The sequence below is a fragment of the Diaphorobacter sp. C33 genome (assembly GCF_030503915.1).
Taxonomy (GTDB): domain Bacteria; phylum Pseudomonadota; class Gammaproteobacteria; order Burkholderiales; family Burkholderiaceae_C; genus Diaphorobacter; species Diaphorobacter nitroreducens.
This window is the reverse complement of sequence record NZ_CP129980.1, coordinates 2,009,032-2,120,885: the sequence shown is the minus strand read 5'-3', so window position 1 is coordinate 2,120,885 and position 111,854 is coordinate 2,009,032. Positions and strand designations below refer to the sequence as shown.

Sequence of the window (111,854 nt, the reverse complement as noted above, 5' to 3'; positions counted from 1 at the left end):
ATACGAACGATGTCAGTCACGCGGATGGTGATGCGGCGCCCCGTGGGAGGAACTCCGAGGAACACGCCTTGGTGAGTACCGGAAATCGTCTTTCGAGTTACGACCTTGTCTCCTTCGGCGATTTGATCGTGCAACTCGACGGTCAGATCAGGAAGGGCTGGACGAAGGATGTCTGTAAAGAATGCAGCGAAGCCATCGGGCCCTTTGGGCGTATCTGGTGGTGCAGTGTGGTTGACGAAGTCGGAGGCCACCAGTTCGTTGAATGCGTGCATGTCGCCTTGCTCAATGACCTCGCGATTGAAGCGCGCGACGATTTGTTTGTTTGCGGAAGAAGTATTCATGGCAGTGCTGAAATTGCGTGATCTCTAACGTTCAAGGTAAGGGGCGCTTGCACGAATGCGCAAGACGTCCCCATGACTGAGGGGTTAGGCCGCAGATGCATGCGACCCTTTGAGAACCTTGCGCATCAATGCATTCGGGACTGCGACGCCACGGATGACAGGTGTTCGCTGCTCGACGACCTCGAACCCGAAGCTGTGAAAGAACGGCTGGGCAGTGCGACTGACGTCAGATGTGAGTTCTGCGCCCCCGAGTGACCTGCCCCCAATACCCGTACCAGTCGTTTTGAGAAAATCCGCTGGTTAAAGGAGATTACTCCTGGGTTTGAAGCGGCGCCGTTACGGCGCCGCCAGTTGATTGTCGATGTCGCGCTGCGAACTTTGCTGGGGGAATCCGGCCGCAGCTGCTGTGCGGTCTGATCTCGTTGTAGTCAGCCCGCCAGCGCGCAATCTCGGCACGGGCCTGTTTCAGGCTCTGGAACCAGTGCTCGTTCAGACACTCGTCGCGGAACTTGCCGTTGAAGCTCTCGATGTAGGCATTCTGCGTGGGCTTGCCGGGCTGGTTGAGGATATGGCGCACGCCCCTGGCCTGCGCCCACGCCATGAAGGCTCGGCTGGTGAATTCGGGCCCCTGGTCTGTGCGCACGGCCTGCGGGTAACCGCGAAACCGCGCCACCTGCTCCAGCACGCGCACTACGTACTCGCCGCCGATGCCGTGGTCGACGGCGATATCCACGCACTCGTGGCTGAAGTCATCGGTGATGGTCAGGCACTTGATGCGCCGGCCACTGGCCAAGCTGTCGCTGACGAAATCCATGCTCCAGACCTCGTTGACGCTCTGGCATTGGTGCAGCGGCACGCGTTCGAGCTTCAGGCGCTGCTTGCCGCGGCGCTTGCGCACCGACAGCTCAGCCAGCCTGTAGAGCCTATAGACGCGTTTGTCGTTGACCTTCGTGCCTTCAGCCCGCAGCAGGTCCGCAATGCGCCGGTAGCCGAAGCGACGCCGCTCGTGCGCGAGCTCGACGATGCGCTGACTCGTGGCCTGGTCGTGCTGTGCGCGCTGGGGCGGGTGCCGCCAGCTGTCGCGCGACAGTCCCACCAAAGCGCAGGCGCGCCGTTCACTGATCGAGGTCTCTTCCAACATCTTGCCCACCGCGCGTCGCTTCGCCGGTGGGCTCAGCGCTTTACGCCGAAGGCCACCTTCAGCGCCTCGTTGTCCAACACCGCTTCGGCCAGTAGCTTCTTGAGCCGGTTGTTCTCGGCTTCGAGGTCGCGCAGCCGTTTGGCGTCGCTGGCTTCCATGCCGCCGAACTTGGCTCGCCACTTGTAGAACGTGGCCGAGCTGAAACCCTCTCGGCGGCACAGGTCCGCAACGCTCATGCCAGCGTCGGCCTGCTTGATGAACCCAATGATCTGTTCGTCCGTGTACCTGCTCTTGCGCATCGCGCTTCCTCTCGGTTGCGCGGATTCTCTATTGCCTTGGTACGGGTGGCGGGTTGCAGGTCACGAGTTGTCTTGCTTCAGACTCAAGCACTGCCATCAGCGCCTTTCCAATGCCTTGGCGAGGATGCCGACCTGAGACAAAGAAGTGATCGATGTACCCGTTTTCTTGAACATCGGCGTAGCCAACAGGCTTAGGCAAGAGCGCAAATCAAGAATGCAGCGCAGACGCGATTCATTTTGTGTGGCCTAACGGACAAGATAAGCCGCCCGCAGTATGCGGGTCGGCTTGACCGCCGGGTTAGCCACCTTGGCGCTCCAGGAGGTGCCGCGTTAGAGCAACCGAGTAGAACAAAGCTGCGATGACCGTGACAACAGGTAGAACGGCGAGGCCAATAAGCGCGAAGCAAGCAACAAGGGCACCAACAGCCCAAACGAGAGTACGTTGAGCAATGCTGCGAAGCTTGCCGAAGAGGCCTTCTCCATCCGCAAAATCCGAGGAAATTCCTAGCCAAATAAGGAGATTGCAGACGGCAAAGGAACCTCCCAGCATTAGCGATTGATGGAAAAGCTCCGGGTTACAGGGGGAACAATTACCCGATTGTGTCCAGTAAAGCGTATGTTTGTACGCAAAACCAAGTCCACACGGAATTGCAATCAGGGCAAGAGCGATGACAACGAAGCGCATGGTGGGTAATGGCTAACGCCCTGAGTTCAGCCGCCGCCGTAGGCGGTCGGCTGCGACGAATTGTTAGCCCCAATGGCTTGATTTATTTGCACCACTGCTGCTCGCACGGGACACCATCATTGTTCCCGTCCATTTTTGTGCCCGGGCAATTTTTAAGAAAGAAGGTGGCTTCTTCACAAGAAGTCATTTGAGAGCAATGGGTTCGTCCATCGCACTGAAATTTTGGTGTTAGATCAATGCTTCGGTTTCTCCTGGAAGAACCACTTGAAATATCAATTTCTTGAAATTGCTGTGCTGGGCGTTGAGATTGGTATTTTTCATAGCCCTTCCAAACGCCAAAGGCGAGCAGAGCAATGAGAAGGATACGGAACACATTCTCTCCTGTTGACTGGCTAACGTTGGAGGTAAGGGGCGCGCCGAAGGCGCGTCCCGCTTGACTGACGGGTTGGGCTTCATTGTTGTGGCACCAATTGAATGACCTGTTTGTCAGCACGAATCAGCCGGGCGAATTTAACTTCCCACACGCCCCGTTTTTGAAGTTCGATAAATGCGAATGCCGAATCTCGCTCAGCCTCCACCGATAGTTCGAAAGAGGCATCACCATTTGCACCCGAGTATCTGAGGGAATACCCGAACGGTGACAACTTCACCTTTCGGATGGCGCCAATAGCTTCGAGCACCCGCTGATCGTTGCGAATGAAAGTCTCAGCATCAATATATGCATCCGACTGCTGCACCATCCACCATGCTCCAGGGTAGGCAATAGCAGTAACTACTGCCGCAATTAATGCCCATCGCTTCCACTTGTTCATAGTAGTGCCCAACGGCCAAGGTAAGCCGCCCGCCGTAGGCGGGTCGGCTTGAACGCCGGGTTAGACCCGAAGGCCAAAAGGGAACGGCCGAACTCGGACAACGGCGCAGCCCACGAAAAAGCGCTGGGCCACGAAAGCGGCGCAGAGCTGCAAGAATGATAGCTAGTGGCGCTTGCTGCACAAGCGCTAAAGGCCAAAAAGGCTTGAAAGCCCTTGGAACAGGGCCGAGCGCTGGAACAAGTAGCTGCGCGCATAAAGCGGGTGATGGGACTAACGAACAAAGTAAGCGGCTTGCCGAAGGCAAGTCCGCTTGACTGAAGGGTTAGCTCTCACGTGCCGATTACCGACTTGCAGACAGGGCATGAACGTCTCGTCGAACTCAAGCGATTCGTAAGACTCTTCTTGCCCTTAGAGTCATAACAAGCGGTGCAAAACAGGCCCTGTTCGCCTTCGAATTGATAGCAGCCCCACTTTTGGGTGGGCGTCTGCTTGCTCTCAGGCACAGCTGCCTTTAAAGATCGATTTTCTTCCGAGAGAGCTGCGAGTTGTGTTTTTAGCTCGGCGATATGAATCTTGGCATCTGCCAGTTCGCTCGATAGATCGGCCAGCAGGTTCTTGAATTCGGCTTCAGAAATATTCTTTGAAATCTCGCGGAGTCGACTAACAAGCGAGATTGAATGATTGAGCGTCGCTAGTACGTCCATCGGATTTCCTATTAGGGCTAACGGCCCAGGTAAGCCGCCCGCCGCAGGCGGGTCGGCTTGAACGCAGAGTTAGACCCGAAGGCCAACAGGGAGCGCCCAGAATTGGACAAGCGCGCAGCCCACGAAAAAGCGCTGGGCCACGAGAGCGGCGCAGCGCTGCAAGATTGATAGCTGGTAGCGCTTGATACGCAAGCGCTGGGGGCCAAAAAGGCGTGAAAGCCCTTAAAACAGGGCCGAGCGCTGGAACAAGTGGCTGCGCGCATAGAGCGGGTGATGGGACTAACGGGCTAGGTAAGCCGCCCGCAGTATGCGGGTCGGCTTGAGCGCCGGGTTAGACCCAAAGCGCAAAAACGAAAGTGACCGCACAGGCCACGGACTACGAAAAAAATAGCTGCTTGCGCTTGCTGCACAAGGGCTAGAGGCCAAAAAGGATTGAAACTGGCGCAACCCACGCAGGCGAAGCCCGAGCGAACGCCAAACACCCAGCGGATAAACGCTTGCGAGGGTAAATGGCGTTTGAATATTCATGGGCCGAAATGAGCAGGAATAAAAAGCAGGCTAACGCCTGAATTAAGCCGCGCCGCGAAGCGGCGTCGGCTTGAATGAATTGTTAGCCGTCAGCTTTAAGCTGCAAGCCATGATTCTTCTCAAGATACGTGAGCATTCTTTCTAATGCAGACATGACATCCAACTGATTGGCTCCGAAAGCGTAGTAGCCGCTCCTAAGCGCGTTATCTGGAACTGAGTCGGGGATGCTAGATGCACGTATTTTCTGCTTTGTACCATCTTCCAAGCGAACCATCAGAGGGTATCTAAAGCTTCGCCCATCGGCTTCGCGCGCACCGCCGGGTCCGTAGTTCTGAATGTTTCCGTTGTAGCACTCTCCCCCGAGGATGCTTTCGAGTTTAACGAGAACATCTCTTCGAGACTTGGTTAGTTCCAATGGCATCGAAATCCTCTCTGACGGCTAACGAAAAAGCTAAGCCGCCTGCAGTATGCGGGTCGGCTTGAGTGCTGGGTTAGATGTGGTATTGCGGCGTGGCATTAGAAATTCAAACCTTTAGAGATTGCATTTCTAGCAAATGAATCATATGCGGCACAAACCGCTCTCGCATCATTTATAAGAGCATTAGCTTCGTTGTAAAAATGATCGGTGGGATATTCGGGAGGTATTTCGTAATAGTCAGCACCATCCCTTGCTCCGAACGTTTTTTGGGCAAGAGTTCTGCTTAGGCGTTCACATGATGCCAATAATTCCTTGCTGGAATTTTGAAGCTCTGCATCTTGAAATTGAGCGTATGGAGACTGCCAAAAATACTGCAGTTCATGAATTGAATCTACAAAATATTTTTCCAATCGACCAATAAACTCCTCATTCCTAAGTCGAAGAATAACTCCCTCAGGAGGAATTTTATTTTGAAAATACTGAACTGCTTTTATATCAAGTAAATTTAAATTAGGAATATTAATATTTAGTTTATTCTTGTATTCTCTTAGAGATTTTCTGTCAATTTTCCCTGCATGCGCCATCTTATGATGTTTATCGCAAAGCAATATTAAATTATCTATGTTGTTGTTGGCTCGATTTTCATCTATATGATGAATTTCAAGATATGTGTGCTCATTGCAAAAAGTAATGGAGCATCGATGCCCAGCTTGAGTTCTGACGCTCCGATCAATGTCTGCTGGAATATTTGGCCTACCGCCATCGTATTTCTTATCTGCCATTTTCTTAAATGTCAATAATTAAATTTCAGCTGCGTACTTGGTTTTTCTAACGAACAAAGTAAGCGGCTGGCCGTAGGCCAGTCCGCTTGACTGCCGGGTTAGCCCGCACGTGTAGCGTGCAAACGCTTGCTGCGTGCAGAAACTGCGGCGAAAACGGACAGACACGAAACCAACCAAGCAAATAAAGGCTGGCCCCAAACTCCAAACCAAGAGTACAAAAGCGAGCTGAAAAATGCCCCCCTACCAGCGAAAGGCGGATGCTGAGGCTGAATAATCAGGAAAACCACAAATACCGCCATGGCCACTGCAAAGATGAAACAAACACGCTCGGCGGTTTTGGCGCCCGGAACAAACCCACGTTCCATTGATGTTCGCGAGAGCGGTTTAACTGAAGTGCGCCGACGACGATAGCTTTCCCAGATGATGAAAGCTGCAAGCGGACCGAGCGTCAATAAAAGGAACGAAGCCTCAAGCATTTGAGTGTTGGCTAACGGACAAAGTAAGCGGCTGGCCGAAGGCCAGTCCGCTTGACTGAATGGTTAGCCATACGCAGCCAGAAGCCCGTGAGTTACCTGACCGCTGACTTAACAAGCCAGATGAAAAATATGGGCAAGCCTAATCCAATAGCTATACCACTTACGATCATTTTTATATTTCTTCTATTGGAAGCAATTTCTAACTGACTTTGCTTGGTATTTTTTCGGACGCTTCTTAGCAATAAAACTGTGACGAAAAACGCCGTAGTCGATTTTATATACGAGGCTGTATTTGAGCTTTGGACTGCGTCAAATAGTAAAACGGCGACAAGGAAGGTGCCAATGATTGCGATGACTAATTTAAGAACTTTGTGCATGGATGTGGTGTGTGACCTGTTGCCGAAGGCTAACGGACAAGATAAGCCGCCCGCAGTATGCGGGTCGGCTTGACCGCCGGGTTAGCCACCTTGGCGCTCCAGGAGGTGCCGCGTTAGAGCAACCGAGTAGAACAAAGCTGCGATGACCGTGACAACAGGTAGAACGGCGAGGCCAATAAGCGCGAAGCAAGCAACAAGGGCACCAACAGCCCAAACGAGAGTACGTTGAGCAATGCTGCGAAGCTTGCCGAAGAGGCCTTCTCCATCCGCAAAATCCGAGGAAATTCCTAGCCAAATAAGGAGATTGCAGACGGCAAAGGAACCTCCCAGCATTAGCGATTGATGGAAAAGCTCCGGGTTACAGGGGGAACAATTACCCGATTGTGTCCAGTAAAGCGTATGTTTGTACGCAAAACCAAGTCCACACGGAATTGCAATCAGGGCAAGAGCGATGACAACGAAGCGCATGGTGGGTAATGGCTAACGCCCTGAGTTCAGCCGCCGCCGTAGGCGGTCGGCTGCGATGAATTGTTAGCCCCAATGGCTTGATTTATTTGCACCACTGCTGCTCGCACGGGACACCATCATTGTTCCCGTCCATTTTTGTGCCCGGGCAATTTTTAAGAAAGAAGGTGGCTTCTTCACAAGAAGTCATTTGAGAGCAATGGGTTCGTCCATCGCACTGAAATTTTGGTGTTAGATCAATGCTTCGGTTTCTCCTGGAAGAACCACTTGAAATATCAATTTCTTGAAATTGCTGTGCTGGGCGTTGAGATTGGTATTTTTCATAGCCCTTCCAAACGCCAAAGGCGAGCAGAGCAATGAGAAGGATACGGAACACATTCTCTCCTGTTGACTGGCTAACGGCCCAGGTAAGCCGCCCGCCGCAGGCGGGTCGGCTTGAACGCAGAGTTAGACCCGAAGGCCAACAGGGAGCGCCCAGAATTGGACAAGCGCGCAGCCCACGAAAAAGCGCTGGGCCACGAGAGCGGCGCAGCGCTGCAAGATTGATAGCTGGTAGCGCTTGATACGCAAGCGCTGGGGGCCAAAAAGGCGTGAAAGCCCTTAAAACAGGGCCGAGCGCTGGAACAAGTGGCTGCGCGCATAGAGCGGGTGATGGGACTAACGGCCAAGGTAAGCCGCCCGCCGCAGGCGGGTCGGCTTGAACGCTGGGTTAGACCCGAAGGCCAAAAGGGAGCGCCCGGACTTGGACAAAGGCGCAGCCCACGAAAAAGCGCTGGGCCACGAAAGCGGCGCAGCGCTACAAGAATGATAGCTGATGGCGCTTGCTGCAAAAGCGCTGGAGGCCAAAAAGACTTCAAAGCCCGTGGAACAGGGCCGAGTGCTGGAACAAGTGACTGCGCGCATAAAGCGGTTGATGGGACTAACGGGCTAGGTAAGCCGCCCGCAGTATGCGGGTCGGCTTGAGCGCCGGGTTAGACCCAAAGCGCAAAAACGAAAGTGACCGCACAGGCCACGGACTACGAAAAAAATAGCTGCTTGCGCTTGCTGCACAAGGGTTAGAGGCCAAAAAGGATTGAAACTGGCGCAACCCACGCAGGCGAAGCCCGAGCGAACGCCAAACACCCAGCGGATAAACGCTTGCGAGGGTAAATGGCGTTTGAATATTCATGGGCCGAAATGAGCAGGAATAAAAAGCAGGCTAACGGGCTAGGTAAGCCGCCCGCAGTATGCGGGTCGGCTTGAGCGCCGGGTTAGACCCAAAGCGCAAAAACGAAAGTGACCGCACAGGCCACGGACTACGAAAAAAATAGCTGCTTGCGCTTGCTGCACAAGGGCTAGAGGCCAAAAAGGATTGAAACTGGCGCAACCCACGCAGGCGAAGCCCGAGCGAACGCCAAACACCCAGCGGATAAACGCTTGCGAGGGTAAATGGCGTTTGAATATTCATGGGCCGAAATGAGCAGGAATAAAAAGCAGGCTAACTAGAATTAGATCTCTGCATGCTATCGACCCGCCGCGGCCTAAGTCAAGCAGGCTGTCAAGCCTCTCCATAAACGCCCATGGCAGCGGTAATTTAGACCGCCTAAAATTTCACGGATGGATGCGCCTTCCGTTTCACGCCAACCCGCCGTGCGACAGCCGCCTCGGCTGCTGGAGTCGATGCGTGAGCGCATCCGGGTGCTGCACTATTCCATTCGCACCGAGCAGGCTTACGTGGATTGGGCGCGCCGTTTCATCTTGTTCCATGACAAGCGCCATCCGCGCGAGATGGGGGCACCGGAGGTCACCGCTTTTCTGACCCACCTGGCTGTTGAGCGCAATGTGTCCGCCTCTACGCAGAACCAAGCCAAGGCCGCCATTTTGTTTCTCTACAAAGAGGTGCTGCAGCAAGACTTGCCCTGGCTGGATGAGATTGTTTCGGCCCGCAAGGCGCGCCGCCTGCCGGTGGTGTTGACGCAGCGCGAAGTGCGCGAGCTGCTGATGCACCTGCAGGGCACGCAGTGGCTGGTTGCCTCGCTGCTGTACGGCACGGGGATGCGCATTCTGGAGGCACTGCGCCTGCGCGTGAAGGATGTGGAGTTCGAACGGCGTGAACTGATCGTGCGCGAAGGCAAGGGGAACAAGGATCGTGTGACCGTCCTGCCCGAGAATCTGATCACACCGTTGCGCGAGCAGATGGAGCGCGCCCGTGCGCTGCACCGCAAGGACTTGGATGCGGGTCTTGGTGCCGTGTGGTTGCCTGATGCGTTGGCCATAAAGTACGCGAATGCAGCCACGGCCTGGGGATGGCAGTACGTATTCCCCAGCGCGGTGCGTTCGGTGGATCCGCGCTCGGGCGTGCAGCGGCGCCATCACCTGCTGGAGCAGTCGGTGCAGAAGGCCGTGGCGTTGGCAGCGCGCCGCGCGGGCATCGACAAGCCCTGCACACCGCATGTGCTGCGGCATTCTTTTGCCACCCACATGCTGCAGGCAGGTTACGACATCCGTACCGTGCAGGAGTTGCTGGGTCACAAGGATGTGAGTACCACCATGATCTACACCCATGTCTTAAACAAGGGCGGGCGCGGCGTGTTGAGCCCGCTCGATACGCTATGAGTCGCGCTTCCCCGCTGGCCCACCAGCCCTTGGCCGAACGCCTGCGTCCGCGTTCGCTGGCCGAGGTCATTGGCCAGCAGCATGTGCTGGGGCCGGGAATGCCGCTGCGGCTGGCGTTTGAATCGGGCCGCCCGCACAGTTGCATCCTGTGGGGGCCGCCCGGCGTGGGCAAGACCACAATTGCGCGCCTGATGGCCGAGGCGTTCGATGCGCAGTTCATCAGCATCAGTGCCGTGCTGGGCGGCGTGAAGGACATCCGCGATGCCGTGCAGCTGGCCGAGAGCGCACGCGACGGGCTGATGCAGCAGCGCACCATCGTCTTCGTGGACGAGGTGCACCGCTTCAACAAGAGCCAGCAGGACGCGTTCTTGCCGCATGTGGAAAGCGGCCTGTTCACTTTCGTAGGGGCGACCACCGAGAACCCTTCGTTCGAGGTCAACTCGGCCCTGCTGTCGCGTGCCGCGGTCTATGTGCTGCAGCCTCTGGGCAGCGACGACTTGAAGCAAATTGTGGCCAAGGCCCAGGCGCTGCAAGCGCTACCAGCTATTGAAAATGCAGCGCTGGAGCGTCTCATCGCCTATGCCGACGGGGATGCGAGGCGCCTGCTCAACACGCTGGAAACCCTGGAGGTCACCGCAAGCCAGGCGGGCATCGAGCGCATCGAAGACGCCTGGCTGCTGCAGGTGCTGGGCGAGCGCATGCGCCGCTACGACAAGGGTGGCGAACAGTTCTACGACACCATCAGCGCGCTGCACAAGTCGGTGCGCGGCTCCGATCCTGATGCTGCGCTGTACTGGCTGGTGCGCATGCTCGACGGCGGGGCGGACCCCCGCTATATGGCGCGGCGCATCGTGCGCATGGCCTGGGAGGACATCGGTCTGGCCGATCCGCGCGCCATGCAGATCGCGCACGACGCTGCGCAGACCTACGAACGCCTGGGCAGCCCTGAGGGCGAGCTCGCGCTGGCGCAGGCCGTGATCTACCTTGCCGTGGCGCCCAAGAGCAATGCGGGCTACATGGCCTACAACAAGGCCCGCGCCTTCGTGAAGCAGGACGGCACGCGCCCCGTGCCGCTGCACCTGCGCAATGCGCCCACCCAACTCATGAAGCAGTTGGACTACGGCAAGGACTATCGCTACGCGCACGACGAAGAGGGCGGCTTTGCCGCGGGCGAGAACTACCTGCCCGATGGCATGGATCCGCCAGGCTTTTACGCACCGGTGACGCGCGGGCTGGAGATCAAGATCGGCCAGAAGCTCGATGAACTGCGCGCGCGCAACGCGGCAGCGCAGCGTGGCCCCGACGACGTGCCCCCAGACGCCTAGGCTTCGAGTGGCTTCTTGTGTGAGGGGCTAGCGGCGGGCCGACCACGGTCCCGTTGCACGGCTTTGTTCAGCCCAATCCATGGCCGTTGGGAATAAGCGCATTCCCTGATCGCGTCGCAATCATCAATATTTCTAATGCGCGTGGCACCCGCCTGATGCGCCCTCCAATCAAGGGAAAACCCCGTCCAAACGTGGTAGGGACGGCGTGTTTCCTCTGACTACAATTTCTTCACAAACCCGCGCAGACCCTTGCCTGGCGGGTTTTTTGCTAGATGGCGAACGGGCCCACAAGGCTGCATCGATTCGCGGTGCTTGGCTGGTGTGCACGTCAATAGTCGATACAAAGGACTCAACATATGGACATCTTGCTGCAGCAGATCATCAATGGTCTGGTTCTGGGCAGCATGTACGCCTTGATAGCCTTGGGCTACACCATGGTGTACGGCATCATCCAGCTCATCAACTTCGCGCACGGGGAAGTGCTCATGGTCGGCGCGCTGACCAGCTGGAGCTGCATCGGCCTCATGCAGGAGGCCATGCCGGGCGCGCCCGGCTGGCTCATTCTGCTGCTGGCCACGCTGATCGCCTGCGTGGTGGCGGCGGTACTCAATTTCGCCATCGAAAAAGTCGCCTACCGGCCGCTGCGCAACAGCCCGCGCCTGGCCCCCTTGATCACCGCCATCGGCATGTCGATCCTGCTGCAGACGCTGGCGATGATCATCTGGAAGCCCAACTACAAACCGTACCCCACGCTGCTGCCCACCCAGCCGTTCCAGGTGGGCGGCGCGGTGATCACCACCACCCAGGTGCTGATCCTGGGCGTGACGGTGGTGGCGCTGGCTTCCATGGTCTACCTGGTCAACTACACACGGCTGGGCCGCGCCATGCGCGCCACGGCAGAGAACCCGCGCGTGGCCGCGCTCATGGGCGTGAAGCCCGACATGGTGATCTCGGCCACCTTCATCATCGGCGCGGTGCTGGCCGCCATCGCCGGCATCATGTGGGCCTCCAACTACGGCACGGCGCAGCACACCATGGGCTTCTTGCCGGGGCTGAAGGCGTTCACCGCGGCGGTGTTCGGCGGCATCGGCAACCTGGCTGGCGCCGTGGTGGGCGGACTTCTGCTGGGGCTCATCGAGGCCATCGGCTCCGGCTACATCGGCACCCTCACCGGGGGCGTGCTGGGCAGCCACTACACCGACATCTTCGCCTTTATCGTGCTCATCATCATCCTGACGCTGCGCCCCTCGGGCCTGCTGGGTGAGCGTGTGGCCGACCGCGCCTGAGGAGCCAACGACCATGAAAAACCACAAGATCCAATGGATCCTGGGCGGCATTGCGCTGCTGGTTCTGCCCCTGGTGCTGCAGTACTTCGGCAACGCATGGGTGCGCATCGCCGATTTGGCCCTGCTGTACGTGATGCTGGCGCTGGGCCTGAACATCGTGGTGGGTTACGCCGGCCTGCTCGACCTGGGGTACGTGGCCTTCTATGCCGTGGGCGCCTACATGTTCGGCCTGCTGGCCTCGCCGCACCTGGCGGACAACTTCGCGTGGTTCGCCGCGCAATTCCCCACCGGGTTGCACATGTCGCTGTGGATGGTGATCCCGCTGGCCCTGGTGCTGGCGGCATGCACCGGCGTGCTGCTGGGCATACCGGTGCTCAAGCTGCGCGGCGACTACCTGGCCATCGTGACGCTGGGCTTTGGCGAAATCATCCGCATCTTCATGAACAACCTGGACCACCCGGTCAACATCACCAACGGCCCCAAGGGCCTGGGGCAGATCGATTCGGTGAAGATCTTCGGGTTGGACCTGGGCAAGCGGCTGGAGCTGTTCGGCTACGACATCAACTCCGTCACGCTGTACTACTACCTGTTCCTGTTCTTGGTGCTGGTCACCATTTTGGTGTGCTATCGCCTGCAGGATTCGCGCATCGGGCGCGCGTGGATGGCCATCCGCGAAGATGAGATCGCCGCCAAGGCGATGGGCATCAACACGCGCAACATGAAGCTGCTGGCCTTCGGCATGGGCGCTTCGTTCGGCGGCGTGGCCGGCGCCATGTTCGGCGCGTTCCAGGGCTTCGTCTCGCCCGAGTCGTTCAGCCTGATGGAGTCGGTGATGATCGTTGCCATGGTGGTGCTGGGCGGCATCGGCCACATTCCCGGCGTGATCCTGGGTGCCGTGCTGCTGTCCGCGCTGCCCGAGGTGCTGCGCTACGTGGCCGGCCCGCTGCAGGCGATGACCGACGGGCGCCTGGATTCGTCCATCCTGCGCCAACTGTTGATCGCCTTGGCCATGATCATCGTGATGCTGCTGCGCCCGCGGGGCCTGTGGCCCGCGCCCGAGCATGGCAAGAGCCTTGCGCAGAAGTCCTGACACCACCGGTAGAGCAACAACATGGCAGATACATCGAAAGAAGTGGTGCTGAAGGTCGCGGGCATCTCCAAGCGTTTTGGCGGCCTGCAGGCGTTGTCCGACGTGGGCATCACCATCCAGCGCGGCCAGGTCTATGGCCTGATCGGCCCCAACGGCGCGGGCAAGACGACGTTCTTCAACGTCATCACCGGCCTGTACACGCCCGATGCGGGCAGTTTTGAACTGGCGGGCCAGCCCTACGAGCCCCGCGCTGTGCACCTGGTGGCCAAGGCGGGCATTGCGCGCACCTTTCAGAACATCCGGCTGTTCGCCGACATGACGGCGCTGGAGAACGTGATGGTGGGGCGGCACATCCGCACGCATTCCGGGCTCTTCGGGGCCATCTTCCGCACCAAGAGCTTCAAGGAGGAGGAGGCGGCCATCGCCAAGCGCGCGCAGGAGCTGCTGGACTACGTGGGCATCGGCAAGTACGCCGATTTCAAGGCGCGCACGCTGTCGTACGGCGACCAGCGCCGCTTGGAGATCGCGCGCGCCCTGGCCACCGATCCGCAACTGATCGCGCTGGACGAACCCGCCGCCGGCATGAACGCCACCGAGAAGGTGCAACTGCGCGAGCTGATCGACCGCATCCGCAACGACAACCGCACCATCTTGCTCATCGAGCATGACGTGAAGCTTGTGATGGGCCTGTGCGACCGTGTCACGGTGCTGGACTACGGCAAGCAGATTGCCGAGGGAACCCCTGCCGACGTGCAGAAGAACGAAAAAGTGATCGAGGCCTATCTGGGCACCGGCGGGCACTGAAGGACGCAAGACATGGCCGAAAAATCCAACAAAGTTCTATTGCAGGTCAAGGGCCTGAAGGTGGCCTACGGCGGCATCCAGGCCGTCAAGGGGGTGGACTTCGAGGTGCGCGAGGGCGAGCTGGTTACGTTGATCGGCTCCAACGGGGCGGGCAAGACCACCACCATGAAGGCCATCACCGGCACACTGGGCATGAACGATGGCGACATCGAGTACCTGGGCCAGAGCATCAAGGGCAAGGGCGCGTGGGACCTGGTCAAGCAGGGGCTGGTGATGGTGCCCGAGGGGCGCGGCGTGTTCGCGCGCATGACCATCACCGAGAACCTGCTCATGGGCGCCTACACGCGCGACGACAAGGCGGGCATTGCCGCCGACATCGAAAAGATGTTCACCATCTTCCCGCGCTTGCGCGAGCGCAAGGACCAGCTGGCGGGCACCATGTCCGGTGGCGAGCAGCAGATGCTGGCCATGGGCCGCGCGCTGATGAGCCAGCCCAAGGTGCTGCTGCTGGACGAGCCCTCCATGGGCCTGTCGCCCATCATGGTGGACAAGATCTTCGAAGTGGTGCGCGACGTGTATGCCCTGGGCGTGACCATCGTGCTGGTGGAGCAGAACGCCAGTCGCGCGCTGGCGATTGCCGACCGCGGCTACGTGATGGAGTCGGGCTTGATCACCATGGCCGGCGGGGGACGGGATCTGCTCAGCGATCCGCGCGTGCGCGCCGCCTACCTGGGTGAGTGAAAGGGCGGCCGCTGGCCGCTGGAACAGGCACCGCTGCGGCGGTGCTTTGTTTTTTATAGCTACCAGCGCTTGATGGATATGCGCTAGAGTGTGATTTGGCTTATAAAATCCGCCGCGCCATGCACGCTCTGCAATCCCTGCCCATCCCCCTCCAGACCATCCTGCTGCTGGTTGCCAGCAACATCTTCATGACCATGGCCTGGTACGGCCACCTGAAGAACCTGGCCACCGCCCCGTGGTACGTGGCGGCGCTGGTGAGCTGGGGCATCGCCCTGTTCGAATACCTGTTGCAGGTGCCGGCCAACCGCATTGGGCATACGCAGTTCAGCGTGGGGCAGCTCAAGATCATGCAGGAGGTGATCACGCTGACGCTGTTCGTGCCCTTCGCCGTGTTCTACCTGAACGAGCCGCTCAAATGGGACTACCTCTGGGCGGGTCTGTGCCTCGTCGGGGCGGTGTATTTCATCTTCCGCAGCGCGTAGGAGCCGAGCCGCGCAGGCCCTGCCGGGGGGCGCCGGTCTCTGCGCATCCGCTTTGACCTGGTGCGCCGGGCGGCTGTCTGGCGCCGGTTAAACTCGCGGTTTTCGCAGATTTGTCACGTCTTGGTCATCTCTGCGTCACATATATCGCCAGAAGGTTCGATCAGGAGTCGGCATGTTGTTTGGAAAGCTGTTGCCCCGCGAGGGCAATTTTTTCGAGATGTTCAACCAGCATGCAGACCGCATCGTCGAGGCCGCGCGGGCGTTCTCGCAACTGGTGGCGAACTACAGCGACACCCACCTGCGCGACCAGTACAACCAGGACGTGGACAACGCCGAGCGCGCCGCCGACCGCGTGACGCACGAGGTCAACCGCACGCTGCACAAGACCTTCATCACGCCCATCGACCGTGAGCAGATCCACTCGCTGATCAACACCATGGACGACGTGGCCGACCTGATCCAGGACTCGGCCGAGACCATGGCGCTGTACGACATCCACCACATGACGGACGAGATCACCCGCCTGACGGACCTCAGCCTCAAGTGCTGCGAGCGCGTGCAGGACGCGGTGAAGCTGCTGTCGCGCATTGCAGATCCGGCCGTGGCCGAGGCCGCGCTCAAGACCTGCGAGGAAATCGACCGCCTGGAGGGCGACGCCGACCGCGTGCTGCGCAGCGCCATGAGCAAGCTGTTCCGCGAGGAGCCGGACGTGCGCGAGGTCATCAAGCTCAAGGCCATCTACGAGCTGCTGGAGACCATCACCGACCGCTGCGAAGACGTGGCCAACCTCATCGAGGGCATCATCCTCGAGAACTCCTGAGGCGCGGCCGCAGGCCTGCGCTTCGCATCCCTGGCAGGGCTCGCCCCCTCATTCCCAGCATGGAAACAGTACAAACCGCCCTGTGGATCGTGGTCGTGCTCGTGGCGCTCGCCATCGTGTTCGACTTCATGAACGGGTTCCACGACGCCGCCAACTCCATCGCCACCGTGGTCTCCACGGGCGTGCTCAAGCCCACGCAGGCCGTGGTCTTCGCGGCCTTCTTCAACTTCGTCGCCATTTTCGTGTTCCACCTGAGCGTGGCGGCCACCATCGGCAAGGGCATCGTGGACCCGAGCGTGGTGGACACCCACGTGATCTTCGGCGCGCTGGTGGGGGCCATCACCTGGAACGTCATCACCTGGTACTACGGCATCCCCAGCAGCTCATCGCATGCACTGATCGGCGGCATCGTGGGCGCGGTGATCGCCAAGACCGGCGCGGGCGCACTGGTGGCCAGCGGCATCTTCAAGACCGTGGCCTTCATCTTCGTGTCGCCCATGCTGGGTTTCCTGCTGGGCTCGTTGATGATGCTGATCGTGGCCTGGGTCTTCCGTCGCACCAGTCCGAACCGCGTGGACAAGTGGTTCCGCCGGCTGCAGCTCGTCTCCGCCGGGGCCTACAGCCTGGGCCACGGCGGCAACGACGCGCAAAAGACCATCGGCATCATCTGGCTGCTGCTGATCGCCACGGGCTACGCCTCGGCGGGCGATGCCTCGCCCCCCATGTGGGTCATCATCTCGTGCTACGCGGCCATCGGCATGGGCACCATGTTCGGCGGCTGGCGCATCGTGAAGACCATGGGCCAGAAAATCACCAAGCTCAAGCCCGTGGGGGGCTTCTGCGCCGAGACCGGCGGCGCGATGACGCTGTTCATCGCCACTGCGCTGGGCATCCCCGTATCGACCACCCACACCATCACGGGCGCGATCGTGGGCGTGGGTTCCACCCAGCGCGCCAGCGCCGTGCGATGGGGTGTGGCCGGCAACATCGTCTGGGCGTGGATCCTGACCATCCCCGCCAGCGCCTTCGTGGCGGCGATCGCTTATTGGGTGAGCCTGCAGCTCTATTGACCTTCGCGGGGCGGCGGAGCCGGTGGGCGCCAGCTTTGCGCCGCAGTGCGCGGCGCCGCGATCTGCCAGGCTGGAGTGGTTTTGCTATCGTTTGAGTAGCTGCTCGCGCTTGTCCATCAAGCGCTGGAGCCTGATCTCATTGTGAAATCTTGCGCGCTTCCTCGATCTGGTATTCAAAGTAGCGCTGGAAGCTGAAGGCAATGCTGGCCATCAGCACGGCCGTGCCCACCAGCAGCGATGTCGCAATGGCAAACACCGTGAACCAGTGCGTCCGCCCCGGCGCGGCGTCGGGCGCCGCAGCGGGGTTGAAGCGCGCGTTCCACCGCTCGGGCGTCATCAGACCGTAGAGAATCGCGCGCAGTGCGCAGCCTGCGATCGTGAATCCCAGCAGCGGAATCAGCATCCAGCTCAGCTGATCGTCCTGCCCCCATTGCTGCACGCGCTGGATGCCGTACACGCCGAGGGCCGTGGGGATCGGCAGCAGCCAGCCGATCCAGTCGCCCAGTCCGTACAGGTAAAAGCGGTGCATCCCCAGCGGGCCGCCCAGGAACGCCAGCCACGCGGCAACAGTCTTGTTCTTCATGGCCGCGATTATTGGCGCGCCTTCATTCGGGGGCGGTGGTATCGCCCGCGCCCAGGGGCTTTTCCATGAGCACGATGTCGCGCCAGGCGCCGAACTTCCAGCCCACGGAGCGCATCACGCCCACATCGGTGAAACCTGCGGCCCGGTGCACGCCGATGGAGCCCGCATTGGCCGAGTCGCCGATCACTGCCAGGAGTTTGCGTACGCCGGCGGCCTCGGCCTGCACGGCGAGGGCCTCCAGCAACTGCCGTCCCAGGCCCCGGCCGCGTGCCGCGTCGGCGACATAGATCGAATCCTCGGCCGAGAAGCGGTAGGCCGGGCGGGGCTTGAACCAGTTGCAGTAGGCAAAGCCCAGGACCTGGCCCGCTTCTTCGGCCACCAGGTAGGGCAGGCCCTTGGCCAGCACATCCGCGCGCCGCGCCGCCATGTCCAGCGCCGTGGGCGGGTCGATCTCGAAGGTGCCCGTGCCGTGCAGCACATGGTGGGTGTAGATGGCGGTGATGGCGGCGACGTCTTCGTCCCGGCTGGCGCGGATGAGGGGCATCTTTTTTGTGTTGTGGATATAATCGCGGACTTTGCAGCGTGTCGCTGGCCGGGTGGCCAAGTCGCGTGTCTCAAACGCCGCAAAACAGAGCGCAGCCACTGCTGTGTAACCACCCGAAGGATTCATTATGGTCGTGATTCGACTCTCCCGCGGCGGCTCCAAGGGCCGTCCGTTCTTCAACATCGTCGTTGCCGACAAGCGCGTGCGCCGCGACGGCCGCTTCATCGAGCGCCTGGGCTTCTACAACCCTTCCGCCAAGGAAGGCGAAGAAGGCCTGCGCATCGCCCAGGACCGCCTGACGTACTGGAAGGGCGTGGGCGCACAACCCTCTCCCACCGTGGACCGTCTGATCAAGCAAGCCGCCCAGAAGGCCGCCTGATCGTTCGCACTCCCGAAAAGGGCGGGCTCCGTTGGTGCAACTGACGGACCCCGCCTTTTTTCTTTGCCTCACCCTCCCATCCCGCCGCCATGCCTCAGCTGCCTGTCCTGGAAACCGCCGAACTGCCCTCCGACGCCGTGGAGGTGGGCCGCATCACCGATGCCTGGGGCGTGAAAGGGTGGTTCAAGGTCCTGCCCTACAGCAGCAACCCCGAGGCCCTGCTCGCCGCCAAGTCCTGGCTGTTGCAACCGGCGGAAAAGGGCGCCAAGAGTTTTTTTACCGGCACCGTGCTGCTGCCCATCCGGCAGGCGCGCACGCATTCGGACTCCGTGGTCGCCTGGGCGCAGGGTGTGGACGACCGTGACGCAGCAGAGGCGCTGCGCGGCGCGCGCATCTTCGTGCCCCGCGCCAACTTCCCGGTGGCGGGCGATGACGAGTACTACTGGGTGGACCTGATCGGCCTGCCTGTGGTCAACCGCGAGGGCGTGGCGCTGGGCACCGTGCGCGACCTGCTGCCCACGGGGCCGCAGACCACGCTGGTGCTAGCCTACGAGCACGAAGGCAAGCCGCACGAGCGCATGATTCCCTTTGTGTCGGCCTATGTGGACAAAGTGGACCTGGCGGGGCGCTGCATCATTGTGGACTGGCAACCCGACTATTGAGGCGGTTGTCCGCGTGCCATGCGTTTCGATGTCATCACCCTGTTTCCCGAGCTGTTCGAGCCGTTTCTTGCCAGCGGCGTGACGAGGCGCGCCTACGCGTCGGGCCAGGTAGAGGTGCGGCTGTGGAACCCGCGCGACCATGCGGAGGGCAACTACCGCCGCGTGGATGACCGGCCCTTTGGCGGCGGCCCCGGCATGGTCATGCTGGCCGAGCCGCTGGCGCGCTGCCTGGCCGCCATCCGCGCCGATCGTGGCGAGGCCGAGCAGGCGCGGGCGCCCCTGGTGCTGTTCTCCCCCATCGGCCGCCGGCTGGACCATGCCGCGGTGCAGGACTGGTCCGCTGGCGTGGGTGCCATCTTGCTGTGCGGACGCTACGAAGGCGTGGACCAGCGTTTCATCGACGCCTACGTGGATGCGCAGATCAGCCTGGGCGACTTCGTGCTTTCGGGCGGCGAGATCGCGGCCATGGCGCTGCTGGACGCCGTGGCGCGCCTGCAGCCGGGCGTGCTGCACGACGAGGGCAGCCATCAGCTCGACAGCTTCAACCCCGCGCTGGACGGGCTGCTGGACTGTCCGCACTACACGCGCCCCGAGGAATGGGCCGGCCGCGCCGTGCCCGCGCCGCTGCTGTCCGGCCACCATGCGCAAATCGAGCGCTGGCGGCGCGATCAGCGCCTGCTCATCACCGCGCGCCACCGCCCGGACCTGCTGCAGGCCGCGCGCGAGCGCGGGCAGCTCACGCGCGCGGACGAGGCCCTCTTGGCGCAAAACGCAAGCTTGCTATAATCGCCTGTTCTCGATCCTCTGGCCGGCCGCTGTGGGCCTGAACCATAGCCACAAAGGCGCCAATAGGGGCGCCCTGCCAATCCTGGCGCGGACATGATCGTCGGAAACCAACCATGAACCTGATCCAGATCCTCGAGCAGGAAGAAATCGCCCGCTTGAACAAGACCATTCCCTCGTTCGCGCCTGGCGATACCGTCATCGTGAACGTGAACGTGGTGGAAGGCACCCGCAAGCGCGTGCAGGCCTACGAAGGCGTCGTGATCGCCAAGCGCAACCGTGGCCTGAACAGCGGCTTCACCGTGCGCAAGATCTCCAGCGGCGAAGGCGTGGAGCGCACGTTCCAGACCTACAGCCCGCTGATCGCCAGCATCGAAGTGAAGCGCCGCGGCGACGTGCGCCGCGCCAAGCTGTACTACCTGCGCGAGCGCAGCGGCAAGTCGGCGCGTATCAAGGAAAAGCTGCCTTCGCGCGTCAAGGCAGCTGCAGTGGCCGCATAAATACGGCTGCGCTCACCGCGCGACTCGAAACCGCTACAGTGCGAAAGCCTGTAGCGGTTTTTTCTTTTTGAACCCCCGTGAGTTCTCATCGTCCTGTCGGCGCGTCCTCTGCGGCGGCCCTGCCTTCGCTGTCCTCGCTGCCTCACTTCGATCCGCGCACCGTGCCGCTCGTAGGGGTGGACGACCATTTACCCGCCGTGCCCCCGCATGCGCAGACGCCGGAGGCACTGCGCCTGCGCTTTGCCGCGCCGCCGCCCTGGACGCCCGAGGTGCAGCGCGAGAAGAAGTTCGCGGAACGCGAGCCCGCGCACGCCGCCGTCCTCGTGCCCATCGTGCTGCGCGATCGGCCCACGGTATTGCTCACCGAGCGCACGGCGCACCTGTCCACGCATTCCGGCCAGGTGGCCTTTCCGGGGGGGCGCACCGATCCCGAAGACCGCGATGCCGCCGCCACCGCGCTGCGCGAGGCGCAGGAGGAGGTAGGCCTGGAGCCGCACTGGGTCGAGGTGCTGGGCAACCTGTCGATGTATGTGACCGGCACCTCGTTCCTCGTCACGCCGGTGGTCGCGCTGGTGCGGCCGGGCTTCGCGCTCCAGCCCAACCCGTACGAGGTGGCTGACGTGTTCGAGGTGCCGCTGGACTTCCTGCTCAACCCCGCGCACCACGAGCGTCACCGGCTGCAGTGGCAAGGCGCGCAGCGCGAATGGTTTGCCATGCCCTACCAGGACGGCGCGACGACGCGCTACATCTGGGGTGCCACGGCCGGCATGCTGCGCAACTTCTACCGCTTCATGATGGCCTGAAGGGGGGCGCCGCAGCGAGGCTGCCGCGCTGTCGCTCGTGGTGTTGGGCCTTGTAACAAGCGCCAGTATGATTGCCGCATGAGTTTCTTTGCCATCCTGTTCGCATTGCTGATCGAGCAGGCGAGACCGCTCGCGCGCAGCAACCCCATCCATGCAGGACTGCGTGCCTGGGCGGTGTCGGTGAACCGCAACTTCGACGCGGGGCAGTCGCACCACGGCTGGGTGGCCTGGGGACTGGCCGTGCTGGTGCCGCCGCTGGTGGTGTTGGCGGTGCACCTGGCGCTACTGCACTGGCTGGGGTGGCCGTTCGCCCTGGTCTGGAACGTGGCCGTGCTCTACGTGACACTGGGCTTTCGCCAGTTCAGCCACCATTTCACGGGGATACGCGACGCGCTGGAGGAGGGCGACGCGGCCGATGCGCGGGCGCGCCTGGCGCAGTGGAAGCAGGTGGAGGTGAGCGAGCTGCCACGCAGCGAGATCGTGCGCCACGTGATCGAGTACTCGGTGATTGCGGCGCACCGCCATGTGTTTGGCGTGCTGGCGTGGTTCTCCATCCTTGCGGCGCTGGGGTTGGGCCCGACCGGGGCGGTGCTCTACCGCCTGGCGGAGTTCGTGTCGCGCTACTGGGGCGCGCGTGCGCGCGAGACGACGCAGCCGCCCAGCGAGTCGCTGCAGCAGGCTGCGGCCCAGGCATGGACGGTGATCGATTGGCTTCCCGCACGGCTGACGGCGTTGTCTTTTGCCGTGGTGGGCAGCTTCGAGGAGGCCATCGAGGGCTGGCGCTTCCACGCACAGCGCTTCCCCAACGACAACGATGGCGTGGTGCTGGCGGCAACCGCCGGGGCCATCAATGTACGCCTGGGCGGCGAGGCGCTGCGCAGCCGCGCAGGTGCGCAGGTGCAGCCGGGCTTCGAGGTGGACGCCGACATTGGCGACAGCGACAGTACTCCTGGCCGCGAGCCCGAGGTAGGCCACCTGCGCAGCGTGGTGGGGCTGGTGTGGCGCTCGGTCGTGGTATGGATGCTGCTGCTGGCCTTGCTCACCTTCGCGCGGCTGCTGGGGTGATGCTCCTTATTTAATAGCTGTCAGCGCTTGCTGGATAAGCGCGGAAGCCAATTTTTACTTCAAACTCAGTAGGGGCTCTCGCTCAACTCCGCGAACAACTCGCCGTAGATGCGGTAGCGCTGGGGGCTGATGGCCTGCGCGTCTTGTTCGTCACGCACCTGGGCCTGCACCGCGCACCCGGGCTCGTGCAGGTGGGTGCAGTTGTAGAAGCGACAACCCTCGGCATGGGCTGCGATGTCGGGCATGTAGCGCGCCAGATCGGTGGGCGCGAGGTGGCGCAATCCAAATTCCTGAAAGCCGGGCGAATCGATGAGCGCCGTGGTGCGCTGCGGGTCGATCCAGTACAGCGTGGTGGTGGTGGTGGTGTGGCGGCCCGAATTGAGGGCCTGCGAGATCTCGCCCGTCTGTGCCGAGGCGCCGGGCACCAGCAGGTTGACCAGCGTGCTCTTGCCGGCGCCCGAGGGGCCCAGCACCAGCGTGGTCTTGCCGGCCAGCAGGTGCATCAGCATGTCGCGGTCCACCGCCCCCGATTCGCTGAGTGACAGCGGCAGCACGCGGTAGTGGTGCTGCGTGTCCTGCTCGCCCCCCATATGGCGGTAGGGCCACAGGCGCTCCCAGGCGCGCGCGAACGGCTCGACCAGGTCGCTCTTGTTGAGCGCGATCAACGGCGTGATGCGCGCCGCTTCTGCGGCGATGAGAGCGCGCGCGAGTTGGCTTTCGGAGAACACAGGCTCGGCCGCGATCAGGATCAGCACCTGGTCCAAATTGGCGGCGAATGACTTGGTGCGCACCTCGTCTTGGCGGTACAGCAAGTTGCGCCGTTCCAGCACCTTTTCGATGGTGCCCTCGTCGCCATGGCCGCGGCCCTGGCCGGGCGCGGCGGGCTGCCACAGCACGCGGTCGCCCACCACGGCCTGGCTCTTCTTGCCGCGCGGATGGCAGATGCGGCGCTCGCCGCCCGCGCTCTCCACCACGCAATGGCGGCCGTGGCTGGCGACCACCAGGCCTTCAAGGCGCGCAGGGGCTTGGGCCATGGGCTCAGGGTGCGAGCAGTGCATCGATGCGCGTCGCGCAATCGATGTCGGTCGCCGAAATGCCGGCCACATCATGCGTATTCAGGCGCACCACGCAGCGGCTGTAGTGCACCGACAGATCGGGGTGGTGGTCCTGCGCATGGGCAATGAAGGCCACGGCATTCACGAAGGCCATGGTCTCGTGGTAATTGGCGAAGCGGTAGGTCTTCTCGATGGCGACATCGGCGCCGTCGCCGGACAGTTGCCAGCCCGGCAGATCGACCAGTTTTGCTACTATTTCAGTAGCTGTCAGCGCGCGCCTGGTTTGTGTGGACCAGTCTTTCTTGGGGAACATCGAATTCATGGCTGCAAGGCCACGGGCAGACGCGCCAGGCGCTCCGTGGCGGGAGGGTGGGAGTAGTAGAACTTCGCAAACACCGGATCGGGCGTGAGCGTGGAGGCGTTGTCTTCGTAGAGCTTGAGCAGGGCGGACGCCAGGTCGCCGCCGCTGCTCTGGGCCGCGGCGTAGGCGTCGGCCTGGAACTCATGGCGCCGCGAGAGCTGTGCCAGTACGGGCGTGACGAACAGCGTGAACACGGGCGCTGCAAGCAGGAACAGCAGCAGCGCCAGCGCGTCGTTGGGCGCGGCGCCGGGCAGGCCGGGCAGCATCAGGTTGGGTTGCACGCCCAGGCCCGTGTAGAACCACGCGCGCGTGGACAGCCAGCCCAGCAACGCAAAGCCCGCCAGGCTGATGGCGAACATGCCGACCAGGCGCCGCGTGATGTGCTTGTGCTTGAAGTGGCCCAGTTCGTGCGCGAGCACGGCTTCCACTTCGCCGGGCGACAGCTGTTTGAGCAGCGTGTCGTAGAACACCACGCGCTTGGCCTTGCCCACGCCGGTGAAATAGGCGTTGGCGTGCGCGCTGCGGCGGCTGCCGTCCATCACGAACAGGCCCTTGGCTGCGAAGCCGCAGCGTTGCATCAGCGCGGTGACGCGCGCCTTGAGCGATTCGTCCTCCAGCGGCTGGAACTTGTTGAACAGCGGCGCGATGAACAGCGGGAAGACCACCATCAGCAGCAGATTGAAGCCCATCCACGTGCCCCAGGCCCACAGCCACCACAGCGGTCCGGCGGCGCCCATGAGCCACAGAATCAGCGCCGCGATCGGTAGGCCGATCACCGCGCCCAGCAGCGTGGACTTGAGCAGGTCGGCCAGCCACAGGCGCGGGGTCATCTGGTTGAAGCCGAAGCGCTGTTCGATCACGAAGGTCTGGTACAGCGCGACGGGCAGGTCGATGGCACCCCCGATGAGCACGAAGCAGGCCAGCAGCGCCAACTGCTGCAGCATGCCACCGCCCAGCCAGGACAGCAGCGCCTGGTTCAGCGCATCCAGCCCACCCAGCAGCGTCCAGCCCAGCACCACGGCGGTAGCCAGCGCCATTTCCAGCAGGCCGAAGCGCGCCTTGGCAATGGTGTAGTCGGCTGCCTTCTGGTGCGCGGCGAGCGGAATGCGGTGGGCGAAGGCCGTGGGCACGGCGCCGCGGTGCTGCGCCACGTGGCGGATCTGGCGCGTGGCCAGCCACAGGCGCAAGGCAAGGCCTGCGAGCAGCAGTCCGGCGAACACCAGTGTGGTCAGGTGGGATGGCGAGAGGAGGGAGGCGGAAGGAGGCTGCATCTGCGCGCGAGTTTAGGCCATCGGCGACAATTCCCGGCATGTCTGACACTGCCAACCCTACTGCTCCCGCGCTTGCCAAATCCGACCAGAACCTTGTCTGGCTGGACTGTGAAATGAGCGGCCTCAACCCCGAAACCGAACGCCTGCTGGAGATCGCCGTGGTCGTCACCAGTGCCGACCTCACGCTGCGCGTCGAAGGGCCGGTGTTCGCCATTCACCAGGCGGACGCGGTGCTGGACGGCATGGACGCCTGGAACAAGGGCACGCATGGCCGCAGCGGCCTCATTGACAAGGTGCGGGCCTCCACGGTCACCGAGGCCGATGCCGAGCGCGAGCTGCTCGCCTTCCTGTCGCGCTATGTACCCAAGGGCGTGGTGCCGATGTGCGGCAACAGCATTGGGCAGGACCGGCGCTTCCTGGTGAAGTACATGCCCAAGCTGGAGGCGTTCTTCCACTACCGCAATGTTGACGTGAGCACGCTGAAGGAGCTGGCCAAGCGCTGGAAGCCCGAGGCCTACAGCTCGTTCAAGAAGGCGCAGCGCCACACGGCCCTGGCCGATGTGCACGAATCCATCGACGAACTACTGCACTACCGCACGCATCTGCTGGCCGTTTGATCCCCGTTTGCGGGAAAACCCGAATCGTGCGACAATTACAGGCTTGCGTGAAAACGACTCCCAAACCCGACTGAAGGTTTGGCCGCATCGCGCAGCCCTTGCGCATCTCCCTTCTCACAATGGGTTGCGGGCCTTGAACGGTTTCCAGCGTTCCAGTGCCTGCGTCAATGACCCACCCGCCCAGCTCTCACTGCTGGTGCAGGTTTCGTTGGATGGTTGATGTTTTGATGAACCACTGACGAAGCCGCCGCGGGTTGCACCCGCGCGCTTCATACATACGACATGACAGACACCATGCACGTGCAGGGCGAGATCGCGCCTGCCCAATCCCCTATGGCCGCTTCGATTGAGGCGCCTGTTTCTCCGACCACCGCCGCGCCCGCTCTGCCCGCCGGCTTCATCGAACTGGGCCTTGCGCCCGAACTGGTGCAGGCTGTGGCCGACCTCGGCTACACCGAGCCCACGCAGGTGCAGACTCGAGCGATTCCTTTGGCCATGGGCTCGGGCGATGACGCGAGCTTCATCGATCTGATGGTCTCCAGCCAGACTGGCAGCGGCAAGACTGCGGCCTTCCTGCTGCCCGTGCTGCACACGCTGATTCGCCAACAGGCCGAGGCCGAAGTCGCTGAGCGCGCCGCCTTCGAGCGCGCCGCCGCCGAGGCGGCCGCGCGTGGCGAGGCTCCCCCAAAGCGCCCCAAGCGCAAGAACCCCACGCAGGCGCGCAACTTCAAGGCGGCGACGCCCGGTGCGCTGGTGCTGTGCCCCACGCGCGAACTGGCGCAACAGGTGGCGCACGATGCCATCGATCTGGTCAAGCACTGCAAGGGCCTGCGCATCGCCAACGTGGTAGGTGGCATGCCCTACCAGTTGCAGATCGCCAAGCTGCAGAATGCCAACCTGGTGGTGGCGACGCCGGGCCGCCTGCTGGACCTGCAGCGGTCGCAGCAGATCAAGCTGGACCAAGTGCAGTTCCTGGTGGTTGATGAGGCCGATCGCATGCTGGATCTGGGCTTCTCCGACGACCTGGCCGAGATCAACCAGCTCACCGCCCAGCGCAAGCAGACCATGATGTTCAGCGCCACCTTCGCGCCGCGCATCCAGCAGCTCGCCATGCGGGTGATGCACGACAACGGCGCGTCGGTGAAGAAGATCCAGATCGACACGCCGCAGGAAAAGCACGCCAACATCAAGCAGATGCTGTACTGGGCCGACAACGCGCAGCACAAGCGCAAGCTGCTGGACCACTGGCTGCGCGATGCCTCCATCGACCAGGCCATCGTGTTTGCCAGCACCCAGGTGGAGTGCGATGGTCTGGCCAATGACCTGCAGCAGGAAGGTTTCAGTGCCGTGGCTTTGCACGGCGCCCTGAGCCAGGGCCTGCGCAACCGCCGCCTAATGGCGCTGCGCAATGGCCAGGTGCAGATCCTGGTGGCGACCGACGTGGCCGCGCGCGGCATCGACGTACCGACCATCACCCACGTCTTCAACTTCGGCCTGCCCATGAAGGCTGAGGACTACACGCACCGCATCGGCCGTACGGGCCGCGCCGGCCGCGACGGTTTGGCCGTGACCTTTGCCGAGTTCCGCGACCGCCGCAAGATCTTCGACATCGAGGGCTACAGCCGCCAGCAGTTCAAGGCCGAGGTGGTCGCGGGCCTGGAGCCTACCCAGCGCTTCCCGCAAGGCGGCCGCGCCGACTTCGGCGGTCGTGGCGGGCGTGATGGTCACCGTGGCCCGCGCGAGCAGCGCTTTGGCCGCGGCGGCAGCGAGCGCGGCTTTGGTGATCGTGGTGGCTATGGCGACCGTGACCCACGTGGCAGCTTCGGCGACCGTGGCGGCTTCAATGACCGTGGCGGCTTTGCCGACCGCGGCCCGCGCGGCGCAGCCCCCCGTTCCGGTGAGGGCTATGGCGCACCGCGCGGTGGCGATCGTGGCAACAGCTTCGGCGGCCGCCGCGACGGTGAAGGCTATGGCCGCAAGAGCGGGTTTGGCGAAGCCTCCCGGTTTGGCGACGCCGGCCGCCATGGTGGTGGCCGCGGTGACGCTGCAGCACCCCGCGCAGACTTTGGCCGCAAGCCCGCGTTTGCCAAGCCGCAGGGCGCGGGCAAGCCGTTCGTACCCCACGGTGCCGGAAAGCGCCCGGCGCGCAACGACCGCTAAGCCGGCGGCGCGGACCCCATGACAAGCCAGCCCTCTCGTCCGGGGCTGGCTTTTTATTGCGCGCCAACTCCCCGCGAAGCGCACCGGGGCCGCGCTGCAGATTCGCCACCCTTTCCATCGGAGCCAGGCCCTGGGCCTCTCGAAGGTAGGCCATTGCGGCTTGAGGGGTGAGCTGCTGGACGTTGCCGTGCACCGAGCCGGCCCGGGGAGGTAGACGCAGAAGCTGCACGACTGCGGCGCCAGGGGCGCCGGTCGTCGCTGCACATGAGGCCGCGCGCCGCTCTCAGCCCACGTGCATGGTGTGGCGGCCGATGTCCGGCCAGCGGTGGTGCAGGTAGATCCAGGACACCAGCCCCACCAGCATCAGCAGCAGTGAGGCCGCCGCCAGCGCCAGGGCCGAATGCATGACCAGCGGCGCCACTACGCCCGCCACCAGGCCGTTGGCCGTGGCGCCCACGAATGCCTGCAGCGACGAGGCCATGCCCCGGCGCTGCGGGTACAGGTCCAGCACCAGCAGCGTGACCACGGGCACCATCAGGGCCCAGCCGAACGAGAAAATGCCGATGGGCCACAGCGCCCACGACACATGCGGCGCCAGCGCCAGGTTGGCGCCCAGGTTGAGCAGCGCCATCGCCAGCATGATCACGAAGCCGTGGCGGATCTGGCGCTTGGGCGGGATGCGACCGGCCAGCCGGCCGCTGGCCCAGGCGCCGCCCATGATGCCGGCGATGTTGATCACGAAGAACCAGAAGAACTCCGTGGGCCCCAGGCCCAGCAGCTCACCCAGGAAGGCCGGGGCCGACAGCACGTACAGGAACATGCCGTTGAACGGCACGCCGCTGGCCAGCGCCAGCAGGATGAAGCGTGGGCTGGTGCCCAGTTCCCAGTAGCCGCGCAGCAGGTGGCCCATGTGGATCGGCTGGCGCTTGTGCACGGGCAGCGACTCGGGCAGCAGGCGCCAGTTGGCCACCCACAGCAGCACGCCCACGCCCGTCAAAAACCAGAACACGCTGTGCCAGCCCAGGTGCACCGACAGCCAGCCGCCCACGATGGGCGCGATGGCCGGCGCCACGCCGAAGAAAATCGTCACCTGCGCCATGACGCGCTGCGCCTGCGTGGGCGGGAACATGTCGCGGATCACGGCGCGCGACACCACGATGCCCGCGCCGGCCGACAGGCCCTGCAGCGCACGGAACGCTACCAACTGTCCGATGCTCTGCGACAGCGCGCAGCCCAGGGAAGCGAGCGTGAAAACGGCCAGGCCGCACAGCACCACGGGCCGACGCCCGAAGCTGTCGGACAGGGAGCCATGGAACAACGTCATGAAGGCGAACGCGAACAGGTAGGCCGACAGCGTCTGCTGCATCTGCACCGGTGTGGCCTGCAGCGCGCCCGCGATGGCGGGGAAGGCGGGCAGGTACGTGTCGATGGCGAACGGCCCCACCATGCCCAGCAGAGCCAGCAGGATGGCCAGTGCCCAGCGCGGCGCGCGCCACAGGTGTTCCGCGTCAGAGTGCATGGTGTGGGAAATCGGGGGAGGGCGCGCAACGCAGGCGCCGTGCAAAGCGCCGCATTATCGGCCAACCCCCTCGTCCGCGCCCGCGATGGGTGCGTGTGGAAGCTATGCTATTGATAGCTGTCAGCGCTTGCTGTGCAAGCGCTAGAGGTCTAAAAAGCCTTCAGCCGTACTGGATGAGCCTCAATGGCCGCCGTGCGGCTTGCCATGGCCCATGGCCGGCGCGGCCGTGGCGCTGACAGCGCGCACGGGCGCCTGCAACTCCTGTGTCGTGCGTTGGCCGTCCTTGGCTTCGAAAACCAGCGTCAGGGGCACGGTCGAGCCTTGGGCGACGGGCTGCTTCAGGTCCAGCAGCATGATGTGGTAGCCGCCGGGCTTGAGTTCCACGGCCTGGCCGGCTGGCAGATCCAGCGCGGGCAGTGGGCGCATCTTCATCACGTTGTCCACGAGCTTCATTTCATGGACTTCGGTGACGCCGGCCACCGGGCTGCTGGCGCTGACCAGGCGGGCATCCTGCGCGGCCGTCAGGCGCATGAAGGCGCCGGTGGCCTTTTGCTGCGGCACCGTGGCGCGCACCCAGGCGTCCTGCACGGTGACCTGGGCGTGGGCTGCGCCGGCCACGAGCAGGGTGGCGGCGATTGCGATGCGGGAGACGAGCGATTGGGAGAACATGAAAAATCCTTGAATAAACGATGGGGCAGGCGGGCAGCGCTGCCGTGGTATGCGAGAAGAGTGCGGGTGCACGGTGGCCCGTGCCCGCCGTTTTCAAAACGGTGCGAGGGCGAGTGGCGCCGCAGGCGGGGCGCGCGGCGGGAAAGGCGCGCGGCTGAGCGCCGGTACATGGGTCTGGCGCACCACATCCGCAGATGGGACATGCGGGAGCTGCTGCAGGCCGCGCCACGGGGGTGCATCCAGAGCGGGCAGCAGGGGCGGCAGGCACAGGGCGCAGTCCAGCGCATGCGCGGGGTGGGAGGCATCGTTGGTGCCCACCGCGCTGTTGCCGCTGGCGGCAACCCAGCGCTCCTCGCCCGAGGCAGTGCAGACGCGCTCTAAATGGCCTGCCTGCACGAAGGGCGCTGCCGTCGCCACGCCCAGCGACACGGCAAAGCACGCCAACAACAGGCGTGCCAGGTGATGGGCGTTGCGCAGGATGTGCATGCTGGGCGCATTATCGGTGGGTGAGGGCGCGCCGGCCAGCCGCCAGCCACCCAAGTTGCGGTCCCGCGGCCAGAGCGTCAGAACGTGCGCGTGCCGGGCGCGGCGAGTTGTCGCAACTGGTGCGCATCGCACAGGCGCCAGGTGCGCCGCTCGCCGCGGATCCAGCCTTTGGCCTGCCACTGGGCGAGCAGGCGGTTCAGCGTCTCGGCGCGGATGCCCAGGCGCGCTGCCAGGTGCCGCTGGCTGGTGGGCAGCTCGACCGGCTCGCCGCCCTCGCTGCACCGCGCCACCAGGTAGGCGGCCAGGCGCTGCTGCGCATTGCTGCTGGTGAGCCAGTCCACCTCGTTCACGCAGTGGTACAGGCGCAGGCTCAGCGATTCCAGCAGCCGCAGCGCCAGCAGCGGGTGGCGCTCGCACGCCGTGCGCAACGCCTGCCGGGGAATGCGCCAGACCCGCGTGGCGCCTTGCGCGCGCGCCGTCATCGGATAGAGCCCGTGCGGCATGAACATGGCCGCCTCGGCCACCCACTGCCCGGGGGTGAAACAGTGCAGCATGCGCTCCTCGCCCGTGGCGTCATAGCGCAGCACTTCCACGGCACCTTGCGCCACCAGCAGGCAGTGGCAGGCGGCTTCGCCTTCGTGGAACAGCGTTTCCCCATCAGAGTGCGTGCGCGCGAGGGCATGCTGGGCCAGATCCTGCAATGCCGGCGCCGGCAAGCCCTGCAGCAGCGCGTTCGTGCCCAACAGGCTGCTCGCCTCTCTGAAGCCGCTCTGTTGCGCGTCCGCCGCGCCGCCCGGGGTCGCGTTGATAAAAGTCATTTCATATTCCGGTTATGTGGTGGCATGCTTTGAGAATACGAATGAATCGCATTTATTTCAAATTCTCTCACTTTCATGCCGCCGCACCACCTTCCTTCCCTTCGCTCCAGTCTTCGTGCATGGACCCGCACGACGGCCCCCGCCCTGGCGCTGCTGTGCCCGCTGGCGATGGCGGCCGAGCCTGCTCCGGCGCAACTGCCCACGGTGACCGTGCGTGCCGAGGGCGATGCCGATGCGGCCGCGCCGCTGCGCCCCTCCGTGGCGGCGGAGCAGCAGCGACTGGACCGCGTTCCCGGCGGGACCAACCTGGCCACTCCGCAGCAGGAGACGCGCCTGGCCACGCTGCGCGACGCCCTGGACTACCAGCCGGGCATCGTGATCCAGGACTTCTTTGGTGCCACGGACCAGCCGCGCCTGTCCATACGCGGGTCGGGCATCCAGAGCAACCCGCTGAACCGCGGCGTGCTGCTGCTGCAGGACGGACTGCCGCTGAACGACGCCGATGGCTCCTTCATCATCGGCCTGGTGGAGCCGCGCAATGCCGCGTTGGTCAGCGTGCGCCGCGGCGCCAACACGCTCACGCCGGGCGCGACCACGCTCGGGGGCGAGTTGGACTTCCAGTCGCTCACGGGCGCCGACGAGCGGGGCCGCGTGCGCACCGAGGTGGGCAGCTTTGGCCGCCAGGCGCTGCAGGGCGCCGTGGGCCTGCAGGGCGCGCAGTGGGATGGGCGCATCAGCGTGAGCGGCGACCGTTACGACGGCTACCGCCACCATTCGGCGTCGCAGCGCGATGCGCTGCATGCCAACGTGGGGTTCCAGGCCGCCGGCGGGTTCGAGAACCGCACCTACCTGTCGTGGACCGATCTGGACTTCGACATCCCCACCGTCGTGCCCAAGGACCGCGTGCGCACCCAGCCGCGCGGTGTGATGGGCGACGGCGCCACGCCGCAGGACCAGTTGCTCAACGTCTACCGCCGCGACCCGCGCCGTGAAGCCACGCAGCTGCGCCTGGCCAACCGCTCGCGCTGGGGTGACGATGCGCTGCGCCAGGAGCTGGGCGTCTACTGGCAGGACACGGACGACCTGTTCAACAACCAGACCAGCTACACCATCACCCGCAGCCGCACGGCAGGTGCGCAGTGGCAGGCCAGCGGGCAGACGGCCGGTCCCCTGGCCTGGCGCGCGGCGCTGGGCTGGTCGCGCAGCCGCATGGACCGTGATCTGGATGCCACCAGCCCCGTGAACGGGGCAGCGCTGCAGCGCTTTGGCGCCTATGACCTCACGGCCGACAACCTGCAGGCGCTGCTGGCGGCCGACTGGCGCCTGGCGCCGGCATGGACGCTGGTCGGTCAGTGGGGCTGGAGCCACCAGACACGCGACGCCGCCAGCCGCCTGGACGGCCGCACGCTGCAACAGCAGTGGAGCTTTTCCACGCCCAAGGTGGGGGTGAACTGGACGCCCACGCCGGCCGTGCGCTGGTGGGCCAACTTGAGCCGCAGCCAGGAGGCGCCCACATTCTGGGAGATCGTCTCCGCCACCGTAGCGCCCAACGCCCCCGCGGCGGCCAGCAGCGAGCTGGTGCGGCTGGACCTGCAGCGCGCCACCACCTTCGAGGTCGGTGGGCAAGGCCGCTGGGGCGAGGGTGCCCGTGCCCTGCACTGGACGGCTGCCGTGTACCGCAGCCAGGTGGCCGGCGAACTCATGAGCACCACCGATGCCAACGGCATCAAGGTGGGCACCTACAACTACGCCGGCGGCACGCGCCACCAGGGCGTGGAGGCAGGGCTGTCGGGCAGTTGGCCGCTGGGCATGGGCGCACTCGACTGGCGTGGCTCCTGGACGTACAGCGACTTCCGCTTCAAAGACGGCATCTACGCCGGCAACCGCATCGCCGGCGTGCCGCGCCACTTGATCAATGCCGAGGTGCTGTGGCGCGTCGCCACGGGTGCGGGTGTCTGGCGCATGGGTCCCAGCCTGCGCTGGATGCCCACCGACACGCCCACCGACCACGCCAACACCGCCGGCAGCGAGCAGGACACCTACGCGCTGCTGGGCTTCAAGCTGGAATGGAAGAGCGGCCCCTGGACGGCCTACCTGCAGGCCGACAACCTCACCGACCGGCGCTACGCCAGCAGCTATGCCATTCGCAACCAGGCCACGGCCGCGCAGCCGGGCTACCTGCCGGGCCTGGGCCGCAACGTGGCGGCGGGCGTGAGCTACCAGTTCTGAGGGCGATGCGATGCTGACGAACCCTGTGCAGTCCGTTGACCAGGGCCGCCGCCGCCTGCTGCAGACCTCGGGTGCGTTCGCGCTCGCCGGGTTGCCGGCATGGGGCGCGGCGGCTCCCGCTGCGCCTGCCGCTCCTGCCGCGCCGCTGGCCCGCCTGGTGCTGGCCGGGCCGCCAGCCATCGTCTCGGCGCCCCTGATCCACATGGCCGAGACTCAGGCGCTGGCGGGCGTGGCCGAGCGTGTGGAGTTCACCCCCTGGCGCGACCCCGACCAGCTGCGCGTGATGGCCTTGGGCCGCAAGGCGGATGTGCTGGCCATGCCCAGCAACGTGGCGGCCAACCTCTACAACCGTGGCGCGGGCGTCACGCTGCTGAGCATCTCCACCTGGGGCGCGCTGTGGATCGTCACGCGTGATGGCGCGCGGCGCACGCTGGCGGATTTTCGCGGCGAGGAAATCGCCGTGCCTTTCCGCGGCGACATGCCGGATCTGATGCTGCAACTGCTTACAGCCCGGCAGGGGCTGGACGTGCGGCGCGACTTCCGCGTGCGCTACGTGCCCACGCCCATGGAAGCCATGCAGTTGCTCATCACACGCCGGGTGCGCCATGCGCTGCTGTCGGAGCCCGCCGTGTCCCTGGCGCTGCGCAAGACGCAGTCCTTTCCCCTCGGGCTGGTGGCGCCCGAGCTGCACCGCGGCGCCGACCTGCAGCAGGAATGGGGCCGTGTGTTCCAGCGCGCGCCGCGCATCCCGCAGGCGGGCATTGCCGCCGTGGGCGCCCTGCGCGGGCAAGGCGCCGCGCTCGCGGCCGTGGACGCAGCCTATGCGCGCTCCGTCGCCTGGTGTCGCGCCCATCCCCAGGAGTGCGGCCGCATGGTGGCCGCACGCATCGACCTGCTGACCCCCGACGCCGTGGCCGACGCGCTGGCCACCAGCCAGCTGGACGCAGTCCCGGCGCAGCGGGCGCGCGCCGAGGTCGACTTCTTCTTCCAGCAACTGCTCGCGCGCGACCCTGCGCTGCTGGGCGGGCGGCTGCCCGACTCCGGTTTCTTCCACTCTCCCGCCCAGCCCCACGCCAGCAATGCGGCGCCAGCGTCCAGCCACTGCGGTCTTTCCTCAGGACGTTCATGCCACACCACTTGATCCATGTGACCCTTTGCCGTCGCCATCCGCTGGCCCTGGCCGCCTTGCTGTGCCTGTCGGGCGCCGCGCGTGCCCAGGCCGCGGCCGAGGCCCCGGCCGCCACCGCCCTGGCGCCCGTCACCGTGACCGCAACACTGACCGAGCAGGACGCCCGCACGGCGCCCGCCAGCGTCACCGTGATCACCGCGCAGGACCTCGCCGAGCGCAACGCGGCCGACCTGCTGGACGCCGTGCGCGGCGCGCCGGGCATCACCTTCAGCGCGCGCCAGGTGGGCGGGCGCAAGACGCTCGCGCTGCGCGGGCTGGAGGGCAAGCACACGCTCACACTCATCGACGGGCGGCGCATCAGCGCGAGCGACGACGTGATCGGCCATTCCGACTACCAGTACGGCTGGCTGCCGGTGTCGGCCATCGAGCGTGTGGAAATCATCCGCGGGCCGATGTCGGCGCTGTACGGGTCCGAGGCGCTGGGCGGCGTGGTCAACATCATCACGCGCAAGCCGGGCGACCGCTGGATCGGCTCGCTGGGCTTCAACGCCGCCTTCCCCGCCGGCGGCGAGGCCGCGGCCGAAGGGGGCGCCTCGCTGTTTGCGGCGGGCCCACTGAACGACCGGCTGCGCCTGTCGGTGAATGCCGAGTACGCCCACCGCGACGCCGTGGCGCAGCGCGAGGACCCGCGCTACAGCGAGATCGAGGGGCGCAAGCCGCGCAGCCTGGGGCTGAACGCCGAGCTGGACCTGGCGCCCGGCCACCGGCTGGAGGCCGGCGTGACCGATGGCGAGGAACGGCGCTTTTACGACGACGTGAGCGGCGCGCGCCCCTATGCCAACCGCTATGACCTCGACCGCCGCCAGACGCACGTGGGGTGGAAGGGCGAGATAGGCGCCTGGAAGGCGCAGGCACGCGCCTACCGCAGCGAGATCAGCGTGCGCAACAGCCGCACCAACGGCGTCAGCCCCACGCGGGCGCAGGACATGACGGACGATGTGGTGGACGGCCACGCCACCACCCGCTGGGGTGGCCACCAGGTCACCGTGGGCGGCGAGTGGCGCAATGAAGAGCTGGTGAATTCCGGCCTGCTGAACGGCCGCGACGACGTGTCGCACAAGGCCCTGTTCGTGCAGGACGAGTTCGCGCTGGGCACGAACCTGCTGGCCACGCTGGGCCTGCGCGCGGACCACCACGGCATCTTCGGCTCCGAGCTGAGCCCCCGCGCCTACCTGGTGTGGGAAGCCAGCCCCGCGCTGGTGGTCAAGGGCGGCCTGGGACACGCCTTCAAGGCGCCCACGCTCAAGCAGATCTCGCCGAACTACGTGGGCGCCGAGGGGCCGCACACCTTCCGGGGCAACGCCGACATCCAGCCGGAGACCTCCAACTCCTTCGAGATCGGGGCCGACTGGCAGGTCAGCCCCGCTTGGTCGCTGCGCGCCACCGCGTTCCATACCGAGGTCAAGCAGCTCATCACCTACCGCCTGATCCAGCAGGTGGGCACGCGCCGCACCTACCTCTACGACAACGTGGACGCGGCGCGCATCCAGGGCCTGGAGGCCGGCTTCACCTGGGCCATCACCGACGCGCTGCGCTGGAGCATGGACGCCACGCTGCTGCGCACCCGTGACAAGGCCACGGGCGAGCGCCTGTCCGACCGGCCCGACACCAGCGTGGCCTCGCGCCTGGCATGGCGCGTGGCGGGCTGGGACGCGCAGCTGGGCGCCGAGTACACGGGCCGCCAGACCAGCTCCGGTCAGCGCCTGCCCGCTTACACGCTGTGGAACGCGAGCGTGGGGCGCGCCTGGGCGCTGGGCGCGCACCAACGTCTGAACCTGCGCGCCGGCCTGGAGAACCTGGGCGACCTGCGCCTGGCGGAGAAGTCCCCCGCGTTCGGCTATGCCGAGCAGGGCCGCCGCGTCTTCGTGAGTGCGCGGCTGGATTTCTGAACGCTTTGCGCGGGCGGTATTGTTTTGATAGCTGTTCGCGCTTGATACACAAGGGCTGGAGGCCGATTTGCTTAAAAAATGGTTGATGGGCCTGATGCTGCTGCTTACGGGCGCGGCGCAGGCGGCATCGGTGCTGTTCATTGCCACGGGCAACGTACCGGCTGGCAAGTTCCATCAGTTGGCCGAGATCGCGCGCCCGCACGGGCTGACCGTGGAGGTGCGCTTCCTGGGCAGCCTGCCCGCCGACGTGGACGGCGGGCTGTGGCGTGGGCATGACGCGGTGTTCTTCGACAGCTACCTGCAGGACGAGGTGCGCGCGCGGCTCACGCGCGCGCTGCCCGCCCTGGCAGTGCCGCATGCCTGGCTGTACGACGCGCGTCCCGCCTGGGGCGGCGGCCTGCCCGAGGCCGTGGCGCAGCGGCTCGTGCGCTACTACGCCAGCGGCGGGCGCCAGAACTTCGAGGGGTTCTTCGCCACGCTGGCGGCGCAGCTGCAGGGGCGCGACGCGCTGGCCGCCGCTGCGCCGCCCGTGGTGTTCCCCAAAACCGGCATCTACCACCCGCGCGCGCCGGGCCTGGTGACGGCCGACCCCGCCGCCTACCTGCGCGCGCAGGGCGTCGACCCCACGGACGGCCAGCGCCGCCCCGTGGTCGCCATCGCCCTGCACCAGCAGTACATCGCCTCGATGCAGACGGCATTCATCGACGACCTCATCGCGCGCATCGAAGCCGCCGGCGCCACGGCGCTGGCGTTCTACACGCCCATGCTCGACCCGGGCGGCGTCACGCGCGTGCTGCAGCCCGGCGGCGCGGGCACGCCGGTGCTGGCCGACGTGCTCATCAACACGCAGATCATGTTGAACGCCGACGAGCGGCGCGCCGAGTTCACGCGGCTGGGCATGCCCGTGCTGCAGGCCATGCCCTACCGGCGGGGCGACGAGGCCCAGTGGGCCGACAGCCCGCAGGGCGTGGCCCTCATGGACGTGCCCTTCTACCTGGCCCAGGCCGAGTACGCGGGCGTGGTGGACATCCAGGTGGCCGCCGCCACGCGCGCGGGGGACGAGCAGGTCGTGCCCATCGCCGCGCAGGCCGCCGCCGTCGTCGGCAAGGCGATCAACCTGGTGGCGCTGCAGCGCAAGGCGAACGCCGACAAGCGCATCGCCGTGTTCTTCTGGAATTACCCGCCGGGGGAGAAGAACCTGTCGGCCTCGTTCCTCAACGTCCCGCGCAGCCTGCAGGCCACGCTGGCCGCGCTGCGCGGCGCGGGCTACGACACCCAGGCCGCGGACGAGCAGCCGCTGATCGCGCAGTTGCAGCGCCTGCTCGCGCCCGCCTACCGCGACGATATGTTGGCGCCCTTGCTGCGCGATGGTCTGGCCGACCGCCTGCCGATGCAGGAATACCGCGCCTGGCTCGCCACGCTGCCCGCGGCCACGCGCAATGCGCTGCACAAGAGCTGGGGGGCGCCCGAGGACTCGTCGATGGTGGTGCGCGAAGGCGGCCAGGCGTTCTTCGTCATCCCGCGCCTCATGCTGGGCAAAGTGGCGCTGCTGCCGCAGCCGCCGCGCGGCGAAAAGTGGGCAGACAAGGAGAAGTCGCTCTACCACTCCACCAGCGCCTGGCCTTCCCACCACTACCTGGCCGTGTACCTGTGGGCGCGGCGGAACGTGGGCGATGCCTTCGTGCACTTCGGCACGCACGGCAGCCAGGAATGGCTGCCGGGCAAGGAGCGCGGCCTGGCCGTGACCGACCCTGGCATGCTGGCCGTGGGTGATGTGCCCGTGGCCTACCCCTACATCGCCGACAACATCGGCGAGGCGCAGCAGGCGCGCCGGCGCGGGCGCGCGGTGATCGTGAGCCACCAGACGCCGCCGTTTCAGCCCGCGGGGCTGCATGCGCAGCTCACCGCGCTGCACGACCTGCTGCACGCCTGGGTGGCGCAGGACGAGGGTGCGGTGAAGGAGCGCATCGCCGCCGATCTGCTGGGGGGCGCCGAGAAGCAGCGCATCGTGGCCGACATGGGGCTCACCGCCGCGCAGGCGCGCGCCGACTTCGCGGGCTTCGTCAACCAGTTGCATGCGCACCTGCACGAACTGGCCGAGACCGCCCAGCCCCTGGGCCTGCACGCGCTGGGCACCGCGCCGGCCGACGCGCACCGCCTGGGCACCGTACTGCTGATGCTGGGCCGCCCCTACTGGGAGGCTGCCGCGCGCCATGCGGGCACACCGGCCGAGGACATCGACGAAGCCCTGGTGGGCGACTACGAGCGCATGGCGCAGACCGTGCCCTACCGCCTGCTGGCGCGCCATCTGCTGGAGGGCGAAGCCGACGACGCGCTGCCCGCGCCGCTGCGAGACCACATGGCCCAGGCGCGGCAGTGGTGGCAGGCCATCGGCGCACAGAACGAACTGCCGGCGCTGCTCGCCGTGCTGGCGGGGCGGCACCTGCCCACGTCCTACGGCGGCGATCCGCTCAAGAACCCCGACGCCTACCCGACGGGCCGCAACCTGTATGGCTTCGACCCTTCGCGCGTGCCTACCCCGCAGGCCTGGGAGGCCGGCAAGCAGGCCGCCGAGCAGCTCATTGCCGCCTACCGCGAACAGCATGGCGGCACCGCGCCCACCAAGGTCACCTTCTCGCTCTGGTCGGTGGAAACCATGCGCCACCAGGGCCTGCTGGAGGCGCAGGCGCTGTGGCTCATGGGGGTGGAGCCGGTGTGGGACCAGGGCGGGCGCGTCACCGGCATGCGGCTGGTGCCGCGCAAGCAGCTCGCCCGCCCGCGGGTGGACGTGGTGCTGTCGGCCACCGGCCTGTATCGCGACCATTTCCCCAACGCCATGCAGCAGCTTGCGCGCGCCGCGCAGCTGGCCGCGCAGGCCGACGAGCCCGACAACCCCGTGGCGGCCAACGCCCGCGCCATCGCCGAGCGGCTGCGCGCGCGCGGCATGGCGGAGGGCGCGGCGCTGCGCGCGGGCCAGACACGTATCTTCTCTTCCGAGTCGGGCCGCTACGGCACGGGGCTGGACGACGCGGTGCTGGCCACCGACACCTGGCAGGGCAACGCCGAGGGCGACCGCAAGCTCGCGCAGCTCTATCTCTCGCGCATGCAGTACGCCTACGGGCCCGACGAGTCCGAGTGGGGCAGCCTGCCTGCCGCGCAACGCGGCGGCAAGGACGGGACGGGCAACCTCTATGCCGAGCACCTGCGCGGCACGCAGGCCGCCGTGCTCTCGCGCAGCTCCAATACCTACGGCATGCTGACCACCGACGACCCGTTCCAGTACCTGGGCGGCATTGCGCTGGCCGTGCGCCACCTCGACGGCAAGGCTCCGCAGCTGCTCATCAGCAACCTGCGCGGGCCGGGCAGCGGGCGCGTGGAAGGCGCGGCGCAGTTTCTCGCCAAGGAGCTGGCGACGCGCCAGTTCCACCCCGGCTACATCCAGGGCCTGATGAAGGAAGGCTACGCGGGCACGCTGCAGGTGCTGGACGCCACCAACAACTTCTGGGGCTGGACGGCCGTAGCGCGTGAGATCGTGCGCGACGACCAGTGGCAGGAGATGGCCGACGTCTACGTGCGCGACAAGCACCGCCTGGGCCTGGATGCCTGGTTCGAGCAGCACAACCCGCACGCCCTGGCGCAGACCATCGAGCGCATGCTGGAGGCCGCGCGCCAGGGCTACTGGCAGGCCGATGCGCAAACGCTGCAGACCCTCAAGAGCCGCTGGCGCGACCTGTCGCGGCGCTTCGACGTGCGCAGCGACAACGCGCACTTTGCGTCCTTCGTTGCCGAGGGGGCGCCGCAGGCCGCCGCGATGGGCTTCGGCCTGCAGTCGCCTGCGCGCGCCGCGCGTCCCACGGCAACGCCATCCGTGGCCCCGCAAGCGCCGACGGTGCCTGAGCCGCAGGCCCCGCCCGATCCGGCCCCCGAACCCGTGCCGCCACCGCCCACGGTAACGGGCATGCGCCTGGCACCCGTGGAGCCGGTGCAGCCCCCCCGACCTACGCTGGCCACGGTCGCGCTGGGGCTGCTGCTTGCGGCCATCACCGCGGCGGGCGCCCTGCGCCAGCGCCGGCGCACCCTTGTTCCATCCCATTGAACCTCGATACACCATGACCAATCCGATCGAATCGGCGATGTACGTCGCCAGCCAGCTTTTCCTCTATCCCGTGCTCATCGCCATCGCGCTGCTGTTCGTGCATGCGTTCTATGCGCTGGGGGCCTTCGCATGGCAGGCGTGGCAGCGCCACCGGGGCCAGCCCGGGGGGTTTGAACTGGCCGCCGCGCGGGCGCGCAATCCGGCGCTTTCGCTGATCGACCTGGAGGCGCTGGCCACGAAGCGGCTGGAGTTCGCCCGCATTGCCACCCGCGTGGCGCCCATGCTGGGCCTGGTGGCCACCATGATCCCCATGGGGCCTGCGCTCATGGCACTGGCCGACGGGCAACTGGCCGACGTCTCGCGCAACCTCATGGTGGCGTTCTCGGCGGTGATCCTTGCGCTGCTGGCGGCGGCCATCAGTTATGCCGTGGTCAACGTGCGCCGGCGCTGGTATGCCGTGGACCTGGCCCTCATCGAACAGCGTGCGCCGGTGCAGCCGCCCGCGCCGGCGCCCGTGCACGACCCCGTGGCCGCGCTGGCGATGGAGGGGGTGCAATGAGCCGCCTGCGCCTGCTGGACGACACGGAGACGGATGACCCCATCCTCTCGGTCGTCAACCTCATCGATGTGTTCCTGGTCATCATCGCGGCGCTGCTGCTGGCGGTGGCCAACAGTGCGGTCAATCCCTTTGGCAGCGAATCGGTCACCGTCATCAAGAACCCCGGCCAGCCCAGCATGGAGGTGATCGTGAAGGACGGCCGCAAGATCGACCGCTACCGCGCCAGCGGCGAGATCGGGGAGGGCGAGGGCGCCAAGGCCGGCGTGGCCTACCGGCTCAAGGACGGCTCCATGGTCTACGTGCCCGAGCCGGGGGAGGGCGGCTGACATGGGTCTTGCCTGGCGCTGGCTGCGCGGCATTCCCGCGTACCTCTGGAGCGGCTGGGGCGCGGTTGCCAGCCTGCTGCTGTTCGTGGCGCTGTGGGAGCTGGGCGCGGGCTTGTATGGCCCGCTGATCCTGCCCGACCCGATGACCACCTTCGCCACCCTCTGGGGCCTGGTGCAATCGGGCGTTGCCTGGCCCGAGCTGGCCGTGACCGCGCGGCGTGCGCTTGCCGGCCTGCTGCTGGCGGTGACCGTGGGCAGTGCGCTGGGGCTGCTGGCGGGGCTGTCGATGACGGCCTCGATGATGGCGCGGCCCTGGGTCACGCTGCTGCTGGGCATGCCGCCCATCGCCTGGCTGGTGCTGGCCATGCTGTGGTTCGGCGCGGGGGATGGCACGCCGGTGTTCACGGTGTTCGTGGCCTGCCTGCCGGTGGTGTTCATCGGCGCGCTGCAGGGCACGCGCACGCTGGACCACCACCTCAAGGACATGGCGCGCGCCTATCGCCTGCCCTGGCGCATGCGCCTCACCGATCTGTACCTGCCGCATGTGGCGGCGTACCTCTTCCCCGCGTGGATCACGGCGCTGGGCTCGTCGTGGAAAGTGGCCGTGATGGCCGAACTGCTGGCCACCAGCGACGGCGTGGGCGCGGCGCTGGCGGTGACGCGCTCGCACCTGGACACGGGCGCATCGCTGGCCTGGATCTGCGCCGTCGTGGGCAGCCTGCTGGTGCTGGAGTACGCGCTGCTGGAGCCCGTCAAGCGCGAGCTGGAGCGTTGGCGGGGAGCGGGCACATGAGCGGCCTGCAGATTGAGGCGCTGCACCACGCCTACGGGCCGGCGATGGTGTTGCAAGGCATCGATTTGCAGGTGCCACCAGGGCGCATCGTTGCGCTGGTGGGCCCCTCGGGCTGCGGCAAGACCACGCTGCTGCACCTGTGCGCCGGCTTGCTGGCGCCGCAGCAGGGCCGCATCGAGCAGCCCCTGCAGCCCACCGCGGTGATGTTCCAGCAGCCGCGGCTGCTGCCGTGGATGACCACCCGCGACAACATTGCACTGGGCCTGAAGGCCCGAGGGGTCGCGCGAGCCGAGCGCCACCGCCAGGCCGCCGAGATGGCGCAGGCGCTGGGTCTGCCGGTTGCGGCGCTGGCGCAGTACCCGGCCGAGTTGTCGGGCGGCATGCAAAGCCGTGCCGCGCTGGCGCGCGCGCTGGTACTGGCACCTGCGCTGCTGCTGATGGACGAGCCCTTTGCCGCGCTGGATGTGGGCTTGCGCAGCCAGTTGCACCAGTTGCTGCTGGCCCGGCAGGCACACACGGGCATGGCCGTGCTGCTGATTACCCACGACCTGATGGAAGCCGTTCGGCTGGCGGACGAGGTGCTGGTGATGGCCGCATCGCCGGGCCGCATCGTGGCGCGCTACCACCCGCCCGGCGCGGCGGTAGCGCGTGGCGACGCGCTGGTGCACCGCTGCGCGGCGGAGTTGCAGCAGCATCCCGCGGTGCGTGCCGCGTTCGGGTTGCCCGACAGGGCGGGCTCCGCCACGGACGCGGAGGACAGCGTGGCGGCTGCGGGCACGTGGCACGCCACCGCCGCCATGGTCGGCGGGCCGCAGCGCAGTGGTTGTTGAATTTGATATGAAAAATGCCGCCAGCCATTGCAGGGCAAGCGCGAGCAGCTCCTTTTTTTGAAATGAATCACCCCGCGAACCTGCTGCGCAGCGGCCACCCCATCTGGATGTGCGGCATGCGCCCCTTCTTTGTATTGACCATGGCGTCGGCCATCGGCTTGCTGGGCTGGTGGGCCTTCGTGCTGGCCCTGGGCTGGCCCGTGCCCCGGGTGGTCGGCGGGCCGCTGGTGTGGCATGTGCATGAGCTGGTCTACGGCTTTGCCATGGCGGCGGTGGCGGGCTTTGCGTTGACGGCGCTGCCGGAGTTCACCGGCAGGCCTGGCGCCACGCGAAGCCAGTTGCGCGCGCTGGTGCTGCTGTGGCTGTGCGGTCGGCTGGGGTTCTGGGTGTCAGGCCATGCCGGCGGTGTGGCGTTGTGGCTGGCGGCCGCGGCGCAAGTGGGCCTGCCGCTGGCGCTGCTGGCGGTGTTGGCACCCGCGCTGCGCAGCCCGCAAGGGCGACGGCACGGGTCGTTTGGCGTGCTGCTGCTGGCTCTGGCAGGAACGGCGGCGGGCTTCTACGCCGATGCGCTGCGCGGCATGGCGGGGCTGCGGTGGCTGCATGCGGCGCTGGGCGTGCTCATGTTGCTCATCGTGGTGGCGGCCAGCCGCATTTCGATGCGCATCGTGAACCGCGCCATCGAGGAGGTCACGCCGGGTGCCGCTCCCTACGTGGCCCGCCCGCCGCGGCGCCACCTGGCGGCACTGTGCATCACGTTGTACACCGCGGCCGAGTTCCTGCGCCCGGCGAGCGCGCTGGCGGGCTGGCTGGCGCTGGCTGCCTCGGCGGCGGTCTTTCACCTGATGGGTGACTGGCACGTCGGTGCCGCCCTGTGGCGTCGGCGGTTTCCGCTGCTGCTCTACGCCATGTACGCCTGCATGGCCCTGGGCTATGGCGCGCTGGGGCTGGCGCATCTGGGTGTCCTTCCCGGCACCGCTGCAGGCCGGCACCTGATGGGCATGGGCACCGTGGGGCTGGGCATTTACGTGGTGATCGCCATCGCCGGGCGTGCCCACGCCGGTCTGGCACCGGACCCCGGGCGGTGGGTGCCCCTGGGCGCGGCCGCGCTGCTGGTGGCGACGGCCGTGCGTGCGGCCGCTGGCGGGATGGGCGGGGGAGGTGGTTGGCTGGCCCTGGCGGCTGCAGGTTGGTGCCTGGCCTTCCTGGCGGTTCTGTGGCGCATCGGCCCGCCGCTGTGGCGGCCGCGCAGCGATGGGCGCCAGGGGTGCGATGGGCCTGAATAGGTGGGGAGGAGAAGGCCCGCATCAAACGGGCAAAGGGGCGGGAGAGCCGGGCTGGCGTGGAGCCCAGATCGCCATGAAAAAAGCCGAATCCGCGGTGCGGATTCGGCTTGGCTGTCTTTGGTGGGCCCTGAGTGACTCGAACACTCGACCAACGGATTAAGAGTCCGCTGCTCTACCAACTGAGCTAAGAGCCCTCTCTTTTCAGAGGTGCCGCGTTGCAGCACAGCCATGGATTATGCACCATTTTTTTCGCCTCGCTGCGACATCGGCCGAAAAATTTACATCAACAGGTGCTCGCCGGCGTTGTCGCCGCCCAGGATCACGTAATTCACCTTGCGGATGTCCATGAGCTTTTTGCCGCCCGAATAGCTGATGGAGCTCTGGATGTCCTGTTCCATCTCGGTCAGGGTGTCCGCCAGCTTGCCCTTGATGGGCTCCAGGATGCGCTTGCCCTCGACGTGCTTGTACTCGCCCTTGTTGAAGTCGGATGCCGAGCCGTAGTACTCCTTGTACAGCTCGCCGTCCACTTCCACGGTCTTGCCGGGCGATTCTTCGTGGCCCGCGAACAGCGAGCCCACCATCACCATCGTGGCGCCAAAGCGCACGCTTTTGGCAATATCGCCGTGGCTGCGGATGCCGCCGTCGGCAATGATGGGCTTGGTGGCCACGCGCGCGCACCACTTCAGCGCCGACAACTGCCAGCCGCCCGTGCCGAAGCCGGTCTTGAGCTTGGTGATGCACACCTTGCCGGGGCCGATACCCACCTTGGTCGCGTCCGCGCCCCAGTTCTCCAGGTCGATCACGGCCTCGGGCGTGCCCACGTTGCCGGCGATCACAAAGGCCGCGGGGATCTTGGCCTTCAGGTACGTGATCATGTTCTTCACGCTGTCGGCGTGGCCGTGCGCGATGTCGATGGTGATGTACTCGGGGCAGATGCCCTCGGCCACAAAGCGGTCCACCGTGTCGTAGTCGGGTTGCTTCACCCCGAGCGAGATCGATGCGAAGCACCCTTGCGCATGCATGTCCTTGACGAATTGCACGTTGTCCAGGTCAAAGCGGTGCATGACGTAGAAGTAGCCGTTCTGCGCCAGCCAGGTGCAGATCTTCTCGTCGACCACCGTCTTCATGTTGGCGGGCACCACGGGCAGGCGAAAGCGGCGCCCGCCCAGCTCCACGCTGGTGTCGCACTCCGAGCGGCTTTCCACGCGGCACTTGCGCGGCAGCAGCAGGATGTTGTCGTAGTCGAAGATTTCCATGAGGTTCCAAGCTCCTGTAGAGGTCGCGCGCGAGGGATTTCGCGGGCGATGGGGCGCTTGGCTTGCTTTCCGGCTTTTGCGGGCCGCAGGCGTGATGGCCGGGCCGGTCCCTGCAGTGCGCAGGCACAAAAAAACCGGGCGCAAGAAACTTGGGCCCGGTGATTGATTCTACCCGCCGCGCTGCCTTTGCCTTAATGACCCGTGCCGCAGTAGGTGTGTGCGGCGCCTACCCAGTCGCCACCATCGCCCTGCACCCAGGCCGCCATGCGCAGGCGCTCGGGCTGCGCTCCGTGGGGTATGCGCATGGGGCGTATCTCCAGCCAGCCGCCCCGCTCCTGTGGGGGGCGCTGTCCCCGCGCGTCCCACACGCCCCGAAAGACATTGCGCACCAGGTGGCGCGTGACCGGGCTGCCCTCGGTGCCTGGGGGTATTTCCTCCAGCATGAGCAGCGTGACCTGAAGGCGGCGCGGAGTCTTGCCATGCGGGGGAATGAAGCGCAGATGCGCGCCCACGTAGTCCGCCACTGCGGGCCCGTGGGCCACGCGCAGCAGGGCGGTGGTGGGCAGCGTGGGCAGGCTGCTCACGAAGGTGTCGCTGCGCTGCGGCACCTCGCGTCCCAGTGACCGCAGACGTTCCAATGCATCGGGCGTGGCCGCGGCAGACAGCGGGGCATCTTCGCCATGCGTGCCGGGCACGATCCAGTCGAGCACCAGCGCATCCCGGCCAGCAGCCGCGACCGCCGGCGGCTCCGCCCAGCAGCTGGCGCAGTCGGCGTTGAGAAAGCGCTCCACCAGCACCGTGGGCTTGGGCTGGGCGTCGCTGGAGCAGGAGGCGCGCGGCTGCGCCATCGCCAGGGGCATGGCGAGACAGGCAAGCAGGGTGAGCAGTGGATAGCGCATGGGTGCCATGGTTCCACAAAGCCCGAGCGGCTGCATGCGCCGGTCGCGTTCCTACAATGGCGGAATGCTCCCACACGACCTGTTTTCCGGCGCGCCAGCGCCTTTTGGCACTGGCAATGGTGCCGGCGCTACCGGGGTTTCGTCCCAGGCGGTGCAGCCGCTGCTGCAAAACCTCAACCCCGAGCAACTGGCCGCCGTGACGCTGCCTGCCGGCCATGCGCTCATCCTGGCGGGCGCCGGCTCCGGCAAGACCCGGGTGCTCACCACGCGCATTGCCTGGCTGCTGCAGAACGGTCTGGCCACTCCGGGCGGCATCCTGGCCGTCACCTTCACCAACAAGGCGGCCAAGGAGATGCTGACGCGCCTCTCAGCCATGCTGCCCATCAATGTGCGGGGCATGTGGATCGGCACGTTCCACGGCCTGTGCAACCGCCTGCTGCGCGCGCACCACAAGCTGGCAGGCCTGCCGCAGGCCTTCCAGATCCTGGACACGCAGGACCAGCTCTCGGCCATCAAGCGGCTGTGCAAGCAGTTCAACGTGGACGAGGAGCGCTTCCCACCCAAGCAGCTGGCCTACTTCATCGCTGGCTGCAAGGAAGAGGGCATGCGCCCGCGCGACGTGCCGGCGCACGATGCCGACACGCGCAAGAAGGTGGAGCTGTACCAGCTGTACGAGGAGCAGTGCCAGCGCGAGGGCGTGGTGGACTTTGGCGAGCTGATGCTGCGCAGCTTTGAGCTGCTGCGCGACAACGACCCCGTGCGGGCGCATTACCAGCGGCGCTTTGCGCACATTTTGGTGGACGAGTTCCAGGACACCAACAAGCTGCAATACGCCTGGCTCAAGCAGATGGCGGGCGACGTGGTGGACGGACGCCTGCACACGCAGGGCAGCGTGCTGGCCGTGGGTGACGACGACCAGAGCATCTACGCCTTTCGCGGGGCGCGCGTGGGCAACATGCAGGACTTTGTGCGCGAGTTCGACGTGCAGCACCAGATCAAGCTGGAGCAGAACTACCGCAGCTACAGCAACATCCTGGACTCGGCCAACGCGCTGATCAGCCACAACAGCCGGCGCTTGGGAAAAAACCTGCGCACCACGCAGGGCCCGGGCGAGCCCGTGCGCATCTACGAGGCCAACAGCGATCTGGCTGAGGCGCAGTGGATGGTCGATGAGATCAAGCAGCTCGTGCGGGACGGCGAGATGCCGCGCAAGGAGATCGCTGTGCTCTACCGCAGCAATGCGCAGAGCCGGGTGATCGAATCGGCCCTGTTCAACGCCAGCGTGCCCTACCGCGTGTACGGCGGGTTGCGCTTTTTCGAGCGCGCCGAGATCAAGCATGCGCTGGCCTACCTGCGCCTGCTGGAGAACCCGCACGACGACACCAGCTTTCTGCGCGTGGTGAACTTCCCGCCGCGCGGCATTGGTGCGCGCACGCTGGAGGTGCTGCAGGATGCGGCGCGCAGCAGTGGCTGCTCGCTGCACGACGCGGTGAGTGCGGTGCCTGGCAAGGCCGGCACCAACCTGGGGGCCTTCGTGGCCCTGGTTCAAGTGCTGCGCGAGCAGACGCAGGGCCAGAACCTGCGCGGCATCATCGGCCAGGTGCTGGAATCCAGCGGCCTGCTGGAGCATTACCGCCACGAAAAGGAAGGCGCGGACCGGCTGGAGAACCTGGACGAGCTCATCAACGCGGCCGAGAGCTTCGTCACCCAGGAGGGCTTTGGCCGCGATGCGGTCGCGCTGCCGCTGGACGAGCACGGCAATGCCCTCACGCAAAGCCCGGCCAGCCAGGGGCTGGACCCCGACGCGCCGATGCTGAATGCCCCTGGCAACGTGGATGCCGACACCGGCGAAACGCTGTCGCCGCTGGCGGCCTTCCTGACCCACGCCGCATTGGAGGCGGGGGACAACCAGGCCCAGGCGGGGCAGGATGCGGTGCAGCTCATGACCGTGCATGCCAGCAAGGGGTTGGAGTTCGACTGCGTGTTCATCGGCGGCATGGAGGAAGGGCTGTTCCCGCATGAGAACTCCATGAGCGACCGCGACGGCCTGGAGGAAGAACGCCGCCTGATGTACGTGGCCATCACCCGCGCGCGCAAGCGTCTGTACCTGAGCCATTCGCAGACGCGCATGCTGCACGGGCAGACGCGCTACAACGTCAAGAGCCGCTTCTTTGATGAGCTACCCGAGGAGGCGCTCAAATGGATCACACCGCGCCAGGCAGGGTTTGGATCTTTTGCTCCTGATTCAGGAGCTGCTAGCGCTTACCAGTCGGGCGCTAGAGGTCAATTTGGCTTCAAGACCGAAGTGTTCGCCAGTCCCCCCGTACCCCCGGTCAAGGCGGCGCCGGGCCATGGCCTGCGCGTGGGGCTGGCGGTGTTCCACACCAAGTTCGGCGAGGGCAAGGTGCTGGCCATCGAGGGCGCGGACGCCGACGCGCGGGCGCAGGTGCACTTTCCGCGCCACGGCACCAAGTGGCTGGCGCTGTCGGTGGCCAAGCTCACCATCGTCGAATAAGTGCTCGCCCAGAGACCGCGGCCTTCTGTCTTGCTTATTCAAAAGTAACTTGAAATTTCCCCGACATCGGGAGGCAGCGCGGGCTTCACGCCCAGGGAATGCCGCGTGGGGCTTGAGACGTATGGGGCCAGCGCATGTCCCTCATCGATTTTTCGGGATAACTTTTGATTACAGGAAACCCCGCTGGCACGCATTGCCGCGAATAAATTGCTCCTTGGGAATGAACGCCGCCAGCGCCCCTGTGATGCGCGTTCACTGTCAAGCACCACGCAAGGAGTAGAGATGGGGATGGAACACAGAGGAACCCTGGGTTGGATGGCGGTGGCCATGGCGGCGGTGTGGCTCGCGGGCTGCAAGGATCCGGCGGGCACGGCGGCGGTGCAGGCCTCCACACCGACTCCGGCCACGGTTCCACCCTCCGCCACGGCTGCGGCGCCGGCGGCGACAGCCACGGCGGCGCCTGCCGCAGCAGCGGTGGTTGCGGCTCCCCCTGGTGCTGCTCCGGCCACGCCACGCACCTTGCCGCTGGGCGTGCAAGGCGTGGCACCGGCGGGGGTGACGGTACGCGTCAAGAGCGTGCAGATCGGGGGGGACGCCACGGTGCTGGATGTGAGCATCTCCTTTGCCAACCGCATCACCGACTCCACCATGCTGGCGCTGGCCGATACCTACCTGCAGGACGAAAGCGGCGCGCGCCTGCACGTCAAGCGGCCGGACCACAACCGGGACATCACCATCCGCGAAGGCCAGACCCTGGATGGGCAACTGGTTTTCCTGGGCCGCGTGCTGCCCACCGCGCGCACGCTCAAGCTGGTCTTCAATGACGGCAACGATGGCGACAACATCGTGGCGCCGGGGCTGTCCATGGACCTGCCGCTGCAGGCGGGCTGATGGCGGTGCGGTGTTCGCCAGCCTGGCGGGCTGTCCTGTGGGCCGCGTGCTGCGCCGCCGTGGCCTCTGCGGCGCAGACATTGGAAGTGCGGCGCAGCAGCCAGTCGCTCGCGGCGACGCCCACCCATTTGCAACCAGCGGACGCTGCCCCGCTGACCCAATTGCAGCCGCACGTGACGCACGGCGGCCTGGTGCCGCGCGAGACCGAAACCCGGCTGCAGGCGGCGGCAGGGCCGGCCACGCTGCTGCGCGCGGCCGAGGTGCCGCCGCAGCGGCTGGAGCAGACCCGCGCGCTGCTGGTGGAACTGCAGGCCCAGCCCACGCCCGAGCAGGCCATCTCCATCGACCTGCCTGCCGATGTGTTGTTTGACTTTGACAAGGCCGAGTTGCGGGCCGATGCCGCGCGCTCGCTTGACAAGGCGGCCGAGCTGCTCAAGAGCTACCCCCAGGCGCCCATCGACGTGGTGGGACACACAGACGGCAAGGGGGGCGATGCCTACAACGACGCCTTGTCGCAGCGCCGCGCCGCCGCCGTCGCCGCCGCGCTGCAGTCGCGCACGGGGCGGCCGATCGCCACGCGCGGCATGGGCAAACGCCAGCCTGTCGCGCCCAATACCACGCCGGATGGGCGGGACGATCCCGATGGGCGCCAGCGCAACCGGCGCGTGCAGATCGTGATCGGGGCATTGCCGGTGCGGTAGGGGATGGGACGCGGGCCCGCGCGTCGCTCAGGCGCTGTGGGTCTATGTGGCCTCGCGTGTGCACGGAAGGCCCGGCGTGCGAAGCAATGTCTTGAAGATGTCATGTACACGTCATGCGGGCGCAACAGACGTACTCCAGGATCGCGGGACCTTGATTGCCACTACCGAGTCCAACGACCCATGAACACCACGATCGTTTCCGAGTACGACGACAATGAAATCGTCAACCATTCGTCCAACCAGCACATCGACAGCGTCCTGGCCGCGCGCCTGAGCCGTCGCAGCGCCCTCAAGGGCGGTGTCGGCGCCACCACTGCGGCTCTGCTGGGCGGCGTGAGCCTGAGTGCCTGCGGCGGCGGCAGCGACGATGACGAAACTCCCGCACCCGAGCCGATCCGCCTCAACTTCAATGCCGTCGCCAAGAGCAACGCCGACCTGGTAACGGTACCCGAGGGTTACCAGGTCAGCATCCTGCACGCCCTGGGCGACCCGATCCACTATGGCGACGAGTCCTGGAAGGACGATGGCTCCGAGACGGCCGAGTCCTATGACCGCCGCATCGGCGACGGCCACGACGGCATGTACTACTTCGGCATGTCCGACGACGGTAAGTTCGACCCCAGCCGCTCCGACCGCGGCCTGCTGTGCGTGAACCATGAGTATGTGGTTGCGCCTTATGGTCTGCATCCCACGGGCCGCATCACGGTGGACGGCAAGCGCCCGGCCGAGCAGGTGGACAAGGAAATCCGCGCCCACGGTGCCAGCGTGGTGGAAGTCAAGCGCAAGAGCGGCAGCAACGAGATGGAAATGGTGCGCGGCTCCAAATACAACCGCCGCATCACCTCGGCCACGCCGATGGACTTTGGCGGCCCCGCCGCCGGCAACGCCAAGCTGTTCAACAAGCTCTCGCCGGACGGCAAGCAGGCCTTCGGGATGAACAACAACTGTGCCAACGGCTATACGCCCTGGGGCACCTACCTGACGTGCGAGGAGAACTTCCTGAACGTCATCGGCCGTGCTGCTGGCGACGACGCCCAACGCTCCGCCACCGAAATCGTGGCCCTGAAGCGCTATGGCTTGCCCGAGAACCGCAAGAGCCCTTACCTGTGGGACACCGCCGAGGGCGAGCAGTACCAGCGCTGGAACAGCAAGGTGAGCGCCGCCAGCGCCGCTGAGGACTATCGCAACATCTTCAACACCTTCGGCTGGGTGGTGGAGATCGACCCCTTCCGCCCCGACAGCAAGCCCGTCAAGCGCACGGCACTGGGCCGCTTCAACCATGAAGGGGCATGGCCGGCGCCCGCCAAGGCCGGCGAGCCGATCGTCATCTACTCTGGCGACGATGCGCGCAACGAGTACGTGTTCAAGTTCGTGTCCGATGCCAAGTGGGACCCCAAGGACATCAACGGCGGCGTGGCCGCCGGTGCCAAGTACCTGGACAAGGGCACCCTGTACGCCGCCAAGTTCAACAACGATGGCAGCGGCGAGTGGCTGGAGCTGACGTTCGGCAAGAACGGCATCGACGCCACCAACGCGCTGTACCCGTTCGCCGACCAGGCCGACGTGCTCATGCACTGCCGCCTGGCGGCCGACGCCCGCGGCGCGACCAAGATGGACCGTCCCGAGTGGGGTGGCGTGAACCCGTTGAACAACGAGGTGTACATGACCATGACCAACAACTCGCAGCGCACGGCCGCCACGCTGAACGCCGCCAACCCGCGCGTGGGCAACACCAATGGCCACATCATCCGCTGGAAGGAAGAGGGCGGCCAGGCGGGTACCAAGTTCCAGTGGGACGTGTACCTGTTCGGCGCGCGCAGCGACAACAAGCAGAGCGAGAACCTGTCGGGCCTGACCGCCGTGAACGATTTCTCCAGCCCCGACGGCCTGCATTTCGACCAGCGCAGCGCCAATGCCGGCGGCCTGCTGTGGATCCAGACCGACGACGGTTCCTACACCGATGTGACCAACTGCATGATGCTGGCCGCCATTCCCGGCAAGGTCGGCGATGGCGGCAAGGTCACCACCAAGGAGGGCCAGGCCACGATCATGGGCTCTAAGCCCACCGAGGCCACGGTGCGCCGCTTCCTGGTCGGCCCGTTCGACTGCGAGATCACGGGCGTGGTGGTCACGCCCGACGGCAAGACGCTGTTCTTCAACGTGCAGCACCCGGGCGAGGACGCTGAGAAGGCCAACTTCGCCACCAGCACCTTCACCAGCTACTGGCCCGGCAACCAGCCTGGGATCACCAGCAGCCACAAGGGCCTCAAGCGTCCGCGCTCGGCCACCGTGGTGGTGACGCGCAAGGACGGCGGCACGATCGGTATCTAACCGGCTTGCACGGGAGCTGTCTCTCGCCTTGCGCGCAGGACGGCTCCGCGGCACTTCCAACCCGCCTCTGGCGGGTTTTTTCTTGCCTGTTCAGGGCGAGGGTGCGGGTGGAACCTTATTCGCTGAGGAGCAGTGCACCCCAAGCGCACTGTTTGGCTCGGGGCACGCCCGGGTGCGCCGAAGCGCGCGGGGACTCGGCCCGCTCCGTCGGAATATCTGGAAGCACGGGAACGGGCGGAGCGCCCCGACGACTCCGCTGGCGCAGCTTTATGAATCCTGCTCGGGTGGCGCCGCAGCGGGCGAGTCGCCGTGGTCGTGGTGGGGCGCGTCGAAGCTGTCGCGGAACGTGAACACCACCGACGAGAAGAACATGGCGGCCAGCATCATCGCCGTCGCCACCATGATGCCGCCGGCCATGCCGGCGCCCAGGCCGATGGCGCTCAGCATCGTGACCAGCAGGCTGATGACCACGCCTGCGCCGAGGAACACGCCCATCCACGACAGCCCATACACCGTGAAGGCCCCGAAGTTGCGCAGGCAGGCGACGATGCTGAAAAACAGCGCCTTCACGGGCGGCACGTTGTGCCAGTGCACCAGGCCAGGAGCGTGCCAGAACAGCAGCGACAGCGGCACGTACAGCAGCAGCGACAGCCACATGGCCGCCTGGAAGCTGCCCGACTCGGCCATCTCGCGCGTCAGCGGCTCGCCGCCCAGGTACACGCGAGCGAACTGCCCGCCGTCCACCAGGGCCGACAGCCCCATCAGGCCGAGGAAGCCCACGGCGTAGAGCGCGCCCAGGGTCAGCATGTGGTTCAGCCGCTGCTTGCCGGTGCGAAACGCCACCAGCAGCAGTGCGGGCGTGGGCACGCGGTCCTGGCTGGCCTCGGCCGCGGCCACCATCATGGCCAGCGTGGCCGAGGGCAGCAGGCCCAGTGCCACGGCGGGGCCGATCAGCGGCAGCATGGTGGCCAGCGACATCGCCGCCATGGTCATGAAAAACAGCGCGGCCAGCGCCATGGGCTGGCGCCAGAACACGCGAATGCCCAGGCGTACCCATTCCAGGCCCGCGCGCGCGGGGACGATGTGCAGTTTCATGGATTGGAAATCGAAGGTGGAGCGCCGCGGCAGCGGTGCGGGCGCATGGGGGAATTTACCCCAGTTGCCGCTGCACAGGCCGCAGCGGTGGATGAAACCAACGGTTATGTGTGGAGTGGCTGTTGCGGGGCGCGCGGCGCACCATGGTGGCTACAGAGTCACCGGATGGGCCGCGCGCTGGCGTAGCACGCGCTCAAAATGTGTGGGGTCGTGGGGCTTGAGCATGGCGGCCTCGCGCGGCAGGTAGAAGTCCCACAGGCGCGAGATCCAGAAGCGCAGCGCCCCGGCGCGCAGCATGGCGGGCAGCAGGGCGCGTTCATGCGCGGTGAGCGGGCGCACGGCCTGGTAGGCGTCGATCATGGCCTGGGCGCGCGGTGCGGCGTGCGCGCCGGTGGGCAGGTCGATGCACCAGTCGTTCAGGCACACGGCCAGGTCGAAGAGGAAGGTGTCCACGCCCGCGAAATAGAAGTCGAAGAGGCCCGTGAGTTCCTCGCCTTCGAACATCACGTTGTCGCGGAACAGATCGGCATGGATGGGGCCGCGCGGCAGCGCTGCGTAGGCGCTGGAGGCCGCCACATGGTTCTGGTAGGCCAGTTCGGACTGCAGCAGCGCCGCCGGCTCGGCGCCGATGTGCGGCAGTACCACCGGCACGGTCTCGTTCCACCAGGGCAGGCCGCGCAGGTTGGGCTGCTGGCGTTCATAGCCGCTTGCGGCCAGGTGCATGCGCGCCAGCATGGTGCCCACGGCCGCGCAGTGCGCTTCCTGGGGGCTGAGCTGGCTTTTGCCGCGCAGCTTGGTGGCCAGCGCAGCGGGCTTGCCGCACACCTGGTGCAGGATCTCGCCATGCTTGTCGGCCTGCGGGTCCGGCACGGGGATGCCCGCGTGCGCCAGATGCTTCATCAGGTGCAGGTAGAACGGCAGCTGCTCTGCGGTGAGGCGCTCGAACAGCGTGAGTACGTACTCGCCCTGCTCGCAGGTGACGAAGTAGTTGGTGTTCTCGATGCCGCCCTCGATGCCGCGCAGCTCAAGCAGCTTGCCCAGCTGCAGCCGGCGCAGCAATTCGCGCGCCTCTTTGGTGGAGACTTCGGTGAAAACGGCCATCGGTCAGTACGTCAGTGCACTCGGCGTGCTGAAAAAAGCGGGGGAAGGAGCGGGCGATACGGGCCGCCCAGGAATGCCGCGTTGGCTGCGGTCAGAAATTGCGCAAGTTCCACACGCGCGGTGCGGTCACGGTGTCCGACTCGTTGAAGTTGCCGGGGCGTGCGCGGGCTCCGTCGTTGGAGCGCACTTCATACGCGGGCAGCGGCGTGCCGGTCTTGGGTTGCACGGTGATGCTCTGCGTCTGCCCGCCCACGCGCAACTCTTGCACGCGGCTGCCGGCGTCCTCCACCACGATGTGCTCTACGCGCTGGTTGTGGCGCCCTTCAGTCTGCTGCTCTCTTTCCAATAGCTGGCCGCGCCCGTCCGTACTGGGCTGAATGGCATTTTGGCTTGCATTCTGAGCCAGGGCGGGAGCACTGGCCAGGGCCAGCAGCAGGAAGGTGGAGTGGAGAGCGCGCATGGCGCGATTGTAGGCGCCGTGCGCCGGCGTGCGCGCTCAGCGCTGCGGCGGGCAGGTGCTGGCGCTGCAGGCCTGCGTGTACTTGCCGATGAAGGTGCGGAAGTTCTTGCCGAGCTTGCCCATCTCCTCGCACACGTCGCCGCGCGCATCGAAGGCAAAGCCCTGCGTGCCAGCGGCGTTGAACAGCTCCACGCGCGTGAGGCCCAGGCGCGCGAACTGCGCAGGGTCGTGCCACTGCTGCGCGCAGATGTTGTGGAAGACGAAGGTGTTGTACACCAGCTCGGTGACCTCGGGCTTGTTCATCTGCGCGCGCAGCACGCCGCCGTCAAACTGTGCGGCACTGATGCCGTGCAGCGACTTCTGCATCGAAGGCGGCACGTTCTTGAAGTCCGGGTTGGCCCACGCCAGGGTGGTGGTGGCGCAGGCGACGAGTGCGAGCAGGTGGTGTTTCATGGGGCAGCCTTGGGGAGAGGGGAGGGCGCGGCGCACCGCCGGGCCATGGCGACGGATTGTGCCGCTTTCCACTGCACCTGCCCGCGTGCGGGGTGCTGATTGCGATGGCGGCCACGGCCGATGAGCGTGGGAGAATTCGCCGATGACACGCCCCAAGACCCTGGTGCTGGTGGATGGCTCCAGCTACCTGTACCGCGCATTCCATGCCATGCCCGACCTGCGCGCCGTGCCGGGCGATCCCGCCAGCGCACCCACGGGGGCCATCCGCGGCATGATCAACATGCTGCAGGCGCTCAAGAAAGAAGTCCCGGCCGACTACGCCGCCTGCGTTTTCGATGCCAGCGGCCCCACTTTTCGCGATGCGCTGTACCCCGAGTACAAGCAGCACCGCGCGCCCATGCCCGATGACCTGCGTGCGCAGATCGAGCCCATCCACGAGGTGGTGCGGCTGCTGGGCTGGCCGGTGCTGTGTATCCCCGGCGTGGAGGCCGACGACGTGATCGGCACGCTGGCTGCTACCGCGGCCGGCCAGGGCATGCAGGTGGTGATCTCCAGCGGCGACAAGGACCTGAGCCAGCTGGTGAACGAACACATCACCATCATCGACACCATGAACGGCAAGAAGCGGGACGTGGCCGGCGTGACCGCCGAGTTCGGCGTGCCCCCGACGCTTATGGTGGACTACCAGGCCCTGGTGGGCGATGCCGTGGACAACGTGCCCGGCGTGCCCAAGGTCGGCCCCAAGACCGCCGCCAAATGGCTCACGGAATACGGTTCGCTGGATGCGCTGCTGGCCAACGCGGGCGCCATCAAGGGCGTGGCCGGCGAGAACCTGCGCGGGGCGCTGGACTGGCTGCCCACCGCGCGCACGCTGGTCACCATCAAGACCGACTGCGACCTGGCGGGCCACCTCGATGGTCTGCCTGCTATCGATGCGATAGCTGTTGGCGCTGAGCAGGCGGACGCGTTGCGCGATTTTTATCAAAAGTATGGCTTCAAGAGCCTGGCACGCGCGCTGCCGTCCTCTGTGGCGGCGGACGCTGGCGCCAGCGGAGACCTCTTCGCCACGCCCGACGCCAGCGCCGTCGCCGTGCAGGCGCAACAGCGCGAGGTGGTCTACGACACCATCCTCACGTGGGAGCAGCTCGACGGCTGGCTCGCGCGCCTGAAGGCCGCGCCGCTGGCGGCGCTGGACACCGAGACCACGTCGCTGGACGAGTTGCGGGCCGAGATCGTGGGCGTGTCCTTCAGCGTTGAGCCCGGAGCCGCCGCTTACATCCCGCTGGCGCACAACGGCCCTGACGCGCCGCCGCAGCTGCCGTTGGCCGAGGTGCTGGAGCGCCTGCGCCCCTGGCTGGAAGACCCGGCCTGCCCCAAGCTGGGCCAGCACGTGAAGTACGACCGGCATGTGTTCGCCAACCACGGCATCCAGGTGCGCGGCTATGCGCACGACACCATGCTGCAAAGCTACGTGCTGGAAGTGCACAAGCCCCATGGCCTGACCAGCCTGGCCGAGCGCCACACGGGCCGCACCGGCATCAGCTACGAAGACCTGTGCGGCAAGGGGGCCAAGCAGATCCCGTTTGCACAGGTCCCGGTGGACAAGGCTGCGGCCTACTCGTGCGAGGACTCCGACCAGACGCTGGATGTGCACCGCGTGCTATGGCCCCAGCTGCAGGCCGACGACAAGCTGCGCGGCATCTACGAGCTGGAGATGGCCTGCAGCGAGACCTTGTTTCGCATCGAGCGCAATGGCGTGCTGATCGACGCGGGCAAGCTGGCCTCCCAGAGCCACGCGCTGGGCCAGCGCATCCTGCAGCTGGAGCAGGAGGCGTACGCCATCGCCGGCCAGCCCTTCAACCTGGGCTCGCCCAAGCAATTGGGTGAAATCTTCTTCGACAAGCTGGGCATGCCCGTGGTGAAGAAGACCGCCACCGGCGCGCGCAGCACCGACGAAGAGGTGCTGGAGAAGCTGGCCGAGGACTACCCCCTGCCCGCCAAACTGCTGGAACACCGCAGCCTGTGCAAGCTCAAGGGCACCTACACCGACAAACTCAGCACGCTGGCGGACCCGCGCACCGGCCGCGTCCACACCCACTACGCGCAGGCCGTGGCCGTCACCGGGCGGCTGTCCAGCAACGAGCCCAACCTGCAGAACATCCCCATCCGCACGCCGGAGGGCCGGCGCGTGCGCGAGGCCTTCGTGGCACCCGCGGGCCGCGTGATTGCCAGTGCTGACTACAGCCAGATCGAGCTGCGCATCATGGCGCACATCAGCGGCGACGAGGCGCTGCTGCACGCCTTCCGCGAGGGCCTGGACGTGCACCGCGCCACGGCGGCCGAGGTGTTCGGCGTGGCGCTGGACCAGGTCAGCAGCGAGCAGCGCCGCTACGCCAAGGTCATCAACTTCGGCCTGATCTACGGCATGAGCAGTTTCGGCCTGGCCAAGAACCTGGGCATCGAGACCAAGGCGGCGGCGGCCTACATCGACCGCTACTTCCAGCGCTACCCCGGCGTGAAGCAGTACATGGAAGAGACCAAGGCCCAGGCCAAGGCGCGCGGCTACGTGGAGACCGTGTTCGGCCGGCGCCTGTACCTGCCGGAGATCAACTCGCCCAACGGCCCGCGCCGCGGCGCGGCCGAGCGCACCGCCATCAACGCGCCCATGCAGGGCACGGCGGCCGACCTCATCAAGAAGGCCATGGTGGCCGTGCAGGGCGAGCTGGACGCGCGCAAGCCCGAGGTGCTCATGATCATGCAGGTGCACGACGAACTGGTTTTCGAGCTGCCCGAGGGCGAGGTGGACTGGCTGCGCCGTGAGATCCCGCGCCTGATGGCCGGCGTGGCCGCGCTGCAGGTACCGCTGCTGGCCGAAGTGGGCGTGGGGCCCGACTGGGACAAGGCGCACTGATAGCGCTTGTAGCCCGGTGGCACGGTGGCGCGGGCGGGTCGCATGCGCAAAACGGCCATTGCCGCTACATTGGCACGCCATGCCTCCTGGCCAGCGCCGGGGGGCGTCCGTCCCCCAACCCTTGCCACCCTTTGCCAGGAGCCTCCGTCATGCACAGCGATCTCCAGAACGACTTCGATGCACTCGTCCCCGGCCGTAGCACGGCAGCGGCCGCCAGCCGCCGCACCGCGCTGGGCGTCATGCTGGGGGCTGGCTATGCCGCCGCGGCCGCGCCGGTGATGGCGCAGACGGCGGTCTCCACCCCGGCCGACGGGCTCACGGCGGGGGAGGTGCACTTTGCGGTGAACGGCTTTGACGTGCGCGCCTACCGCGCGGCGCCGCAGGGCAAGACGGGGCTGCCCGTGGTGCTGGTGATTTCAGAGATCTTCGGCGTGCACGAGTACATTGCCGACGTTTGCCGCCGCCTGGCGCACCAGGGCTACCTTGCCGTTGCCCCCGACCTGTTCGCGCGCCAGGGCGACCCGCGCGCCTACAGTGAAGTCGCCAAGCTCATGAGCGAGCTGGTGTCCAAGGTGCCCGATGCCCAGGTCATGGCCGACCTGGACGGCGCCGTGCAATGGGCCGGAGCCCATGGCGGTGACCTCCAGCGCGTGGGCATCACCGGCTTTTGCTGGGGCGGCCGCATCACCTGGCTCTACGCCGCGCATGGCCCGGTGAAGGCCGGGGTGGCCTGGTATGGCCGTCTGGTGGGGCAGGCCAGCGCCCTGAATCCCAAGCACCCCGTGGACCTGGCGCCCATCCTCAAGGCACCCGTGCTGGGTCTGTATGGCGAAAAAGATGCCGGCATACCTCTTGACACGATTGATAAGATGAAAAGCGCCCTGTCAGAAGGGTCTGCCGCAGCGAAAGCCTCGCGGTTCGTGGTCTACCCGGACGCGCCGCATGCCTTCCATGCCGACTACCGCCCGAGCTTTCGCAAGGAAGCCGCGCAGGACGGCTGGAAGCGCACGCTGGCCTGGTTCAAGCAGCACGGCGTGGCGTGAGCCGCGGCAGCCAGCACGCACACAAGCCCTTCGGGGCTTTTTTTGATGGCGCGGCGAGAGTTTGGTTTTGAATGAAATTGGCATCTAAGCCAATAAGAGAAAGCGCAAGCAGCTATGACATTGATAGCGATCATCCTGGCCACGTTGGCCGCGGGCATTGGCAGTGTGTGGGTGGCGGCGGCGCTGCTGCGCCTGGGCATGCGCACGCGCCAGCGCGTGGGGCCGCAGCACCTGCTGAGCCTGGCCGCGGGCGCGCTGCTGGCCACCGCCTTCATGCATCTGCTGCCCGAGGCGTTCGAGAGCCAGGCCAGTGCGCACGACCTGTTTGCCACGCTGCTGCTGGGGCTGGTGTTCTTCTTCCTGCTGGACAAGGCCGAGCTGTGGCACCACGGCCATGAGCACAGCCCGTCCGAGCGGCACATCCATGGCCAGGGCCACCACGACCACCACCCTGACCACGCGCACGACCACCACCATGGCCCGGGCCAGCACGGGCATGGCGGCTGGGCGTTGCTGACCGGCGACAGCGTGCACTGCTTTGGCGACGGCGTGTTGATCGCCTCGGCCTTCATGGCGGACATGCGGCTGGGCGTGGTGGCCGCGCTGTCGGTGCTGGCGCACGAGGTGCCGCACCACATCGGCGACCTGGTGGTGCTGCGCCACAGCACCCGCCACCGCAACGCGGCGCTGCTCAAGGTCTCGCTGGCGGGCGCGCTGACGGCGCTGGGCGGCCTGGTGGGCTACTACCTGGTGGGGCTGTGGGACGGCGGGCTGCCGTATTTCCTGGCCATCGCCTCCAGCAGCTTCGTGTACGTGGCACTGGCCGACCTGATTCCGCAGCTGCAAAAACGCCTCTCGGCCGCGCAGACGCTGGCGCAGATCGCCTGGCTGGCGGCCGGCATCGCGGTGGTGACCTTTGTGAGCGGGCTGGCGCACGCGCATTGAGCACGGCGGGGCGTTCGCCGGTGTGCGCGCCGCGCATGCCTGCCCGGGGAGGACCGCGGCGCCAGTCCAAGGGCCGGCGGCCGCGCAGAGGGTGCAGGCGTTTAGAGGGTGCGGGCGTGTGGGCGCCTGGAACGCCGTGAACGCCGCAGCCGTATCAACCCGTGGCCAGCGCCTCGCGCACCCCGGCCACCTGGCGGCGCGAGACCGGCAGGGGCTCGGTGAGTCCGTGCAGGCGCACGGCCCAGCCTTCGCCCTCCTCGGCGTCGTAATAGCGCTCCAGCGCGCGCATGGCGCGGCGTGCCACCAGCGTGCTGCGGTGCACGCGCAGAAAGTGGCCCGCGTGGCGCGCCTCCAGGTCGGACAGCGCGCTGTCGATGACGAAGCTGCGCGTGAGGGTGCGCACCGTCACGTATTTCTGCTCGGCGCGCAGGAACAGCACGTCGTCCAGCGGCACGCGCTCGGTGCGCCCGCGCTCCTGGATCAGCAGCACCTCGCAGCTGGGCGCCGGCAGCGGCGAGCGCGTGGGAGCGGCGCTGGGGGCGGCGGCGCGCTGCGCCTTGGCCAGTGCCTGCTGCAGGCGCTGCAGGCGCACGGGCTTGGTCAGGTAGTCCACGGCATCCAGTTCGAAGGCCGACAGCGCATGGTCCGCGTGGGCGGTCACGAACACGATGGCCGGCGGGTGCGGCAGGCGCTGGATGTGGTGCGCCAGTCCCAGGCCGTCCTGGCCGGGCATGTGGATGTCCAGCAGTACCACGTCCACCGCGCGGCCGCCGCTGGCCTCGAGCTGTGCCAGCGCGTCCGCGGCGTGCGCGGCCTCCGTCACGCTGTGGCGGGGGTCGCAGTCGGCCAGCAGCGTGCGCAGGCGGCTGCGGGCCAGGAGTTCGTCGTCCACGATCAGGATGTGCATGGGGCGTCGACTGTAGTGGATGTGGCGTGCCGCGTGGCCCGGGGATTCAGGGTGCGGGCAGCGAGATGCGCACCTGGTACAGGCCGCCCTGTACGCCGGCGCTGAAGTCGCAGTCCACGTCGTGCAGCAGGCGCAGGCGGTCGCGCACGTTCGCCTGTGCGATGCCGTGGCCGCGTGGCGCGTCCTCGGCCGTGGGGCGATCGGTGGGCAGGGTGTTGGTGATGGTCAGCACCACGCGGCCGCCGCGCCGCTCGGTGGCGATGCGCAGCTTGCCCCCGCGCGCGCTGGGCTCCACGCCGTGCTTGACCGCGTTTTCCACCAGCGGCTGCAGCAAGAGCGGCGGCAGGCGCGCGGCGTTGGCGCGCGCATCCAGCACCCATTGCACGCGCATGCGTTCGCCAAAGCGCACCTGCTCGATGTCCAGGTAGCGGCGCGCCAGCACGATCTCTTCCTCCAGTGTGGCGGACTCGCCCTGCTCCACCAGGGCGTGGCGGAACAGGTCGCTCAGGTCTTCCAGCAGCGCCTCGGCCTTGGCGGGTTCGTCGCGCACCAGGGCAATGGCGCTGTTGAGCGTGTTGAACAGGAAGTGTGGGCGGATGCGCGCCTGCAACTCGGTCAGGCGCGCGGTGGTGGCGGCGGGCGTGCGCGCGCGGGCGCGCATTTTCAGCGCGGTGACCAGCAGCGCCGCCAGCAGCGCGCCGCTGGCGGCGCTGGCCAGCCACGGCGGCGGGGCGCCCGCGGGGCCGCTGGCCAGGGCCAGCATGGCGCAGGCCAGCAGGCCGGCCAGTGCGCCCAGCAGCACGCCGGCGGCGTACTGCAGCGGCTCCTGAAGGCGCTGCAGCGCCGTCTTGAGGCTGCAGGCCGTGATCAGCCAGGCGAGGGTGGCCGGCAGCGCGCCGCCCGTGAGCAACGCCAGGCGCGCCAGCCATTCGGCCAGGCTGCCCGCGCCGAACAAGGCGCCCACGCCCAGCACCAGTTCCACGAACAGCACGGCGCGCAGCACCACGCCCACCTGGCAGGCGTCGAACACCAGCGCGCGGCCGCGTACCGCACTGCGCGGTGCGGCTTCGGGCAGGGCGGCGGGGCGGGTCGATAAAATTTGCGTCTCTTGCATTGCGGCATCCGGGCGTTCCGGGTGTCGAAACCCCCGGATTATTGCCCCCATGTCCTCTTCTTCCGCCTCGCAACCGTCCCACGACCAGCTCGCCACCAAGGCCCAGGCCTGGTCGGCCTTGTTCTCCGAGCCCATGAGCGATCTGGTCAAGCGCTATACGTCGAGCGTGTTCTTCGACAAGCGCCTGTGGCAGGCCGACATCGCGGGCAGCCTGGCCCATGCCGAGATGCTGGCCGCGCAAGGCATCATCAGCGCGCAGGACCACGCCGACATTCAGAAGGGCATGGCCCAGATCACGCAGGAGATCGCGTCCGGCGCGTTCGAGTGGAAGCTGGACCTGGAGGACGTGCACCTGAACATCGAGGCGCGCCTGACCCAGCTGGTGGGCGACGCCGGCAAGCGCCTGCACACCGGCCGCAGCCGCAACGACCAGGTGGCCACCGACGTGCGCCTGTGGCTGCGCGGCGAGATCGACCTGATCGAGGGCCTGCTGAGCGAGCTGCAGCTGTCGCTGGTCGAGGTGGCCGAGCAGAACGTCGAGGTGATCCTGCCCGGCTTCACCCACCTGCAGGTGGCGCAGCCCGTGAGCTTTGCGCACCACCTGCTGGCTTACGTGGAGATGTTTGCACGCGATGCCGAGCGCATGCGCGACGTGCGCCGCCGGGTGAACGTGCTGCCGCTGGGCTCCGCCGCGCTGGCCGGCACCACCTACCCGCTGGACCGCGAGCGCGTGGCCAAGACGCTGGGCATGGAGGGCGTGTGCCAGAACAGCCTGGACGGCGTGAGCGACCGCGACTTCGCCATCGAGTTCACGGCCGCCGCCAGCCTGTGCATGGTGCACGTGAGCCGCCTGTCCGAAGAACTCATCATCTGGATGAGCCAGAACTTCGGCTTCATCCGCATCGCCGACCGCTTCACCACCGGCTCGTCGATCATGCCGCAGAAGAAGAACCCCGACGTGCCGGAGCTGGCGCGCGGCAAGACCGGCCGCGTGGTGGGCCACCTGATGGGCCTGATCACGCTGATGAAGGGCCAGCCCCTGGCCTACAACAAGGACAACCAGGAAGACAAGGAGCCGCTGTTCGACACGGTGGACACGCTGAAGGACACGCTGCGCATCTTCGCCGAAATGATCGGCGGCCAGATGAACCCCGCCACCGGCTGCAAGGACGGCGGCATCACCGTGAACGCCGAGGCCATGCGCGCCGCGGCGCTCAAGGGCTACGCCACGGCGACCGACCTGGCCGACTACCTCGTCAAGAAGGGCCTGCCGTTCCGCGACGCGCACGAGACCGTGGCCCACGCGGTGAAGGCCGCCGTGTCGCACAGCGTGGACCTGTCGGAGCTGCCGCTGGCCGTGCTGCAGGGCTTTCACCCGGCGATCGAGAAGGACGTGTTCGATGCTCTGAGCCTGCAGGGCTCGCTGAACGCGCGCAACACCCTGGGCGGCACCGCGCCCGCGCAGGTGCGCACGCAGTTGGCGCGCCACCGTGCACGGCTGTCTGCCTGATTGCTCATCAAAAATAGGAGCTGGCAGCGCTTGATGTAGGCGGTTTTCAGTATGTTTTGATGCTGAAACGCTTTACTGGCAGGCGCGAGCAGCTCCTGAATTTGTATCGACCTGCTGCCCCAGGAGAGCCACCATGAACCTGCACCGCCGCCACCTGCTGGCCCGCGCCCTTGCCGCCAGCGTGCTGCCGGCGTTGCCCGCCTGGGCCGACGGCACCAAGCCGGTGCGCATCCTGGTGGGCTTTCCGCCCGGAGGCGGCTCGGATGCCATCGCCCGCCTGCTGGCCGACAAGCTCAAGGACGTGCTGGGCGTCCCCGTGGTGGTGGACAACCGACCCGGCGCGGGCGGGCAGATCGCGGCGCAGGTGCTCAAGGCCGCGCCGGCCGACGGGACCACGCTGTTCCTCACGCACGACCACACCATCTCCATCCTGCCGCTGGTGGTGAAGAACCCCGGCTTCGACCCGGTGAGCGACTTCGTGCCGGTGGCGGGCTTTGCCACCTTCGTGAACGCGTTTGCCGTTTCGGGTGGCACGCCCGCGCGTTCGTTCAACGAGTATGTGCAGTGGCTCCAGGCCGCGCGGGGTGGCCAGGGCGCGGTGGGCGTGCCGGCGCCGGCGTCCACGCCGGAGTTTCTGGTCAAGCTGCTGGGCCGCAAGTACCGGCTGGACCTGGTGGCCGCGCCCTACCGCGGCAGCGCGCCCATGATCGGCGACATGCTGGGCAACCAGATCGCGGCGGGCGTGGGATCGGTGCAGGACTTCATCGAGCACCACCGCGGCGGCAAGCTGCGCGTGGTGGGCGTGCTGGGCACGCAGCGCCAGGCCGCGCTGCCCGATGTGCCCACGTTCGACGAACTGGGCCTCAAGGGCTTCGAGGACCTGCCGTACTACGGCATCTACGCGCCGGCCGGCACGCCCGGCGCTTTCATCGCGCAGTTCTCCGCCGCACTGGCGCAGGTGCTGGCGCAGCCCGCGGTGCATGAGCAGCTCACCACCCTGGGCCTCACCGTGGGCCACATGGCGCCCGGGCAACTGGCCGCGCGCCAGAAGGCCTACACCGCAGCCTGGGCGCGCATCATCCGCAACAGCGGCTTCACGGCGCAGTAGGCGTGCAGTAGCCGCGCGGTAGGGGCGCGGTAGGGGCGCACCCCGGCCGCTGCCCCGCAGGCCAGCGCAGGCCCGCGTTCACGCCAGCGTGCGCACCTGCGGCTCGCGCGCCCACTGGCGCGTCTGCGCGGCGGCGATGAAGCCCTGCGCGTCGGCCGGGTCCACCACGCCCGCGTCGGGTTCGATGCCGCCGGCCTGCAGGATGGCCTGCGTGCCCTTGCAGGCAGCGATGGCCTTGAGGTGGCCGAAGGCGTCGCGGAACCAGTCCACCGCCACGGCCTCGCGCGCCAGCTGCGCGCCCATCTCCGGCGACAGCACCGAGGCCACCGCGTCGAACACCGCCGAGGGCGTGCCTGCCAGCTGCCCGTCGGCAGGCAACTGCGTGCCGTCCTTGAGCAGCGCGCCACCCACCTTGGGCGCGACGATCTTCACCTGCGCGCCCGCCTTCTCCAGCGCCTTGCGCAGGTTGGCCACGGTGGTGCCGTTGGAGCCGTCGGCCACCAGAATGCCCACGCAGCGGCCCTGCAGCGTGGGCTTCATGCGGTCGATGATCCGCAGGGCGGGCGAGGGCGGCAGGTCCTGCACCGGCACGGCCAGCGGGGGGGCGGGCGGCAGCTGCGGCAGCGCCAGGCCATCGGCCACGCGCTGGGCCAACTCCGTATCGATGTGCAGCAGATGGCCCACCACGCCTTCGCGCACATGCAGCGTCTGTACCTTGGACAGCTCGAACACCAGCGCCGACGCCAGGTGCGCCTGCTCCAGCGGGCTCTGGCTGCGGTAGAACATGCGCGCCTGGCTGTAGTGGTCGGCAAAGCTCTCGGGGCGGATGCGCCCCTTGCCGCTGCCTTCGTCGGTCTGCGCCACGTGCCGAAAACCCGCCGCCTGCGATGCGCGGGGCGAGTCGGCCTGCAGGCTGCTGGGCTCGTAGTTCACGCGGCCCTGCGGCACGAGCATCTGCATGTGGCCGTCGCGCTGGTTGTGGGCGAAGGGGCACTTGGGCGCGTTGATGGGGATCTGCACGAAGTTGGGGCCGCCCAGGCGCAGCAGTTGCGTGTCCAGGTAGCTGAACAGGCGCCCCTGCAGCAGCGGGTCGTTGCTGAAGTCGATGCCCGGCGGCAGGTTGGCCGGGCAGAAGGCGACCTGCTCGGTCTCGGCGAAGAAGTTGTCGGGCCAGCGGTTGAGCACCATGCGCCCGATGGGCCGCAGCGGCACCAGCTCTTCGGGGATGAGCTTGGTCGGGTCCAGGTGGTCGAAGGGGAACGTGCCGGCCTCTTCCTCGGTGAACAGCTGCACGGACAGCTCCCACTCGGGGTAGTCGCCCGCCTCGATGGCCTCGAACAGGTCGCGGCGGTGGAAGTCGTTGTCCGCCGCCTGCAGCTTCATCGCCTCGTCCCACACGGTGGACTGAATGCCCAGCTTGGGCCGCCAGTGGAACTTGACGAAGGTGCTTTCGCCCGCGGCATTCACCAGCCGGAAGCTGTGCACGCCAAAGCCCTCGATCATGCGCAGGCTGCGCGGAATGGTGCGGTCGCTCATGATCCACATCACCATGTGCATGGATTCGGGCATGAGCGAGATGAAGTCCCAGAACGTGTCGTGCGCGCTGGCGGCCTGCGGGAAGGCGCGGTCGGGCTCCATCTTCACGGCGTGCACGAGGTCGGGGAACTTCATCGCGTCCTGGATGAAGAACACCGGGACGTTGTTGCCCACCAGGTCCCAGTTGCCCTCGGGCGTGTAGAACTTCACGGCAAAGCCCCGCACGTCGCGCGGCGTGTCCACCGATCCGGCGCCACCGGCCACCGTGGAAAAGCGCGTGAACACGGGCGTGCGCGTGCCGACTTCGGTCAGTACCCGTGCCGTGGTGTAGTCCGCGAGGGAGTGCGTGAGCTCGAAGAAACCGTGCGCTGCGGAGCCGCGCGCGTGCACCACGCGCTCGGGAATGCGCTCGTGGTCGAAGTGGGTGATCTTCTCGCGCAGGATGAAGTCTTCCAGCAGCGCCGGCCCGTGCGGCGAGGGGCGCAGGGTGTTCTGGTTGTCGGGCACGGCAATGCCCTGCTGAGTGGTCAGCACCGGGTGTTGGCCGGCGGCCTGCTGCTGCAGTTCTCCGGCATGGCCGCGGTAGCTGTCCGCATGGGCCGCGGCCTGGCGGGCGGGTAGGGGTTGCTTGGTGGCGGGGGTTCGTGGCATGGACGCTCCTTGGGCGAAATGGCGGTGGGTGTTGCACGGGGGCCGCGCTGCGGCGAGCCGCCATGTTTCGCGCGGTTTTGCGGCGCCTGGGTAGGACTTGCGCCCCTTTGCGCGTCGTCATGCGCCACCGCACGGGACGGGGTCTGCCCAGGCTGTAAGCGCATGCAACAGCCGCGTGGCGCATGGAGCGCTTTGATACGCTCGGCCAAAGCACTGCAGGGGGGATCTCTTGAATACATGGATACGGTGGGTTGCCGCGGGTGGCGCACTGCTGGCGGGCGGCGCGCAGGCGCTGCAGGTGAGCAGCTTTTCGCCCCAGGGCGAGGTGGCGCAGGTGCGCCAGGTGGTGGCGCGGTTTGACGCGGCCGCCGTGCGCTTTGGCGACCCACAGGCGCCGGCTCCCTTCACGGTGCAGTGCAGCGACGCCGATGCAGCCAAGGGCACGGGCCGCTGGACGGGCGAGCGCGAATGGGTGTTCGACTTCGCGCGCGACCTGCCGCCGGGCGTGCGCTGCACGGCCACCGCCAGGTCGGGGTTCAAATCGGCCTCTGGCGCAGAGCTGTCGGGCGCGAAAAGCTATCAATTCAATAGTGGCGGCCCGTTTGTCCAGCGCATCCTGCCCGGCACCTACCAGTCCATCGACGAGGAGCAGGTGTTCGTGCTGCAGCTGAACGGCGCGGCCACGCAGGACAGCCTGCGCAGCCATGCCTGGTGCGCGCTGGACGGCGTGGGCGAGCGCGTGCCTGTGCGCCTGGTCGAAGGTGCGCAGCGCGGCGACATCCTCAAGGCCCTCGGGCTGGACAAGCGCGCCGCGCAGGCGCCGCTGCAATACGCCACGCTGGCATGCAACCGCCGCCTGACCTCGGGCACGCGCATGCAGCTTGTCTTTGGCAAGGGCGTGGCCACGCCCAGCGGCGTGGCGAACACGGTGGAAAAGCGCTTTGCCTTCCAGGTGCGCGAGCCCTTTGCCGTGGAGTTCCAGTGCGAGCGCGAGAACGCCCAGGCCGCGTGCCTGCCGATCCGTCCCATGGTGCTGTCGTTCAACGCACCCGTGTCGCGCAAGGTGGCGGCGGGCATACGTCTGAAGTCCAGCTACGAAACGCTGCTGCCGCGTTTTGAGGGCGAAGGGGAGGGCACGGCCGCGCAGCCGGGCGACACGCTGGTGAATGCCGTGCGCTTCGGCGTGCCGCTGGCCGAGAGCACGTCCTTCACGGTGGAGCTGCCGGCGGACTTTCGCGATGCCGCGGGGCGCGCGCCGCGCAATGTGGCGAGCTTCCCGCTCAAGGTGGCCACGGGCGGCATGCCGCCGCTGGCCAAGTTTGCGGCGGCGCCTTTTGGCATCGTCGAGCGCTTTGCCGAAGGCCCGGCCGAGGACCACCCGCCCGCGCTGCTGCCCGTGACGCTGCGCAAGGTGGAACCCGCGCTGCGCGTGCAGGGCCTGCAACCCGCGTCCACCCCCGAGGCGCCGGCAGGCCGGGTGCGCACGCTGCAGCCCGGCGGCGATGCGGAGATCATCGCCTGGATGCGCAAGGTGCGCCGCTACCACGGCGCGCTGGTGGAGCGTGGGCAGGCCCGCAGGGACGGCGTGAGCACCCTGCCCCAGCCGCTGCAGGGGCAGGAGAACAAGGAGTACGTGCAGACCCGCATGCTGTCGCTGCTGGCCGGCCAGAGCGGCGCCAAGGCGCTGGAGCTGCCCCGCGCCGCGGCAGCGGACCCGCGGCCGTTCGAGGTCGTGGGCATACCGCTGGCGCCGGGTTTCCATGTGGTGGAGGTGGCGTCGCAGGCGCTGGGCGGCGCGCTGCTGGACGAGCGCCACGGCGCCGGCCGCACCATGTATGTGCGCACGGCGGCGCTGGTGACCAACCTGGGTGTGCATTTCAAGCTGGGCCGCGAGAACGCGCTGGCCTGGGTGACCACGCTGGACAAAGGGCAGCCCGTGCCGGGCGCGAGCGTGCGCGTGTCCGATTGCCGGGGCCGCCTGCTGGCCCAGGCGCAGACCGATGCGCAGGGTATTGCGCGCTTTGACGGACTGTCGCCCGAGCCGCCGCGCTGCGGCGACGCAGACGGCTACGACGACTACGGCGATGGCTCGCAGGCCTACTTCGTGAGCGCGCGCCACCGCGGCGCGGACGGGGTGGAGGATCTGGCCTTTGCCTGGAGCGACTGGCAGCGCGGCATCGAGCCCTGGCGCTTCAACCTGCCCACCAGCAGCGACCCGCGCCCGGATACCGTGGCCCACACCATCTTCGACCGCACGCTGCTGCGCGCGGGCGAGACCGTGTCCATGAAGCACGTGCTGCGTCTGCAGAACCGCCAGGGCTTTGCGCTGCCGCAGGAGCGGCCGTCGGAACTGGCGATCACCCACGTCGGCAGCGGCCAGCAGTTCACCCAGCCGCTGCAGTGGCGCAAGACGGGCACGGGCGGTCTGTCGGCCACCAGCGAGTTCGCGGTGCCGCCGGCCGCCAAGCTGGGCCTGTACCAGGTGGAACTGCGCGGCGCTGACGTCAATGGGGGCGAGCGCTCGTTCGAGTCCGGGAGCTTCCGCGTGGAAGAGTTCCGCCTGCCGGTGCTGGAAGGGCGTATCGCGCCCGCGGACAGCAAGCCGCTGGTGCGCGTGCGCTCGGTGCCGGCCGACGTGCGGGTGGGCTACGTGTCTGGCGGCCCTGCCGGCCAGTTGCCAGTGCGCGTGTCGGCCATGGTGCGCGGCAAGTTCCTGCAGTTCGGCGACTTCGACGCCTTCAGCTTCCAGCCGCCCCGCAAGCGCGGCGCGCAGGCGGGCGATGACGACGAGGAGCCCGCGGCGCGGCAGGACACGCGCGTGGTGGCCGACAAGCTGGCGCTCACGCTGGACAAGAGCGGCGCGGGTCGCGTGACCATCGAAGAACTGCCCCCGGCCCGCCAGGCGCAGGACCTGGTGCTGGAGGCCACCTATGCCGACCCCAATGGCGAGGTGCAGACGGTGCGCAGCACGCACACGCTGTGGCCGGCCGCCGTGGTGGCGGGCGTGAAGACCGAGGGCTGGGCATCGGCTGCGAGCCGCGTGCGCTTCCAGGCGCTGGCGCTGTCGCTGCAGGGCCAGCCCCAGGCCGGTGTGCCCCTGGCCGTGCAGGCCATCGCGCATGTCACCACCACCAGCCGCAAGCGCATGGTGGGAGGCTTTTACAGCTACGACAACAAGACCGAGACCAAGGACCTGGGCACCGTGTGCACCGGCAAAAGCGACAGCCGCGGCCTGCTGCTGTGCGACGCCAAGCTGGACGAGCCCGGCGAGGTGGAGCTGGTGGTCACTGCGCGCGACAAGGACGGCAACGAGGCCCAGGCCGCGTCCTCCGTCTGGGTCACGCGGCGCGGCGAGCTGTGGTTTGGCGGCGAGGACCATGACCGCATCGACGTGCTGCCTGAGAAGAAGAGTTACCAGCCCGGCGAGACCGCGCGGCTGCAGGTGCGCATGCCGTTCCGCCATGCCACGGCGCTGGTCAGCGTGGAACGCGAGGGCATCATCGACACGCGCGTGGTGCAGCTCAATGGCCAGGACCCCACGGTGCAGGTACAGATCGGGCAGGACTGGAGCCCCAACGTCTACGTGAGCGTGCTGGCGCTGCGCGGGCGTTTGCGCGAGGTGCCCTGGTACAGCTTCTTCACCTGGGGCTTCAAGGCGCCGCGCGAATGGTGGAACGCCTTCTGGTACGAGGGCCGCGAGTACGTCGCCCCCACGGCGATGGTGGACCTGTCCAAGCCCGCCTACCGGCTGGGCGTGGCCGAGCTGCGTGTGGGCCATGCCGCGCACCAGATCGCGGTGCAGGTCAAGGCCGACAAGGACAGCTACCCGGTGCGCGGCAAGGCGCAGGTCACCATCACCGCCACGCTGCCGGACGGCAAGCCCGCTGCCGGCGCCGAGGTGGCGCTGGCCGCCGTAGACCAGGCGCTGCTGGAACTGATGCCCAACACCAGCTGGAACCTGCTGGAGGCCATGCTGCAGCGCCGGGCGTGGGGCGTGGAGACTTCCACCGCGCAGATGGAGATCATCGGCCGGCGCCACTACGGCAAGAAGGCCGTGCCCGCGGGCGGCGGCGGCGGCCACACGGCCACGCGCGAGCTGCTGGACACGCTGCTGCTATGGAAGCCCGCCATTCAGCTGGACGCGAACGGCCGGGCGCAGGTGACCGTGCCGCTCAACGACGCGCTCACCACCTTCAGGGTGGTGGCGGTGGCGGATGCGGGAACGGGCCTGTTCGGCACCGGCGCCACGAGCATCCGCGCCACGCAGGACCTGCAGATCATCAGCGGCCTGCCGCCGCTGGTGCGCGAGGAGGACCAGTTCCGCGCCCAGCTCACGCTGCGCAACACCACCAAGGCGGCGATGAAGGTCGAGGTCACGCCGCGTGCCACGCTGCTGCAGCTGAACCAGCAGACCGTAGAGATCCCCGCGGGCGAGTCGCGCGAGGTGGCGTGGTCCGTCACCGCGCCCGCGCAGCTGGCGCAGACGCGTGCCCAGGCGCTGCTGTGGGAGATCGAGGCGCGCGATACGGTGAGCGGCGCACGCGATGCGCTCAAGGTGACCCAGCGGCTGGTGCCGGCCGTGCCGCTGGCCGTGCAGCAGGCCACGCTGGTGCAACTGGACGGCAGCTTCCAGACGGAGGCGGCGCCGCCCGCCGGTGCGCTGCAGGGGCGCGGCGGCCTCAAGCTGGCGCTGCAGCCCCGGCTGGCCGAGGGCCTGCCCGGCGTGCGCGACTGGTGGGCCAACTACCCGTTCGCCTGCCTGGAGCAAAAGGCCAGCAAGGCCATCGGCCTGCGCGATGCCGCGCTGTGGCGCAGCGTGGCCGCGCAGATGCCCACTTACCTGGACGGCGACGGCCTGGCCTACTACTTCCCGCCGAGCGAAGGCAGCGCGAACCGGGGCAGCGACACGCTCACCGCCTACCTGCTGGCCGCCACGCACGAAGCGGCCGCGCTGTACCCCGAGTTCACGCTGCCTGTCGAAGTGCGCGAGGCCATGGAGCGCGGGCTGACGGCCTTCGTGGAAGGGCGCATCCAACGCGACTTCTGGAGCCCGCGCAAGGATATGGACCTGCGCAAGCTGGCGGCCATCGAGGCGCTGTCGCGCACGGGCCATGCCCCGGCGCGGCTGCTAGAGAGCATCACCATCGCGCCCAACCAGTGGCCGACGCACGCGGTGATCGACTGGATCAACGTGCTCAAGCGGGTGCAGGGCGTGCCGCAGCGCGAGCAGCGCCTGGCCGAGGCGATGCAGATCCTCAGGGGCCGCCTGTCCTACCAGGGCACCAAGCTGCTGTTCAGCACCGAGCAGCACGACTACTGGTGGTGGCTGATGCAGAACGGCGACGTGAACACCGCGCGCCTGATGCTGGCCGTGCTGGACGACCCCGCGTGGAAGGACGACATGGGGCGCCTGGCCAGCGGCTTCATCGCGCGCCAGCAGGGCGGCGCATGGCACACCACCACGGCCAACCTGTGGGGCGGGCTGGCGCTGGAGAAGTTCAGCGCCCGCTTTGAAGCCACGCCCGTGGCCGGCACCACCCGCGCCACGCTCGGCGGCCACAGCGCCAGCGTGGACTGGGCCAAGGTGGAGCCGGCCAAGGCCAGCGACGCCGCGGGCGCCGCGCACCAGACCCGCTGGTTCGGCGCGCCAGCGGCGCCCGGCATGCTCAAGAACAACGGCATGTTCCTGCCGTGGGGCACGGGCGCTGGCGCGGCGCAGCCGCTCGTGGTCACGCACCAGGGGCCGGGCAAGCCGTGGCTCACGCTGCAGTCGGTGGCGGCCGTGCCGCGCCAGCAGCCGTTCAGCGCGGGCTACACCCTCAAGCGCACGGTCACGCCGGTTGAGCAGGCCGACAAGGCACTGCCCGCGGGCAGCTACTCGCGCGGCGACGTGCTGCGCGTGACGCTGGAGGTGACCAGTACGGCCGACATGACCTGGGTGGCGATCACCGATCCCATCCCCGCAGGGGCGACCATCCTGGGCAGCGGCCTGGGACGCGACTCCGAGATCGCCACGCAGGGCGAAAAGCGCGAGGGCCGGGGCTGGCCCGCGTTCGAGGAGCGCGGCTTCGAGTCCTTCCGCAGCTACTACGAGTACCTGCCCAAAGGCACGGTGACGATGCAGTACACCGTGCGCCTGAACAATGCGGGCGACTTTGCGCTGCCGCCCAGCCGCGTCGAGGCACTGTACGCGCCCGAGATGTTCGGCGAGGCACCGAATGCGCGGGTGAAGGTCGAGGCGGCGAAATAGGGCAGCAGTGGCTGAGGCAATATTTGGTTGCTTCAGGCGCTGTGTTGGCGATCGGTGAGGCCGTTTACAGGCCCATTCGCGGCGCCGCCGTTGCCGGTCGCTGGCCTGGTCGGGCGTCTGGCTGCTGCCGTGCCTGCCGTTCCCTCCGCCCAGGCCGGCGCGGGCGGCGCTGCTCAGGCTGTTTACGGTCCATTGGGCGTATTTGGCGTGCGGCGCCTTGGGCAAGGCTCCGGCCTTTCGAGGTGCAGCCTTCGCCAGAGTTGACATCGAGGGGACGGTGCGGACGGGTGTGTGCAGAGGGCGCTGACGGGCGGGATGACCCCGGACGGTGGGGATGCACGGCTGTCCGCCATCCTTGGCGATGCCCAGACGTTCTCGCGCCACATTGGGTAGGTGACGGCCCGCCAGGGGCGCGTCGCTCGCACCGAGTTGGAGTACCTTGACTGACGGCGTGCGCATCGCTTCGGGGCGCTGTATGCTGACTGGCGCGTGCCGCGATGCACGCCTGCTGCTCGTCATGCACTGCTCCAAGGAGTTCCTATGTCGAATGAACGCTCCCTCTCTGGCGGTCACGGCTCTGGGCCGCAGGGGCAGCCGCCTGCGGCCGGCTCCGAGGCAGGCCCACGGTTTACGTTTTCGGCTCCGGTGGTGGTTCCGTCATTGCTGGTGCTGGGCTTGCTGCTGGTGCTGTGCGGCATGTTCCCGCAGCAGGCTGTCCGCTTTTTCACCGGTGTGCAGGTCTGGGTGGTGGGCCACTTTGACTGGTTTTACAGCGCAGCGGTAACGCTGTTCCTGGTCTTTCTGGCGCTGGTGGCGGCCAGCAGTTTTGGCGACATCCGCCTGGGCCCCGATGATGCGAAGCCCGATTTCAGCTTTCTGTCGTGGACCGCGATGCTGTTTGCCGCAGGCATGGGCATCGGGCTCATGTACTTTGGCGTGGGCGAGCCGCTGCAGCACTACATCAAACCGCCCATGGCGCCGGCAGGCACGGCCAACGCGGCGCGCGAGGCCCTGCAGTCCACGTTTTTTCACTGGGGGTTTCATGCCTGGGCGGTGTACGGCACCATGGGACTGGTGCTGGCGTATTTCGGCTTTCGCTACAACCTGCCGCTGACCATGCGGTCGGGCCTGTACCCGCTGCTGCAGCAGCGCATCAACGGGCCCATCGGACATACGGTGGATGCTTTCGCGCTCGTGGGTACCATCGCGGGCATTGCCACCACGCTGGGTTATGGCGCGCTGCAGCTGGCTGCAGGCATTGGACTGTTGACCGGCTGGGACACCAACACCGCGCTGTTTCGCGTGGCCGTGGTCGCCGTGGTGGCGATCCTGGCCGGGCTGTCAGCCGTCACGGGTTTGGACAAAGGGGTGCGCGTTCTGTCCGAGTTCAACCTGGCGCTGTCCTTCGTGCTACTGGCTTTCGTCATCGCTTTCGGGCCCACCGTCCATCTGTTCCAGGCGCTGAGCGAGAACGTCGGCAACTATTTCTCCGGCCTGGTGCAGATGTCGCTGCGCACCTTTGCCTACGAGGCACCGCAGCAGCCCGGCTGGTACGGCGACTGGACGGTGCTGTACTGGGCATGGTGGATCTCCTGGTCGCCCTTCGTGGGCATGTTCATTGCGCGCATCTCACGCGGGCGTACTGTGCGCGAATTCATCGTCGGCGTGCTGCTCGTGCCCACCGCATTCAACCTGCTGTGGATGACGGCGTTTGGCAACAGTGCCATCTGGATTGACACCCATATGGCGCAGGGCGCGCTGGCCCTGACGGCTGGTAACGTGGATGCGCTGTTGTTTCGCTTCTTCGAGTACCTGCCGTTCGTGAAAATCGTTTCGTGGCTGGCCATCGTGCTGATCTCGGTGTTCTTCATCACATCTGCCGACTCGGGCGCGTACGTGCTGGACGCGATCGCAACGCGAGGCAACCCGCGCTCGCCGGTGTGGCAGCGGCTGTTCTGGGCCGCCGTGCTGGGCGTGACGGCGGCGGTGCTGCTGGTGGCGGGCGGCCTCAAGGCGCTGCAGGCCTTGACGCTGGCGGCTGCCCTGCCCGTGGCGGCCATCATGGTGGCGCTGTGCTGGGGTCTGTGGCGCGCCATGCAGGCCGACCGCGCCCATGCCTCGCAAGATCTGGCCATGGCCACCAACTTCTGGAGCGGGCAGCACTGGCGCAAGCGGCTGGAGCAGATCGTGCACCAGCCCACGCGCGCTGACGTGCTGCGCTTCATGCAGGCCACGGTGCTGCCCGCCATGCGCGATGTGGTGGCAGAGTTGGGCCGCCGCGGCGTGCAGGCGCATGTGCAGGACGACACCGCCGTTGCCGACCCCGATGCCGCCCAGATCCGCCTGACCATCCCCATGCCCGAGCTGCGCGATTTCGTCTATGGCGTGCGCCCCGTGCGGCGCAAGCTGCCGGGCTTCATGCTGGCCGAGGTGGCGCCGCAGGACAAGGAGCGGCTCTACGTGGTGGAGCCCATCACCTTTTTTGCCGACGGGCGATCGGGCTACGACATCCAGTACCTGCGTGGCGAAGAGGTCATTGCGGACATCCTTCGGCATTACGAGCGCTATCTGTCGGCCAGTGCCAGCCAAAGCACGCAGCTGCTCAACCGCGCCCCGGGCCACGACGGGCCCGTGTGAACAGAACCCAACCCGCGTGATGGGATGCATACGCCAGACCTGCCCCTGTTCGCCACGGGCCTGAGGAAGGCTCAGCCCGAGAGAAAGGGGCGGTGTATCTGAGGTATGCAGCCAATGGGGCCCAATAGGTCCGCAGGGCCTGTGCACGAATCGCAGGTGGCTATGTGGATCGTGGCAAGTCATGCGGCCGCACCTGGCGATCACCCTCTGCATTCCCCGTTGCTGGTAATGAAAGCGCGGCGGGCAAAGGACTAGGACCGCAGGGGCCCTGGCAGTGCGCTTGTGCGTAACGCCAGCGTCACAAGCGGTCCCTACACTGCCACGATGTCACTGATCGAACTTGATGCGGTTGCCAAGTCCTGGGGGAGCACCACGGCATTGCAGTCCATGAACCTGCGCATTGAGCCCGGTTCTTTCTGCGTGCTGCTGGGACCCTCGGGCTGCGGCAAATCGACCACGCTGCGCATCATTGCGGGGCTGGAGTCACCCACATCGGGCAGCGTGCGCATCGACGGGCAGGACGTCACGCAGCTGCCGCCTGCGCGGCGCGGCATCGCGATGGTGTTTCAGAACTATGCGCTGTTTCCGCATCTGAGCGTGGCGCAGAACATCGGCTTTGGACTGGCGGTGCGCAAGGTGCCCAAGGCCGAGGCCGCGCAGCGCGTGGCGCAAGCCGCCGAGCTGCTCGGCCTGGCCCCGCTGCTGGAGCGCCGGCCCGCACAGTTGTCCGGCGGGCAGCAGCAGCGCGTGGCGCTGGGCCGCGCCCTGGTGGCCCAGGCCCGCGTGTGCCTGATGGACGAGCCGCTGTCCAACCTGGATGCGCAATTGCGCCAGGAGATGCGCACCGAGCTGCGCGAGCTGCAGCAGCGCCTGGGCCTCACCGTGGTGTACGTGACGCACGACCAGGCCGAGGCCATGAGCATGGCCGACCAGGTGGTGCTGCTGCACCAGGGGCGCGTGGAGCAGTGCGCGCCGCCGCGCGATGTGTACGCCGCACCCGCTTCCACCTTTGCCGCGCGCTTCATCGGCACGCCCGCCATGAACCTGGTGCGCCTGGAACAGGGCCGCATCGCGGGCACCGATATCGCCGTGGGTCGCACGCAGGCGCACTGGCTCGGCCTGCGTCCCGAGGCCGTGGCCCTGGACGATGGCAGCGGTGGGTCGAGCGGCGTGGCCGCCTCCGTGCACAGCCAGGAATACCTGGGCGCGGATGCCGTGCTGCGCTGCGCCATCGGCACCGAATTCATCACCGTGCGCGCGCCGGGGCAGCACGCCCCCGCAGCCAACGGCCAGGGTGTGCGCCTGCGGTGGTGCGGGCACGACCAGCATTTCTTTGACGCCCAGGGCCAGCGCCTGGCGGCTTGAGCCACTTCTTACACAGCCTGCGCCGCATGCGCGTGCACGGCGCTGCCTTTCGTTTCCTCTCCCCACTCTTTCCAGACCTCAGGAGCTTTCGCAATGCAACGCAAGATGTTTTTGAAGACCTTGGCTGCGCCCGCCCTCGCGGCCATGGCGCTGTGTGCCGTTACTGCCCATGCGCAGGCCCCGGTGGAGGTGCCGTTCTACTACCCCGTGGCCGTGGGCGGCCCCATCACCAAGGTGATCGACGGCTACGCGGCCGATTTCAACAAGGCGCATCCGCAGTACAGGGTGGTGCCCATCTATGCCGGCACGTACCAGGAGACCATCGTCAAGGCGCTCACCGCGCACAAGTCCGGCAAGGCGCCGGCCACTTCGGTGCTGCTGTCCACCGACATGTTCACGCTGATCGACGAGGACGCCATCGCCCCCATCGACGACTTCGTGAAGACCGACGCCGACCGTGCCTGGATCAAGGGCTTCTACCCGGCCTTCATGGCCAACAGCCAGACGGGCGGCAAGACCTGGGGCGTGCCGTTCCAGCGCTCCACGGTGGTCATGTACTACAACAAGGACGCGTTCAAGGACGCCGGCCTGGACCCGAACAAGGCGCCCCAGAACTGGAAGGAACTGAAGGAAGCGGCGCACAAGCTCACCAAGAAGGACGCCAGCGGCAACGTGACGCAGTACGGCATCCAGATCCCGTCCACCGGCTTTGCCTACTGGATGCTGCAGACGCTGACCACGCCCAACGACGTGCTGCTGGCCAACGGGGCCGGCACCCAGGTCACCTTCGACCACCCCAAGGTCATCGAGGCGCTGGACTTCTGGGTCAACCTGGCCAAGGAAGGCGTGCACCCCAAGGGCGTGGTGGAGTGGGGCACGACGCCCAAGGACTTCTTCGAGAAAAAGGCTGCGATCATCATCACGACCACGGGCAACCTGACCAACGTGAAGAACAACGCCAAGTTCGACTTCGGCGTGGCCCAAATTGCCGGCAACCTGCGCAAGGGCTCGCCCACGGGCGGCGGCAACTTCTACATCTTCAAGAAGGCGCCGCAAGAGCAGCAGCAGGCCGCGTTCGAGTTCGCCAAGTGGATCACCCAGCCCGAGCGCGCTGCGCAGTGGAGCATGGACAGCGGCTACGTGGCCGTGTCGCAGGCCGCCTATGACACGCCTGCCCTCAAGAAGTACGGCCAGGACTTCCCGCCCGCGCTGGTGGCGCGCGACCAACTGCCGGTATCGGTGGCCGAGTTCTCCACGCACGACAACCAGCGTGTGACCAAGGTGCTCAACGACGCCATCCAGGCCGCGCTGAACGGCACCAAGACCTCGGCGCAAGCGATGAAGGACGCTCAGCGCGAGGCCGACCGCATTCTGCGCAGCTACAAGTAAGGGCGAGCCTCCCATGCCGGTGATGCGCAGCACGCCGGATGCGGGCAGCAGCCAGCGTGCCATGCACGCCTGGCTGCTGCTGCTTCCGGCCCTGGTCCTATTGGCGGCCTTCACGCACTGGCCCACGCTGGCCACGCTGATCGATAGCTTCCATTCCACGCCCCGCGGCGGCCGTGCGGGGGTGTGGGTGGGGCTGGAGAACTATGCGGCCATGGCGGACGACCCCGTGTTCTGGCAGGCCGTGCGCAACAACCTGTGGTTCGCTGGCGCGACCATTCCGCTGTCCATCGGCTTGGCGCTGATCATGGCGCTGTGGGTGAATGAGCGCATGCCGGGACGCACGTGGGTGCGCATGGCGTACTTCACGCCCACCGTGCTGCCGATGATCGCCGTGGCCAACGTCTGGTTGTTCTTCTACACGCCGCAGTACGGGCTGCTGGAGCAGATCACCAGCCTGCTCGGGCTGCCGTCGCGCAACTGGCTGGGCGACCCGGCCACGGCGCTGGCCTGCGTCACGGTGGTGGCGGTGTGGAAGGAGGCGGGCTTCTTCATGATCTTCTACCTGGCCGCGCTGCAGACGCTGAATCCCAGCCTGAAGGAGGCCGCGGCCATCGAGGGCGCGTCGCGCTGGTACTTCTTTCGCCGCGTGCAGTGGCCGCTGCTCATGCCCACCACGCTGTTCGTGCTGGTCAATGCCGTGATCAACGCCTTCCGTCTGGTGGACCATCTCTTCATCCTCACGCGCGGCGGGCCGGACAACGCTTCCACGCTGCTGCTGTACCACCTGTACGAGGTGGGCTTCAAGTTCTGGGACACGGGCTATGCCGCGGCGCTCACGGTGGTGCTGGTGGTGGCGCTGGCCGGCGTGGCGCTGGTGCAGTTCTTCGTGTTCGACAAACGGGTGCATTACCAGTGAAACACCCCCCTGAGCGGCTGCGCCGCTTCCCCCTTCTCTCACGCTGCGCGTGGGAAGGAGGACGCTGCCCGTGCGGTGGGGCGGCCCTTGCACGGCGGCCCTGGCTTAGGTGGTGCCGGTTTCATCCCTTAGGAGGGCGCGACGCGCCATGAGAACCAATACGCTGTACCAGGTCACCCTGCTGGACACCCTGGCCGCCTGGACGCTGGCCCTGCTGTGGCTGCTGCCGCTGGCCTATGCGGTGTGGACGGCCTTTCACCCCGCGGAGTACGCCACGCGCTTCGACCTGCTGGCGCCCTGGACGCTGGAGAACTTCCGCCGCGCCTGGGAGGCCGCGCCCTTCGCGCGCTACTTCCTCAACACCACCGTGCTGGTGGCGATGATCCTGGCCGCGCAGCTGGTGCTGTCCACGCTGGCGGCCTATGCCTTCGCGCGCTATCGCTTTCGCGGCCAGAACGTGGCCTTCGCGCTGGTGCTGGTGCAGCTCATGGTCATGCCCGACATCCTGCTGGTCGAGAACTACAAGACCATGGGCCGCCTGGGCCTGGTGGATTCGCTGGTGGCCATCGGGCTGCCGTACTTCGCCTCGGCGTTTGCCATCTTCCTGCTGCGCCAGACCTTCATGGGCATTCCCAAGGAGCTGGATGAAGCCGCGCGCGTGGAGGGTGCCAGCGCCCTGCAGATCCTGTGGCGCGTATACGTGCCGCTGGCGCGGCCGGTGTACACCGCGTTTGCGCTGGTGTCGGTGAGCTTTCACTGGAACAACTTTCTGTGGCCGCTCATCATCACCAACAGCGTGGAATCCCGCCCGCTCACCGTGGGGCTGCAGGTGTTCTCGTCGGTGGAGCAGGGCGTGGAATGGTCGCTCATCACCGCGGCCACGCTGATGTCCACCGCGCCGCTGCTCATCGGGTTCATACTCTTTCAGCGCCAGTTCGTGCAAAGCTTCATGCGCGCGGGCATCAAGTAGCAATTCAAACCAAATCAGCCTCCAGCGCCCGTGCAGCAAGCGCGAGCAGCTCTGTTTTCAGGAGTAAACCATGCAGCTCGTCACCTGGAACACCCAGTGGTGCCGCGGCCTGGACGGCCGCGTGGACCCCGCGCGCATCGTGCAATACGCATTGGCGCTGGGCGACGTGGATGTGCTGTGCCTGCAGGAGATCGCGGTGAACTACCCCGGCTTGGCCGGTGCGCCCGGCGACCAGGTGGCGCAGGTGCAGTCCGCGCTGCCCGCAGGCTGGCAGGTGTTCTTTGGCGCGGCGGTGGATGAGTGGACCGCCGCGGGCCGCCAGCGCTTTGGCAACCTGATCGCCACGCGCCTGCCCGTGATGCAGCTGCAGCACCACCCGCTGCCATACCCGCCCGATGCCGGCGTGCGCAGCATGCCGCGCCTGTGCAGCGTGCTCACCGTGCAGGACCCCGCGCTAGGCCCGGTGCGCGTGATGACCACGCACCTGGAGTACTACTCCAAGCCCCAGCGCATGGCGCAGGCGTTGGCGCTGCGTGCGCTGCACCTGCAGGCCTGCGCGCAGGCTGCGCAGCCGCCGCAGGGCCTGGCCGACGGCTCGCCGTTCCAGCCCAAGGCGCACACGCCCCATGCCGTGCTGTGCGGCGACTTCAACCTGCAGGCGCACGAGCCTGAATACGCCGTGCTGGCCGCTGCGCTGGCGGACGAGGAGGGCGCGACCATGGGTCAGGCGGGCCAGCCCCCGTTGTGGGATGCATGGCGACTGCTGCACCCCGGCACGCCGCAGCCGCCCACGTTTTGCGTGTTCGACCAGACCTATGCGCCGCAGCCGCTGGCCTGTGACTTCATCTGGGTCAGTGATTCGCTGAGGAGCCGGGTGCGCGCGGTGCGGGTCGATGGCGTGACGCAGGCATCAGACCACCAGCCCGTGCTGCTGGAGCTGGAATGAGTGGCCGCGCGGTCAGGCCGGCTGTGATGCGGCGGGCTGCTGCTGTGCAGGCGCCTCGCCGGCCGAAGGCGGCTCCCACTCGGCCCAGTCGGGGCCGAACAGCTCCGCCGGATGCTGGCTGCGTTCCGATCCGTTGCCGCACTGCATGGCATCGGCGGCGCAGTAGCGGTCGCAGCCCCAGCACGTGCGTTCGGGATGTGCGGGGTTCAGCGGAAACTTCTTGGCCATGGGGCAGGGCAGTTATCAAGGGGAAGCAGTCACTGTCGTCACCCGATCCCGGTAGGGTTTTGATGTACATCAAGCCATTTCCGCGCGGGGCAGCTCGTACGATGCAGCCCTTTCGCTGAATCACCCCCCCTGAACACGCCATGGGACTGCTGCAAACCGCCAAGCAATGGGCGCGTGCGCTCAAGCGCGACGTGCTCGTCGTCTACCTGGCCGCGCGCGATCCGCGTACCCCCGGGGCGCTGCGTCTGCTGGCGCTGGCCGTGGCCGCCTATGCGCTGAGCCCCATTGACCTGGTGCCCGATTTCATTCCCGTGCTGGGCTATCTGGACGATCTGCTCATCGTGCCCCTGGGCCTGGCCCTGGTGCTGCGCCTGCTGCCGCGGCCGGTGCTGCTGGCCGCGCGCGAGCGTGCCGCGCGAATGCTGGCGCGCCCGCGTAGCTGGCTGGCCGCGGCGCTCATCATCATGCTGTCGGTGCTGCTGGCTGTGCTGCTCTTCGCCTGGTGGCGTGGCCGGTAAGGCCGCGGCAGCGGTGGCGTGTGCGGCTGCGACTATGCTCGGCAGTTGTCCCTCTTCTTCGTCTGAAAGCCTTTGCACATGCTGATGGGTCTAGCCGCCAACCGTTTGCACCACCATACCGAAGACGGTGCGCTGTTCGCCTTCCTGCGCGCCTGCGAGGCGGGCATACGCGAACTGCGGCTGGGCCTGCACACCGTGGGCCGCACCCATGATGCGATCGCCGCCGCCGGCATGCTGCAGGGCTACCGACCGCTGGTGCGCTACCCCTATGGGCGCGAGGGCGGGCTGATGAAGCTCGTGGCCGAGGTGGTGGGCATGCCCGAGCCGGGCCGCACGCTGGACGGCGCCATCTACCTCATCGACCCGGTGGATCCGTCGTCCATCTTCCCGGAGGCGCTGGCGCTCAAGCGCCAGTGCGTGATTCACGGCAAGCCGTTCCTGTCTACCGTGGCCAGCGCGCGCGACTGGGTGGAGATGGAGCGCATGCATGCCGGCCTGCCGGTCGACCGCAACGCCGACCGCTTCCATGACTACGGCGCGCAGACGCTGGCGCTGATCGCCCACGATGCGATGAAGTCCGCCATGCTGGACTTTGCGGCGCGCAACTTCGAGCTGCTCTCGCGCTTTCGCCAGCGCGTGGCCACGGGCACCACGGGCCAACGCCTGAACGAGCTGGCCTGGGCGCGCGGCTGGCCCGCCGATACGCCCTGGGTGCAGCGCTTCAACAGCGGCCCGCTGGGCGGCGACGCGCAGATTGCCGACTGGGTGCTGCAGCGGCGCTGCCACCGCGCCATCTTCTTCGAGGACCCGCACGTGGCGCGCCAGCACGAGGCCGACATCCAGTTGCTGGAGCGCGCCGTGACCACCGCCACGCACGACGCGGTATGCACCACCTCGCCGCAGGTGGCGCAGCGCTGGTGCGATGCGGCCGCACTGCGCGCCACGCGGTGACGCGTCTGTGAGGTGGCAACGCGCCCTCGCGGCGGCGTGTCTGGCGCTGGCCAGCACCGTCAGCCTGGCGCTGCCCACGTTCGATGAGGTGCGCGCCGATTTCCGCTCGTCCGAGACCCTGGTGCTCTCGCGTGAGGGTGAGGTGCTGCAGCGCCTGCGTACCGACGCCACCGTGCGCCGCGGCCAGTGGCTGGGCCTGGCCGATGTGTCGCCCGCGCTGCGCCAGGCGCTGGTGCTGAGCGAGGACCGGCGCTTTTACGAACACAGCGGCGTGGACTGGGCCGCGGTGTCGGCCGCCGCCTGGGGCAACCTGTGGAACCAGCGCACGCGCGGCGCCAGCACGCTGACCATGCAGCTCGCGGGGCTGCTCGACGGCCCGGATGCCGATTTCTTGCGCCAGGGCCCCGGTGGGCGCAGCGTGCCGCAGAAGCTGGGGCAGGCCGTGGCCGCGCAGGTGCTGGACCGCCGCTGGCGCAAGGACCAGATCCTGGAGGCATACCTGAACCTGGTGCCGTTTCGCGGGGAGATCGTGGGCATCGACGCGCTGGCGCGCACTCTGTTCGGCAAGGCCGCGCACGGCCTGGATGAGCGCGAGGCCGCCGTGGCCGCGGCCCTGGTGCGCGCGCCCAATGCGCGGCCCGCATTGGTGGCCCGGCGCGCCTGCGGCGTGCTGCGCGACATGCGACGGGCGGGCCACAGCGGCGCGCAGGGTGCCGATTGCGACGCGCTGGACCTGTTCACCACCGCCGCGTTGCAGCGCCGCGCGTTCGACGCCAGCGAGGGCATCGCGCCGCACTTTGCGCGCCAGCTGCTGCGCCAGGCTGGGCGCGCGCACGAGCGCGTGTCGCAAGATGGTGCATCGCGGGATGGCACTGCCGCGCAGCGCGTGCGCTCCACGCTCAGCGCGCCGCTGCAGCGCATGTCGGTGGACACGCTCACGCGCCACCTGCGCGAGCTGCGCGGGCGCAACGTGGAAGACGCCGCGCTGGTGGTGCTGGACAACGCCACGGGCGAGGTGCTGGCCTGGGTGGGCTCGTCCGGCCCCTTGAGCCAGGCGGCCGAGGTGGATGGCGTGCTGGCCCTGCGCCAGCCTGGCTCCACGCTCAAGCCCTTCCTGTACGCGCAGGCGATTGCCGAGCGGCGGCTCACGGCCGCCTCGCTGGTGCACGATTCGCCCGCGCACATCGCCACCGCCGGCGGGCTGTACATCCCGCAAAACTACGACCGCCAGTTCAAGGGCTGGGTGTCCGCGCGCACCGCGCTGGCCGCCTCGCTGAACGTGCCGGCGGTACGCACGCTGGTGATGGTGACGCCCGACGCCTTCTTCGAGCAACTGCGGCGCCTGGGGCTGCCGCTGACTGAGTCCGGCGGCTACTACGGCTACAGCCTGGCGCTGGGCAGCAGCGAGGTGCCGCTGCTGCACCTGACCAATGCCTACCGTGCGCTGGCCAACGGCGGGCGCCTGAGCCCCGTGGCCTATGCGCCTGCGCAGCGCCCGGCGTTCACGCCGGCGCTGGATGCCGGCGCGGCCTTCATCGTGGGGGACATCCTGTCGGATGCCAACGCGCGCGTGCGCACCTTTGGCACCGACAGCGTGCTGGCCACGCGCTTCTGGACGGCGGTGAAAACCGGCACCAGCAAGGACATGCGCGACAACTGGGCCGTGGGCTGGTCGCAGCGCTACACCGTGGGCGTGTGGGTGGGCAACGCCAGCGGCGCCGCTATGCATGACGTGAGCGGCACCAGCGGCGCAGCGCCCATCTGGGCCGAGGTCATGGGCTGGCTGCATCGCAGCACGCCCAGCCGCGCGCCGCGCCCGCCACAGGGCCTGGTGCGGCAGGCGGTGCGCTTCGGGCCGGGCGACGGCGGCCAGCCGCTGGAGGGTGCGCGGCAGGAGTGGTTCATGGGCGGCACGCAGCAAGCGTTATTTGCTATTGAAAGTGAAGCTGGTGGCGCAAGCGAGACGGGCGTTACAGGCACAAATGATGCAAGTCCTGAGGCGGTAGCGGCGCGCATCCTGGCGCCGGCGTCGGGCACCGTGGTGGCGCTGGACCCGGACATTCCGCCCGCGCACCAGCGCCTGCAATTCACGGCGGGCGGTGTGGGCCGCGCGGCGGTGCGCTGGCGCATCGACGGGCGGATGGCCGGCAGCGGCGCGCAGTGGGCATGGCTGCCTTGGCCGGGCCGCCACCGCGTGGAGCTGGTGGACGCCCAGGGTAAGGTACTGGACCAGGTGCAGATCGAGGTGCGCGGCGCGGGCGTGCGGGCGCGGCGCTGACGCAGCGGCACGTGCGAGCCCGGCGCCTGGCGCCCGCGCCCGCGCTGCAAAATTTTCACAGTGCGCTCAAATCCTTCAAGCACGCGGCGCCGGGCTGGGACTACGATCCACGGTTTTCCGTCAACGCACTCACCAAGAGCCTGCCGGACTGGGAAGGCGCCGGCCATTCGCTGGCGCTCCAGGCGCGGTACGCTCGCACAGCCCGAGGGATTTGCCGTGGCCGACCTGTCCAAAATCACCTGCATCGAAGACCTGCGCGTGGTCGCTGAACGCCGCGTGCCGCGCATGTTCTATGACTACGCCGACTCGGGCGCCTGGACCGAGGGCACCTACCGCGCCAACGAAGACGACTTCCACCCCATCAAGCTGCGCCAGCGCGTGGCGGTGAACATGGAAGGGCGTACCACGGCCACCACGCTGGTGGGGCAGCAGGCCAAGATGCCCGTGTGCATCGCGCCCGTGGGCCTCACAGGCATGCAGCATGCCGACGGCGAGATCCACGCCGCGCGCGCGGCCGAGAAGTTCGGCATTCCGTTCACGCTGTCCACGATGAGCATCTGCTCCATCGAGGACATTGCCGAGAACACCAGCGCGCCGTTCTGGTTCCAGCTGTACATGATGCGTGACCGCGATGCCATGGCCCGCATGATCCAGCGCGCCAAGGACGCCAAGTGCAGCGCCCTGGTACTCACGCTGGACCTGCAGGTGATCGGCCAGCGCCACAAGGACATCAAGAACGGCCTGACCGCGCCGCCGAAGCCCACGCTGGCCAACATCATCAACCTCATGACCAAGCCCCAGTGGTGCCTGGGCATGGCCGGCACGCGCCGGCGCACCTTCCGCAACCTGGTGGGGCATGTGAAGGGCGTGTCGGACATGAGTTCGCTCGCCGCCTGGACCAACGAGCAGTTCGACCCGCGCCTGTCCTGGGCCGACGTGGCCTGGGTGAAGGAGCAGTGGGGCGGCAAGCTGATCCTCAAGGGCATCATGGTCGAGGAGGACGCGCGCCTGGCCGTGCAGCACGGCGCCGACGCCATCGTGGTCAGCAACCACGGCGGGCGCCAGCTGGACGGCGCGCCGTCCGCCATCCACGCGCTGCCAGCCATCGTGGATGCCGTGGGCTCGCAGACCGAGGTGTGGATGGACGGCGGCATCCGCAGCGGCCAGGACGTGCTCAAGGCCTGGGCGCTGGGCGCGCGCGGCACCATGATCGGCCGCGCCATGGTGTACGGCCTGGGCGCATTCGGCGAGGCGGGCGTGACCAAGGCGCTGCAGATCCTCCACAAGGAGCTGGACGTGACCATGGCCTTCTGCGGCCACACCAACATCCAGAACGTGGACCGCTCCATCCTCGTGCCCGGCACCTATCCCACCGCGCCGCAGAGCTGACGCGCACTATTGTTTTAATTGCTGCTGGCGCTTGGTAGATAAGCGCTGGCGGCCGATTTGGCTTCGGGTATTCAGGATGGCCATCGCCATGGGCTGAGGCGCCCCTCGCCAATCGCAGGGGCTGCGCGGCGATGGCGCTGGCTATGCTCGGCGGCGCATGACCTCCTCCCTGACCGCCGTTGCACCCTGGCTCTGGGTGCCCGTGGTGCTGTTTGCCGCGCTGGCGCAGACCGTGCGCAACACCGCGCAGCGCTCCCTGACCGCCGAGCTGGGCACGCTGCCCGCCACGCTGGTGCGCTTTCTCTACGGCCTGCCGTTTGCCGGCGTGTGGCTGGCGTTGCTGTACGCCTGGCCCGCGCAGCCGCCGGCCGTGCCGCATTTCAGCGCCGCCTACCTGGGCTGGATCGCGCTGGGCGCGTTCTTCCAGATCGCGGGCACGGCTTTCCTGCTGCTGGCCATGGCCGAGCGCAACTTCGCCGTGGCCGTGACCCTGTCCAAGACCGAGGTGCTGCAGGTGGCGCTGTTCGCCAGCGTGTTCCTGCACGAACTGCCCACGCCGCTCGCGCTGCTGGCGATGGTGGTGGCCACGCTGGGCGTGCTGCTGCTGTCGCTGCCCCCGCGCGGACAGCTGCTGTCGCCTGCAGCCTGGCTGAGCCGCCCGGCCCTCTATGGCCTGGCCTGCGGCGCCAGCTTTGCGATCGCCTCGGTGGGCTTTCGCGGCGGGGCGCTGGCGCTGGGGGCCGAGACGCCGTGGCTGTCGGGCGCCTGGGGCGTGCTGATCGCGCAGACGCTGCAGACGCTGGGCCTGGGCGCCTGGGTGGCGCTCAAGACCGAGCGGGGCCTGGCGCCGCTGTGGCCGGCGTGGCGCATGTCGCTGGTGGCGGGCAGCATGGGTGCGGCCGCGTCGCTGGCGTGGTTCACCGCCTATGCCATGCAGACCACGGGCGCAGTGCGCACGCTGGGCATGGTGGAGGTGGCGTTCAGCTACCTGGTGTCGCGCCGCCTGTTCAGCGAGTCTTTCACGCGGCCCGAGAAGATCGGCATGGCGTTGATGCTGGTGGGGTTGGTGCTGATCTGCTCGCAAATTGGATCACCTCCCTGAGTCGCTTCGCGCCTTCCCCCCGCTCTCGCATTGCTGCGCAATGCGGGCAGGGGGACGCCACCAGCGCGGCGGGGCGGCCCTTGCGCGGTGGCCCACGCCGGGGGGCGCGCCAGTTTCCTAGGCGGCACGACTCGCGCAGCGCGCGACAATTGGCGCCGTGACCGCTACTGCCTCTGATCGCCGCATCGCCCACCTCGACATGGATGCGTTCTACGCCTCCGTCGAACTCCTGCGCTACCCGCAACTCAAGGGGCTGCCCGTGGTGATCGGTGGCGGCCGGCGCCCGCAGGACGAAGCGCTGACCGCTGCCTACGCCGGGCGGCTGGGGGATATTCCGGTGGCGGCGTTTGCGCTGCTGAAGGACTACGCGGGCCGCGGCGTGATCACCACCGCCACCTATGCGGCGCGCCAGTTCGGCGTGGGCTCGGCCATGGGGTTGATGAAGGCCGCGCGCCTGTGTCCGCAGGCCGTGCTGCTGCCGGTGGACTTTGCTGCCTACCGTCGCTACTCCAGGCTTTTCAAAGAGGTAATCCTCTCCATCGCGCCGGTCATGGAAGACCGCGGCGTGGACGAGGTGTACATCGACTTTACGCAAGTGCCCGGCGGCCAGCGCGACGGCGGGCGGGTGCTGGCGCGGCTGATCCAGAAGAGCATCTTCGACGCCACGGGGCTGACCTGCTCGATCGGCGTGGCGCCCAACAAGCTCATCGCCAAGATGGCGAGCGAGTTCAACAAGCCCAATGGCATCTCCATCGTGCAGCCAGGCGACCTGCAAGACCTGATCTGGCCGCTGGACTGCCGCAAGATCAACGGCGTGGGCCCCAAGGCCGAGGCCAGACTGCTCGCCCACGGCATCCGCACCATTGGCGAACTGGCCCAGCGGCCGCTGCCGTGGCTGATGCAGCAGTTCGGGCGTTCCTACGGTGCCTGGCTGCACGACGCGGCCTGGGGGCGCGACGAGCGCGCGGTGGTGACCGAGAGCGAGCCCGTCTCCATGAGCCGCGAAACCACCTTTGAGCGCGACCTGCACGCGGTGCACGACCGGGCAGAACTGGGCCGCATCTTCACCGCACTGTGCGAGCAGGTGGCGGGGGACCTGCAGCGCAAGGGCTACGCGGGCCGCACCATCGGCATCAAGCTGCGCTACGACGACTTCAAGATCGCCACCCGCGACCAGACGGTGGCGGACTTCACCCAGGACGCGGCCACCATCCGCCGCGTGGCGGGCCTGTGCCTCAAACGCGTGCCCTTGACCAAGCGCCTGCGCCTGCTGGGCGTGCGCGTGGGCAACCTGCTGCCCCAGGCAGCCGTTGCCCAGCAGGCGGCGGGTTGGGGTGAAAGCGCGCCGTTGTTCTGATCGGGGCGGGATGTCGCACCATGTTGGTGCGAATTTGCTTGACGTAAATCTAGGGGGTAATTCATAAAAGTTACACTCGTTTACTCACATTCCTGACGGCCCCGCATAGGGGCCGTTCGTCCTTTCAGAGGTTCTGCATGCGTGTGAACGTCCCGGTCACGGGCCGCGGGTATGACTATCCCGCCGATGAGTTGCTGGTGTCTCTCACCAATACCCGGGGTGAAATCACCCACTGCAATCCCGCGTTTGCGCGGGTGAGCGGCTATTCCCATGAAGAACTCATGGGCCAGCCGCACAACCTCGTCCGCCATCCCGACATGCCCCCGGCGGCCTTCAAGGACCTGTGGTCCACCATCGGCCGCGGCAAGCCCTGGACGGGGCTGGTCAAGAACCGCCGCAAGAACGGCGACCACTACTGGGTGCGCGCCAACGTGGTGCCGGTGCTGGAACGCGGCAAGCCCGTGGGCTACATGTCGGTGCGGGTGAAGCCATCGGCCGACGAGGTGGCCGCGGCCGACGCTCTGTATGCGCGCATGCGCGCCGAGGCACAGTCCGGCCGCGTCACGCTGGTGCTGCGCGAGGGCGAGCTGCTGCACGCCGGCGCACGCGGCTGGGTGGAGCGTCTGGTACGCCTGGGTCTTACGGCCCGCATGGCCCTTACGTTGGCGGTGCTGTCCATCGCGGTACTGTTGCCCGACGCGCTGGGCCTTGCGGGCTGGGCGGCCGTGGCATGGCGGGCCGCCGCGCTGGGGCTGGGCGCGGGCGTCATGCTGAACTACTTTCACCGCCACTTCTCGACCGCGCTGGAGGAGGCCGAGCGGTTTGCCGGCGACATCGCGGGCTGCAACCTGGCCACCACGGCGCGCACCGACTATTCGGCGTCGCTGGGCGCGCTCATGCGCCGTCTGGTGCAGATCCAGATCAACCTGCGTGCTGTGGTGGGCGATGTGCGCACCGAAGTGCAGGGCTTTTCTTCCGCCGCCACGCAGGTGGCGCAGGGCGGACGCGAACTGTCGGCGCGCACCGAAGCGCAGGCCGGCAGCCTGCAGCAGACTGCAGCCGCCATGGAGGAACTGGCCAGCACCGTGGCCCACACGGCGGATGCGGCGGCGCAGATGGCGAGCGAGAGCGAGCGCAATATGGCCGTGGCCAGCCGCGGCGGCGCCGCCATCGCCGAGGTGGCGCAGTCCATGGAGCACATCCGCCGCTCGTCGGCGCGCATGGGCGAGATCATCGGCGTGATCGAGAGCATTGCCTTCCAGACCAACCTGCTGGCACTCAACGCCGCGGTGGAGGCCGCGCGTGCGGGCGAGCAGGGCCGCGGCTTTGCCGTGGTGGCGGGCGAGGTGCGCGCGCTGGCGCAGCGCAGTGCCACCGCCGCCAAGGAGATCAGCGGCCTGATCGGCCAGACGGTGGATGGCATCGCCGATGGCAACCGGCGCATGGCGCAGGCGGGCCGCACCATCGAGGAGATGGTGGATGCGGTGCGGCGCGTGAGCACCCAGGTGCAGGAGATCACGACCGCCACGCGCGAGCAGTCCGAAGGCATCGGCCAGGTGAACGAGGCCATCGTCCAGCTCGACAGCGTGACGCAGCAGAATGCCGCGTTGGTGGAGGAGTCGGCCGCCGCGGCCCAGGCGCTGCGCGCAGGCGTGACCTCGTTGGGCCGCAGCGTGGATGTGTTCCGCCTGGGCTGACGGGCTGTCCAGCGCGTGGCGCTTTCGGTGAAAGGCACGCGCGGCTACTGGCTGCATGGGGCCGTGGCGGTGCCGGGCCCTGTGCTGCTACGGGCGCGCTGCTGCCCTGCCAGGGCCGCTTTATTGCCGCGCGGTGCGCACGTTGCGCGGCAGCTGCTGCGGGTGGCTGGTGCGCAGGGGGTTGATGTCCAGCCCGCCGCGGCGTGTGTAGCGCGCGTACACGGCCAGCTTGATGGGGCGGCAGCGCGTCCAGATGTCCATGAAGATGCGCTCCACGCACTGCTCGTGGAATTCGTTGTGGTTGCGAAAGCTCACCAGGTACTGCAGCAGGCCGGCCTGGTCGATCTGCGCGCCGCTGTAGGTGATCTGCACGCTGCCCCAGTCGGGCTGGCCGGTCACCAGGCAGTTGCTCTTGAGCAGGTGGCTGACCAGCGTCTCGGTCACCGGGGCCTCGTCATGGTGGGCGGCCAGCAGCTCGGGTGCGGGCTGGTAGCGCGTGCATTCCACGTCCAGGCGGTCCAGCAGCAGGCCGTCCAGCTCGTGGATGGGCTCGCGGTCGAAGGCCTCGGGCAGCAGCAGCGTCACGCCCACGGTGCCGGGATGCTCGGCGCCGCGCCACACGGCTTCGCTCACGTCGGCGCGGATGCGCGCACGCACTTCGGCCTCGCTGGCAAAGCGGGTGTTGTTGAAGCTGTTCAGGTACAGCTTGAACGACTTGCTCTCGACGATGTGGGGCGTCTCGCAGGGCACGGTGATGTGGGCGATGGCCACCTGCGGCTTGCCGCGCAGGTTGAGCCACGACAGCTCGAACGCCGTCCACAGGTCCGCGCCGAAGAAGGGGGCGTTGCCGTCGATGCCGATCTCGGCGCGCTTGTCCGCGCGCGGAATGGGAAACAGCAGCGACGCGTCGTACTGGTCGGCATAGGCCGAGGCCTTGCCGAGCTGGGAGTGTTCCGGGGTGTTCATGGTGTGCTATGGATTGGATAGCTGCTAGCGCTTATCGAATAAGCGCTAGAGGCTCATTTCATTTGAATTCCCGTTCGCGCAGCCATTTGGTGGCGATCCACTTCTCGCCCTCGATCACCGAGGCGCCGCCGTGCAGCGTGCGCGTGCTGGGGTGGGGCCGCTCGTAGCTGAAGAACACCGCATTACCCTGGCGCGGCGCCACCTCCAGGGGCACGTCGGGGAAGGTGGTGCCGCCGCCCTTGAGCGGGTTGTTCAGGTAGATCACCAGCGTTGCCACGCGCTGGCCGCCGCGGCGCACGATGGTGGAGGTGCCGGGCTGGTCGGGGTCGAAGTAGTCGTAGTGCGGCTTGTATTCCGCGCCGGGGCGGTAATGCAGCACCTGCAGGCCTTCGCCGTTCTGGATGGGCCAGCGCACCAGGCGGGCGATGCGCTCTTCCAGCCGCTGCACCACCGGCGTCTCGCCGCGCTGAAAGAACATGCCGTCGCTGGTGCGGTCCGCGTTCACCTCTTCGCCGCCGGTGGTGGTCTGCACGGTGAGCGAGCGCGCCATGCGTGGCTGTGCAGCGTCGATGATGGCCTGGCATTCCTCGGGCGACAGCAGGTTGCCGAACAGCACCACGCGCGGGTGGGCCATCGACATCAGCACCTCGACCTGGCGGTCGCCCACGTCGATGAAGAGCGGCGCGTCGGCGATGTCGGGCTCGGGCACCGGCACGGCGGGCGGCAGGCCTTGCGGCTGCACCGCGCCGTCCAGATGCGCGCGCAGTACCTCCTCCACCGCGCGCACGGCAACGCTATCGGCCCAGCCCGCGTTGCGCATGGCCTCGATCAGTGCGGGCGTGGCGATGCCGGCGCCGGACTGGTCGAGGATCCACTGGCGCAGCTCGGGCGTAACGGACTGGGAGGAGGCGAAGCTGTGATCAGGCATGGGCTTTCGTTGGGGCAGGGTTTCAGGTGCGCTTGAGGCCCAGCACCTGCAGTTCGGCATCGCTCAAGCGCGACAGCACGTCGCTGCGCAGCGTCTGCAGGCGCTGGTGGTGGCGAAAGTCCAGGTCTACACCCTGCAGCGGCTGCACGCCGTCGGACGCGAGCGCATAAGCCTCGCCGGCTGTCTCGTTCACCAGCAGCCACATGCGCCGCACCTGGCCCCGCTGGCCGCCATGCGTGTGCTGGGCGGCAAACGCCTCCGCATCGGCGCGCCGGGTGAAGGTGGCTTTCAGGAATTCTTCACGCATGAACGTGATCCACACGCCCCAGCCTTCGCGCACGGTGGCCTCGAAGGGCTGGTCGACGGCTTGGGTGGCGGGGTAGTGCGCGGTTTCGACGGCGTGGTTCATGGGGGGCGTCCAGGAAAGGAGGGGAACCCGTCTAGCTGCCGGCGGCGTGGCGGCGGAACACGAGCCGGTCGGGCTGGGACGAGGCCGGGTGGAAAGCATAGCCTTCCAGGTCGAATTCCTCCAGCCGCCGCGGGGTGGCCGCGCGCTGCTGGATGGCCCAGCGCGCCATCAGGCCGCGCGCGCGCTTGGCGTAGAAGCTGATGATCTTGTACTGGCCGGCCTTGTGGTCCTCGAACACGCATTCGATCACGCGCGCCTTGAGCACCTTGCGGTCCACGGACTTGAAGTACTCCTGCGAAGCCAGGTTGACCACCACCGGCGTGGCGTCCGCGGCCAGTCGCTGGTTCAGGTGTTCGGCGATGCGCGCGCCCCAGAACTGGTAGAGGTTGGCGCCGGCATCGGTCGCCAGGCGCGTGCCCATCTCCAGGCGATAGGGCTGCATGCGGTCCAGCGGTCGCAGCACACCGTACAGGCCGCTCAGGATGGCGACATGCTGCTGCGCCCACTGCAGGTCTTCGAGGGAGAGCGACTGCGCCTGCAGCCCTTCGTACACGTCGCCGTTGAAGGCCATCACGGCCTGGCGCGCGTTGGCGGCCGTGAAGCGCGGCTGCCAGGCCGCATAGCGCGCCACGTTGAGGGCGGCCAGCGGGTCGCTGATCGACATCAGCGCGGCCACTTCCTGCGGCGACTTCTCGCGCAGCACCGCGATCAGGCGCTGTGCGTCGGGCACGAACGCGGGCAGCGTGTGCGGCAGGCCGGCGGGCAGGGGGGTGTCGTAGTCCAGCGACTTGGCGGGCGACAGCAGGAACAGCACGGTCATTACTCCCAATGTGCGAGCTGCCGTGGCTATCAGCTGAATATGCCTCTAAGGCTTATCCATCAAGCGCCAGCAGCTCATTTATCGATAGCATAAAACGCCACCGGGGGCATGACGCCCCCGGTGTTCTGCCATGGCGCGGGCTTAGGCGGCCGCGTTGTCCTGGTCGAACGGCAGCTGCATCGCACCCAGGTCGCGGCGGGTTTCCACCAGCACCAGCGGACCTTCATCCAGCACCACCACGGGCGCACGCTCGCGCGGCACGTGGACGGGCTTGGGCTCGGCCGCAATCGCGGCCTGCGCGGCGGCGATCTTCTGGGCGTCGGAATTCACCCATTGCAGGCCCGAAGCCTGCGCCACCTGCTGCAGCGTGTCCACGGGCAGCGTGAATGCCTGCACGCGCGGCATGCCACCGGTTGCCGGCGCCACCGCGGTGGCAGCCGGAGCCGGTGCGGGCACAGGTGCCGCTGCAACGGGCGCGGGCGCCGGTGCGGGGGCTGCCACGGCGGCCGGGGGTGGCGTCACTGCGGCCGTGGCTTCGGGCGCGGCCTGCGGCGTTGCCGCCGGGGCAGATGCCGGAGCGGAGGCGAAATAGCTGCGGCGTGCGGGGGCGGAGTCTTCCTCGGCCGCCGCAGCGGGAGCGGGGAGGTCCAGGTCCATCAGCGGCGCGGCAGGCGCTTCGGCATCGGCACCGGTGGCGCTGGCCTCGGCATTGCGCGGGCCGCGCTCGCCACGTTCGCGGCGGTCGCGTCCATAGCGGTCGCGCGAACGGCGCTCGCGGCGCTCCTCGCCGGCGGGGGCCTCGGCGCCGGAAGTACCGACTTCAGCGCCGGACAGGTCCAGGTCCGGCAATGCGGCCAGGGGCGCAGTGTCGGCAAAGTCGGCGCCAGCGGCGGGGGCGTTGGCGTCGATGGTGCGCGGGCCGCGTTCGCGGCGCTCGCCACCGCGCTCACGGCGCTCGCCTCGTTCACCCCGTTCGCGGCGTTCACCGCGCTCGCCGGTGCGTGCCGCGCGCTCCTCGGTCACTGCCACGTCGGCATCGGTCGTGACCGGGGTGTTGGCCAGGTCGGCCGCAGACTGCACGGGCGGCTGTGCGTTGCGCTCACCGCGCTCGCGGCCGCCACGGCCTTCGCGCGGCTCGCGGCGGCTCTCGCCTTCCGCGCGCTCGCCACGGCGTTCGCCGTCGCGGCCATTGCGTGGCTCACGCGGTTCGCGGTTCTCGCGGCCCTCGGCGCTGCGCTCGCCGCCACGGCCCTCGCCACGGCGGCCGCGGCCTTCGCCGCCTTCGCGGTTGCCGTTGCGCTCACCGCCACGCTCGCCGCTGCGTTCACCAGTGCGTTCGCCACGGCGACCGCCGCGCTCACCGCGACGCCCTTCGCCGCGTGCGCCGGGTTCTGCCGGAGTCTGCGCGGGGGCGGCCACAGGTGCGGGCGCGGGTGCGGCGCCAAAGCCGAACAGGCTCTTGATCCATGCGAAGAAGCCCTGCTCGGGAGCCGGTGCGGCGGCCGGGCGCTGGGGCGCGGGCGTGGGGGCCGTTGCCGGGCGCTGCTGGCCCTGGCCCTGCGGGCGCGTGGCGCCGCGGGCGGCGCCTTCGGGGCGCGGCTCGGCCACAGGGGCCGGCGCGTCGGGCAACACGCCCTTGATCACGGGCGTCTGCTTGTTGGTGGGCTCCTGCGAGCGGCGCGTGACCTTGGTCTGGTCTTCCTCCACGTCGGCCAGCTTGTAGCTGGCGTCCAGGTTTTCCAGGCGCGGGTCGTCGTGCTTGAGGCGCTCCAGCTTGTAGTGCGGCGTTTCCAGCGACTTGTTGGGGATCAGCACCACGGAGACGCGCTGCTTGAGTTCGATCTTGGCGATCTCGGTGCGCTTTTCGTTCAGCAGGAAGCTGGCCACCTCCACCGGCACCTGGCAGTGCACGGCGGCGGTGCTGTCCTTCATGGACTCTTCTTGGATCATGCGCAGCATCTGCAGCGAGAAGCCTTCCGTGTCGCGCACGTGGCCGGTGCCGTCGCACAGCGGGCAACGGATATGCGCGCCTTCGGACAGCGACGGCTTCAGGCGCTGGCGGCTCATCTCCATGAGGCCGAACTTGCTGATGGTGCCGAACTGCACGCGGGCGCGGTCCTGGCGCAGCGCGTCGCGCAGGCGGTTTTCCACTTCGCGGCGGTTCTTGCTCTCCTCCATGTCGATGAAGTCGATCACGATCAGGCCGCCCAGGTCGCGCAGGCGCATCTGGCGCGCCACCTCGTCGGCGGCCTCCAGGTTGGTGCGCGTGGCGGTTTCCTCGATGTCGCCGCCCTTGATGGCGCGTGCCGAGTTCACGTCCACGCTGACCAGAGCCTCGGTGTGGTCGATCACGATGGCGCCGCCCGAGGGCAGGGTCACGGTGCGCGCGTAGGCGGACTCGATCTGGTGCTCGATCTGGAAGCGCGAGAACAGCGGTGCGTCGTCGCGGTAGCGCTTGACCTTGCCGGCATGCTCGGGCATGACGTGCGCCATGAACTGGTGCGCCTGCTCGTAGATGTCGTCAGTGTCGATGAGGATGTCACCGATGTCGCTGTTGAAGTAGTCGCGGATGGCGCGGATCACCAGGCTGGATTCCTGGTAGATGAGGAAGGCGCCCTTGCCGGCCTTGGCGGCGCCGTCGATGGCGGTCCACAGCTTGAGCAGGTAGTTCAGGTCCCATTGCAACTCGGGCGCGGAACGGCCGATGCCGGCGGTGCGCGCGATGATGCTCATGCCCTTGGGGTACTCCAACTGGTCCATCGCCTCCTTGAGCTCGGCGCGGTCCTCGCCCTCGATGCGGCGCGACACGCCCCCGCCGCGTGGGTTGTTGGGCATCAGCACCACATAGCGGCCGGCCAGGCTGATGAAGGTGGTCAGGGCCGCGCCCTTGTTGCCGCGCTCTTCCTTCTCGACCTGGACGATCAGCTCCTGGCCTTCCTTGATCACGTCCTGGATCCTGGCCTGGCTGGGTGATACGCCCTCGGCGAAGTACTGTTTGGAGATTTCCTTGAACGGCAGGAAGCCGTGGCGGTCTTCGCCATAGTCAACGAAGCAGGCCTCCAGCGACGGTTCCACGCGCGTGACGACGGCTTTGTAGATGTTGCCCTTGCGCTGCTCGCGCCCTTCGATCTCGATCTCGTAGTCCAGCAGCTTCTGGCCGTCCACGATGGCCAGGCGCCGCTCCTCGGGCTGCGTGGCATTGATGAGCATCCGCTTCATGATGCAATTCCTTTTCGTTGTGTCGTGGCGGCCCGCGCGCAGCGCTCTCTCAGGGCTGCAGCGGCGCGTACCGCCGGTTCCAAACCAAACAGGCTCTACACGAGCCGGAAATGCCTGGACTGACGCATCGAAACGAGGGAATTGCCGGGATGCACCACGGCTGCTGGGTTGGCTAACTCAGCAGGCGGGGTGGTGGCGCGTGGATGGGGGCGAGCCGGTCAGCGCGCAGGCGTGCTACTAAAAATGTAGCCGTTGGCGCTTGACCGGCGGGTGTTGGTGGCGATTTGCGTGCACGTGGCAAAGGCTGACGCCCTCGCCACAATGACACCATCCATGCCAGCAACACCCACATGATTTTCGCTTTGATCCGCTGGCCGCAGTGCCCGGGTGGGGTGAGCGGCCAGCTTGGGATTCCGTAGATTCAGTGTTTCGATTTGTCAGCCTGCACGGCCGGCATGCGGACCTTCGCAGGCAACCGGCCTGCAATCTGCGCGCATGACGCCCGTTGGCATCAACCATGCTGCGCGCCGAGCCGGGCCGGGTCCATTAAACTCCAGACAAATCAACCACTTACACATTCGTCGCGCAGGTGAAACACATTATAGGGGGCAAACCGGCCGCAGGCCGCACCCCGCCAGAAGCCCCGGCGGCCCGCATCGTCGAGGTCGACGCCGAATCCGCGGGCCAGCGGCTCGACAATTTCCTCATCCGCCATCTGAAGGGCGTGCCCAAGACCCACGTCTACCGCATCATCCGCAGCGGCGAGGTCCGCCTGAACAAGGGGCGCACCAGCGCCGACGCGCGCGTGGCACCGGGCGACCTGGTGCGTCTGCCCCCCGTGCGCGTGTCCGACAAGGTGCTGGACAAGGCGGAGCGCCCCGCGCCCGCGCGCGAATTCCCCATCCTGCTGGAAGACGAGCACCTGATCGCCATCGACAAGCCCGCCGGCACGGCCGTGCACGGCGGCAGCGGCGTGAGCTTTGGCGTGATCGAACAGTTGCGCCAGGCGCGCCCGCAGGCGCGCTTCCTGGAACTGGTGCACCGGCTGGACCGGGAAACCTCGGGCATTTTGCTGGTGGCCAAAAAGCGCTCGGCGCTCACACATCTGCAGGACCAGTTCCGGGGGCGCGAGACGGGCAAGACCTATCTGGCGCTGGTCACCGGCCACTGGCCCGCCAACAAGAAGGTCATCGACACGCCGCTGCACAAATACCTGCAGGAGGATGGCGAGCGCCGCGTGCGCGTGACCACGCCCGACGACCCGGACGGCATGCGCTCCGTCACCCTGGTCAAGGTGCGCAGCCAGCTCGCGCCGCGCCCCTTGCAGGGCCTGCCGGCGATGAGCCTGCTGGAGGTGACCATCAAGACCGGGCGCACGCACCAGATCCGCGTGCACCTGTCCTCCCAGGGCCACCCGATCGCGGGCGACGACAAGTACGGCGACTTCGACCTGAACCGGCGCCTGCAGAAGCAAGGCTTGAAGCGCATGTTCCTTCACGCATGGCGGCTACAGTTTGACCACCCGGCCAGCAGTGAGCGCCTGGAATTGCGCGCCGAATTGCCGCCCGAACTGACCGCTTTTCTTTCCGACGACCCCGCACATGCCTGATTTCCGCCCGCGCCGATTCGATCTCATTGCCTTCGACTGGGATGGCACGCTGTTTGACTCCACCGCCATCATCGTGCGCAGCATTCAGGATGCGGTGCGCGATGTGGGCGGCACCGTGCCTACGGATGAAGCCGCCGCCTGGGTGATCGGCATGGCGCTTCCGCAGGCCCTGGCACATGCAGCCCCCGACGTGCCGCGCGAGCGCTATACGGAGTTGGGCAACCGCTACCGCTACCACTACCTGCAGCACCAGGACGACCTGAGCCTGTTCGACGGCGTGCTGCCCATGCTGGAGGGCCTGCGCACGCGCGGCCACCTGCTGGCCGTAGCCACGGGCAAGAGCCGACGCGGCCTGGACCAGGTGCTGCACCAGGTGCAGTTGCGTGGCATGTTCGACGGTTCGCGCACCGCGGACGAAACCGCCGGCAAACCGCACCCGCTGATGCTGCAGGAGCTGATGGCCGAGTTCGGCGTGGAGCCCGAGCGCCTGCTGATGATCGGCGACACCACGCACGACCTCGCAATGGCCCGCGCCGCGGGCTGTGCCAGCGTGGGCGTGGGCTATGGCGCGCACGACACGGCGGGCTTTGCCGAACTGGGGCCGCTGTGCGTGGCTTCGTCCGTGGCCGATCTGCACCGTTGGCTGCAGGAGCACGCGTAATGGCGGCCCCGGTGGAGCAACGCATCGACCTCTGCCCCAGCGAGGCACTGGTGGATGGCGGCCGCGCCGTGGCGTTCGACGTGCGCTACTGCGGCCAGATCTGCCGCGCTTTCGCCATCCGCTATCAGGGCCGCGTGCACGCCTACCTGAACCGCTGTACCCATGTACCGATGGAGATGGACTACCAGGAAGGTCAGTTTTTCGACGACACCGGCCGCTGGCTGCTGTGTGCCACACATGGCGCGGCCTACCAGCCCGACACGGGAGCCTGCGCTGGCGGTCCGTGCCGCGGCGGGCTGGTGAAGATCGCCTTGTCCGAGGAAGGGGGCCGGGTGCGCTGGCATACTGCCCTCCATCTGCACACCGTAGAGTTTTGACTCCATGACCGATCCCAACCGCACCGAACCCACGGGATTCGAGGGAAATCCGCCCGCAGCGCCCGACCTGTGGGCGCAACAAGCTACAAAAAATGAAGCGAGCAAGGCCGCAGCCGCCCCCGGCTGGGAGCGCGAGACGCTGGAGAAGCTGGTGCTCGGCACCCTGGCCGAGCAGCGCGCGGCGCGCCGCTGGCGCAACTTCTGGCGCCTGGCGTGGGTCCTGTTGGCGGGCGCGGTGATCTGGGCCGCGCTTTCGCGCGAAATGACCGCCGCCAGCAAGAGCACGCCGCATACGGCCGTGGTGGACGTGAAGGGCGAGATCGCCGCGGGCGCCGAGGCCAGCGCCGAATTTGTCGTAGCCGCCATGCGCAGCGCATTCGAGGATTCGGGTTCGCAGGCCGTGGTGCTGCTCATCAACTCGCCGGGCGGCAGTCCGGTGCAGGCGGGCATCATCAACGACGAGATCGTGCGCCTGAAGGCCAAGTACAACAAGCCCGTCTATGCCGTGGTCGAGGAAACCTGTGCCTCGGCGGCCTACTACATCGCCGCGGCGGCGGACGGCATCTTCGTGGACAAGGCCAGCATCGTGGGCAGCATCGGCGTGCTGATGGACGGCTTCGGCTTCACCGGCGCCATGGAAAAACTGGGGGTGGAACGCCGCCTGCTCACCGCCGGTGAGAACAAGGGGTTTCTCGATCCGTTCAGCCCCCAGACCGAAACCCAGCGCGCATACGCCCAGGCCATGCTCGACCAGATCCACCAGCAGTTCATCGGCGTGGTGAAGCAGGGGCGGGGCGACCGGCTCAAGGTCACGCCCGAAACCTTCAGCGGCCTGTTCTGGACGGGTCAGCAGGCGGTGGAGATGGGACTGGCCGACCAACTGGGCAACCTGGACTACGTGGCGCGCGAGGTGGTCAAGGCCGAAGACGTGATCGACTACACCCGCCGCGACAACGTGGCCGAGCGCCTGGCCAAGAAGTTTGGCGCCGCGGTAGGCATGGGCGCCGTGAAGGGCCTGGCTGCGCTGCAGTTGCCGCAGCTGCGCTGATATTGGGTTAAATCAGGCTCCAGCGCTTATCCATCAAGCGCTGCAAGCTATTATTTTTGAATCAACCGGGGCCGTACGTGCGGCCTACGCACCGATGGCGAAGACCGTGGGTACGCGGTTGTCCGGCGTGCCGGCGGTGTGGTGGCGCCATTCGCGCACCGTGTGGCTGGCAACTTGCGCATCGGTCAGCGTCAGGCCGCTTGCGCGCGCCAGCCGGGTCTGCGGCTGCAGCCCCTGCAGCAGCGCCTGCCACAGTGCGGCGTTGCGGTAAGGCGTCTCGATGAAAAGCTGTGTCTGGCCCTGCTTGTGGGCCAGAGTTTCCAGCTCGCGCAGGCGTTTGGTGCGCTCGCCTGCGTCCTGCGGCAGATAGCCCACGAAGGCGAAGTTCTGGCCGTTGAGTCCGCTGGCTGCCAGTGCCAGCAATAGCGACACCGGTCCCACCAGCGGTACCACGCGCAGCCCCAGGTCATGCGCCGCGCGCACCACAGAGCTGCCGGGGTCGGCGACGGCGGGCATGCCCGCCTCGCTGACCAGGCCCATATCGTGCCCTGCCAATGCCGGCGCCAGCAGCGGACGTGCGTCGAACGATGCATGGCCCCGGGCGCCGTGGTCGCCCTTCTTGTGCACTTCGCGCGGCAGTTCGGTGATCTGCTGCGCCTGCAGCGGCGCCCCCAGCGGGTGCAGAGCGTCCACACGCTTGAGGTAGGCGCGGCAGCTCTTGGCGTTCTCGCAAATCCAATGGGTGAGGCGTGCGGCCTGGCGCAACGTGCCCTCCGGTAGGGCTTCGGTCAGGGGTGCCTGGCTCTCGCAGCCGAAATCCAGCGGCGCGGGCACCAGATACAGGGTGCCCCGAGCCGGGGTCGAGCCAACCGTTGCAGTGCTTTCGCTCATGGCAGCACCAGCCCCGCGGCGCGCAGCATGCGGCAGGTGCGTATCAAGGGCAGCCCGATCAGGGCGGTGGGGTCGTCGCTGTCGATCGCGTCGAGTAACGCGATGCCCAGGCTCTCGCTCTTGGCGCTTCCGGCGCAATCGTACGGCTGCTCGGCACGCAGATAGCGCTCGATCTCGTCGTCCGAAAGGTCACGAAAGCGCACCCGCACCGGCGCCAGGTCCACCTGCTCGAAACCGCAGTCCTGGCAGACCACCGCCACGGCGGTGTGGAACACCACGGTCTTGCCGCGCATGCGGCGCAACTGGACGGTGGCGTGTTCGTGGTCGCCGGGCTTGCCCAGCGGCTCGCCGTCCAGGTCTGCCACTTGGTCGGAGCCGATCACGATGGCCTGCGGATGCAGGCCGGCCACGGCGCGCGCCTTGGCCAGCGCCAGGCGCAGTGCCAGCGCGCGCGGGGCTTCGTCCGGCCGCGGTGTCTCGTCCACCGCGGGGGCAGCCACGTCGAAGGGCAGGCCCAGTCGGGCCAGGAGTTCGCGCCGGTAGCGCGAGGTCGATCCCAATACCAGGGAGCGGGACAGGGGGGAGGAATCCGGCATGCCTGGATTCTCTTACACTGCCCAGCATGACCAAGGAACACTCCCCCGACCGGCTGGACGTCAAGGCTTTTGCACAGGCCGGCGCTCACCTGTCCGGTCATGACACGCTGCTCAAATACAAGCGTCTGGCCGAGGAGGCGCAGGGGCTGCACCCGGATCTGCGCGTGGATTGGGCGGCGGACGGCGAAGTGCGCACCACGCACGGCGTAGGCGGCCAGGTCTGGCTGCGTCTGAAAGCCAGCGCCACCTTGCCGATGACCTGCCAGCGCTGCCTGCATTCCGTGGACGTGCCCCTGGAGGTGGAGCGCGAATTCCGCTTCGTGGCCGATGAAGCCACCGCCGAGGCACTGGATGGCGACAGCGATGAGGATCTGCTGGCATTGAGCCGCGAGTTCGATCTGCGCGAGCTGATCGAAGACGAACTGCTCATGGCCCTGCCGGTGGTGCCGCGCCATGAGGAATGCCCGACAGATGTCACGCTGGCCTCCAGCGACGAGGACTTCGAGCAGGCCAGTGCCGACAAGCCCAATCCGTTCGCAGCCCTGGCTGGGCTTCGCAAGGACAATCCGGACGCCTGAGAAACGGCCCGTTCGGCGGTTTCGATCAAAAACCATTTGAGATATAATCGAGGGCTTCGCGCGAATCCCCTCGTGTCTTCAATGGGCTGATCGCGTTTTTCACCAACCCTTTCAAGACCCTAGGAGCCGATCATGGCTGTTCAGCAAAACAAGAAGTCTCCCTCCAAGCGCGGCATGCACCGTTCGCACAATGCCCTGACGGTGCCTGGCATCGCCGTGGAGCCCACGACCGGCGAAACCCATATGCGCCACCACATCAGCCCCAACGGCTTCTACCGCGGCCGTCAGGTACTGAAGAACAAATCCGAAGCCTGATCCAGGCTGCGCACCCTCCGGGCCCGCTGCTACGAAAAATGTAGCGCGGGCCTTTGTCGTTTTGGCATGCGCCAAAATGGCCCTTTTATTTAACGGCCGCCTGACGGCTTGACGATTTGCCGATGATCACACTGGCTGTTGACTGCATGGGGGGCGATCATGGCCCCGGCGTCACGCTTCCCGCGTGCCGACAGTTCCTGGAGCATCACCCTGACGCACGCCTGATCCTGGTGGGTGGGCAGGACAGCCTGCAGGGTCTGGTACACGAGCGCGTGACGCATGTCGTGGCATCGGAGGTGGTCACGATGGACGATGCGGTGGAGGTCGCGCTGCGTCGCAAGAAGGACTCCTCCATGCGCGTGGCCATCCAGCAAGTCAAGGATGGCGTGGCGCATGCGGCCATCTCCGCCGGTAACACTGGCGCGCTGATGGCCATCGCGCGCTATCTGCTCAAGACGCTGGACGGCATCGACCGCCCGGCCATCGCCACCCAGATGCCCAATGCGCAAGGCGGTGCCACTACCGTGCTGGACCTGGGCGCGAATGTCGATTGCACGGCCGAGCATTTGCTGCAATTCGCTGTCATGGGATCTGCGTTGGTGTCGGTGCTGCAGGACCGCGATGAACCGCTCGTAGGATTGCTGAACATTGGCGAAGAGGTCATCAAGGGCAACGATGTCATCAAGAAAGCCGGCGAACTGCTGCGTTCTGCGGCCAAATCCCGCGACCTAAACTTTCACGGTAATGTGGAAGGCAACGACATCTTCAAGGGCACTGTGGACATCGTGGTGTGTGACGGTTTCGTTGGCAATGTGGCACTCAAGGCCAGTGAGGGCGTGGCATCGATGATTGCGGGAGCGCTCAAACAGGAGTTCTCGCGCAACATTTTCACGAAAATTGCTGCCATCGTCGCTTATCCGGTGCTATCTGCCATCATGAGGCGCATGGATCACCGGCGTTATAACGGAGCCGCCCTGCTCGGACTGCGGGGGCTCGTGTTCAAGAGCCATGGTTCGGCCGACGCGCTGGCTTTCGAGCAGGCTTTGATCCGGGCGTATGATGCGGCCCGCAACAACCTGCTCGACCGCGTCCGCGCGCGGGTTGCGCATGCGGCGCCTTTGCTGGCAGCCGCAGACGCCCAGCCCGCTTCCTGACCGGCCGTGCCTCCCCCAATGACACGCTATTCACGCATTACCGGCACCGGCAGCTATTTGCCGCCGCACCGGGTAACCAATGATGACCTGGTGGCCCAGCTGGCGCAGCAGGGCATCGAGACCTCCGATGAATGGATCGTGGAGCGCACGGGCATCCGCGCACGCCATTTCGCCGACCGGGACGTCACCAGCAGCGACCTGGCGTTGGAGGCATCGCGCCGCGCGCTGGAGGCCGCCGGTTGCCAGGCGCAAGATCTTGACCTGATCATCGTCGCCACGTCCACACCGGACATGGTGTTTCCCTCCACCGCCTGCATTCTGCAAAACAAGCTGGGTGCCAATGGCTGCCCCGCCTTCGACGTGCAGGCCGTGTGCAGCGGCTTCGTCTATGCACTCACGGTGGCCGATGCCATGATCCGCTCCGGGGGAGCGCGCCGCGCGCTGGTCGTGGGGTCCGAGGTCTTCAGCCGCATTCTGGATTTCAACGACCGCACCACCTGTGTGCTGTTCGGCGACGGCGCCGGCGCAGTGGTGCTGGAGGCCTCGGAAGCGCCCGGCATCCTTGCGAGCGACCTGCATGCCGATGGCAGCCATGTCGGCATCCTCTGCGTGCCGGGCAACGTCTACGGCGGCCAGATTCTGGGCGACCCTTTGCTCAAGATGGATGGCCAGGCCGTCTTCAAGCTGGCCGTCGGCGTGCTGGAGAAAGCGGCGCGGGCCACGCTGGACAAGGCGGGCATGACCGACGCCGATATCGACTGGCTGATTCCCCACCAGGCCAACATTCGCATCATGCAGAGCACGGCGCGTAAGCTGAAGCTGTCCATGGACAAGGTGGTGGTCACGGTGGATCAGCACGGCAATACGTCGGCCGCCTCCATTCCCTTGGCACTGGACCATGGCGTGCGCAATGGCCAGGTCCAGCCGGGCCAGACGGTGCTGCTGGAAGGGGTGGGCGGCGGCTTCACCTGGGGTGCGGTGCTCCTGAAAATGTAGCTACTGGCGCTTGCTGTGCAAGCGCTGGAGCCACTTTTTGTCTTGAACTGTTTGACCATGTCGAAAACTTTTGCATTTGTGTTCCCCGGCCAAGGCTCGCAGTCGGTGGGCGTGCTGGACGCTTGGGGTGACCATCCCGTGGTGGCCGAGACGCTGCGCGAGGCTTCAGAGGCGCTCGGCGAAGACGTCGGTGCGTTGATTCATGCGGGGCCCAAGGAGGCGCTGGCCCTTACCACCAACACCCAGCCGGTGATGCTGGTGGCCGGGATTGCGGCTTGGCGCGTGTGGTGCGCTGAGGGCGGGGCACTGCCGGCTGCCGTGGCCGGGCACTCCCTGGGCGAATACTCCGCGTTGGTGGCCTCGGGGGTTTTGAGTCTGGCCCAGGCAGCCCCGCTGGTGCGCCTGCGTGCCGCTGCCATGCAGGAGGCCGTGCCCGTGGGGGTTGGCGCCATGGCGGCCATCCTCGGGCTGGAGTCAGCCAAGGTGATCGCCGGTTGCGCCGATGCTGCGGCCAGCTTTGGTGCTGGATCCACCGATGTGGTGGAAGCCGTGAATTTCAACGATCCCGCTCAGACCGTGATTGCGGGTACCAAGGCGGGCGTGGAGAAAGCCTGCGAAGTGCTCAAGGCAGCGGGCGCCAAGCGCGCACTGCCACTGCCGGTGTCGGCGCCCTTCCACTCCAGCCTGATGAAGCCCGCCGCAGAAAAACTGCGTGCCGCGCTCGCTGCACTGGAATTGGGCGCTCCGCGCATTCCCGTGGTCAACAATGTGGACGTCGCGGTGCAGCAAGACGCAGATGCCATCCGCGATGCACTCTATCGGCAGGCCTTCGGCCCGGTGCGCTGGGTGGAGTGTGTGCAGGCGCTGAAGGCGCGTGGCGTGACGCATGTGATCGAATGCGGGCCCGGCAAGGTGCTGGCCGGGATGACCAAGCGCATCGACCCCGAACTGGTCGGCGCCTCACTGTTTGACCCGGCCACGCTGGCCGAAACCAAGGAACTGCTGGCATGAGTGAATCCGCCTCTCCCCAGATTGCGCTGGTTACCGGCGCCACCCGCGGCATCGGAGCCGCCATTGCCGCCGAGCTCGCCCAGCGGGGCTTGCGCGTGATTGGTACGGCCACCACGGATGAAGGCGCGCAGCGCATCGGCCAGGCCCTGGCGGCCCACGGCGGCAAGGGCGTCAAACTGAATGTGACCGACGGCGCAGCCGTGGACACGCTGGTGGATGCCATCGTCAAGGAGCATGGAGGCCTGCATGTGCTGGTGAACAACGCGGGCATCACGCGTGACACGCTGGCCATGCGCATGAAGGACGACGACTGGGATGCCGTGCTTGACACCAATCTCAAGGCCGTTTTCCGCGTCAGCCGTGCGGCTATTCGGCCCATGATGAAACAGCGCTTTGGGCGCATCATCAGTATCACCAGCGTGGTGGGCGCATCGGGCAACCCCGGACAGGCCAACTACGCGGCCGCGAAGGCTGGTGTGGCAGGTATGACCCGCGCGTTGGCGCGTGAACTGGGCAGCCGCGGTATCACGGTGAACTGCGTGGCTCCGGGTTTCATTGCTACCGACATGACTGCCGATCTGCCGGAAGAGCAGAAAAAAGCGCTGAAATCCCAGATCGCCATGGGCGAATTGGGGCAGCCCAGTGACATCGCCCATGCCGTGGCTTACCTTGCATCGGCTGGTGCAGGTTATGTGACGGGACAAGAGTTGCATGTCAATGGCGGCATGTACATGTAATTAAAGTCAGTTGGCGCCGTTTTGTCCGTACGGCGGGCTGCTACGGGGCTTTACCCGGAGCGGCTAGAATCGCGGATTCATTCACAACCCCCTGAGGGAAACCATGAGCGATATCGAAGCACGTGTCAAAAAAATCATTGCCGAACAACTCGGCGTGGAAGAGTCCCAAGTCACCAACGAAAAAGCCTTCGTGGCAGATCTGGGTGCCGACTCGCTGGACACGGTGGAACTGGTGATGGCGCTGGAAGACGAGTTCGGCATCGAGATCCCTGACGAAGACGCAGAGAAGATCACGACGGTGCAAAACGCCATCGACTACGCCAATACCCACCAGAAGGCCTAAGTCGCTGCCGCCCCGCACTCCCTGGGGCGCGGCATCCCATCAGCAAAAGGTTTAGCGCATGAGCCGTCGTCGCGTTGTCGTGACCGGCCTGGGTTGCATCACCCCCGTTGGCAATACGGTGGCCGATGCCTGGGCCAACATCCTCGCCGGGAAATCCGGCATAGACCTCATCACCAAGTTCGATACGACGAACTTTGCCTGCAAGATAGCTGGCGAGGTCAAGGGTTTTGACCTGGACTCCCTCATCAGTGCCAAAGATGCGCGCACGATGGATACGTTCATCCATTACGGTATCGCGGCGGCCGAAGAGGCAGTGCGCGACGCTGGTCTGCCCACGGGCGAGGCGCTGGACGATGAATTGGCCACCCGCATCGGCTGCATCATTGGTTCCGGCATCGGCGGACTGCCGCTGATCGAGAACACGCATGCGGAGTTGACCAACCGGGGGCCGCGCCGCATCACGCCGTTTTTCGTCCCTGCATCCATCATCAACATGGTGGCTGGCCAGGTGTCGATGCGCTTCGGCTTTAAGGGACCGAACCTGTCGGTGGTCACAGCCTGCACCACGGGCCTGCACTGCATCGGCGAAGCGGCCCGCAAGATCGAATACGGGGACGCCGATGTGATCGTCGCTGGCGGTACGGAGTCCACCGTCTCGCCCCTGGGTGTGGGCGGCTTCGCAGCCATGCGTGCCCTGTCCACGCGCAACGATGATCCGCAGACGGCGTCACGCCCCTGGGATAAGGACCGCGATGGCTTCGTTCTCGGCGAGGGTGCGGGGGTTCTGGTGCTGGAAGAGTACGAACACGCCAAGGCGCGTGGCGCGCGCATCTACGCCGAGGTGTTGGGCTATGGCATGAGCGCCGACGCCGGGCACATGACGGCACCCAATATGGATGGCCCGCGGCGTGCCATGGTTGCCGCACTGCGCAATGCCGGCGTGAATGCCGACGAGGTGGATTACCTCAATGCGCACGGTACGTCCACGCCGCTGGGGGATCTCAACGAAACCAATGCCATCAAGGCGGCACTGGGTGACCATGCCAAGAAGATGGTGGTGAGTTCGACCAAATCGATGACCGGGCATTTGCTTGGTGGAGCGGGAGGCATTGAGAGTGTGTTCACCGTACTCGCTTTGCACCAGCAGAAGGTGCCTCCTACCACGAATATCTTCGAGCAGGATCCGGAGTGCGATCTGGACTACTGTGCCAACACGGCGCGGGACATGAAGATCGACATCGCAGTCAAGAACAATTTTGGCTTTGGTGGCACCAACGGAACGCTGGTGTTTCGGCGCGTCTGATTGATCGGGCCTGGCGCGGCGGTCGGCGCGTCCTCGAGTCTCTGGATCATCGGGCGGGCTCGTCCTCACCAGTGTTTGGCTAACGTCCGCCATGCGTGAGTCCTTGCACGCTCCCGCCGTTCGCTACCTCTATGGCCGCTCGCTCGTGGTGGCCCGCACCCTTGTCGTGTTGGCGCTGGCCGGCATGGCCTGTCTGTCGGTCTGGTTGCTATCCCATGGACGTCAGCCCGACCTGGCCATGCGCGCCTGGGTTGGTGCTGTGGCCTGGGTGTTGGGTACGGCGGCGGCCTGGCGCTTCTGGCACCGCCTGCCGGAAGGCTTTTTGGTGTGGGATGGCAGCCTGTGGTGGTTGGAGACTGGGCGAACGGGCATGCGTGTGCCCGTGGATCAGTCACCCGCGGTGCATCTTGACTTTCAGACCATCCTGATGCTTTCCGTGCAAGGGGCATCCCACACACGGCAATGGCTGTGGATGGAATGCAGGAGCGACCCTCTCCAATGGCCGGCTCTGCGGCGTGCGGTATATTCGCGCGCCCGTGGCGGCCCCCTCGCTAGCGCGCCCGCGAAGCAGACAACCGACGGAATGCCACCCCCGCAGGGTGGCGGAGCATCCCACAAGACATGACGACCCCATCGCCCGCGCCCCAAGAGCCCGCCGACAGTGATCTGCGATTGGTCGAGCGCACCGTCGCGGGGGACCAGCGCGCTTATGAACTTCTGGTCATCAAATACCAGCGGCGCATTGAGCGCCTAGTGGGGCGTATGGTGCGCGATACCGATCTGGTGGCCGACATCACGCAGGAAACCTTTCTGCGTGCCTACCGAGCCTTGCACCAGTTCCGTGGAGAGGCACAGTTCTACACCTGGCTCTACCGCATCGCCGTGAACACCGCCAAGAAGGCGCTGGTAGACATGAAACGCAATCCGGTTGTCACGGAGAGCGCTCTTCGCGGCAGCAACGACTCCGAAGATGAAACTTCCTTCCTGGATCGTGAACTAATCAGCGACGAAACCCCCGAAACCGTGTTGGCGGCCCAGGAAATCGCTGCCGCTGTCAATGCGGCCATGGAGGCATTGCCCGAGGATTTGCGGCAGGCCGTGACTCTGCGGGAGATCGAGGGGTTGAGTTACGAGGAAATTGCCGTAGCCATGGAATGCCCCATCGGTACGGTGCGCTCGCGGATCTTCCGTGCGCGCGAGGCAATTTCCGCGCGGGTCAAGCCTTTGCTGGAGAAGCGCTCCGGCAAGCGGTGGTAGGCGTGTGAATGGCAATGGCGCGGTTTGGCGAGTAAACACCATGAACGACGACATGATGATGCGAGAACAGCTGTCGGCTTTGGCCGATGGGGAGTTGCAGGGCGAAGAATTTGCGCACGCGCTCACCTATGCCGCGAACGCCGAGGGGCGGGCGACGTGGCAGCTCTACCATTTGATAGGTGACACCCTGCGCAGTTCTGAAGCAGCGGGTATGGGAGACCTTGAACTCGTAGACCGCCTGCGCACGCAACTGGCGCGCGAACCGGCGCCTCGCTTGGCGGCCGTGGAAGTAGGTCACGTGGCCTCTATGAAGGCGGGGCGGACGAAAGACAACGCAGCCAACGCCGCAGTGTTCCGCTGGAAGGTGGCGGCAGGGTTCGCGTCGTTTGCCGCAGTCGCGGCTGTTGGATGGAGTGTTTATCTGGGCGCCGAAGGTGACGGCCGCGCGGCAGGCGCGCAGTTGGCGGCGGCCCAGCCAGCCATGACGGCCCCGGCGCCCGCTCTGC

Annotated in this window: 109 protein-coding genes, 1 tRNA gene and 1 pseudogene (2 of these 111 only partly in view); 63 read left to right on the top strand and 48 right to left on the bottom strand. The window is 67.0% G+C overall.

Features of this window, described 5'->3' with window-relative positions; translation table 11 throughout:
- From QY917_RS10080 to QY917_RS09990, 21 genes and pseudogenes are all read right to left on the bottom strand, one after another.
- Nucleotides 1–341: the 5' portion of an ester cyclase gene (locus QY917_RS10080; protein WP_103737368.1), read on the bottom strand. The gene continues 70 nt to the left of window position 1, outside the view; 341 of the gene's 411 nt are visible here — the first part of the coding sequence; its start codon is at nt 339–341; the stop codon falls past the left edge of the window.
- Nucleotides 342–651: 310 nt separating this feature from the next.
- Nucleotides 652–1,781 (bottom strand): IS3 family transposase gene (locus QY917_RS10075; protein WP_085945346.1). Its coding sequence is split into 2 segments (ribosomal slippage): nt 652–1,520 and nt 1,520–1,781, totalling 1,131 coding nucleotides; the frame shifts between segments, so codons are not numbered across the junction.
- Nucleotides 1,782–1,854: 73 nt separating this feature from the next.
- A pseudogene (locus tag QY917_RS10070) lies at nt 1,855–1,974 on the bottom strand (GNAT family N-acetyltransferase); the annotation flags it as partial.
- 53 nt (nt 1,975–2,027) lie between these two features.
- Nucleotides 2,028–2,087 carry a DUF1010 domain-containing protein gene (locus tag QY917_RS17360; protein ID WP_353846190.1) on the bottom strand — a complete coding sequence of 20 codons (60 nt, stop codon included), beginning with the start codon at nt 2,085–2,087 and terminating at the stop codon, nt 2,028–2,030.
- Entirely contained in the window at nt 2,080–2,466 is a 387-nt protein-coding gene (locus QY917_RS10065) for a hypothetical protein (protein ID WP_148665144.1), read from the bottom strand. Before QY917_RS10065 ends, QY917_RS17360 begins: the two co-directional genes overlap by 8 nt.
- Nucleotides 2,467–2,548: 82 nt before the next feature.
- Nucleotides 2,549–2,839, bottom strand: a complete 291-nt coding sequence (locus QY917_RS10060; RefSeq protein WP_123675839.1) for an excalibur calcium-binding domain-containing protein — start codon at nt 2,837–2,839, stop codon at nt 2,549–2,551.
- Nucleotides 2,840–2,918: 79 nt separating this feature from the next.
- Nucleotides 2,919–3,278 carry a hypothetical protein gene (locus tag QY917_RS10055; RefSeq protein ID WP_148061024.1) on the bottom strand — a complete coding sequence of 120 codons (360 nt, stop codon included), beginning with the start codon at nt 3,276–3,278 and terminating at the stop codon, nt 2,919–2,921.
- Nucleotides 3,275–3,532, bottom strand: coding sequence for a DUF1010 domain-containing protein (locus tag QY917_RS10050; protein ID WP_123676854.1), 258 nt, complete (start codon nt 3,530–3,532; stop codon nt 3,275–3,277). Before QY917_RS10050 ends, QY917_RS10055 begins: the two co-directional genes overlap by 4 nt.
- A 75-nt stretch (nt 3,533–3,607) precedes the next feature.
- Nucleotides 3,608–3,982, bottom strand: a complete 375-nt coding sequence (locus QY917_RS10045) for a hypothetical protein (protein WP_148061025.1) — start codon at nt 3,980–3,982, stop codon at nt 3,608–3,610.
- A gap of 17 nt (nt 3,983–3,999) precedes the next feature.
- Nucleotides 4,000–4,245 (bottom strand): DUF1010 domain-containing protein, encoded by a 246-nt coding sequence (locus tag QY917_RS10040; protein WP_123675840.1) that lies wholly within the window; start codon nt 4,243–4,245, stop codon nt 4,000–4,002.
- 16 nt (nt 4,246–4,261) lie between these two features.
- A complete protein-coding gene (locus QY917_RS10035; RefSeq protein WP_302076645.1) occupies nt 4,262–4,510 on the bottom strand; it encodes a DUF1010 domain-containing protein in 249 nt (82 codons plus the stop codon).
- Between the two features lie 82 nt (nt 4,511–4,592).
- Nucleotides 4,593–4,931, bottom strand: a complete 339-nt coding sequence (locus QY917_RS10030; RefSeq protein WP_162844578.1) for a hypothetical protein — start codon at nt 4,929–4,931, stop codon at nt 4,593–4,595.
- A gap of 95 nt (nt 4,932–5,026) precedes the next feature.
- Nucleotides 5,027–5,710, bottom strand: a complete 684-nt coding sequence (locus QY917_RS10025; RefSeq protein WP_123676855.1) for an HNH endonuclease — start codon at nt 5,708–5,710, stop codon at nt 5,027–5,029.
- Nucleotides 5,711–5,808: 98 nt separating this feature from the next.
- Nucleotides 5,809–6,186 carry a hypothetical protein gene (locus tag QY917_RS10020; protein ID WP_148061026.1) on the bottom strand — a complete coding sequence of 126 codons (378 nt, stop codon included), beginning with the start codon at nt 6,184–6,186 and terminating at the stop codon, nt 5,809–5,811.
- A gap of 406 nt (nt 6,187–6,592) precedes the next feature.
- Entirely contained in the window at nt 6,593–6,652 is a 60-nt protein-coding gene (locus QY917_RS17355) for a DUF1010 domain-containing protein (protein ID WP_353846190.1), read from the bottom strand.
- On the bottom strand, nt 6,645–7,031 hold the full coding sequence (locus tag QY917_RS10015) for a hypothetical protein (RefSeq protein WP_148665144.1): 387 nt from the start codon (nt 7,029–7,031) through the stop codon (nt 6,645–6,647). Before QY917_RS10015 ends, QY917_RS17355 begins: the two co-directional genes overlap by 8 nt.
- Before the next feature lie 82 nt (nt 7,032–7,113).
- Nucleotides 7,114–7,404, bottom strand: a complete 291-nt coding sequence (locus QY917_RS10010; protein WP_123675839.1) for an excalibur calcium-binding domain-containing protein — start codon at nt 7,402–7,404, stop codon at nt 7,114–7,116.
- Nucleotides 7,405–7,423: 19 nt separating this feature from the next.
- A complete protein-coding gene (locus QY917_RS10005) occupies nt 7,424–7,669 on the bottom strand; it encodes a DUF1010 domain-containing protein (protein ID WP_123675840.1) in 246 nt (81 codons plus the stop codon).
- Nucleotides 7,670–7,685: 16 nt separating this feature from the next.
- Nucleotides 7,686–7,931 carry a DUF1010 domain-containing protein gene (locus tag QY917_RS10000; protein ID WP_123675841.1) on the bottom strand — a complete coding sequence of 82 codons (246 nt, stop codon included), beginning with the start codon at nt 7,929–7,931 and terminating at the stop codon, nt 7,686–7,688.
- A 16-nt stretch (nt 7,932–7,947) separates the two neighbouring features.
- Nucleotides 7,948–8,196 carry a DUF1010 domain-containing protein gene (locus QY917_RS09995; protein WP_302076647.1) on the bottom strand — a complete coding sequence of 83 codons (249 nt, stop codon included), beginning with the start codon at nt 8,194–8,196 and terminating at the stop codon, nt 7,948–7,950.
- A 30-nt stretch (nt 8,197–8,226) separates the two neighbouring features.
- A complete protein-coding gene (locus tag QY917_RS09990) occupies nt 8,227–8,475 on the bottom strand; it encodes a DUF1010 domain-containing protein (protein WP_302076645.1) in 249 nt (82 codons plus the stop codon).
- Between the two features lie 149 nt (nt 8,476–8,624).
- On the opposite strand from QY917_RS09990, the gene QY917_RS09985 reads away from it, so the two are divergent.
- From QY917_RS09985 to QY917_RS09945, 9 genes are all read left to right on the top strand, one after another.
- Nucleotides 8,625–9,623, top strand: a complete 999-nt coding sequence (locus tag QY917_RS09985; RefSeq protein WP_088886177.1) for an integron integrase — start codon at nt 8,625–8,627, stop codon at nt 9,621–9,623.
- Nucleotides 9,620–10,948, top strand: coding sequence for a replication-associated recombination protein A (locus QY917_RS09980; protein WP_123675842.1), 1,329 nt, complete (start codon nt 9,620–9,622; stop codon nt 10,946–10,948). The genes QY917_RS09985 and QY917_RS09980 overlap by 4 nt, the downstream gene beginning before the upstream one ends.
- Nucleotides 10,949–11,304: 356 nt before the next feature.
- Nucleotides 11,305–12,234: a branched-chain amino acid ABC transporter permease gene (locus QY917_RS09975; RefSeq protein WP_088886179.1), complete on the top strand. Its 930-nt coding sequence runs from the start codon at nt 11,305–11,307 to the stop codon at nt 12,232–12,234.
- Nucleotides 12,235–12,247: 13 nt separating this feature from the next.
- Nucleotides 12,248–13,324 carry an ABC transporter ATP-binding protein gene (locus QY917_RS09970; protein WP_015914041.1) on the top strand — a complete coding sequence of 359 codons (1,077 nt, stop codon included), beginning with the start codon at nt 12,248–12,250 and terminating at the stop codon, nt 13,322–13,324.
- A gap of 21 nt (nt 13,325–13,345) precedes the next feature.
- The gene (locus tag QY917_RS09965; RefSeq protein ID WP_011806480.1) at nt 13,346–14,128 is read left to right on the top strand and encodes an ABC transporter ATP-binding protein; all 783 of its coding nucleotides are present in this window, start codon (nt 13,346–13,348) and stop codon (nt 14,126–14,128) included.
- A gap of 12 nt (nt 14,129–14,140) precedes the next feature.
- The gene (locus QY917_RS09960; RefSeq protein ID WP_011806479.1) at nt 14,141–14,869 is read left to right on the top strand and encodes an ABC transporter ATP-binding protein; all 729 of its coding nucleotides are present in this window, start codon (nt 14,141–14,143) and stop codon (nt 14,867–14,869) included.
- Nucleotides 14,870–14,988: 119 nt separating this feature from the next.
- The gene (locus QY917_RS09955) at nt 14,989–15,351 is read left to right on the top strand and encodes a DMT family protein (protein WP_123675843.1); all 363 of its coding nucleotides are present in this window, start codon (nt 14,989–14,991) and stop codon (nt 15,349–15,351) included.
- Nucleotides 15,352–15,523: 172 nt separating this feature from the next.
- Nucleotides 15,524–16,171 carry a DUF47 domain-containing protein gene (locus QY917_RS09950; protein ID WP_011806477.1) on the top strand — a complete coding sequence of 216 codons (648 nt, stop codon included), beginning with the start codon at nt 15,524–15,526 and terminating at the stop codon, nt 16,169–16,171.
- Between the two features lie 59 nt (nt 16,172–16,230).
- A complete protein-coding gene (locus QY917_RS09945) occupies nt 16,231–17,241 on the top strand; it encodes an inorganic phosphate transporter (protein ID WP_011806476.1) in 1,011 nt (336 codons plus the stop codon).
- Nucleotides 17,242–17,377: 136 nt separating this feature from the next.
- On the opposite strand, the gene QY917_RS09940 is transcribed toward QY917_RS09945, so the two are convergent.
- Together QY917_RS09940 and QY917_RS09935 are read right to left on the bottom strand one after the other, a co-directional pair.
- Nucleotides 17,378–17,824, bottom strand: coding sequence for an NINE protein (locus tag QY917_RS09940; RefSeq protein ID WP_123675844.1), 447 nt, complete (start codon nt 17,822–17,824; stop codon nt 17,378–17,380).
- A 22-nt stretch (nt 17,825–17,846) separates the two neighbouring features.
- Entirely contained in the window at nt 17,847–18,368 is a 522-nt protein-coding gene (locus QY917_RS09935; protein ID WP_047349846.1) for a GNAT family N-acetyltransferase, read from the bottom strand.
- 127 nt (nt 18,369–18,495) lie between these two features.
- Between QY917_RS09935 and rpsP the strand changes: the two genes are divergently transcribed.
- The 6 genes from rpsP (at nt 18,496) to QY917_RS09905 (ending at nt 22,560) form a co-directional block, all read left to right on the top strand.
- Complete coding sequence (gene rpsP, locus QY917_RS09930) at nt 18,496–18,747, top strand: 30S ribosomal protein S16 (RefSeq protein ID WP_011806473.1); 252 nt, start codon at nt 18,496–18,498, stop codon at nt 18,745–18,747.
- 89 nt (nt 18,748–18,836) lie between these two features.
- Nucleotides 18,837–19,409, top strand: coding sequence for a ribosome maturation factor RimM (rimM, locus tag QY917_RS09925; protein WP_123675845.1), 573 nt, complete (start codon nt 18,837–18,839; stop codon nt 19,407–19,409).
- A gap of 18 nt (nt 19,410–19,427) precedes the next feature.
- On the top strand, nt 19,428–20,195 hold the full coding sequence (trmD, locus tag QY917_RS09920) for a tRNA (guanosine(37)-N1)-methyltransferase TrmD (protein ID WP_123675846.1): 768 nt from the start codon (nt 19,428–19,430) through the stop codon (nt 20,193–20,195).
- 113 nt (nt 20,196–20,308) lie between these two features.
- Nucleotides 20,309–20,692 (top strand): 50S ribosomal protein L19, encoded by a 384-nt coding sequence (gene rplS, locus QY917_RS09915; protein WP_011806470.1) that lies wholly within the window; start codon nt 20,309–20,311, stop codon nt 20,690–20,692.
- A 119-nt stretch (nt 20,693–20,811) separates the two neighbouring features.
- Complete coding sequence (locus QY917_RS09910; protein WP_041836400.1) at nt 20,812–21,495, top strand: CoA pyrophosphatase; 684 nt, start codon at nt 20,812–20,814, stop codon at nt 21,493–21,495.
- Between the two features lie 78 nt (nt 21,496–21,573).
- Nucleotides 21,574–22,560, top strand: a complete 987-nt coding sequence (locus tag QY917_RS09905; protein ID WP_123675847.1) for a CobD/CbiB family protein — start codon at nt 21,574–21,576, stop codon at nt 22,558–22,560.
- Between the two features lie 65 nt (nt 22,561–22,625).
- On the opposite strand, the gene rsgA is transcribed toward QY917_RS09905, so the two are convergent.
- Genes rsgA through QY917_RS09890 form a run of 3 tightly spaced genes read right to left on the bottom strand, consistent with a single transcriptional unit; the run spans nt 22,626 to nt 25,247 of the window.
- Complete coding sequence (gene rsgA / locus QY917_RS09900) at nt 22,626–23,594, bottom strand: ribosome small subunit-dependent GTPase A (RefSeq protein WP_041838880.1); 969 nt, start codon at nt 23,592–23,594, stop codon at nt 22,626–22,628.
- Between the two features lie 4 nt (nt 23,595–23,598).
- A complete protein-coding gene (locus QY917_RS09895; RefSeq protein WP_123675848.1) occupies nt 23,599–23,937 on the bottom strand; it encodes a 4a-hydroxytetrahydrobiopterin dehydratase in 339 nt (112 codons plus the stop codon).
- On the bottom strand, nt 23,934–25,247 hold the full coding sequence (locus tag QY917_RS09890; RefSeq protein WP_123675849.1) for a M48 family metallopeptidase: 1,314 nt from the start codon (nt 25,245–25,247) through the stop codon (nt 23,934–23,936). The genes QY917_RS09895 and QY917_RS09890 overlap by 4 nt, the downstream gene beginning before the upstream one ends.
- A 38-nt stretch (nt 25,248–25,285) precedes the next feature.
- Between QY917_RS09890 and orn the strand changes: the two genes are divergently transcribed.
- Entirely contained in the window at nt 25,286–25,864 is a 579-nt protein-coding gene (orn, locus tag QY917_RS09885; protein WP_047349842.1) for an oligoribonuclease, read from the top strand.
- Between the two features lie 282 nt (nt 25,865–26,146).
- The gene (locus QY917_RS09880; protein WP_088886187.1) at nt 26,147–28,024 is read left to right on the top strand and encodes a DEAD/DEAH box helicase; all 1,878 of its coding nucleotides are present in this window, start codon (nt 26,147–26,149) and stop codon (nt 28,022–28,024) included.
- 283 nt (nt 28,025–28,307) lie between these two features.
- Here QY917_RS09880 and QY917_RS09875 read toward each other — a convergent pair whose 3' ends face one another.
- The 4 genes from QY917_RS09875 to QY917_RS09860 form a co-directional block, all read right to left on the bottom strand.
- A complete protein-coding gene (locus QY917_RS09875; protein ID WP_123675850.1) occupies nt 28,308–29,543 on the bottom strand; it encodes a multidrug effflux MFS transporter in 1,236 nt (411 codons plus the stop codon).
- 180 nt (nt 29,544–29,723) lie between these two features.
- Nucleotides 29,724–30,212 carry a copper chaperone PCu(A)C gene (locus QY917_RS09870; protein WP_123675851.1) on the bottom strand — a complete coding sequence of 163 codons (489 nt, stop codon included), beginning with the start codon at nt 30,210–30,212 and terminating at the stop codon, nt 29,724–29,726.
- A 93-nt stretch (nt 30,213–30,305) separates the two neighbouring features.
- Nucleotides 30,306–30,698, bottom strand: coding sequence for a DUF2946 family protein (locus QY917_RS09865; RefSeq protein ID WP_123675852.1), 393 nt, complete (start codon nt 30,696–30,698; stop codon nt 30,306–30,308).
- Between the two features lie 77 nt (nt 30,699–30,775).
- Nucleotides 30,776–31,516 carry a Crp/Fnr family transcriptional regulator gene (locus tag QY917_RS09860; RefSeq protein ID WP_288011829.1) on the bottom strand — a complete coding sequence of 247 codons (741 nt, stop codon included), beginning with the start codon at nt 31,514–31,516 and terminating at the stop codon, nt 30,776–30,778.
- Nucleotides 31,517–31,591: 75 nt separating this feature from the next.
- Between QY917_RS09860 and QY917_RS09855 the strand changes: the two genes are divergently transcribed.
- The 9 genes from QY917_RS09855 (at nt 31,592) to QY917_RS09815 (ending at nt 44,710) form a co-directional block, all read left to right on the top strand.
- Nucleotides 31,592–33,745: a TonB-dependent receptor gene (locus QY917_RS09855; protein WP_123675853.1), complete on the top strand. Its 2,154-nt coding sequence runs from the start codon at nt 31,592–31,594 to the stop codon at nt 33,743–33,745.
- A 10-nt stretch (nt 33,746–33,755) separates the two neighbouring features.
- Nucleotides 33,756–34,886, top strand: a complete 1,131-nt coding sequence (locus QY917_RS09850; protein WP_123675854.1) for an ABC transporter substrate-binding protein — start codon at nt 33,756–33,758, stop codon at nt 34,884–34,886.
- Entirely contained in the window at nt 34,871–36,823 is a 1,953-nt protein-coding gene (locus tag QY917_RS09845; RefSeq protein WP_123675855.1) for a TonB-dependent siderophore receptor, read from the top strand. Before QY917_RS09850 ends, QY917_RS09845 begins: the two co-directional genes overlap by 16 nt.
- Nucleotides 36,824–36,908: 85 nt before the next feature.
- Complete coding sequence (gene cobN, locus QY917_RS09840; RefSeq protein ID WP_123675856.1) at nt 36,909–40,919, top strand: cobaltochelatase subunit CobN; 4,011 nt, start codon at nt 36,909–36,911, stop codon at nt 40,917–40,919.
- Nucleotides 40,920–40,932: 13 nt separating this feature from the next.
- Nucleotides 40,933–41,478: a MotA/TolQ/ExbB proton channel family protein gene (locus QY917_RS09835; protein ID WP_123675857.1), complete on the top strand. Its 546-nt coding sequence runs from the start codon at nt 40,933–40,935 to the stop codon at nt 41,476–41,478.
- Entirely contained in the window at nt 41,475–41,804 is a 330-nt protein-coding gene (locus tag QY917_RS09830) for a DUF2149 domain-containing protein (protein ID WP_015914020.1), read from the top strand. Before QY917_RS09835 ends, QY917_RS09830 begins: the two co-directional genes overlap by 4 nt.
- Nucleotide 41,805: 1 nt before the next feature.
- On the top strand, nt 41,806–42,597 hold the full coding sequence (locus QY917_RS09825; protein WP_123675858.1) for an ABC transporter permease: 792 nt from the start codon (nt 41,806–41,808) through the stop codon (nt 42,595–42,597).
- The gene (locus tag QY917_RS09820; protein WP_123675859.1) at nt 42,594–43,427 is read left to right on the top strand and encodes an ATP-binding cassette domain-containing protein; all 834 of its coding nucleotides are present in this window, start codon (nt 42,594–42,596) and stop codon (nt 43,425–43,427) included. The genes QY917_RS09825 and QY917_RS09820 overlap by 4 nt, the downstream gene beginning before the upstream one ends.
- A 62-nt stretch (nt 43,428–43,489) precedes the next feature.
- Nucleotides 43,490–44,710, top strand: coding sequence for an NnrS family protein (locus tag QY917_RS09815; protein WP_302076604.1), 1,221 nt, complete (start codon nt 43,490–43,492; stop codon nt 44,708–44,710).
- 118 nt (nt 44,711–44,828) lie between these two features.
- Here QY917_RS09815 and QY917_RS09810 read toward each other — a convergent pair.
- The 3 genes from QY917_RS09810 to QY917_RS09800 all read right to left on the bottom strand — a co-directional run bounded on the left by QY917_RS09810 (nt 44,829) and on the right by QY917_RS09800 (nt 46,874).
- A tRNA-Lys gene (locus QY917_RS09810) sits at nt 44,829–44,904 on the bottom strand.
- 84 nt (nt 44,905–44,988) lie between these two features.
- Nucleotides 44,989–45,966, bottom strand: coding sequence for a GMP reductase (locus QY917_RS09805; protein WP_015914016.1), 978 nt, complete (start codon nt 45,964–45,966; stop codon nt 44,989–44,991).
- A 191-nt stretch (nt 45,967–46,157) separates the two neighbouring features.
- Nucleotides 46,158–46,874 carry a hypothetical protein gene (locus QY917_RS09800; protein WP_123675860.1) on the bottom strand — a complete coding sequence of 239 codons (717 nt, stop codon included), beginning with the start codon at nt 46,872–46,874 and terminating at the stop codon, nt 46,158–46,160.
- Nucleotides 46,875–46,929: 55 nt separating this feature from the next.
- On the opposite strand from QY917_RS09800, the gene QY917_RS09795 reads away from it, so the two are divergent.
- The 4 genes from QY917_RS09795 (at nt 46,930) to QY917_RS09780 (ending at nt 53,303) form a co-directional block, all read left to right on the top strand.
- The gene (locus tag QY917_RS09795) at nt 46,930–49,380 is read left to right on the top strand and encodes a UvrD-helicase domain-containing protein (RefSeq protein ID WP_123675861.1); all 2,451 of its coding nucleotides are present in this window, start codon (nt 46,930–46,932) and stop codon (nt 49,378–49,380) included.
- Nucleotides 49,381–49,668: 288 nt separating this feature from the next.
- Nucleotides 49,669–50,271: a hypothetical protein gene (locus QY917_RS09790; RefSeq protein ID WP_302076599.1), complete on the top strand. Its 603-nt coding sequence runs from the start codon at nt 49,669–49,671 to the stop codon at nt 50,269–50,271.
- A 59-nt stretch (nt 50,272–50,330) separates the two neighbouring features.
- Nucleotides 50,331–50,972, top strand: coding sequence for an OmpA family protein (locus tag QY917_RS09785; protein WP_302076597.1), 642 nt, complete (start codon nt 50,331–50,333; stop codon nt 50,970–50,972).
- Between the two features lie 180 nt (nt 50,973–51,152).
- On the top strand, nt 51,153–53,303 hold the full coding sequence (locus QY917_RS09780; protein ID WP_123675864.1) for a PhoX family phosphatase: 2,151 nt from the start codon (nt 51,153–51,155) through the stop codon (nt 53,301–53,303).
- Between the two features lie 267 nt (nt 53,304–53,570).
- Here the strand turns inward: QY917_RS09780 and QY917_RS09775 are convergent, their stop codons facing one another.
- The 4 genes from QY917_RS09775 to QY917_RS09760 all read right to left on the bottom strand — a co-directional run bounded on the left by QY917_RS09775 (nt 53,571) and on the right by QY917_RS09760 (nt 56,412).
- Nucleotides 53,571–54,398: a BPSS1780 family membrane protein gene (locus tag QY917_RS09775; protein WP_123675865.1), complete on the bottom strand. Its 828-nt coding sequence runs from the start codon at nt 54,396–54,398 to the stop codon at nt 53,571–53,573.
- Nucleotides 54,399–54,548: 150 nt separating this feature from the next.
- Entirely contained in the window at nt 54,549–55,499 is a 951-nt protein-coding gene (locus QY917_RS09770; RefSeq protein ID WP_088886202.1) for a homoserine kinase, read from the bottom strand.
- Nucleotides 55,500–55,590: 91 nt separating this feature from the next.
- On the bottom strand, nt 55,591–55,959 hold the full coding sequence (locus QY917_RS09765; RefSeq protein ID WP_088886203.1) for a hypothetical protein: 369 nt from the start codon (nt 55,957–55,959) through the stop codon (nt 55,591–55,593).
- 36 nt (nt 55,960–55,995) lie between these two features.
- A complete protein-coding gene (locus QY917_RS09760) occupies nt 55,996–56,412 on the bottom strand; it encodes a hypothetical protein (protein ID WP_088886204.1) in 417 nt (138 codons plus the stop codon).
- 142 nt (nt 56,413–56,554) lie between these two features.
- Between QY917_RS09760 and polA the strand changes: the two genes are divergently transcribed.
- The 3 genes from polA to QY917_RS09745 all read left to right on the top strand — a co-directional run bounded on the left by polA (nt 56,555) and on the right by QY917_RS09745 (nt 61,311).
- Entirely contained in the window at nt 56,555–59,323 is a 2,769-nt protein-coding gene (gene polA, locus QY917_RS09755; RefSeq protein ID WP_123675866.1) for a DNA polymerase I, read from the top strand.
- A 149-nt stretch (nt 59,324–59,472) separates the two neighbouring features.
- Complete coding sequence (locus tag QY917_RS09750) at nt 59,473–60,366, top strand: dienelactone hydrolase family protein (protein ID WP_123675867.1); 894 nt, start codon at nt 59,473–59,475, stop codon at nt 60,364–60,366.
- A gap of 114 nt (nt 60,367–60,480) precedes the next feature.
- Complete coding sequence (locus QY917_RS09745; protein ID WP_123675868.1) at nt 60,481–61,311, top strand: ZIP family metal transporter; 831 nt, start codon at nt 60,481–60,483, stop codon at nt 61,309–61,311.
- A gap of 154 nt (nt 61,312–61,465) precedes the next feature.
- On the opposite strand, the gene QY917_RS09740 is transcribed toward QY917_RS09745, so the two are convergent.
- Together QY917_RS09740 and QY917_RS09735 are read right to left on the bottom strand one after the other, a co-directional pair.
- Nucleotides 61,466–62,218: a LytTR family DNA-binding domain-containing protein gene (locus QY917_RS09740; protein ID WP_015914004.1), complete on the bottom strand. Its 753-nt coding sequence runs from the start codon at nt 62,216–62,218 to the stop codon at nt 61,466–61,468.
- Between the two features lie 46 nt (nt 62,219–62,264).
- Nucleotides 62,265–63,332: a sensor histidine kinase gene (locus QY917_RS09735; RefSeq protein WP_123675869.1), complete on the bottom strand. Its 1,068-nt coding sequence runs from the start codon at nt 63,330–63,332 to the stop codon at nt 62,265–62,267.
- Nucleotides 63,333–63,381: 49 nt separating this feature from the next.
- On the opposite strand from QY917_RS09735, the gene argH reads away from it, so the two are divergent.
- Together argH and QY917_RS09725 are read left to right on the top strand one after the other, a co-directional pair.
- The gene (argH, locus tag QY917_RS09730) at nt 63,382–64,842 is read left to right on the top strand and encodes an argininosuccinate lyase (RefSeq protein ID WP_123675870.1); all 1,461 of its coding nucleotides are present in this window, start codon (nt 63,382–63,384) and stop codon (nt 64,840–64,842) included.
- Between the two features lie 133 nt (nt 64,843–64,975).
- A complete protein-coding gene (locus QY917_RS09725; protein ID WP_123675871.1) occupies nt 64,976–65,950 on the top strand; it encodes a Bug family tripartite tricarboxylate transporter substrate binding protein in 975 nt (324 codons plus the stop codon).
- A 78-nt stretch (nt 65,951–66,028) separates the two neighbouring features.
- Here the strand turns inward: QY917_RS09725 and QY917_RS09720 are convergent, their stop codons facing one another.
- Complete coding sequence (locus QY917_RS09720; RefSeq protein ID WP_123675872.1) at nt 66,029–68,137, bottom strand: catalase; 2,109 nt, start codon at nt 68,135–68,137, stop codon at nt 66,029–66,031.
- A gap of 229 nt (nt 68,138–68,366) precedes the next feature.
- Here QY917_RS09720 and QY917_RS09715 point away from each other — a divergent pair, with 229 nt between their 5' ends.
- The 7 genes from QY917_RS09715 (at nt 68,367) to QY917_RS09685 (ending at nt 82,610) form a co-directional block, all read left to right on the top strand.
- Nucleotides 68,367–74,387, top strand: a complete 6,021-nt coding sequence (locus QY917_RS09715; RefSeq protein ID WP_302076579.1) for an alpha-2-macroglobulin — start codon at nt 68,367–68,369, stop codon at nt 74,385–74,387.
- A gap of 696 nt (nt 74,388–75,083) precedes the next feature.
- Nucleotides 75,084–77,024, top strand: coding sequence for a BCCT family transporter (locus tag QY917_RS09710; RefSeq protein WP_302079274.1), 1,941 nt, complete (start codon nt 75,084–75,086; stop codon nt 77,022–77,024).
- 324 nt (nt 77,025–77,348) lie between these two features.
- Nucleotides 77,349–78,389 (top strand): ABC transporter ATP-binding protein, encoded by a 1,041-nt coding sequence (locus QY917_RS09705; protein WP_015913999.1) that lies wholly within the window; start codon nt 77,349–77,351, stop codon nt 78,387–78,389.
- A 93-nt stretch (nt 78,390–78,482) separates the two neighbouring features.
- Nucleotides 78,483–79,778 (top strand): ABC transporter substrate-binding protein, encoded by a 1,296-nt coding sequence (locus tag QY917_RS09700; protein ID WP_123675875.1) that lies wholly within the window; start codon nt 78,483–78,485, stop codon nt 79,776–79,778.
- Between the two features lie 13 nt (nt 79,779–79,791).
- Nucleotides 79,792–80,694, top strand: coding sequence for a carbohydrate ABC transporter permease (locus QY917_RS09695; protein ID WP_123675876.1), 903 nt, complete (start codon nt 79,792–79,794; stop codon nt 80,692–80,694).
- A 148-nt stretch (nt 80,695–80,842) separates the two neighbouring features.
- A complete protein-coding gene (locus QY917_RS09690) occupies nt 80,843–81,664 on the top strand; it encodes a carbohydrate ABC transporter permease (protein WP_011806423.1) in 822 nt (273 codons plus the stop codon).
- Nucleotides 81,665–81,734: 70 nt separating this feature from the next.
- Nucleotides 81,735–82,610, top strand: coding sequence for an endonuclease/exonuclease/phosphatase family protein (locus tag QY917_RS09685; RefSeq protein ID WP_123675877.1), 876 nt, complete (start codon nt 81,735–81,737; stop codon nt 82,608–82,610).
- Between the two features lie 12 nt (nt 82,611–82,622).
- Here QY917_RS09685 and QY917_RS09680 read toward each other — a convergent pair whose 3' ends face one another.
- Nucleotides 82,623–82,838, bottom strand: a complete 216-nt coding sequence (locus QY917_RS09680) for a DUF3079 domain-containing protein (RefSeq protein WP_011806421.1) — start codon at nt 82,836–82,838, stop codon at nt 82,623–82,625.
- 140 nt (nt 82,839–82,978) lie between these two features.
- Between QY917_RS09680 and QY917_RS09675 the strand changes: the two genes are divergently transcribed.
- The 7 genes from QY917_RS09675 (at nt 82,979) to QY917_RS09645 (ending at nt 92,130) form a co-directional block, all read left to right on the top strand.
- Nucleotides 82,979–83,356 carry a YkvA family protein gene (locus tag QY917_RS09675; protein ID WP_123675878.1) on the top strand — a complete coding sequence of 126 codons (378 nt, stop codon included), beginning with the start codon at nt 82,979–82,981 and terminating at the stop codon, nt 83,354–83,356.
- Between the two features lie 78 nt (nt 83,357–83,434).
- The gene (locus QY917_RS09670; RefSeq protein ID WP_123675879.1) at nt 83,435–84,307 is read left to right on the top strand and encodes a methylglyoxal synthase; all 873 of its coding nucleotides are present in this window, start codon (nt 83,435–83,437) and stop codon (nt 84,305–84,307) included.
- On the top strand, nt 84,279–86,585 hold the full coding sequence (pbpC, locus tag QY917_RS09665; protein WP_123675880.1) for a penicillin-binding protein 1C: 2,307 nt from the start codon (nt 84,279–84,281) through the stop codon (nt 86,583–86,585). The genes QY917_RS09670 and pbpC overlap by 29 nt, the downstream gene beginning before the upstream one ends.
- 216 nt (nt 86,586–86,801) lie before the next feature.
- Nucleotides 86,802–87,974, top strand: coding sequence for an alpha-hydroxy acid oxidase (locus QY917_RS09660; protein WP_123675881.1), 1,173 nt, complete (start codon nt 86,802–86,804; stop codon nt 87,972–87,974).
- Between the two features lie 157 nt (nt 87,975–88,131).
- Nucleotides 88,132–89,076 carry a DMT family transporter gene (locus QY917_RS09655; protein WP_123675882.1) on the top strand — a complete coding sequence of 315 codons (945 nt, stop codon included), beginning with the start codon at nt 88,132–88,134 and terminating at the stop codon, nt 89,074–89,076.
- A gap of 199 nt (nt 89,077–89,275) precedes the next feature.
- Entirely contained in the window at nt 89,276–90,433 is a 1,158-nt protein-coding gene (gene dinB, locus QY917_RS09650) for a DNA polymerase IV (protein WP_302079273.1), read from the top strand.
- A 137-nt stretch (nt 90,434–90,570) separates the two neighbouring features.
- Nucleotides 90,571–92,130, top strand: coding sequence for a PAS domain-containing methyl-accepting chemotaxis protein (locus QY917_RS09645; RefSeq protein ID WP_123675884.1), 1,560 nt, complete (start codon nt 90,571–90,573; stop codon nt 92,128–92,130).
- Between the two features lie 120 nt (nt 92,131–92,250).
- Here the strand turns inward: QY917_RS09645 and queF are convergent, their stop codons facing one another.
- From queF to QY917_RS09620, 5 genes are all read right to left on the bottom strand, one after another.
- The gene (gene queF / locus QY917_RS09640; protein WP_123675885.1) at nt 92,251–93,096 is read right to left on the bottom strand and encodes an NADPH-dependent 7-cyano-7-deazaguanine reductase QueF; all 846 of its coding nucleotides are present in this window, start codon (nt 93,094–93,096) and stop codon (nt 92,251–92,253) included.
- A gap of 58 nt (nt 93,097–93,154) precedes the next feature.
- A complete protein-coding gene (locus QY917_RS09635; protein WP_011806412.1) occupies nt 93,155–94,024 on the bottom strand; it encodes a 2OG-Fe(II) oxygenase in 870 nt (289 codons plus the stop codon).
- Between the two features lie 22 nt (nt 94,025–94,046).
- Nucleotides 94,047–94,433 carry a hypothetical protein gene (locus QY917_RS09630; protein WP_011806411.1) on the bottom strand — a complete coding sequence of 129 codons (387 nt, stop codon included), beginning with the start codon at nt 94,431–94,433 and terminating at the stop codon, nt 94,047–94,049.
- A 31-nt stretch (nt 94,434–94,464) separates the two neighbouring features.
- Nucleotides 94,465–95,247, bottom strand: a complete 783-nt coding sequence (gene yaaA / locus QY917_RS09625) for a peroxide stress protein YaaA (RefSeq protein ID WP_173370366.1) — start codon at nt 95,245–95,247, stop codon at nt 94,465–94,467.
- Between the two features lie 147 nt (nt 95,248–95,394).
- Nucleotides 95,395–98,472 (bottom strand): Rne/Rng family ribonuclease, encoded by a 3,078-nt coding sequence (locus tag QY917_RS09620; protein ID WP_123675886.1) that lies wholly within the window; start codon nt 98,470–98,472, stop codon nt 95,395–95,397.
- Between the two features lie 589 nt (nt 98,473–99,061).
- On the opposite strand from QY917_RS09620, the gene QY917_RS09615 reads away from it, so the two are divergent.
- Genes QY917_RS09615 through QY917_RS09600 form a run of 4 tightly spaced genes read left to right on the top strand, consistent with a single transcriptional unit; the run spans nt 99,062 to nt 102,167 of the window.
- Complete coding sequence (locus QY917_RS09615; protein ID WP_123675887.1) at nt 99,062–100,081, top strand: RluA family pseudouridine synthase; 1,020 nt, start codon at nt 99,062–99,064, stop codon at nt 100,079–100,081.
- The gene (locus tag QY917_RS09610; protein WP_015913984.1) at nt 100,074–100,742 is read left to right on the top strand and encodes an HAD family hydrolase; all 669 of its coding nucleotides are present in this window, start codon (nt 100,074–100,076) and stop codon (nt 100,740–100,742) included. The genes QY917_RS09615 and QY917_RS09610 overlap by 8 nt, the downstream gene beginning before the upstream one ends.
- A complete protein-coding gene (locus tag QY917_RS09605; RefSeq protein ID WP_123675888.1) occupies nt 100,742–101,119 on the top strand; it encodes a Rieske 2Fe-2S domain-containing protein in 378 nt (125 codons plus the stop codon). Before QY917_RS09610 ends, QY917_RS09605 begins: the two co-directional genes overlap by 1 nt.
- Nucleotides 101,120–101,123: 4 nt before the next feature.
- Complete coding sequence (locus QY917_RS09600) at nt 101,124–102,167, top strand: S49 family peptidase (RefSeq protein ID WP_123675889.1); 1,044 nt, start codon at nt 101,124–101,126, stop codon at nt 102,165–102,167.
- An 84-nt stretch (nt 102,168–102,251) separates the two neighbouring features.
- Here the strand turns inward: QY917_RS09600 and QY917_RS09595 are convergent, their stop codons facing one another.
- Both QY917_RS09595 and QY917_RS09590 read right to left on the bottom strand, forming a co-directional pair.
- Nucleotides 102,252–103,058, bottom strand: coding sequence for an SAM-dependent methyltransferase (locus QY917_RS09595; protein ID WP_123675890.1), 807 nt, complete (start codon nt 103,056–103,058; stop codon nt 102,252–102,254).
- Nucleotides 103,055–103,654, bottom strand: coding sequence for a Maf family nucleotide pyrophosphatase (locus QY917_RS09590; RefSeq protein ID WP_123675891.1), 600 nt, complete (start codon nt 103,652–103,654; stop codon nt 103,055–103,057). The genes QY917_RS09595 and QY917_RS09590 overlap by 4 nt, the downstream gene beginning before the upstream one ends.
- A 26-nt stretch (nt 103,655–103,680) precedes the next feature.
- Between QY917_RS09590 and QY917_RS09585 the strand changes: the two genes are divergently transcribed.
- The 10 genes from QY917_RS09585 to QY917_RS09540 all read left to right on the top strand — a co-directional run.
- On the top strand, nt 103,681–104,232 hold the full coding sequence (locus QY917_RS09585) for a DUF177 domain-containing protein (RefSeq protein WP_015913981.1): 552 nt from the start codon (nt 103,681–103,683) through the stop codon (nt 104,230–104,232).
- 132 nt (nt 104,233–104,364) lie between these two features.
- The gene (gene rpmF / locus QY917_RS09580; RefSeq protein WP_011806402.1) at nt 104,365–104,547 is read left to right on the top strand and encodes a 50S ribosomal protein L32; all 183 of its coding nucleotides are present in this window, start codon (nt 104,365–104,367) and stop codon (nt 104,545–104,547) included.
- Between the two features lie 122 nt (nt 104,548–104,669).
- Complete coding sequence (plsX, locus tag QY917_RS09575) at nt 104,670–105,701, top strand: phosphate acyltransferase PlsX (protein WP_123675892.1); 1,032 nt, start codon at nt 104,670–104,672, stop codon at nt 105,699–105,701.
- An 18-nt stretch (nt 105,702–105,719) separates the two neighbouring features.
- Nucleotides 105,720–106,697, top strand: coding sequence for a beta-ketoacyl-ACP synthase III (locus QY917_RS09570; protein ID WP_011806400.1), 978 nt, complete (start codon nt 105,720–105,722; stop codon nt 106,695–106,697).
- 57 nt (nt 106,698–106,754) lie between these two features.
- Nucleotides 106,755–107,708 (top strand): ACP S-malonyltransferase, encoded by a 954-nt coding sequence (fabD, locus tag QY917_RS09565; protein ID WP_123675893.1) that lies wholly within the window; start codon nt 106,755–106,757, stop codon nt 107,706–107,708.
- Nucleotides 107,705–108,445 (top strand): 3-oxoacyl-ACP reductase FabG, encoded by a 741-nt coding sequence (fabG, locus tag QY917_RS09560; protein WP_123675894.1) that lies wholly within the window; start codon nt 107,705–107,707, stop codon nt 108,443–108,445. Before fabD ends, fabG begins: the two co-directional genes overlap by 4 nt.
- Nucleotides 108,446–108,548: 103 nt before the next feature.
- The gene (gene acpP, locus QY917_RS09555) at nt 108,549–108,788 is read left to right on the top strand and encodes an acyl carrier protein (protein ID WP_003058049.1); all 240 of its coding nucleotides are present in this window, start codon (nt 108,549–108,551) and stop codon (nt 108,786–108,788) included.
- Nucleotides 108,789–108,846: 58 nt separating this feature from the next.
- Nucleotides 108,847–110,091 carry a beta-ketoacyl-ACP synthase II gene (fabF, locus tag QY917_RS09550; protein ID WP_123675895.1) on the top strand — a complete coding sequence of 415 codons (1,245 nt, stop codon included), beginning with the start codon at nt 108,847–108,849 and terminating at the stop codon, nt 110,089–110,091.
- Between the two features lie 621 nt (nt 110,092–110,712).
- Nucleotides 110,713–111,348: an RNA polymerase sigma factor RpoE gene (gene rpoE, locus QY917_RS09545; RefSeq protein WP_123675897.1), complete on the top strand. Its 636-nt coding sequence runs from the start codon at nt 110,713–110,715 to the stop codon at nt 111,346–111,348.
- A gap of 40 nt (nt 111,349–111,388) precedes the next feature.
- Nucleotides 111,389–111,854: the 5' portion of a sigma-E factor negative regulatory protein gene (locus QY917_RS09540; protein ID WP_123675898.1), read on the top strand. 158 nt of this gene lie beyond the right edge of the window; only the first 466 of its 624 coding nucleotides appear in the window; the start codon lies at nt 111,389–111,391; the stop codon falls past the right edge of the window.

Coding starts and splice junctions, on each gene's coding strand:
- QY917_RS10065 (WP_148665144.1), bottom strand. CDS start 2,466: ATGCGCTTCGTTGTCATCGCTCTTGCCCTGATTGCAATTCCGTGTGGA.
- QY917_RS09700 (WP_123675875.1), top strand. CDS start 78,483: ATGCAACGCAAGATGTTTTTGAAGACCTTGGCTGCGCCCGCCCTCGCG.
- QY917_RS10045 (WP_148061025.1), bottom strand. CDS start 3,982: ATGGACGTACTAGCGACGCTCAATCATTCAATCTCGCTTGTTAGTCGA.
- QY917_RS09585 (WP_015913981.1), top strand. CDS start 103,681: ATGACCAAGGAACACTCCCCCGACCGGCTGGACGTCAAGGCTTTTGCA.
- QY917_RS09955 (WP_123675843.1), top strand. CDS start 14,989: ATGCACGCTCTGCAATCCCTGCCCATCCCCCTCCAGACCATCCTGCTG.
- QY917_RS09655 (WP_123675882.1), top strand. CDS start 88,132: ATGACCTCCTCCCTGACCGCCGTTGCACCCTGGCTCTGGGTGCCCGTG.
- QY917_RS09705 (WP_015913999.1), top strand. CDS start 77,349: ATGTCACTGATCGAACTTGATGCGGTTGCCAAGTCCTGGGGGAGCACC.
- QY917_RS10020 (WP_148061026.1), bottom strand. CDS start 6,186: ATGCTTGAGGCTTCGTTCCTTTTATTGACGCTCGGTCCGCTTGCAGCT.
- QY917_RS10035 (WP_302076645.1), bottom strand. CDS start 4,510: ATGAATATTCAAACGCCATTTACCCTCGCAAGCGTTTATCCGCTGGGT.
- QY917_RS09985 (WP_088886177.1), top strand. CDS start 8,625: ATGGATGCGCCTTCCGTTTCACGCCAACCCGCCGTGCGACAGCCGCCT.
- trmD (WP_123675846.1), top strand. CDS start 19,428: ATGCGTTTCGATGTCATCACCCTGTTTCCCGAGCTGTTCGAGCCGTTT.
- QY917_RS09980 (WP_123675842.1), top strand. CDS start 9,620: ATGAGTCGCGCTTCCCCGCTGGCCCACCAGCCCTTGGCCGAACGCCTG.
- QY917_RS09850 (WP_123675854.1), top strand. CDS start 33,756: ATGCTGACGAACCCTGTGCAGTCCGTTGACCAGGGCCGCCGCCGCCTG.
- QY917_RS09725 (WP_123675871.1), top strand. CDS start 64,976: ATGAACCTGCACCGCCGCCACCTGCTGGCCCGCGCCCTTGCCGCCAGC.
- QY917_RS09975 (WP_088886179.1), top strand. CDS start 11,305: ATGGACATCTTGCTGCAGCAGATCATCAATGGTCTGGTTCTGGGCAGC.
- QY917_RS09720 (WP_123675872.1), bottom strand. CDS start 68,137: ATGCCACGAACCCCCGCCACCAAGCAACCCCTACCCGCCCGCCAGGCC.
- QY917_RS09940 (WP_123675844.1), bottom strand. CDS start 17,824: ATGAAGAACAAGACTGTTGCCGCGTGGCTGGCGTTCCTGGGCGGCCCG.
- QY917_RS09875 (WP_123675850.1), bottom strand. CDS start 29,543: ATGCACTCTGACGCGGAACACCTGTGGCGCGCGCCGCGCTGGGCACTG.
- QY917_RS09835 (WP_123675857.1), top strand. CDS start 40,933: ATGACCAATCCGATCGAATCGGCGATGTACGTCGCCAGCCAGCTTTTC.
- rimM (WP_123675845.1), top strand. CDS start 18,837: ATGCCTCAGCTGCCTGTCCTGGAAACCGCCGAACTGCCCTCCGACGCC.
- QY917_RS09905 (WP_123675847.1), top strand. CDS start 21,574: ATGAGTTTCTTTGCCATCCTGTTCGCATTGCTGATCGAGCAGGCGAGA.
- QY917_RS09965 (WP_011806480.1), top strand. CDS start 13,346: ATGGCAGATACATCGAAAGAAGTGGTGCTGAAGGTCGCGGGCATCTCC.
- QY917_RS09645 (WP_123675884.1), top strand. CDS start 90,571: ATGCGTGTGAACGTCCCGGTCACGGGCCGCGGGTATGACTATCCCGCC.
- QY917_RS09570 (WP_011806400.1), top strand. CDS start 105,720: ATGACACGCTATTCACGCATTACCGGCACCGGCAGCTATTTGCCGCCG.
- QY917_RS09670 (WP_123675879.1), top strand. CDS start 83,435: ATGCTGATGGGTCTAGCCGCCAACCGTTTGCACCACCATACCGAAGAC.
- QY917_RS09630 (WP_011806411.1), bottom strand. CDS start 94,433: ATGAACCACGCCGTCGAAACCGCGCACTACCCCGCCACCCAAGCCGTC.
- QY917_RS09765 (WP_088886203.1), bottom strand. CDS start 55,959: ATGCGCGCTCTCCACTCCACCTTCCTGCTGCTGGCCCTGGCCAGTGCT.
- argH (WP_123675870.1), top strand. CDS start 63,382: ATGTCCTCTTCTTCCGCCTCGCAACCGTCCCACGACCAGCTCGCCACC.
- pbpC (WP_123675880.1), top strand. CDS start 84,279: ATGCGGCCGCACTGCGCGCCACGCGGTGACGCGTCTGTGAGGTGGCAA.
- QY917_RS10055 (WP_148061024.1), bottom strand. CDS start 3,278: ATGAACAAGTGGAAGCGATGGGCATTAATTGCGGCAGTAGTTACTGCT.
- rsgA (WP_041838880.1), bottom strand. CDS start 23,594: ATGGCCCAAGCCCCTGCGCGCCTTGAAGGCCTGGTGGTCGCCAGCCAC.
- QY917_RS09825 (WP_123675858.1), top strand. CDS start 41,806: ATGGGTCTTGCCTGGCGCTGGCTGCGCGGCATTCCCGCGTACCTCTGG.
- QY917_RS09675 (WP_123675878.1), top strand. CDS start 82,979: ATGGGACTGCTGCAAACCGCCAAGCAATGGGCGCGTGCGCTCAAGCGC.
- rplS (WP_011806470.1), top strand. CDS start 20,309: ATGAACCTGATCCAGATCCTCGAGCAGGAAGAAATCGCCCGCTTGAAC.
- QY917_RS09995 (WP_302076647.1), bottom strand. CDS start 8,196: ATGAATATTCAAACGCCATTTACCCTCGCAAGCGTTTATCCGCTGGGT.
- QY917_RS09680 (WP_011806421.1), bottom strand. CDS start 82,838: ATGGCCAAGAAGTTTCCGCTGAACCCCGCACATCCCGAACGCACGTGC.
- QY917_RS09845 (WP_123675855.1), top strand. CDS start 34,871: ATGCCACACCACTTGATCCATGTGACCCTTTGCCGTCGCCATCCGCTG.
- QY917_RS09960 (WP_011806479.1), top strand. CDS start 14,141: ATGGCCGAAAAATCCAACAAAGTTCTATTGCAGGTCAAGGGCCTGAAG.
- cobN (WP_123675856.1), top strand. CDS start 36,909: ATGGGCCTGATGCTGCTGCTTACGGGCGCGGCGCAGGCGGCATCGGTG.
- QY917_RS09745 (WP_123675868.1), top strand. CDS start 60,481: ATGACATTGATAGCGATCATCCTGGCCACGTTGGCCGCGGGCATTGGC.
- QY917_RS09695 (WP_123675876.1), top strand. CDS start 79,792: ATGCCGGTGATGCGCAGCACGCCGGATGCGGGCAGCAGCCAGCGTGCC.
- QY917_RS09685 (WP_123675877.1), top strand. CDS start 81,735: ATGCAGCTCGTCACCTGGAACACCCAGTGGTGCCGCGGCCTGGACGGC.
- QY917_RS09760 (WP_088886204.1), bottom strand. CDS start 56,412: ATGAAACACCACCTGCTCGCACTCGTCGCCTGCGCCACCACCACCCTG.
- QY917_RS09990 (WP_302076645.1), bottom strand. CDS start 8,475: ATGAATATTCAAACGCCATTTACCCTCGCAAGCGTTTATCCGCTGGGT.
- fabG (WP_123675894.1), top strand. CDS start 107,705: ATGAGTGAATCCGCCTCTCCCCAGATTGCGCTGGTTACCGGCGCCACC.
- QY917_RS09790 (WP_302076599.1), top strand. CDS start 49,669: ATGGAACACAGAGGAACCCTGGGTTGGATGGCGGTGGCCATGGCGGCG.
- queF (WP_123675885.1), bottom strand. CDS start 93,096: ATGAACACCCCGGAACACTCCCAGCTCGGCAAGGCCTCGGCCTATGCC.
- acpP (WP_003058049.1), top strand. CDS start 108,549: ATGAGCGATATCGAAGCACGTGTCAAAAAAATCATTGCCGAACAACTC.
- QY917_RS09880 (WP_088886187.1), top strand. CDS start 26,147: ATGACAGACACCATGCACGTGCAGGGCGAGATCGCGCCTGCCCAATCC.
- QY917_RS09770 (WP_088886202.1), bottom strand. CDS start 55,499: ATGGCCGTTTTCACCGAAGTCTCCACCAAAGAGGCGCGCGAATTGCTG.
- QY917_RS10005 (WP_123675840.1), bottom strand. CDS start 7,669: ATGCGCGCAGCCACTTGTTCCAGCGCTCGGCCCTGTTTTAAGGGCTTT.
- QY917_RS10015 (WP_148665144.1), bottom strand. CDS start 7,031: ATGCGCTTCGTTGTCATCGCTCTTGCCCTGATTGCAATTCCGTGTGGA.
- QY917_RS09605 (WP_123675888.1), top strand. CDS start 100,742: ATGGCGGCCCCGGTGGAGCAACGCATCGACCTCTGCCCCAGCGAGGCA.
- QY917_RS09865 (WP_123675852.1), bottom strand. CDS start 30,698: ATGCACATCCTGCGCAACGCCCATCACCTGGCACGCCTGTTGTTGGCG.
- QY917_RS09590 (WP_123675891.1), bottom strand. CDS start 103,654: ATGCCGGATTCCTCCCCCCTGTCCCGCTCCCTGGTATTGGGATCGACC.
- QY917_RS09820 (WP_123675859.1), top strand. CDS start 42,594: ATGAGCGGCCTGCAGATTGAGGCGCTGCACCACGCCTACGGGCCGGCG.
- QY917_RS09890 (WP_123675849.1), bottom strand. CDS start 25,247: ATGCAGCCTCCTTCCGCCTCCCTCCTCTCGCCATCCCACCTGACCACA.
- QY917_RS09620 (WP_123675886.1), bottom strand. CDS start 98,472: ATGAAGCGGATGCTCATCAATGCCACGCAGCCCGAGGAGCGGCGCCTG.
- fabD (WP_123675893.1), top strand. CDS start 106,755: ATGTCGAAAACTTTTGCATTTGTGTTCCCCGGCCAAGGCTCGCAGTCG.
- QY917_RS09635 (WP_011806412.1), bottom strand. CDS start 94,024: ATGCCTGATCACAGCTTCGCCTCCTCCCAGTCCGTTACGCCCGAGCTG.
- QY917_RS09740 (WP_015914004.1), bottom strand. CDS start 62,218: ATGCACATCCTGATCGTGGACGACGAACTCCTGGCCCGCAGCCGCCTG.
- QY917_RS09870 (WP_123675851.1), bottom strand. CDS start 30,212: ATGTTCTCCCAATCGCTCGTCTCCCGCATCGCAATCGCCGCCACCCTG.
- plsX (WP_123675892.1), top strand. CDS start 104,670: ATGATCACACTGGCTGTTGACTGCATGGGGGGCGATCATGGCCCCGGC.
- QY917_RS10030 (WP_162844578.1), bottom strand. CDS start 4,931: ATGCCATTGGAACTAACCAAGTCTCGAAGAGATGTTCTCGTTAAACTC.
- QY917_RS10025 (WP_123676855.1), bottom strand. CDS start 5,710: ATGGCAGATAAGAAATACGATGGCGGTAGGCCAAATATTCCAGCAGAC.
- QY917_RS09935 (WP_047349846.1), bottom strand. CDS start 18,368: ATGCCCCTCATCCGCGCCAGCCGGGACGAAGACGTCGCCGCCATCACC.
- QY917_RS09945 (WP_011806476.1), top strand. CDS start 16,231: ATGGAAACAGTACAAACCGCCCTGTGGATCGTGGTCGTGCTCGTGGCG.
- QY917_RS09805 (WP_015914016.1), bottom strand. CDS start 45,966: ATGGAAATCTTCGACTACGACAACATCCTGCTGCTGCCGCGCAAGTGC.
- QY917_RS09970 (WP_015914041.1), top strand. CDS start 12,248: ATGAAAAACCACAAGATCCAATGGATCCTGGGCGGCATTGCGCTGCTG.
- rpoE (WP_123675897.1), top strand. CDS start 110,713: ATGACGACCCCATCGCCCGCGCCCCAAGAGCCCGCCGACAGTGATCTG.
- QY917_RS09690 (WP_011806423.1), top strand. CDS start 80,843: ATGAGAACCAATACGCTGTACCAGGTCACCCTGCTGGACACCCTGGCC.
- rpsP (WP_011806473.1), top strand. CDS start 18,496: ATGGTCGTGATTCGACTCTCCCGCGGCGGCTCCAAGGGCCGTCCGTTC.
- QY917_RS09950 (WP_011806477.1), top strand. CDS start 15,524: ATGTTGTTTGGAAAGCTGTTGCCCCGCGAGGGCAATTTTTTCGAGATG.
- QY917_RS10000 (WP_123675841.1), bottom strand. CDS start 7,931: ATGCGCGCAGTCACTTGTTCCAGCACTCGGCCCTGTTCCACGGGCTTT.
- QY917_RS09830 (WP_015914020.1), top strand. CDS start 41,475: ATGAGCCGCCTGCGCCTGCTGGACGACACGGAGACGGATGACCCCATC.
- QY917_RS09710 (WP_302079274.1), top strand. CDS start 75,084: ATGTTCCCGCAGCAGGCTGTCCGCTTTTTCACCGGTGTGCAGGTCTGG.
- QY917_RS09800 (WP_123675860.1), bottom strand. CDS start 46,874: ATGGCACCCATGCGCTATCCACTGCTCACCCTGCTTGCCTGTCTCGCC.
- QY917_RS09780 (WP_123675864.1), top strand. CDS start 51,153: ATGAACACCACGATCGTTTCCGAGTACGACGACAATGAAATCGTCAAC.
- fabF (WP_123675895.1), top strand. CDS start 108,847: ATGAGCCGTCGTCGCGTTGTCGTGACCGGCCTGGGTTGCATCACCCCC.
- rpmF (WP_011806402.1), top strand. CDS start 104,365: ATGGCTGTTCAGCAAAACAAGAAGTCTCCCTCCAAGCGCGGCATGCAC.
- QY917_RS09600 (WP_123675889.1), top strand. CDS start 101,124: ATGACCGATCCCAACCGCACCGAACCCACGGGATTCGAGGGAAATCCG.
- orn (WP_047349842.1), top strand. CDS start 25,286: ATGTCTGACACTGCCAACCCTACTGCTCCCGCGCTTGCCAAATCCGAC.
- QY917_RS09775 (WP_123675865.1), bottom strand. CDS start 54,398: ATGAAACTGCACATCGTCCCCGCGCGCGCGGGCCTGGAATGGGTACGC.
- QY917_RS09735 (WP_123675869.1), bottom strand. CDS start 63,332: ATGCAAGAGACGCAAATTTTATCGACCCGCCCCGCCGCCCTGCCCGAA.
- QY917_RS10040 (WP_123675840.1), bottom strand. CDS start 4,245: ATGCGCGCAGCCACTTGTTCCAGCGCTCGGCCCTGTTTTAAGGGCTTT.
- QY917_RS09860 (WP_288011829.1), bottom strand. CDS start 31,516: ATGACTTTTATCAACGCGACCCCGGGCGGCGCGGCGGACGCGCAACAG.
- dinB (WP_302079273.1), top strand. CDS start 89,276: ATGGATGCGTTCTACGCCTCCGTCGAACTCCTGCGCTACCCGCAACTC.
- QY917_RS09610 (WP_015913984.1), top strand. CDS start 100,074: ATGCCTGATTTCCGCCCGCGCCGATTCGATCTCATTGCCTTCGACTGG.
- QY917_RS09855 (WP_123675853.1), top strand. CDS start 31,592: ATGCCGCCGCACCACCTTCCTTCCCTTCGCTCCAGTCTTCGTGCATGG.
- QY917_RS09750 (WP_123675867.1), top strand. CDS start 59,473: ATGCACAGCGATCTCCAGAACGACTTCGATGCACTCGTCCCCGGCCGT.
- QY917_RS09795 (WP_123675861.1), top strand. CDS start 46,930: ATGCTCCCACACGACCTGTTTTCCGGCGCGCCAGCGCCTTTTGGCACT.
- QY917_RS10050 (WP_123676854.1), bottom strand. CDS start 3,532: ATGCGCGCAGCTACTTGTTCCAGCGCTCGGCCCTGTTCCAAGGGCTTT.
- QY917_RS09895 (WP_123675848.1), bottom strand. CDS start 23,937: ATGAATTCGATGTTCCCCAAGAAAGACTGGTCCACACAAACCAGGCGC.
- QY917_RS09815 (WP_302076604.1), top strand. CDS start 43,490: ATGAATCACCCCGCGAACCTGCTGCGCAGCGGCCACCCCATCTGGATG.
- polA (WP_123675866.1), top strand. CDS start 56,555: ATGACACGCCCCAAGACCCTGGTGCTGGTGGATGGCTCCAGCTACCTG.
- QY917_RS09595 (WP_123675890.1), bottom strand. CDS start 103,058: ATGAGCGAAAGCACTGCAACGGTTGGCTCGACCCCGGCTCGGGGCACC.